At 68.0% G+C, this 109584-nt stretch carries 112 protein-coding genes and 2 tRNA genes (2 of these 114 only partly in view); 58 read left to right on the forward strand and 56 right to left on the reverse strand.

Annotated features, from left to right (window positions below; genetic code table 11):
* The 5 genes in view from hemB to SH591_RS15400 are tightly spaced (at most 24 nt apart) and all read left to right on the forward strand, a layout consistent with a single transcriptional unit that may run on beyond the window.
* Positions 1-281 carry the final stretch of a porphobilinogen synthase gene (hemB, locus tag SH591_RS15380; protein ID WP_324749844.1) on the forward strand. It extends 715 nt beyond the left edge of the window, so 281 of the gene's 996 nt are visible here — the last part of the coding sequence; its start codon lies off the left edge, out of view; its stop codon occupies positions 279-281.
* Positions 278-2521 (forward strand): fused MFS/spermidine synthase, encoded by a 2244-nt coding sequence (locus SH591_RS15385; protein ID WP_324749845.1) that lies wholly within the window; start codon positions 278-280, stop codon positions 2519-2521. The genes hemB and SH591_RS15385 overlap by 4 nt, the downstream gene beginning before the upstream one ends.
* Before the next feature lie 24 nt (positions 2522-2545).
* On the forward strand, positions 2546-3085 hold the full coding sequence (locus tag SH591_RS15390; RefSeq protein ID WP_324749846.1) for a GNAT family N-acetyltransferase: 540 nt from the start codon (positions 2546-2548) through the stop codon (positions 3083-3085).
* A complete protein-coding gene (locus SH591_RS15395) occupies positions 3082-3639 on the forward strand; it encodes a GNAT family N-acetyltransferase (RefSeq protein WP_324749847.1) in 558 nt (185 codons plus the stop codon). Before SH591_RS15390 ends, SH591_RS15395 begins: the two co-directional genes overlap by 4 nt.
* Positions 3636-4175: a gamma carbonic anhydrase family protein gene (locus SH591_RS15400; RefSeq protein ID WP_324749848.1), complete on the forward strand. Its 540-nt coding sequence runs from the start codon at positions 3636-3638 to the stop codon at positions 4173-4175. Before SH591_RS15395 ends, SH591_RS15400 begins: the two co-directional genes overlap by 4 nt.
* Here SH591_RS15400 and SH591_RS15405 read toward each other — a convergent pair.
* Positions 4172-4660: a hypothetical protein gene (locus SH591_RS15405; protein ID WP_324749849.1), complete on the reverse strand. Its 489-nt coding sequence runs from the start codon at positions 4658-4660 to the stop codon at positions 4172-4174. The two genes, SH591_RS15400 and SH591_RS15405, sit on opposite strands and share 4 nt — an antisense overlap.
* 82 nt (positions 4661-4742) lie before the next feature.
* Between SH591_RS15405 and SH591_RS15410 the strand changes: the two genes are divergently transcribed.
* Positions 4743-4819 (forward strand) — tRNA-Arg (locus tag SH591_RS15410).
* 188 nt (positions 4820-5007) lie between these two features.
* Here the strand turns inward: SH591_RS15410 and SH591_RS15415 are convergent.
* From SH591_RS15415 to SH591_RS15465, 11 genes are all read right to left on the reverse strand, one after another.
* Positions 5008-5805 (reverse strand): 2-keto-4-pentenoate hydratase, encoded by a 798-nt coding sequence (locus SH591_RS15415; RefSeq protein ID WP_324749850.1) that lies wholly within the window; start codon positions 5803-5805, stop codon positions 5008-5010.
* A 71-nt stretch (positions 5806-5876) separates the two neighbouring features.
* Positions 5877-7178: a threonine synthase gene (gene thrC, locus SH591_RS15420; RefSeq protein WP_324749851.1), complete on the reverse strand. Its 1302-nt coding sequence runs from the start codon at positions 7176-7178 to the stop codon at positions 5877-5879.
* Positions 7175-8116: a homoserine kinase gene (locus SH591_RS15425; RefSeq protein ID WP_324749853.1), complete on the reverse strand. Its 942-nt coding sequence runs from the start codon at positions 8114-8116 to the stop codon at positions 7175-7177. The genes thrC and SH591_RS15425 overlap by 4 nt, the downstream gene beginning before the upstream one ends.
* Positions 8117-8127: 11 nt before the next feature.
* Positions 8128-9867 carry a homoserine dehydrogenase gene (locus SH591_RS15430; protein ID WP_324749854.1) on the reverse strand — a complete coding sequence of 580 codons (1740 nt, stop codon included), beginning with the start codon at positions 9865-9867 and terminating at the stop codon, positions 8128-8130.
* A gap of 93 nt (positions 9868-9960) precedes the next feature.
* The gene (locus SH591_RS15435; protein WP_324749855.1) at positions 9961-10086 is read right to left on the reverse strand and encodes a hypothetical protein; all 126 of its coding nucleotides are present in this window, start codon (positions 10084-10086) and stop codon (positions 9961-9963) included.
* Positions 10087-10257: 171 nt separating this feature from the next.
* Positions 10258-11967, reverse strand: coding sequence for an assimilatory sulfite reductase (NADPH) hemoprotein subunit (cysI, locus tag SH591_RS15440; protein WP_324749856.1), 1710 nt, complete (start codon positions 11965-11967; stop codon positions 10258-10260).
* A 17-nt stretch (positions 11968-11984) separates the two neighbouring features.
* A complete protein-coding gene (locus SH591_RS15445; protein ID WP_324749857.1) occupies positions 11985-13793 on the reverse strand; it encodes an assimilatory sulfite reductase (NADPH) flavoprotein subunit in 1809 nt (602 codons plus the stop codon).
* Between the two features lie 34 nt (positions 13794-13827).
* Complete coding sequence (gene cysN / locus SH591_RS15450) at positions 13828-15498, reverse strand: sulfate adenylyltransferase subunit CysN (RefSeq protein WP_324749858.1); 1671 nt, start codon at positions 15496-15498, stop codon at positions 13828-13830.
* Positions 15498-16406, reverse strand: coding sequence for a sulfate adenylyltransferase subunit CysD (gene cysD, locus SH591_RS15455; RefSeq protein ID WP_324751407.1), 909 nt, complete (start codon positions 16404-16406; stop codon positions 15498-15500). Before cysD ends, cysN begins: the two co-directional genes overlap by 1 nt.
* Positions 16400-17776: a siroheme synthase CysG gene (gene cysG, locus SH591_RS15460; protein ID WP_324749859.1), complete on the reverse strand. Its 1377-nt coding sequence runs from the start codon at positions 17774-17776 to the stop codon at positions 16400-16402. The genes cysD and cysG overlap by 7 nt, the downstream gene beginning before the upstream one ends.
* On the reverse strand, positions 17773-18513 hold the full coding sequence (locus SH591_RS15465) for a phosphoadenylyl-sulfate reductase (RefSeq protein ID WP_324749860.1): 741 nt from the start codon (positions 18511-18513) through the stop codon (positions 17773-17775). The genes cysG and SH591_RS15465 overlap by 4 nt, the downstream gene beginning before the upstream one ends.
* 283 nt (positions 18514-18796) lie before the next feature.
* Between SH591_RS15465 and SH591_RS15470 the strand changes: the two genes are divergently transcribed.
* Positions 18797-18988: a hypothetical protein gene (locus SH591_RS15470; protein WP_324749861.1), complete on the forward strand. Its 192-nt coding sequence runs from the start codon at positions 18797-18799 to the stop codon at positions 18986-18988.
* A gap of 46 nt (positions 18989-19034) precedes the next feature.
* On the opposite strand, the gene SH591_RS15475 is transcribed toward SH591_RS15470, so the two are convergent.
* Positions 19035-19214 carry a DUF3008 family protein gene (locus SH591_RS15475; RefSeq protein WP_324749862.1) on the reverse strand — a complete coding sequence of 60 codons (180 nt, stop codon included), beginning with the start codon at positions 19212-19214 and terminating at the stop codon, positions 19035-19037.
* Positions 19215-19328: 114 nt separating this feature from the next.
* Here SH591_RS15475 and pgl point away from each other — a divergent pair, with 114 nt between their 5' ends.
* Entirely contained in the window at positions 19329-20042 is a 714-nt protein-coding gene (gene pgl, locus SH591_RS15480; RefSeq protein WP_324749863.1) for a 6-phosphogluconolactonase, read from the forward strand.
* 4 nt (positions 20043-20046) lie between these two features.
* Here pgl and SH591_RS15485 read toward each other — a convergent pair whose 3' ends face one another.
* Genes SH591_RS15485 through SH591_RS15495 form a run of 3 tightly spaced genes read right to left on the reverse strand, consistent with a single transcriptional unit; the run spans position 20047 to position 23524 of the window.
* Positions 20047-21300 (reverse strand): N-succinylarginine dihydrolase, encoded by a 1254-nt coding sequence (locus SH591_RS15485; protein WP_324751408.1) that lies wholly within the window; start codon positions 21298-21300, stop codon positions 20047-20049.
* On the reverse strand, positions 21297-22316 hold the full coding sequence (locus tag SH591_RS15490; RefSeq protein WP_322830094.1) for an arginine N-succinyltransferase: 1020 nt from the start codon (positions 22314-22316) through the stop codon (positions 21297-21299). The genes SH591_RS15485 and SH591_RS15490 overlap by 4 nt, the downstream gene beginning before the upstream one ends.
* Entirely contained in the window at positions 22313-23524 is a 1212-nt protein-coding gene (locus tag SH591_RS15495; RefSeq protein ID WP_324749864.1) for a hydrolase, read from the reverse strand. The genes SH591_RS15490 and SH591_RS15495 overlap by 4 nt, the downstream gene beginning before the upstream one ends.
* A gap of 1591 nt (positions 23525-25115) precedes the next feature.
* Between SH591_RS15495 and SH591_RS15500 the strand changes: the two genes are divergently transcribed.
* On the forward strand, positions 25116-25721 hold the full coding sequence (locus tag SH591_RS15500) for a TonB family protein (protein WP_324749865.1): 606 nt from the start codon (positions 25116-25118) through the stop codon (positions 25719-25721).
* 42 nt (positions 25722-25763) lie between these two features.
* On the opposite strand, the gene SH591_RS15505 is transcribed toward SH591_RS15500, so the two are convergent.
* On the reverse strand, positions 25764-26240 hold the full coding sequence (locus tag SH591_RS15505) for an RNA pyrophosphohydrolase (RefSeq protein ID WP_324749866.1): 477 nt from the start codon (positions 26238-26240) through the stop codon (positions 25764-25766).
* A gap of 96 nt (positions 26241-26336) precedes the next feature.
* Complete coding sequence (locus SH591_RS15510) at positions 26337-27296, reverse strand: alpha/beta hydrolase (protein WP_324749867.1); 960 nt, start codon at positions 27294-27296, stop codon at positions 26337-26339.
* Between the two features lie 120 nt (positions 27297-27416).
* Between SH591_RS15510 and SH591_RS15515 the strand changes: the two genes are divergently transcribed.
* The 3 genes from SH591_RS15515 to SH591_RS15525 all read left to right on the forward strand — a co-directional run bounded on the left by SH591_RS15515 (position 27417) and on the right by SH591_RS15525 (position 31798).
* Positions 27417-29297 carry a 2-oxoacid:acceptor oxidoreductase subunit alpha gene (locus tag SH591_RS15515; protein ID WP_324749868.1) on the forward strand — a complete coding sequence of 627 codons (1881 nt, stop codon included), beginning with the start codon at positions 27417-27419 and terminating at the stop codon, positions 29295-29297.
* Positions 29298-29478: 181 nt separating this feature from the next.
* Entirely contained in the window at positions 29479-30504 is a 1026-nt protein-coding gene (locus SH591_RS15520) for a 2-oxoacid:ferredoxin oxidoreductase subunit beta (RefSeq protein WP_324749869.1), read from the forward strand.
* A gap of 40 nt (positions 30505-30544) precedes the next feature.
* Entirely contained in the window at positions 30545-31798 is a 1254-nt protein-coding gene (locus SH591_RS15525; protein WP_324749870.1) for a cyclopropane-fatty-acyl-phospholipid synthase family protein, read from the forward strand.
* A gap of 116 nt (positions 31799-31914) precedes the next feature.
* On the opposite strand, the gene SH591_RS15530 is transcribed toward SH591_RS15525, so the two are convergent.
* Positions 31915-32619, reverse strand: coding sequence for an SDR family NAD(P)-dependent oxidoreductase (locus SH591_RS15530; RefSeq protein ID WP_324749871.1), 705 nt, complete (start codon positions 32617-32619; stop codon positions 31915-31917).
* The gene (gene purF, locus SH591_RS15535; protein ID WP_322830872.1) at positions 32619-34076 is read right to left on the reverse strand and encodes an amidophosphoribosyltransferase; all 1458 of its coding nucleotides are present in this window, start codon (positions 34074-34076) and stop codon (positions 32619-32621) included. Before purF ends, SH591_RS15530 begins: the two co-directional genes overlap by 1 nt.
* A 154-nt stretch (positions 34077-34230) precedes the next feature.
* Here purF and SH591_RS15540 point away from each other — a divergent pair, with 154 nt between their 5' ends.
* The 4 genes from SH591_RS15540 (at position 34231) to SH591_RS15555 (ending at position 39376) form a co-directional block, all read left to right on the forward strand.
* Positions 34231-34743, forward strand: a complete 513-nt coding sequence (locus tag SH591_RS15540; RefSeq protein WP_324749872.1) for a hypothetical protein — start codon at positions 34231-34233, stop codon at positions 34741-34743.
* A 52-nt stretch (positions 34744-34795) separates the two neighbouring features.
* Positions 34796-35251 carry a MerR family transcriptional regulator gene (locus SH591_RS15545; RefSeq protein WP_322830104.1) on the forward strand — a complete coding sequence of 152 codons (456 nt, stop codon included), beginning with the start codon at positions 34796-34798 and terminating at the stop codon, positions 35249-35251.
* A 43-nt stretch (positions 35252-35294) separates the two neighbouring features.
* Complete coding sequence (locus SH591_RS15550; RefSeq protein WP_324749873.1) at positions 35295-37088, forward strand: acyl-CoA dehydrogenase C-terminal domain-containing protein; 1794 nt, start codon at positions 35295-35297, stop codon at positions 37086-37088.
* Between the two features lie 164 nt (positions 37089-37252).
* Positions 37253-39376 carry an ATP-binding protein gene (locus tag SH591_RS15555; RefSeq protein WP_324749874.1) on the forward strand — a complete coding sequence of 708 codons (2124 nt, stop codon included), beginning with the start codon at positions 37253-37255 and terminating at the stop codon, positions 39374-39376.
* 2 nt (positions 39377-39378) lie between these two features.
* Here the strand turns inward: SH591_RS15555 and SH591_RS15560 are convergent, their stop codons facing one another.
* A complete protein-coding gene (locus SH591_RS15560) occupies positions 39379-40056 on the reverse strand; it encodes a protein-L-isoaspartate(D-aspartate) O-methyltransferase (protein WP_324749875.1) in 678 nt (225 codons plus the stop codon).
* 119 nt (positions 40057-40175) lie between these two features.
* On the opposite strand from SH591_RS15560, the gene SH591_RS15565 reads away from it, so the two are divergent.
* Together SH591_RS15565 and SH591_RS15570 are read left to right on the forward strand one after the other, a co-directional pair.
* Complete coding sequence (locus SH591_RS15565; RefSeq protein ID WP_324749876.1) at positions 40176-40637, forward strand: PH domain-containing protein; 462 nt, start codon at positions 40176-40178, stop codon at positions 40635-40637.
* Positions 40634-42070, forward strand: a complete 1437-nt coding sequence (locus SH591_RS15570; RefSeq protein ID WP_324749877.1) for a PH domain-containing protein — start codon at positions 40634-40636, stop codon at positions 42068-42070. The genes SH591_RS15565 and SH591_RS15570 overlap by 4 nt, the downstream gene beginning before the upstream one ends.
* Here the strand turns inward: SH591_RS15570 and SH591_RS15575 are convergent.
* From SH591_RS15575 to SH591_RS15590, 4 genes are read right to left on the reverse strand one after another with little or no spacing between them, the layout of a single operon-like run.
* Entirely contained in the window at positions 42067-42582 is a 516-nt protein-coding gene (locus SH591_RS15575) for a GNAT family N-acetyltransferase (RefSeq protein ID WP_324749878.1), read from the reverse strand. The two genes, SH591_RS15570 and SH591_RS15575, sit on opposite strands and share 4 nt — an antisense overlap.
* Positions 42579-43439, reverse strand: coding sequence for an ATP-grasp domain-containing protein (locus SH591_RS15580; RefSeq protein WP_324749879.1), 861 nt, complete (start codon positions 43437-43439; stop codon positions 42579-42581). Before SH591_RS15580 ends, SH591_RS15575 begins: the two co-directional genes overlap by 4 nt.
* A gap of 3 nt (positions 43440-43442) precedes the next feature.
* Positions 43443-44363 carry a cysteine synthase A gene (gene cysK, locus SH591_RS15585; RefSeq protein WP_322830112.1) on the reverse strand — a complete coding sequence of 307 codons (921 nt, stop codon included), beginning with the start codon at positions 44361-44363 and terminating at the stop codon, positions 43443-43445.
* Positions 44360-45694 (reverse strand): MFS transporter, encoded by a 1335-nt coding sequence (locus SH591_RS15590; protein WP_324749880.1) that lies wholly within the window; start codon positions 45692-45694, stop codon positions 44360-44362. The genes cysK and SH591_RS15590 overlap by 4 nt, the downstream gene beginning before the upstream one ends.
* Positions 45695-45896: 202 nt before the next feature.
* Between SH591_RS15590 and SH591_RS15595 the strand changes: the two genes are divergently transcribed.
* The gene (locus SH591_RS15595; RefSeq protein WP_324749881.1) at positions 45897-46541 is read left to right on the forward strand and encodes a cell wall hydrolase; all 645 of its coding nucleotides are present in this window, start codon (positions 45897-45899) and stop codon (positions 46539-46541) included.
* A 13-nt stretch (positions 46542-46554) separates the two neighbouring features.
* Here SH591_RS15595 and SH591_RS15600 read toward each other — a convergent pair whose 3' ends face one another.
* The 5 genes from SH591_RS15600 to SH591_RS15620 all read right to left on the reverse strand — a co-directional run bounded on the left by SH591_RS15600 (position 46555) and on the right by SH591_RS15620 (position 51912).
* Complete coding sequence (locus SH591_RS15600) at positions 46555-46941, reverse strand: type II toxin-antitoxin system VapC family toxin (protein ID WP_324749882.1); 387 nt, start codon at positions 46939-46941, stop codon at positions 46555-46557.
* Positions 46938-47210 (reverse strand): type II toxin-antitoxin system Phd/YefM family antitoxin, encoded by a 273-nt coding sequence (locus SH591_RS15605; RefSeq protein ID WP_324749883.1) that lies wholly within the window; start codon positions 47208-47210, stop codon positions 46938-46940. The genes SH591_RS15600 and SH591_RS15605 overlap by 4 nt, the downstream gene beginning before the upstream one ends.
* Before the next feature lie 72 nt (positions 47211-47282).
* Positions 47283-49574 (reverse strand): ATP-dependent helicase, encoded by a 2292-nt coding sequence (locus SH591_RS15610; RefSeq protein ID WP_324749884.1) that lies wholly within the window; start codon positions 49572-49574, stop codon positions 47283-47285.
* 59 nt (positions 49575-49633) lie between these two features.
* Positions 49634-50179 (reverse strand): 16S rRNA (guanine(966)-N(2))-methyltransferase RsmD, encoded by a 546-nt coding sequence (gene rsmD, locus SH591_RS15615; protein WP_324749885.1) that lies wholly within the window; start codon positions 50177-50179, stop codon positions 49634-49636.
* Positions 50176-51912 (reverse strand): pseudouridine synthase, encoded by a 1737-nt coding sequence (locus SH591_RS15620; protein WP_324749886.1) that lies wholly within the window; start codon positions 51910-51912, stop codon positions 50176-50178. The genes rsmD and SH591_RS15620 overlap by 4 nt, the downstream gene beginning before the upstream one ends.
* 133 nt (positions 51913-52045) lie before the next feature.
* Between SH591_RS15620 and SH591_RS15625 the strand changes: the two genes are divergently transcribed.
* Complete coding sequence (locus SH591_RS15625; protein WP_324749887.1) at positions 52046-52474, forward strand: response regulator; 429 nt, start codon at positions 52046-52048, stop codon at positions 52472-52474.
* On the opposite strand, the gene SH591_RS15630 is transcribed toward SH591_RS15625, so the two are convergent.
* Complete coding sequence (locus tag SH591_RS15630; RefSeq protein ID WP_324749888.1) at positions 52459-53607, reverse strand: aromatic ring-hydroxylating oxygenase subunit alpha; 1149 nt, start codon at positions 53605-53607, stop codon at positions 52459-52461. The genes SH591_RS15625 and SH591_RS15630 overlap by 16 nt on opposite strands.
* Before the next feature lie 92 nt (positions 53608-53699).
* Here SH591_RS15630 and SH591_RS15635 point away from each other — a divergent pair, with 92 nt between their 5' ends.
* On the forward strand, positions 53700-55061 hold the full coding sequence (locus SH591_RS15635; RefSeq protein ID WP_322830122.1) for an AmpG family muropeptide MFS transporter: 1362 nt from the start codon (positions 53700-53702) through the stop codon (positions 55059-55061).
* On the opposite strand, the gene SH591_RS15640 is transcribed toward SH591_RS15635, so the two are convergent.
* The 5 genes from SH591_RS15640 to SH591_RS15660 form a co-directional block, all read right to left on the reverse strand.
* Entirely contained in the window at positions 55046-56377 is a 1332-nt protein-coding gene (locus SH591_RS15640; RefSeq protein WP_324749889.1) for a bifunctional folylpolyglutamate synthase/dihydrofolate synthase, read from the reverse strand. The genes SH591_RS15635 and SH591_RS15640 overlap by 16 nt on opposite strands.
* Before the next feature lie 108 nt (positions 56378-56485).
* Positions 56486-57337 (reverse strand): acetyl-CoA carboxylase, carboxyltransferase subunit beta, encoded by an 852-nt coding sequence (gene accD / locus SH591_RS15645; protein ID WP_322830124.1) that lies wholly within the window; start codon positions 57335-57337, stop codon positions 56486-56488.
* A 77-nt stretch (positions 57338-57414) separates the two neighbouring features.
* Entirely contained in the window at positions 57415-58089 is a 675-nt protein-coding gene (gene pyrF, locus SH591_RS15650) for an orotidine-5'-phosphate decarboxylase (RefSeq protein WP_322830125.1), read from the reverse strand.
* The gene (locus tag SH591_RS15655) at positions 58086-58436 is read right to left on the reverse strand and encodes a hypothetical protein (RefSeq protein WP_322830126.1); all 351 of its coding nucleotides are present in this window, start codon (positions 58434-58436) and stop codon (positions 58086-58088) included. The genes pyrF and SH591_RS15655 overlap by 4 nt, the downstream gene beginning before the upstream one ends.
* A 75-nt stretch (positions 58437-58511) precedes the next feature.
* The gene (locus SH591_RS15660; protein WP_324749890.1) at positions 58512-60809 is read right to left on the reverse strand and encodes a patatin-like protein; all 2298 of its coding nucleotides are present in this window, start codon (positions 60807-60809) and stop codon (positions 58512-58514) included.
* A 167-nt stretch (positions 60810-60976) separates the two neighbouring features.
* Between SH591_RS15660 and SH591_RS15665 the strand changes: the two genes are divergently transcribed.
* The 3 genes from SH591_RS15665 to SH591_RS15675 all read left to right on the forward strand — a co-directional run bounded on the left by SH591_RS15665 (position 60977) and on the right by SH591_RS15675 (position 65033).
* The gene (locus tag SH591_RS15665) at positions 60977-61480 is read left to right on the forward strand and encodes a septal ring lytic transglycosylase RlpA family protein (RefSeq protein ID WP_324749891.1); all 504 of its coding nucleotides are present in this window, start codon (positions 60977-60979) and stop codon (positions 61478-61480) included.
* Positions 61481-61591: 111 nt separating this feature from the next.
* Positions 61592-63658: a M13 family metallopeptidase gene (locus SH591_RS15670; RefSeq protein ID WP_324749892.1), complete on the forward strand. Its 2067-nt coding sequence runs from the start codon at positions 61592-61594 to the stop codon at positions 63656-63658.
* A 94-nt stretch (positions 63659-63752) separates the two neighbouring features.
* Positions 63753-65033 (forward strand): serine hydrolase domain-containing protein, encoded by a 1281-nt coding sequence (locus tag SH591_RS15675; protein ID WP_324749893.1) that lies wholly within the window; start codon positions 63753-63755, stop codon positions 65031-65033.
* On the opposite strand, the gene SH591_RS15680 is transcribed toward SH591_RS15675, so the two are convergent.
* Positions 65005-65700, reverse strand: a complete 696-nt coding sequence (locus tag SH591_RS15680) for an endonuclease/exonuclease/phosphatase family protein (protein WP_324749894.1) — start codon at positions 65698-65700, stop codon at positions 65005-65007. The genes SH591_RS15675 and SH591_RS15680 overlap by 29 nt on opposite strands.
* Before the next feature lie 45 nt (positions 65701-65745).
* On the reverse strand, positions 65746-66066 hold the full coding sequence (locus SH591_RS15685) for an HPF/RaiA family ribosome-associated protein (RefSeq protein WP_322830130.1): 321 nt from the start codon (positions 66064-66066) through the stop codon (positions 65746-65748).
* Positions 66067-66192: 126 nt separating this feature from the next.
* Between SH591_RS15685 and radA the strand changes: the two genes are divergently transcribed.
* Genes radA through SH591_RS15710 form a run of 5 tightly spaced genes read left to right on the forward strand, consistent with a single transcriptional unit; the run spans position 66193 to position 71714 of the window.
* Positions 66193-67566 (forward strand): DNA repair protein RadA, encoded by a 1374-nt coding sequence (gene radA, locus SH591_RS15690; protein ID WP_324749895.1) that lies wholly within the window; start codon positions 66193-66195, stop codon positions 67564-67566.
* A gap of 10 nt (positions 67567-67576) precedes the next feature.
* A complete protein-coding gene (locus SH591_RS15695) occupies positions 67577-68125 on the forward strand; it encodes a CvpA family protein (RefSeq protein WP_324749896.1) in 549 nt (182 codons plus the stop codon).
* Positions 68122-69432 (forward strand): cysteine--tRNA ligase, encoded by a 1311-nt coding sequence (cysS, locus tag SH591_RS15700; protein WP_324749897.1) that lies wholly within the window; start codon positions 68122-68124, stop codon positions 69430-69432. The genes SH591_RS15695 and cysS overlap by 4 nt, the downstream gene beginning before the upstream one ends.
* Positions 69433-69474: 42 nt before the next feature.
* Positions 69475-69900 (forward strand): iron-sulfur cluster assembly scaffold protein, encoded by a 426-nt coding sequence (locus SH591_RS15705; protein WP_324749898.1) that lies wholly within the window; start codon positions 69475-69477, stop codon positions 69898-69900.
* Positions 69900-71714, forward strand: a complete 1815-nt coding sequence (locus SH591_RS15710; RefSeq protein WP_324749899.1) for a monovalent cation:proton antiporter-2 (CPA2) family protein — start codon at positions 69900-69902, stop codon at positions 71712-71714. The genes SH591_RS15705 and SH591_RS15710 overlap by 1 nt, the downstream gene beginning before the upstream one ends.
* Here the strand turns inward: SH591_RS15710 and SH591_RS15715 are convergent.
* Positions 71659-72222: a shikimate kinase gene (locus tag SH591_RS15715; RefSeq protein ID WP_324749900.1), complete on the reverse strand. Its 564-nt coding sequence runs from the start codon at positions 72220-72222 to the stop codon at positions 71659-71661. The two genes, SH591_RS15710 and SH591_RS15715, sit on opposite strands and share 56 nt — an antisense overlap.
* 96 nt (positions 72223-72318) lie before the next feature.
* On the opposite strand from SH591_RS15715, the gene SH591_RS15720 reads away from it, so the two are divergent.
* The 5 genes from SH591_RS15720 to SH591_RS15740 all read left to right on the forward strand — a co-directional run bounded on the left by SH591_RS15720 (position 72319) and on the right by SH591_RS15740 (position 77727).
* A complete protein-coding gene (locus SH591_RS15720; protein WP_324749901.1) occupies positions 72319-72447 on the forward strand; it encodes a hypothetical protein in 129 nt (42 codons plus the stop codon).
* Positions 72428-74260 (forward strand): hypothetical protein, encoded by a 1833-nt coding sequence (locus SH591_RS15725; RefSeq protein WP_324749902.1) that lies wholly within the window; start codon positions 72428-72430, stop codon positions 74258-74260. The genes SH591_RS15720 and SH591_RS15725 overlap by 20 nt, the downstream gene beginning before the upstream one ends.
* A gap of 34 nt (positions 74261-74294) precedes the next feature.
* Positions 74295-75245: a tyrosine recombinase gene (locus tag SH591_RS15730; RefSeq protein ID WP_324749903.1), complete on the forward strand. Its 951-nt coding sequence runs from the start codon at positions 74295-74297 to the stop codon at positions 75243-75245.
* A 12-nt stretch (positions 75246-75257) separates the two neighbouring features.
* Entirely contained in the window at positions 75258-76199 is a 942-nt protein-coding gene (locus tag SH591_RS15735) for an acetyl-CoA carboxylase carboxyltransferase subunit alpha (protein WP_322830140.1), read from the forward strand.
* Positions 76200-76278: 79 nt separating this feature from the next.
* Positions 76279-77727 (forward strand): M48 family metalloprotease, encoded by a 1449-nt coding sequence (locus tag SH591_RS15740; protein ID WP_324749904.1) that lies wholly within the window; start codon positions 76279-76281, stop codon positions 77725-77727.
* Positions 77728-77789: 62 nt separating this feature from the next.
* Here SH591_RS15740 and SH591_RS15745 read toward each other — a convergent pair whose 3' ends face one another.
* Positions 77790-77972 (reverse strand): Flp family type IVb pilin, encoded by a 183-nt coding sequence (locus SH591_RS15745; RefSeq protein WP_324749905.1) that lies wholly within the window; start codon positions 77970-77972, stop codon positions 77790-77792.
* A 111-nt stretch (positions 77973-78083) separates the two neighbouring features.
* Positions 78084-78278 (reverse strand): Flp family type IVb pilin, encoded by a 195-nt coding sequence (locus SH591_RS15750; RefSeq protein WP_324749907.1) that lies wholly within the window; start codon positions 78276-78278, stop codon positions 78084-78086.
* A 90-nt stretch (positions 78279-78368) separates the two neighbouring features.
* Between SH591_RS15750 and SH591_RS15755 the strand changes: the two genes are divergently transcribed.
* Positions 78369-78770 carry a (deoxy)nucleoside triphosphate pyrophosphohydrolase gene (locus SH591_RS15755; RefSeq protein WP_324749908.1) on the forward strand — a complete coding sequence of 134 codons (402 nt, stop codon included), beginning with the start codon at positions 78369-78371 and terminating at the stop codon, positions 78768-78770.
* Here the strand turns inward: SH591_RS15755 and SH591_RS15760 are convergent.
* Positions 78767-79627, reverse strand: a complete 861-nt coding sequence (locus tag SH591_RS15760; protein WP_324749909.1) for a methyltransferase domain-containing protein — start codon at positions 79625-79627, stop codon at positions 78767-78769. The genes SH591_RS15755 and SH591_RS15760 overlap by 4 nt on opposite strands.
* A gap of 44 nt (positions 79628-79671) precedes the next feature.
* Here SH591_RS15760 and SH591_RS15765 point away from each other — a divergent pair, with 44 nt between their 5' ends.
* From SH591_RS15765 to folE, 6 genes are all read left to right on the forward strand, one after another.
* A complete protein-coding gene (locus tag SH591_RS15765; RefSeq protein ID WP_324749910.1) occupies positions 79672-80415 on the forward strand; it encodes a ComF family protein in 744 nt (247 codons plus the stop codon).
* Positions 80416-80469: 54 nt separating this feature from the next.
* Positions 80470-80727, forward strand: coding sequence for a glutaredoxin 3 (gene grxC / locus SH591_RS15770; RefSeq protein ID WP_324749911.1), 258 nt, complete (start codon positions 80470-80472; stop codon positions 80725-80727).
* Positions 80727-81557, forward strand: a complete 831-nt coding sequence (locus SH591_RS15775; RefSeq protein ID WP_324749913.1) for a carbon-nitrogen hydrolase family protein — start codon at positions 80727-80729, stop codon at positions 81555-81557. Before grxC ends, SH591_RS15775 begins: the two co-directional genes overlap by 1 nt.
* Complete coding sequence (locus SH591_RS15780) at positions 81554-82012, forward strand: DUF1178 family protein (protein WP_324749914.1); 459 nt, start codon at positions 81554-81556, stop codon at positions 82010-82012. Before SH591_RS15775 ends, SH591_RS15780 begins: the two co-directional genes overlap by 4 nt.
* Positions 82013-82048: 36 nt before the next feature.
* Positions 82049-82125 (forward strand) — tRNA-Arg (locus tag SH591_RS15785).
* 26 nt (positions 82126-82151) lie between these two features.
* Positions 82152-82769 (forward strand): GTP cyclohydrolase I FolE, encoded by a 618-nt coding sequence (folE, locus tag SH591_RS15790; protein ID WP_324749915.1) that lies wholly within the window; start codon positions 82152-82154, stop codon positions 82767-82769.
* Positions 82770-82778: 9 nt separating this feature from the next.
* Here folE and SH591_RS15795 read toward each other — a convergent pair whose 3' ends face one another.
* Both SH591_RS15795 and SH591_RS15800 read right to left on the reverse strand, forming a co-directional pair.
* The gene (locus tag SH591_RS15795) at positions 82779-83972 is read right to left on the reverse strand and encodes a L,D-transpeptidase family protein (RefSeq protein WP_324749916.1); all 1194 of its coding nucleotides are present in this window, start codon (positions 83970-83972) and stop codon (positions 82779-82781) included.
* A gap of 79 nt (positions 83973-84051) precedes the next feature.
* Positions 84052-85284: a L,D-transpeptidase family protein gene (locus tag SH591_RS15800; RefSeq protein ID WP_324749917.1), complete on the reverse strand. Its 1233-nt coding sequence runs from the start codon at positions 85282-85284 to the stop codon at positions 84052-84054.
* Between the two features lie 403 nt (positions 85285-85687).
* On the opposite strand from SH591_RS15800, the gene SH591_RS15805 reads away from it, so the two are divergent.
* The 3 genes from SH591_RS15805 (at position 85688) to SH591_RS15815 (ending at position 90870) form a co-directional block, all read left to right on the forward strand.
* Positions 85688-89125, forward strand: coding sequence for an autotransporter family protein (locus SH591_RS15805; protein WP_324749918.1), 3438 nt, complete (start codon positions 85688-85690; stop codon positions 89123-89125).
* A gap of 54 nt (positions 89126-89179) precedes the next feature.
* Positions 89180-89494, forward strand: a complete 315-nt coding sequence (locus tag SH591_RS15810; protein WP_324749919.1) for an I78 family peptidase inhibitor — start codon at positions 89180-89182, stop codon at positions 89492-89494.
* 71 nt (positions 89495-89565) lie between these two features.
* Positions 89566-90870, forward strand: coding sequence for an MFS transporter (locus tag SH591_RS15815; protein ID WP_324749920.1), 1305 nt, complete (start codon positions 89566-89568; stop codon positions 90868-90870).
* Positions 90871-90876: 6 nt separating this feature from the next.
* Here SH591_RS15815 and SH591_RS15820 read toward each other — a convergent pair whose 3' ends face one another.
* The 4 genes from SH591_RS15820 to rpsF form a co-directional block, all read right to left on the reverse strand.
* Positions 90877-91287 (reverse strand): hypothetical protein, encoded by a 411-nt coding sequence (locus tag SH591_RS15820; protein WP_324749921.1) that lies wholly within the window; start codon positions 91285-91287, stop codon positions 90877-90879.
* A gap of 182 nt (positions 91288-91469) precedes the next feature.
* Positions 91470-92087 carry a 50S ribosomal protein L9 gene (gene rplI / locus SH591_RS15825; RefSeq protein ID WP_324749922.1) on the reverse strand — a complete coding sequence of 206 codons (618 nt, stop codon included), beginning with the start codon at positions 92085-92087 and terminating at the stop codon, positions 91470-91472.
* A 12-nt stretch (positions 92088-92099) separates the two neighbouring features.
* Positions 92100-92324 carry a 30S ribosomal protein S18 gene (rpsR, locus tag SH591_RS15830; protein WP_324749923.1) on the reverse strand — a complete coding sequence of 75 codons (225 nt, stop codon included), beginning with the start codon at positions 92322-92324 and terminating at the stop codon, positions 92100-92102.
* Positions 92325-92342: 18 nt separating this feature from the next.
* Entirely contained in the window at positions 92343-92792 is a 450-nt protein-coding gene (gene rpsF, locus SH591_RS15835; RefSeq protein WP_324749924.1) for a 30S ribosomal protein S6, read from the reverse strand.
* 206 nt (positions 92793-92998) lie between these two features.
* Between rpsF and fabD the strand changes: the two genes are divergently transcribed.
* The 5 genes from fabD to mltG all read left to right on the forward strand — a co-directional run bounded on the left by fabD (position 92999) and on the right by mltG (position 97374).
* Positions 92999-93919 (forward strand): ACP S-malonyltransferase, encoded by a 921-nt coding sequence (fabD, locus tag SH591_RS15840; protein WP_324749925.1) that lies wholly within the window; start codon positions 92999-93001, stop codon positions 93917-93919.
* Positions 93920-93959: 40 nt separating this feature from the next.
* Positions 93960-94700 (forward strand): 3-oxoacyl-[acyl-carrier-protein] reductase, encoded by a 741-nt coding sequence (gene fabG, locus SH591_RS15845; RefSeq protein WP_324749926.1) that lies wholly within the window; start codon positions 93960-93962, stop codon positions 94698-94700.
* Between the two features lie 96 nt (positions 94701-94796).
* Entirely contained in the window at positions 94797-95033 is a 237-nt protein-coding gene (locus tag SH591_RS15850) for an acyl carrier protein (protein ID WP_322830160.1), read from the forward strand.
* A gap of 109 nt (positions 95034-95142) precedes the next feature.
* A complete protein-coding gene (fabF, locus tag SH591_RS15855) occupies positions 95143-96402 on the forward strand; it encodes a beta-ketoacyl-ACP synthase II (RefSeq protein WP_322830161.1) in 1260 nt (419 codons plus the stop codon).
* A 3-nt stretch (positions 96403-96405) separates the two neighbouring features.
* Positions 96406-97374: an endolytic transglycosylase MltG gene (gene mltG, locus SH591_RS15860; RefSeq protein ID WP_324749927.1), complete on the forward strand. Its 969-nt coding sequence runs from the start codon at positions 96406-96408 to the stop codon at positions 97372-97374.
* A gap of 20 nt (positions 97375-97394) precedes the next feature.
* On the opposite strand, the gene SH591_RS15865 is transcribed toward mltG, so the two are convergent.
* From SH591_RS15865 to surE, 6 genes are all read right to left on the reverse strand, one after another.
* Positions 97395-98114 (reverse strand): C40 family peptidase, encoded by a 720-nt coding sequence (locus SH591_RS15865; RefSeq protein WP_324749928.1) that lies wholly within the window; start codon positions 98112-98114, stop codon positions 97395-97397.
* Positions 98115-98232: 118 nt separating this feature from the next.
* Positions 98233-98574, reverse strand: a complete 342-nt coding sequence (locus SH591_RS15870) for a MarR family transcriptional regulator (RefSeq protein ID WP_322830874.1) — start codon at positions 98572-98574, stop codon at positions 98233-98235.
* A gap of 134 nt (positions 98575-98708) precedes the next feature.
* Positions 98709-100100: a leucyl aminopeptidase family protein gene (locus SH591_RS15875; protein ID WP_324749929.1), complete on the reverse strand. Its 1392-nt coding sequence runs from the start codon at positions 100098-100100 to the stop codon at positions 98709-98711.
* Positions 100097-101431 (reverse strand): 30S ribosomal protein S12 methylthiotransferase RimO, encoded by a 1335-nt coding sequence (gene rimO, locus SH591_RS15880; RefSeq protein ID WP_324749930.1) that lies wholly within the window; start codon positions 101429-101431, stop codon positions 100097-100099. The genes SH591_RS15875 and rimO overlap by 4 nt, the downstream gene beginning before the upstream one ends.
* A gap of 75 nt (positions 101432-101506) precedes the next feature.
* Complete coding sequence (locus tag SH591_RS15885) at positions 101507-102550, reverse strand: potassium channel family protein (protein WP_324749932.1); 1044 nt, start codon at positions 102548-102550, stop codon at positions 101507-101509.
* Complete coding sequence (gene surE, locus SH591_RS15890) at positions 102550-103314, reverse strand: 5'/3'-nucleotidase SurE (RefSeq protein ID WP_324749933.1); 765 nt, start codon at positions 103312-103314, stop codon at positions 102550-102552. Before surE ends, SH591_RS15885 begins: the two co-directional genes overlap by 1 nt.
* A gap of 100 nt (positions 103315-103414) precedes the next feature.
* Between surE and SH591_RS15895 the strand changes: the two genes are divergently transcribed.
* The 5 genes from SH591_RS15895 (at position 103415) to SH591_RS15915 (ending at position 106896) form a co-directional block, all read left to right on the forward strand.
* Positions 103415-103855: a host attachment family protein gene (locus tag SH591_RS15895; RefSeq protein WP_322830168.1), complete on the forward strand. Its 441-nt coding sequence runs from the start codon at positions 103415-103417 to the stop codon at positions 103853-103855.
* Positions 103856-103918: 63 nt separating this feature from the next.
* A complete protein-coding gene (locus tag SH591_RS15900; protein WP_324749934.1) occupies positions 103919-104428 on the forward strand; it encodes a hypothetical protein in 510 nt (169 codons plus the stop codon).
* A gap of 156 nt (positions 104429-104584) precedes the next feature.
* Entirely contained in the window at positions 104585-105241 is a 657-nt protein-coding gene (locus tag SH591_RS15905; RefSeq protein WP_324749935.1) for a hypothetical protein, read from the forward strand.
* A gap of 757 nt (positions 105242-105998) precedes the next feature.
* Positions 105999-106457: an RNA polymerase-binding protein DksA gene (gene dksA, locus SH591_RS15910; RefSeq protein ID WP_324749936.1), complete on the forward strand. Its 459-nt coding sequence runs from the start codon at positions 105999-106001 to the stop codon at positions 106455-106457.
* Entirely contained in the window at positions 106423-106896 is a 474-nt protein-coding gene (locus SH591_RS15915; protein WP_324749937.1) for a PilZ domain-containing protein, read from the forward strand. Before dksA ends, SH591_RS15915 begins: the two co-directional genes overlap by 35 nt.
* Positions 106897-106903: 7 nt before the next feature.
* Here SH591_RS15915 and SH591_RS15920 read toward each other — a convergent pair whose 3' ends face one another.
* Positions 106904-107062, reverse strand: a complete 159-nt coding sequence (locus SH591_RS15920; RefSeq protein WP_322830173.1) for a YdcH family protein — start codon at positions 107060-107062, stop codon at positions 106904-106906.
* A gap of 161 nt (positions 107063-107223) precedes the next feature.
* On the opposite strand from SH591_RS15920, the gene SH591_RS15925 reads away from it, so the two are divergent.
* From SH591_RS15925 to SH591_RS15940, 4 genes are all read left to right on the forward strand, one after another.
* On the forward strand, positions 107224-107427 hold the full coding sequence (locus SH591_RS15925) for a YdcH family protein (protein WP_322830875.1): 204 nt from the start codon (positions 107224-107226) through the stop codon (positions 107425-107427).
* A 73-nt stretch (positions 107428-107500) separates the two neighbouring features.
* Positions 107501-107962 carry a DUF1465 family protein gene (locus tag SH591_RS15930; RefSeq protein WP_322830174.1) on the forward strand — a complete coding sequence of 154 codons (462 nt, stop codon included), beginning with the start codon at positions 107501-107503 and terminating at the stop codon, positions 107960-107962.
* Positions 107963-108000: 38 nt separating this feature from the next.
* On the forward strand, positions 108001-109140 hold the full coding sequence (locus SH591_RS15935) for an iron-containing alcohol dehydrogenase (RefSeq protein WP_324749938.1): 1140 nt from the start codon (positions 108001-108003) through the stop codon (positions 109138-109140).
* Complete coding sequence (locus SH591_RS15940; protein ID WP_324749939.1) at positions 109137-109571, forward strand: acyl-CoA thioesterase; 435 nt, start codon at positions 109137-109139, stop codon at positions 109569-109571. The genes SH591_RS15935 and SH591_RS15940 overlap by 4 nt, the downstream gene beginning before the upstream one ends.
* On the opposite strand, the gene SH591_RS15945 is transcribed toward SH591_RS15940, so the two are convergent.
* Positions 109568-109584: the 3' portion of an NAD(P)H-dependent flavin oxidoreductase gene (locus SH591_RS15945; protein ID WP_324749940.1), read on the reverse strand. 952 nt of this gene lie beyond the right edge of the window; only the last 17 of its 969 coding nucleotides appear in the window; its start codon lies beyond the right edge, outside the window; its stop codon occupies positions 109568-109570. The genes SH591_RS15940 and SH591_RS15945 overlap by 4 nt on opposite strands.

A 109584-nucleotide genomic window follows, 5' to 3' on the forward strand; every position in this document is an offset into this window, starting at 1 on the left:
GCGAGGTTGCGCTCGACCTCGCCGAAGGCGCCGACTGGGTGATGGTGAAGCCAGGCCTGCCCTATCTCGACATCGTCCGCCGGGTGAAGGAGGCCTTCGGTGCGCCGACCTTCGCCTACCAGGTATCGGGCGAATATGCGATGATCGAGGCGGCTGCGGCGGCCGGGGCAGGGGAGCGCGACGCGCTCGTCATGGAGACCCTGATGGCGTTCAAACGCGCCGGCTGCTCCGGCATCCTCACCTATCACGCGCCGCTAGCCGCCAAGCTGCTGGGTGCATGAGTTCAGAGCCGCTGAATCCTGATCTCGCGGCGGCGGCGCGCGAGCGCTGGGCGAAGCCGCTCTTCCTGGCGACGATCGTCACCGGCTCTTTCCTGCTCTTCCTGACCCAGCCGATGGTGGCGCGGATGGCGCTGCCGCGGATCGGCGGCGCACCGGCGGTGTGGAACAGCGCGATGCTGGTCTATCAGGCGCTGCTCCTCGGCGGTTATTATTACGCGCACAAGCTGACGGCGCTGGCGCCGCGCCGCCAGGCCGCCCTCCATTTCCTCATGCTGGCCATCGCCGCTTTGTGGCTGCCGATCGGCCTCCGTGCGATGGCTCCCCCTACGGATTTCGCTCCGGCTTTGTGGGTCCCTTGGTTCCTGCTGAGCTCGATCGGCCCGCTTTTCTTCATTGTCTCCGCGCAGGCGCCGCTGATGCAGCGCTGGTACGCCCTCGAAAGCGCGCGCGGCGATCCCTATCCGCTCTACGCGGCCTCGAACCTCGGCAGCTTCGCCGGCCTCCTCGCTTATCCGCTCGCCGTCGAGTCGTTGCTCACACTGGACCAGCAGAGCCGGCTGTGGACGGGCGGCTATGCGCTCCTGGTGCTGCTCGTCATCGGTTGCGCGCTGATGATCCCGGGGCGCGTCGTCGAGGCGAAGCCCGAGCGGGTGTCGCCCGCGCCCGCCCGCCGCCGCATCGCCCACTGGATCGTGCTCGCCGCGATCCCCTCGGGCCTGATGCTGTCGACGACGACGCACCTCACCACCGACATCGTCGCCATGCCTTTGATCTGGGTCGTCCCGCTCGGCCTCTATCTGCTGAGCTTCGCGATCGCCTTCGCGCGGGGCCGGGGCGCGACCATCTTCGTGACCCAGGTGGCGCCGCTCATCATCTTGATCGCCGGCGGCCTTACCTTCGCCGACGGCACCAACAATCCGTTCGTCGCCGCGACTTTGGGCCTGAGCCTGCTGTTCTTCGTCGCAGTGACGCTCCATGGCGAGATGTACCGTCTCCGGCCGGGGCCTGACCGGCTCACCGGCTTCTATTTGGCCATGTCGGTCGGCGGGCTGCTGGGCGGCACCTTCTGCGCGATCCTGGCGCCGACCCTGTTCGACTGGGCCTATGAGCATCCCTTGCTGGTCGTGGCGGCCGCCTGGCTGATCCCGCAGCGCAATTACCTGTCTCGGATCGAGCGCTTCTGGGCGGTGCCGGGGCGCGCGTTCCCGCTCGCGGCGATCGTGGTCGGGACGGCTTTGCTCCTGTCGGTGGTGGGCGACCGATATGTGTCCGGCGTCCCTGCGCTCGTCGCGAGCGTGGCCAGCGGAGCGATCGCCTTGCTCGCCCTGTTCAGCCTCGGCCGAGCCCCGGTCTTCGCGGCCTGCCTTGCCGCCCTGATGCTGAGCTATGGCGGCTGGACCACATTGAAGGGGTCGTTCGAAGGCTTCCGCACCCGTTCCTATTTCGGGATCTATTCGGTCGGGCGCGATGTCAGGCGCAACGCGCTGTCGCTGACGCATGGCAGCACGCTCCACGGCCTCCAGAATCTGGAACCGGGCAAGCGCCTCGATCCGACCACTTATTACGTGCGCGATTCCGGCGTCGGCGTCGCCATGGCTGCGGCGCCGACCCTGTACGGCCCCGGCGCCCGCATTGGCGTGGTCGGCCTCGGTACGGGCACGCTCGCCTGCTACGCGCAGCCGGGCCAGGACTGGCGCTTCTTCGAGATCGATCCCGGCATGGTGCGGCTCGCCCGCGACAGCGGCACCTTCACCTTCCTCAGCCAATGCGCTCCGCAGGCGCGGATGATCCTCGGCGACGCCCGCCTGACGCTGGCGGAGCAACCGGCCGCCGGGCTGGATATTCTCGCGATCGATGCTTTCTCGTCCGATGCGGTGCCGATGCATCTCCTCACCCGCGAGGCCTTCGCGGTCTATGCTCGCGCGCTGCAGCCCAAGGGCCTGCTGCTGGTCCATATCTCCAACCGCTACCTCGATCTCGAGCCGGTCGTGGCGATGGCGGCGCGTGCGGGCGGATGGCATGCGCTGATGCGCGCTTATGCGCCGGACAAGAACCGCGGTCAGAACGCGACCCCTTCCGTCTGGGTCGCCTTGTCGCGCGACGAGGCGATGCTCAACGCGATGATCGATACCGGCCAGGTGATGGCGGTCTGGACCGAACCGCGCGCGCCGGCCGGCTTTGCCGGCTGGACCGACGATCATGCCAGCATCCTGCCCTTGCTCGACATCTGGACGAAATAGTCCCGCGAGCGCTACGCCTCGCTCATGATCGAGACCGAACGGCTTTGCCTGCGGAACTGGCGCCACGGCGACGCCGCCTTGTTCTCGCGCCACACCAATACGCCTGCGGTGATGCGCTGGCTCGGCGGCGTGCAGACGCCTGAGTTCCAGGAGGAGATCGTCCGCGACCGCTTCATGCGCTGGCAGGAGGAGCGCGGCTTCACCTTCTGGGTCGTCGAGCGCAAGGCCGACGGCGCCTTTCTCGGCTTTTGCGGCCTCAAGATCGCCGACGGCGACGGCAGCAGCATCTCCGGCGAGATGGAAATAGGCTGGCGGCTGCGCGAGGATGCGTGGGGGCAGGGCTATGCCAAGGAGGCGGCGATCGCCTCGCTCGACTACGCGTTCGATGTGCTGGGCGCGCCGCGCGTGTTCGCCATCACCTTCCAGCAGAACGAGGGCAGCTGGGGCCTGATGGAGCGGCTCGGCATGCGCCGCCGCGCCGATCTCAATTATGACGATCCTCGCTTCCCCACGCTCAACCCGACCATCATCTACGAGATCGATCGCGCGGACTGGCGCCGGTGAGCGGAGGCGATTTCATCCTGGAGACGCCGCGGCTGATCTTGCGCAGCTGGCGTGAGGGCGACGAGGCTGAACTGGCCCGCCATTGCAATTCGCCTGCAGTGATGCGCTGGACTGGCCCCGTCCAGTCGCCGGAGGAGATCGCCACCGGCATCGCCCGCTCGCGCGCGCTGCAGATCGAGCGCGGATTTTGCCACTGGGTGGTCGAGCGCAAGGCGGACCGCGCCTTCCTCGGCTTCTGCGGCCTGCGCGTCGCAGTTGCCGCGCCTTTCGCCGAGGCCGAGGAGCTCGAGATCGGCTGGCGCCTGCGCGAGGATGTGTGGGGCCAGGGTTTCGCGCGCGAGGCCGCGACCGCCTCGCTCGATTACGCCTTCGGGACGCTGGGCGCGGGGCGGGTCGTCGCGCTTACGGTCGCGCAGAACGAGGCGAGCTGGGGCCTGATGGAGCGGCTCGGCATGCGCCGCCGCGCCGATCTCGATCATCACGACCCGGCTTATTCGGCCGAACTCAACCCGACCATCGTCTATGTGATCGAGCGCGAGGAGTGGCGGCCATGACCTTGCTGACCTTCGGCGGCAAGAGCCCACAGGTGGACCCGGCTGCCTTCGTCGCGCCCGGCGCCCAACTGATCGGCGACGTCGCGATCGGGCCGGAATCCAGCATCTGGTACAATTGCGTGCTGCGCGGCGACGTGAACCGCATCCGGATCGGCGCCCGCACCAACATCCAGGACGGCAGCGTCGTCCATGTCGATTCGCCCAAGCCCGGCGCGGCGCAGGGCCATCCGACTTTGATCGGCGACGACGTCCTGATCGGCCACATGGCGATGGTTCATGGCTGCGTATTGCACGACCGTGCCTTCGTTGGCCTCGGCGCGATCGTGATGGACGGGTGCGAGATCGAAGGCGGAGCGATGCTCGCCGCCGGGGCGATGCTGACGCCGGGCAAGCGCATCCCGGCCGGCCAGCTCTGGGCAGGGCGCCCGGCCAAATATGTCCGCGACTTGAGCGACGAGGAGGTGGCCGGGCACCGGGCCGGAGTCGCCCATTATGTCGCTCTAGCCAGGGCGCACGCCGCGGCCCTGAAAGCCTAGCTCAGGCGCGCCTGCAGCGCCGCGATCAGGCTGCTCTGGCGCTCGGCTATGCCCTGCGCCTCGACGAGCGCCTCCTGCACGGCGGCGAGGTTGGCCGGGTGGTAGGCGTGGGTGATGCCCAGCCGGTCGAGCTCGGCGATCGCATCGACCACCGGCCCGCGCGCCGCCACGGCGCGGGACAGGGCCTGCTGCGCTGCGATCCATCCTTCCGATCCGACGCCGCCGGCGCGGCCCGTCGCCTGGTCCGCGGCGCGATAGGCCTCTTCGAACACGGCATTGGCCTGGCGCGCGCCGGCAAGCAATTGCGCGATCCGCGCGGTGACGGCGGCATCCGCCACGGTCGGCGGCGCGGGCTCCGGCGTCGCCTCGGCTTCCTTCTCGACTGCACGCGGGGCGAGCGAGGGAAACGGGCCGGACGCGGCGCAGGCCATCGTCAGGGAACAGGCGAGGGCGGCGATCAGCGGCCGCGAGGCGGGAAATTTCATGCTCCCTCCCTATTCTCCACAGCTTTTCGCGGCAACCGGGGTTGCGCCCCTCGATTTTCCCGTTAATAGCCAGCCCCACAACGCGCCCGTAGCTCAGCTGGATAGAGCACCAGACTACGAATCTGGGGGCCGGAGGTTCGAATCCTTCCGGGCGCGCCATTCTCCACATCGTCGGTACCATCCGCCATCGCCGCGGCGAGCGGCGTCTGCCACGGGCGGTCGCTGGGGTGATCGTCACCAGTTCGCGCCACTCGCGCGCGATGATGCTTTTGATCGCCGCCCAGCGCAGGGGCTTCATCGGCCTTCCGTCACGGTCCTTTTCGGACCGCCGCCTGGCCGCCGCCCGGTCACTCCGGCCGCGCCGCCGTGACCAAACAGCCCACTTCGTGGCGGTCGCCGAAGCGCACGTCGACCGTCTGGCCGGGCGTCACATCGTGCACGCCGCTGACCGCGCCGGAGGAAATCCACTGGCCGGGGCGCAGCGCGATGCCGCGGCGCGCCATCAGCTCGAACAGGAACCGCGCCGCTCCGATCGCGCCGTCGGGAAAGGCGGTGGCCTGGCCGCTGCCCACTTCGACGCCGTCGACGCGGGTCGCGACGGTCCACGCCTCGAAGCCGCTCGTCCGCCAATCCTCGATCGCGGGGCCAATCACGAGCCCGTTATTGTTGCCGAAGTCGGAGATGACCGCGACTGGACCGAGGGCGTTCAGCACCCGGAGCGGCGAACTGGCGATCTCGATGCCGACATGGACGCGATCGATCAGGTCCGCGCTTTCCTCGAGCGTGAAGCGGGTCTGGCCGGCCGGCGGCTCGGTGCCGATGCGGAGCAGGAACTCCGCCTCGACCGCGGCGGCGCCCTCGGCGAAGATCGGCATGGCCGACCGGTCGCCGGGCGCCGAAGCCGTCGCGCTCGCGAAAATCGGGCCGACGAAGCGGTCCGCCCCGAAACGGTCGGAGAGCGGCGGCAGGATGCGGCCGACCTTCCAGCCGATGACCGGCTTGTCCCAGGCCGCAATCGCCGCGTCCTGGATGGTATAGCTGGCGTCGGGCGTCTCCGGGAGCGTGCCGGGATAGTCGGCGAGTCCGCTGGCGCTGCGCCGCGCCGCAAGAAAGCGCTCGGCGATCGCAGCCGCTTCGTCCGTCACTCGATTCACTCCCGTTTGGTTCGCCCAATGCGCGACCGCTATTGGTAACCGGCGCCGCAAAGTAAAGGATTTCACTCGGCCAATACGGGTGTCCGCAGCGCTTCGGCGAGGGCGTCGAGCCGGGCCGGGATCGTCGTCTTGCGCGCCGTGCGGCCGACGATGCGTTGCAGGGCAGGCGGGGCGGGGATCGGCGCCCCGATCAGCGGTTCGACGACATCGGCGAACTTGAACGGATGGGCGGTGGCCGCGGTGATCCAGGGGCGCTCCGCCGCGCGGGCCGGGTCAAGCCGAGCAAAAGCCTCGGCAGCGGTGGCCGAATGCGGGTCCCAGACATAGCGGGTGGCGGCATATTCGGCGCGGATGCGGGCGCGGATGGCCTCGTCGTCGACCAGTTCGACCTCCAACTGGCGCGATGCCGCGTCGAGGTGGACCAGCCGCTCGAAATTGCTCGGCGCGCCGACATCCATCGCATTGGCGATGGTCGCGACCGACGGCCCGGGTTCGTAGGCGCCGCTCTCGTGCCAGCGCTGCAGCGTGCGATTGGCGTTGGTCACGGCGACGATCGGGCCGATCGGCAGGCCCAGCGCGCGCGCGTAGACGGCGGCGAAGCCGTGGCCGAGATTGCCGGTCGGGATGAGGAAACCGGGCTTCACCCCGCTTTCCTCGAACAGTTTCAGCGCAGCATGGCCGAGATAGGCCATTTGCGGGAGCAGTCGGCCGATATTGATCGAATTGGCCGAGCTCAGCCGGTGTTTCTGCGCGAGCGCGCCGTCGGCGAACGCCGCCTTGGCGAGGCGCTGGCAATCGTCGAAATCGCCTTCGACCTCCAGCGCGCGCACCGGATCGTCCCAGCAGGTGAGCTGCAACTCCTGGAAGGCGGAGACCCGGCCCTTGGGATAGAGGATGACGGCGCTCACGGCGGCGCGTCCCTCCGCTGCGCAGCCGACGGCCCCGCCGGTGTCGCCGGAGGTCGCGGCCAGCACCGTCAGCGGCCGCGCGGCGTCGCCGATCCGGTCGAAGCAGCCCATTAGGAAGCGCGCGCCGAAATCCTTGAACGCTCCGGTTGGGCCATGAAACAGCTCGAGCGCGCGCAGGCCGGGACGGCTCGGATCCGGCGTCACCAGCGGCACGGGAAAGTCGAACGCTTTCGCCGCGATCGCCGGCAGGTCCGCGGCCAGCGCATCGCCCGCGAAGAAGGGCGCCAGCATCGCCGCGGCGAACTCCGCCAGCGGCATGGAACCGGAGAGGCCAGGGAGATCGACCTCGGGGATGGCTTGCGGAACATAGAGGCCGCCATCGGCGGCGGCGCCGCGCAGGATCGCCTCGCTCAGGCCGAGCGGGGCCGCTTCGCCCCGCGTGCTCACATATTTCATGCCGCTTCCGATACGCGCTCGAGGCAGGCGCCGGCGGAATCGACCGGCGCACGATAGGCGCGCGCCGCCAGCCCGCATTGGGCGAACGCCCACGCCATCGCATCCTCCACCTTCCCAGCATCCTCCTCCGCGGCCCAGGCGAAGACCGACGGCCCCGAACCCGAGAAGGAGCAGCCCAGGGCGCCGGCCGCGAGCGCGGCTTTCTTCACCTCCGGCAAGGCCGGCAGCAATCGTTCGCGCTGCGGCTCGACCAGGACGTCGTCGAGCCCGGCCCGGATCAATGCGCGGTCGCCGAGCGCGCAGCCGGCGGCGAAGGCCGCGATCCGGCGGCTGTGCTCGACCGCCAGTGCCATCGGCACTTCGGGGCTGAGGATCTGGCGCGCTGCGCGGGTCTCGGTCTTGGCGGAGGGATGGAACAGGATCGAGACGATGCCGCGCGGCGGCGGCAGCCGGCGGATCAGCGGCGGATCGAGCCGCGCGGCGAGCACGAGGCCGCCCATCAGGCTCGCCATCACATTGTCCCAGGGCGGCGGGTCGGAGGAGACCCGTTCGCCCTCGATCGCGAACGGAAGCAGTTCCTCGAGCGTGTAGGGGACAGGCAGCAAGGCGTTGACCGCAGCGGCGGCGGCGACCGCGGAAGCCGCCGAACCGCCCATGCCGGCCGAGATCGGAATGCCCTTGTCGATGTCGAGCCGCACGCCGAACGTGGCGCCGGAGGCCGCGAGCAGGGCCGCCGCCGCCGCCAGCGCGGTGTTGCTGGCGGGACTGTCGGGAAGACTGGCGACGAGGCCCGAGACCGCGCCGAGGCGCGCGCCGGGCGCGTCCTCGCGGATCGCCGTCACATGGTCGCGGACGGCGTCGAAGGCCTGGCCGAGCACGTCGAAGCCGACACCGACATTGCCGATGCTCGCCGGCGCGCTGGCCGAGGCCCTGTCCATCAACACTCTCCTCATGCGCTCAGCCGGAGCGAAGCCGCTCCCGCGTCGGCGAGCCGGCCGAGCATGGCGCGCTGGACGTCCATCACGTCGGCGAACACCGACGCCGCGGTCGGCCAGCGGCCTGCGCCCTTACCATAAAGCGCATGGACGCGTCCGTCAGCCTCGGCGACGAGAAAGCGGTTGCCCTCGTTGACCGCGCCCGCCAGCGGATGCGCCCGCGGCAGCGCTTCGATCCGCACCTCGGCGGCGATGCTGCCGTCGGCCAACCGTCGGCAGCGGCCGACCTGCTTCAGTACCTCGCCGCGGGCGAGCGCGGCCTGGGCCAGTTCGGGAGAGACGTCGCGCAAGGACTGCTTGGCGATCCGCGCCGGCGCCAGCGAGACGCCGAAGGCTTCGCGCACCAGCAGCGACAATTTGTCGGCGGCGTCGTGCCCGTCGACATCGGCGGCCGGGTCGGCTTCGGCAAAGCCGAGTTCCTGCGCCTTGCGCACCGCGTCGTCGAAAGCCCAGCCTTCGCTGAGCCGGCCGAGCAGGAAATTGGCAGTGCCGTTCATCACGCCCTCGATCGATTCGACTTTGGAGCCGAGCCGCGCCAGCAATTCGAGGATGGGCACGCCGCCGCCCACCGCTGCCGAATAAGCGAGCAGCCCGCCGCCCGCCGCGGCGCAGGCGTGGAGCGTATCATAATGTTTGGCGACGGCGGCCTTGTTGGCCGTCACCACGTTGGCGCCGCTGCGCAGCGCCTCGCACATGATCTCGCCGGCCCCGTCGGCGCCGCCGATCAGTTCGACCACCAGATCCGGATCCTCGCCCAGCGCCTCATGAAGCGCGGTCGTGAAACGGGCATCTTCGCTATGGCGGGACGGATCCCGCACGAGCACGGGATTGACCTCGAACAGATCGGGCCGCTCCTGCAGGCAGGCGAGCACGCCCGCACCGACCGCGCCGCAGCCGAGCAAAGCGACGCGCAGCTTGGGGCCTTTCAGCGGGAGCGCCTTGCGCGGCGGCAGGTCGGCGATGGTGGTCGCCTCCAGCGCGCCCACGGCGGCGATCTCGATCAGCACGTCCTCGCTTTGCGCGGCCTCGATCGCTTTGGGCTGGATCAGGCCGGCGCTCGCTTCGGCCGCCGCTTCATAGCCCAATGCGGCATAGCGCTCGGCATAGGGGTTGCGCGCCGGGTCCTCCGCATAGACGCCGTCGACATCCTTGATCAGGCGGACGCGGTGAGCGTCGAGCCGGGCGGCGAAGAAGACCGCGCTGAGATCGGTGCCGCCGCGGCCCAAGGTGACTACGCCATGCTCGGCATGACCGGCGGTGAAGCCGGGGACGACGACCACGTCATGCTCGGCGAGCTTGGCCAGCACCGCCTCGGCGTCGAGGTCGACGAGGTTCGAATCGAGCGGAGGACCGTCGGCGACCAGGCCCATTTCATGCGGGTCTGGGGCGCAGGCGCGAACGCCGATCCGGCCCAGCGCCAGCGCCATCAACGCGGCCGAATGAAGCTCGCCGACCCGCGCCACACGCGCCACCAGCGCGTCCTGCGCCTCGCCGCCGACCCGGGCGGCCTGGTCGAGCAGGCGGTCGGTCTCGCCGGCCAAGGCGGAGACGACCGCCACCACCTTCTCGCCGTCGCGGACGTGACGGTAGATTTCGAGCGCGGCTGCCGGATAGTCGCTCTCGGCGCCGAGCACCGAGCTTCCGAATTTGAGGACGCAGAGCCGTTCGGCCGGCGCGGAGACTTGCTGTTTCATTTCCTGTTCGATCCGATTTTCGAGGGCATAAAAAAACCCGCTCGCCGGGGCCGGGGAGCGGGTCTGGAAACTGAGGTTGTTCGACGACCTAGTTCAGACGCAGCCTCCCCGCGTGCGGGTGGTGGTAATGGTCGTCATGATGATGGTGGCCGGGCGCGCGGCAGCGGCCGCACCGGCAACGGTACGGGCTTCAGGCTGCAGATATGCGATCATCGACACGCGGCACATTCTCCATGTCCTCGCCTTGCGGCTTGGACCTGATTGGGATCCCAAAACTGACCGCAGATGAGTGCGGCGTCAACCCAGAAACGTGCGTAGGGCCGATTCATTTAGAAATCGATAGCACGTGCCGTCGGTCAGTCCTTGGTTTGGGATACAATATCGATCGGCTCAGTCCTCGGCGAAATAGCCTGCGCGCATCACGAAATCGCCGAAATGCTCGCCCGGCGTCCGCTCGCCGGCATAGCGCGCCAGCATCTCGCCGAGGATTTCGAGGATCGCCGGTTCGCCGATATTCTCGCGATAGAGCCGATTCAGCCGCTCGCCGTGGAAGCCGCCGCCGAGCCAGAGATTGTACTTGCCCGGCGCGCGGCCGGTGAAGCCGATCTCGGCGACATAGGGCCGGGCGCAGCCGTTCGGGCATCCGGTCATGCGGATCGTGATCGGCTCGTCGGTGAGCCCGTTCGCGGCCAGGATCGGCTCGATCTTCGAAATGAGCTCGGGCTGGTAGCGCTCGGCCTCGGCCATGGCGAGCGGGCAGGTGGGCATCGCCACGCAGGCCATCGAATTGACCCGCAACGCGCTGGTGCGGCCATTCCCGGCGAGGCCATGATGGGCGAGCAGGGCGTCGATCGCCGCGCGGTCGTCGGGCTCGACATCGGCGACGATCACATTCTGGTTCGGGGTCAGCCGGAACGCGCCCTTGTGGATCTCGGCAATCGCGCGCAGCGCTCCGAGGATCGGCTGTCCGGGCCGGTCGATGATGCGGCCATTCTCGACGAACAAAGTATAATTGAACCGCCCATTGTCGGTCGCCTGCCAGCCGTACACGTCGCCGTTCGATGAAAGCTCGTAGGAACGTGCAGGCTCGAAAGCGGCCCCCATGCGCCGCTCGATCTCGCCCTTGATCCAGTCCAGCCCCTTGTCGTCGACCGTATATTTGAAGCGGGCGCGGATGCGCTCCTTGCGGTTGCCGTAATCGCGCTGGACGCCGATGATCGCGTCGGTCGCGGCGAGCAGCCGCTCCTTGGGGATGAAGCCGATCACGTCGCCGAGGCGGGCATAGGTGCGCGGCTCGTTGTCGGTGCGGCCCATGCCGCCCCCGATCGTGACGTTGAAGCCTTCGAGCCCGTCCGGGCCGACGATCGCGATATAGCCCAGATCCTGGGTGTAGACGTCGATGTCGTTCGACGGCGGGATCACGAAGCCGATCTTGAACTTACGCGGCAGGTACGTCTTGCCGTAGAGCGGCTCCTCGTTCTCCGAGGTCGCGACCCTTTGCTCGCCATACCAGATTTCGTGATAGGCGCGGGTCTTGGGGATGACATGGTCGCTGAGTTGCTTGGACAAAGCGGCCACCTCGGCATGGATCGCACTGTCCTGCGGATTGGCGGTGGCCATCACGGTGCGGGCATCGTCGCCGCAGGCCGCGATCGTGTCGAGCAGCGCCTCGTGCAGGCCCTGGATCGTCGCTTTCAGGTCCTCCTTCACCACCCAGTGGAACTGGAAGGTCTGGCGCGTGGTGAGGCGCAACTGGTCGCCGCCATGGGCGCGGGCGAGTTCGTCCATCTTCAGCCACTGCTCGGGCGTGCAGACGCCGCCGGGCAAGCGCACGCGCACCATGAAGGTGAAAGCCGGCTCCAGCTTCTGGCGCCGCCGCTCGTCGCGGATGTCGCGGTCGTCCTGCTGATAGATTCCGTGGAACTTCATCAGCTTGTTGTCTTCGAACTTCACGCCGCCGGTGATCTTGTCGAGCAGTCCCTGGTCGATCGAGCCGCGCAGATAGTCGCTGTTATATTTCAGCGTCTCGTCCGGCCCGAGGTTTTCGAGCGGTTGCGAAATGTCGGCGCTGCGGTCGACGATGCTGGTGTCGTTGGTCATTTCTCTGTCCCGAAAAATCAGTAGACGTCGCGCTGGTAGCGCTGGTCGGCGGCCAGCCGGCGGACGTAATCCTCGGCGCCGTCGCGATCGGTGCCGGCCTGCGCGGCGACGATCTGGATCAAGGTCTCGTGGACGTCGCGCGCCATGCTCTTCTCGTCGCCGCAGACGTAGATATGGGCGCCGTCCTCCAGCCAGGCGTAGAGGTCCTTCGCCTGCTCGATCATGCGGTGCTGGACATAGGTCTTGGGCTGGCCGCGGTCGCGCGAGAAGGCGGCGTCCATGCGCGTCAGCACGCCTTCCTTCAGCCATTGCTGCCACTCGGTCTGGTAGAGGAAGTCCGAGCGGAAATTGCGCTCGCCGAAGAACAGCCAGGACTTGCCGCCTTCGCCCGTGACCTCGCGTTCCTGCAGGAAGCCGCGATAGGGCGCGACGCCGGTGCCGGCGCCGATCATCACGATCGGTGCGCCGTTGCTCGGCAAGGCGAAATGCGGGTTGTGCTGGATGTAGACGGGAAGCGTGTCGCCGGCCGCGATCCGGTCGGCGAGCTGGCTCGACGCGACACCGGCGCGGGTCTCGTCGTGGAGGCTGTAGCGGACCGGCGCGACGGTGAGGTGCGCCTCGTCGGGCACGGCCTTGAAGCTGGACGCGATCGAGTAGAGCCGCGGCTGCAGCGGTCGCAGCCCGGCCACGAAGCTGTCGGCATCGACGCCGCCGAGCGGAAACTTGCGGACGATGTCGACGACATGGTGATTGCGCAGGAAGAGCAGCCGCTCGGCCGTCGCCTCCTCGCCGCGAAGCTGCTCAAGCTCGGCCGCGCCGGTCAGCTTGGCCCATTGGTCGAGGAAGCGCGGGCTGGCGATGCTGACCTCGAACTTCTCCTCCAGCGCCTCGGCCAGCCTCAGGCTCTCGCCCTTCATGCTCACCTGCGCGTCCCCGGAGAGGCCGGCCACGTCGAGCAGCTGCGCCACCACCGTAGGGTCGTTGCGCGCGGCGATGCCGAGCGCGTCGCCGGGCTCGTAGCTGAGGCCCGATCCGGCAAGGTCGATCTCGATGTGCCGGGTTTCCTTGCTGGAGTGGCGGCCGACGATCGTGACGTTCTCGACCACGGTCGCCGAAAACGGCTTCTTCTTGTCATAGGCCGGCGCGGAGACAGGCGAGGCCGCCGCGGCCGGGAGCGACGGAGCGGCCGAAGCGGCAAGGTCGGCAGCGAGCTGCTCGACGACGATGCCGGTCCAGGCGAGCGCCGGTTCCTCATAATCGATGTCGCAATCGACGCGCGCGCTGATGCGGGTCGCGCCCAGTTCCTCGAGCCGGCGGTCGACGCGCTTCCCGGCCTCGCAATATTTCTCGTAGGTGGAATCGCCGAGCGCGAGCACCGAGAAGCGCACGCCTTCCAGCTTGGGCGCACGCTGGCCCTCGAGGAACTCGAAGAAGCCGACCGAAGGCTGCGGCGGGTCGCCCTCGCCATAGGTGCTGACGATAACGAGCAGGTCCTGCTCGTCCTTCAATGCGCGCGGCTTGTAGTCGGCCATGTCGACGAGCTGCGGCGAAAGGCCGCGCTTGGTCGCCGCCGCCGCGAGCGCCTTGCCGAGGTCGCGGCTGTTGCCGGTCTCGGTGCCGTAGAGGATGGTGAGGGTCCGCCCCTGCGGCGCCGGTGCCGCGGGCGCCTCGATCGCGTCGCCGCGGCTCAGCCCGGCGTCGAGACCCGAAAAATAGCCGCTGATCCAGCGCGCTTGCGCCGGCGTCAGGCTCCGGGCCAGCGCGTCGAGATGCTGCCACTGCTCGATCGAGAGCGCGCCTTCGGCGGAGAATGTCTGTGCGGTCATCGGTCGTTCCAGCAAGAAAATAAGGGGGCAGGGATCAGATCACCCATTGGTCGTCTCCCTCGTCGCCGTCGCTGCCGGCCGCCACGCGGCGGCCCGGACGGCTCTGCTCGGGGGTGGCGTCGAGCGTCAGCAACGCATGCACGCCGGCCCGGCTCATCAGCCTGGCGACTTCGCGGCCGTGGCGGAGCATCTCGTCAGCGCTCGCGGCGCCAAGGCCGCTCAGCGCCTCCTCGTCGAGGATGATGGCGGGCCGCCCGAGCGCCTTCAGGCGGTCGGCGAAACGCCGCGCGGCGGCCGCGCGCGCTGCGGGAGAGGAATCGGTGATCCAGACGATCGCACCGTCGGGCTCCTCCAATGCGCCGGCCGGCCTGGATGCGCCCTGGGGGAAGCCCTGGACCAGTCCGGCGGCGACGGTCGAGCGCGACACCTTGTCGATCAGGATGAAGCCGCCGAGCACCCGGTCGTCCGCGTAGCGCAGCGCCGGAATGCTGCGGTCGAGGTCGATCGTGACCTCGCCGATGTCGTTGAGGCCGAGCGAGAGGCCGCGCCTTTGCTCCATCGTGTTGACGTCGACGATCGGGCCGATGCCGCCGATGCTGGCCGACAAGGTCTGGGCGCCGATCTTCAGCCAGTAAGAGCGGTGCGGCACCATCGCTTCGTCCGCCATCCAGACCAGAGTCGCCTCGATGCGGCTGGCCGTCTCAGGCGCGCCGCCGGCGGCCGCGATCACGTCGCCGCGCGAGCAATCGACCTCGTCGGTGAAGGTGAGGGTCACCGACTGGCCGGCGCGCGCCTCGGGCAGGTCGCCGTCGAACGTGACGATCCGCTCGACGCGCGAGCGGCGGCCGGCCGGAAGCACGGCAATCTCGTCGCCCGGACGGATGCGGCCGCTCGCGATCTGCCCGGCATAGCCGCGGAAATTCTGGTTGGGGCGGTTGACCCATTGGACCGCCATCCGGAACGGCGCGGCGGCAGCAGCGCGCGCCGCGACCGGCACCGTCTCGAGATGCGCGATCAGCGTCGGGCCGTCGTACCAGGCCATCGCTTCCGAACCGCTCGTGACGTTGTCGCCGGTGAGGCCGGACAGCGGGATCGCCTGGAAGTCCTCGATTCCCACCTCGCGGGCGAAGGTGCGATACTCCTCGACGATGGCGTCGAAAACGGCCTCGTCGTAGCCGACCAGGTCCATCTTGTTCACCGCCAGGACGAGGCTGCGGATGCCGAGCAGGTGGGCGAGGTAGGAGTGGCGCCGGGTCTGGGTCAGTATGCCCTTGCGCGCATCGACCAGGATGATGGCGAGGTCCGCGGTCGAGGCGCCCGTTACCATGTTGCGCGTATATTGCTCGTGGCCCGGCGTGTCGGCGACGATGAACTTGCGCTTGTCGGTCGCGAAGAAGCGATAGGCGACGTCGATCGTGATGCCCTGCTCGCGTTCGGCGGCGAGGCCGTCGACGAGCAGCGCCAGATCGAGCGCCTCGCCCTGCGTGCCGGACTTCCTGCTGTCGCTGGCGAGCGCGGCCAGTTGGTCCTCGAACAGCAATTTGCAATCGTAGAGCAGCCGCCCGATCAGGGTCGACTTGCCGTCGTCGACCGATCCGCAGGTGATGAAGCGGAGCAGCGACTTCCGGCTGGTCGTGTCGAGATAGGCGTCGAGCTCGGCCCGCGCGACCTCGGCCGCGCTCGGGTTCCGGAAAGCGGTGGCCATCAGAAATAGCCTTCCTGTTTCTTGCGTTCCATGGAGGCGCTGCCGTCCTTGTCGATGGCGCGGCCCTGGCGTTCGGAGGTGGTGGCGACCAGCATTTCCTGGATGACTTCGGGCAGGGTCGCGGCTTCGCTCTCGACCGCGCCGGTGAGCGGATAGCAGCCCAGGGTGCGGAAGCGGATCGAGCGCTCGACGACCTCTTCGCCGGGCTGGAGCGGGAAGCGCTCGTCGTCGACCATCAGGATGAGGCCGTCGCGCACGACCGTCGGCCGCGGCGCGGCGAGGTAGAGCGGCACGATCGGGATCGCCTCGGCGTGGATGTAGTGCCAGATGTCGAGCTCGGTCCAGTTGGAGAGCGGGAACACGCGGATGCTCTCGCCCTTGGCCTTGCGGGCATTGTAGAGATTCCACAGCTCGGGCCGCTGGTTCTTCGGGTCCCAGCGGTGGCTCGCCGAGCGGAAGCTGAACACGCGCTCCTTGGCGCGGCTCTTCTCCTCGTCGCGCCGCGCGCCGCCGAACGCGGCGTCGAAGCCGTAGAGATCGAGCGCCTGCTTCAGCCCCTCGGTCTTCCACAGATCGGTGTGGAGGCTGCCATGGTCGAACGGATTGATGCCGCGCGCCTCGGCCTCGGGGTTGCGATGGACGATCAGCTCCATCCCGCTGTCGACGGCGACGCGGTCGCGCAGCGCGTACATGTCGCGAAACTTCCAGGTCGTGTCGACGTGGAGCAGGGGAAAAGGCGGCGGCGCGGGATAGAATGCCTTGCGCGCGAGGTGCAGCATCACCGCGCTGTCCTTGCCGATCGAATAGAGCATCACCGGCCGCTCGGCCTCGGCCACCACCTCGCGCAGGATGTGGATGCTCTCGGCCTCGAGCTGCTCGATATGGGTGAGGGAACGCGCGGTCACGATGCGAGGGCTTTCCTGAAGGGCAGCAGGGCGGCGGGGACATGCCCGCGCGTCACCCGGCCGATGATGATGATGACGGGCGCGCCGGGCGGCAGCGTCTCGGCGGCGGCGGCGATCTCGGCGAAGGCGGCGCCGATATGCACCTCTTCGGGCCGCGTCGCCGAGGCGATGGCGACGGCGGGGGTCGCCGGATCGAGCCCCTTGGCGAGGCCCTTGCGGACGAACTCGGCGAGCGTGCGCCGCGGCATGTAGAGCACCGTGGTCGCGCGGCGGTCGGCGATGGCGCCCCAATCGATGTCGGACGGAAGCTTACCGTCGGCGCCGTGCCCGGTCACGAACTGGACCCGGCGCGCATCCTTGCGTTCTGTGAGCGAGATGCCGAGCGATGCCGCAGCTCCTTGCGCGGCCGAAATGCCGGGGACGATCGAGACCGGCACGCCGGCGGCGCGGCAGGCGTCGACCTCCTCGGTCGCGCGGCCGAAGACGAGCGGGTCGCCGCCCTTGAGGCGCACCACGCTTTCGCCGGCGAGCGCAAGGGCGATCATGCGCTGGTTGATGTCCGACTGCTTGCACGACGGGCCGTGGCCGGTCTTGCCGACCGCGACCCTTTTCGCCTCGCGCCGGGCCAGCTCGAGTATGTCGGGCCCGACCAGATCGTCGTAGAGGATGACGGTCGCGTTCTGCAGCGCGCGCACGGCTTTCAGCGTCAGCAATTCCGGATCGCCCGGACCGGCGCCGACGAGGGTGACGCTGCCCGCCGCACGCTCGGGCGTCGCGGCGACTAGGGCCGCAAAGTCCGCCTCGGCAGGCGCGCGGTCGACATGCGCCCAGGCGGTCTCGACGAAGCGTGTCCAGAAGCCGCGCCGCGCGGAGAAGTCGCCGAGCCTTTCCTTGAGGCGCGGACGCCAGGCCTTGGCCGCCGCCGCCCAGGCGGACAGGCCGAGCGGAAGCACGCTCTCGATGCGAGCACGGATCGACTGGCCGAGCATCGGCGCCGCCCCGTCGGTGGAGATGGCGAGCACGACCGGCGCGCGGTTGACGATCGTCCCGAACTGGACGTCGCACAGGTCGGTCTGGTCGATGATGTTGACCGGCACGCCCGCCGCCCGCGCCGCGGCGACGAAGCGCAAGGCTTCGTCGCGGTCGGGCAGATCGGCGATGGCGAGCGCCGCGCCGCGAAGGTCGTCCGGTGTCCAGCGCTCGGGCCGAACGACGTCAGCCCCGGCGGCTGCAGCCAGTTCGGCCTTCCAGCGCGCGCCGTCGGACGCGCCGACGACCACGATCTTGCGGCCCGTCACCTTGTGGAACAGCGGCAGGTTCGGCAGCGGCGCGATCCGCGCCGGCGCTTCGGCGGGGGAGCGTTCGATACTCATGCAGCTTCCTTTCGGCGGACGAGGCGGCCATCGGCGCCGACGTGCAGCCCGCATTCCCTGGCGTCGTCGGACTCCCACCACCAGCGGCCGGCGCGCTCGGGCTCGCCCGGGCGCAGGGCGCGGGTGCAGGGCTCGCAGCCGATCGACAGGAAACCCTGGGCGTGGAGCGCGTTGACCGGCACGCCGAGCGCGGCGCATTCGACCGCGACCTGGTGGCGCGTCCAGTCGAACAGGGGCGCAATCTTCACGAGGCCGCGTTCCGCGTCCCATGCGGCGAGCGGCACGGCGGCGCGCTGCCCCGACTGGTCGGCGCGAAGCCCGGTCACCCAGCCCGCCGCGCCGGCCAGCGCGCGCGTGAGCGGCTCGACTTTGCGAACGGCGCAGCAGGCGATCCGCGCTTCCTTCGAATGGTAGAACCCGTTGATGCCGGCGTCGGCGACCAGCGCCGCCACGGCCGGCGCCTCCGGGAAGAAGGCACCGATGCGGACGCCGTAGCGCTCCTCGGTTTTCTGCCAGAGGCGGTAGGTCGACGGGAAGAGGCGGCCGGTGTCGAGCGTGGCGACCGCGATCGGCAGCTTCTCGGTGAAGATGTGATGGGCGATCAACTGGTCTTCGATGCCGAAGCTGGTCGTGAAGACGAGTTCGCCGTCCACGGCCTCGACAGCCGAACGCAGCCGCGCCGCGATCGTGTCGCCGGCGATGCGCGCGGGGAGGGGGGATTGATCTGGTTCGGTCATGGCGCGCAGTTCGGTCGGCTCGATTGGAATAATATTCTAAGTGCGGTCCCAGGGTGCGACCTTGTCGTTCACCTGTCTCGACCGCGCTTTTCTCGGAACGCCGGAGATACGCCTCGAAAAAGGGGGGATCAACCGAGCCGGGACATTAACAGCGTCCTTGCGTGCGACGATGGAAGTGTTGGAATAATATTCTCAATATCGGCGAGGCTGCGCATGGGTCGCCTTCCCCCTCGGCCGGAACGGCTCAGCCGGCGCCTCGTTCTACGCGAAAGGAGAGCCGATCATGGGCGACGAGAAGCAGCCGCTCGAATCCGAGCAAATCCATCGCGACAAATGGCGCGGCGGCGAGACTCTGATCCCGTCATCGGACGCGCCGGGTCACACGCTCCCGGAGAGCGAGCGGGACCGCGCTACCGAGCCCGACGAAGAGCGGAGTGACCGAGCCTCACCCGACGTCATTCCTCCGCCGGATTGATCGAACGGGGGCGGGCGCTAGCCGCCCGTCGTAAGGCGCTCAGCTCTTACTTGTGCTCGGGCTTGCCCTTGCGCTTGGTCGAGGCGAATTCCTCGAGCTGCTTTTCGCTCATCGACTCCGCCATCGATTTGGACGCGCCCTTGAGCTTGCTCTTGGGCGTGTCGCCGCGCTTGGCCGAAAGCGCCGCGCCGGCGGCTTTCTGCTGGGCCTGGGACTTGGCTGGCATTTTCTCCTCCTTTCTCGACGTGCCGGTAACACGTCGCCATGGCGCCGGTTCCTGCCGCGCACCCTTGCCCTCGGGGCGAGAAAAGCTAAGGCGGGCGCCACGACAGGAGAATTTATGGACGAGATCGAATGGTGGGAGTTCGACACCCCCGCTGACATGGCCGAGCAGGTCGCTGGCGACATCGGCTTCGTGATCGAGAGCGCCATCGAGGCGCATGGCAGCGCCCGCATCGCCGTGCCCGGCGGCAAGACGCCCGACGTCGTCTACAAGGCGCTGGCCGCCAGGAAGGACCTCGACTGGTCCAAGATCACCCTGGTGCCGACCGACGATCGCCTGGTCGCGCTCGACGACGCGCTCAGCAATTACGCCAAGCTCGAATCCTTCTTCGGCGCCAAGGGCGCGAACGTCGTGCCGTTGGTCGATGAAGCGGCGCTCGGCGACTATCGCGAGGCAGGCCGGCTCGCCGACGAACGGCTGAAGCTGATCGATTGGCCGCTCGACCTGGTCATGCTCGGCATGGGCGCCGACGGCCATACCGCCTCGATCTTCCCGGGGCCCGACCTCGACCGCGCCGTCGCCGGCCCGCGCGAGCGCCGCGCCGTCGGCGTCCGCCCCGATCCGCTGCCGCCCGAAGCGCCGGTTGAGCGGGTGACGCTCACCGCCGCGGCCTTATCCTCGGCGCGAGCGGTGATGATCGTCGTGACCGGGGCCGAGAAGCGCGCGGTGCTCGAACAGGCGATCGAGGAAGGCCCGCTTTCGTCCAAGCCGATCGGCCGCGTGCTTGCCGAGATCGACGCCGCGGTCGATATCTTCTGGAGCGCCGAATAGGCGCCTAGAGCAGCGCGCCGAGCTCCAGCGCATCGAGGAGCGCGGCGCGCGCGCCCTCGATCTGCGTCCACAATTCCGGTTTCTCGAGGTCGTCCGGCGCGATCTGCTCGGGCCAATGAGATTCGATCACCGCGGCGATGCGGTCGAGCTTGGCTTCGTCGACCATGAAGCGCGGATCGACCGTCAGCGGATCGGCGACCACGCGCAGGCGCAGGCAGGCGGGGCCGCCGCCATTGGCCATGGACTGGCGCACGTCGACCACGAACAACCTGCGGATCGGGCCGTTGCCGGCGACCATGCCCTGCAGCCAGGCCCAGACCGACGGAGTCTCGCGCGCCTCCTCGGGCAGGATCAGCGCCATGCCGCCTTCCGGCAGGGTCACCAACTGGGCGTTGAACAGATAGGAGCGGATCGCGTCTTCCAGGTTGACCGCGCTGGCCGGGACCTCGACGATCTCCACCTGCGGAAGCAGCCGCTTCAGCTCGTCGTAGAACCCCGTCCGGTCCTCGAAGGCAAGCTCGTGGCAGAGTAGGACGGACTCGTTCGCGACCGCGACCACGTCATTGTGGAAGGCGCCGGCCGCGATCGCTTCCTCGGACTGGGCGACGAACAAGGTGCGCGCCTCATCGAGCCGATGGTAACGGGCGATCGCGCGCGACGCCTCGACATGCTGACGGGCCGGGAAGGCGCCGCCGCGCTTGCCGTAGACGAAAACCTCCACGCCCGCCTCGCCGTGCGCCGTGCCGAGCCGCATGTGATTGGCAGCGCCCTCGTCGCCGAACGTGCCGGGCACCGGGCCGTGCACTGCAAAATGCTCCGTGTCGGCGAAGGCGAGCTCGAGCTGCGCCAGCGTCGCCGCCCATTCGTGGCTGCGGTGCGCCATGGTGCGCAGATTGGCGACGGTCAGGTGGCAGCGGCCGTCGGCCGTGTCGGGCGCCGGCGAGACGGTCGCGGCATTGGCGGCCCACATCGCCGAGGCCGAGAAAGCGGCGGCGCGCAGCGAAGCCGGCACCGTCTCGACATGGGTGCCGAGCTCCTCGAGCCAGGCACGGTCCGGGCGGGGATGGGGCAGCAGCACGCCCTGCGGCAGGCCGAGCCGCAGATTGTGGCGCATCTTGGCGACGCCCTGCAGCGCCGCGGCGCGCGGGTGCGAGACATGCCCCTTGTTGGTGGAGGAGGCGAGGTTGCCGAGGCTCAGTCCGGCATAATTGTGGCTGGGCCCGATCATCCCGTCGAAATTGATCTCGTGCAGCATCAGCGGCCCATCGCCAGGAAGCGGTCGCCTTTCGCGATGCCGAGCAGCTCGATGCTCTTGGGATCGAGCTTCGCGCTGCCGTCCGGGTCCACGCTGATATGGCCATAGCAGGCGCGGAAATCATGGCGCAGGCCGGCCGCCAGCATCAGCGGCTCGCCGTCCCAATCGTCGCTGACGCCGCTCAGCACCAGCTCGCGCGATTCGCGGATCGTGCGGATCTGGTCGGTCTCCGCGGCCATGGTCGGGCCGCCGTCGAAGATGTCGATATAGCAATCGAACCGGAAGCCCTCTCGCTCCAGCATCTTCATCGCCGCGCGGCCGGAGGGATGCGGCATGCCCATCACGGCGCGCGCGCTCTCGGGCAGCATGGCGGTGTAGATCGGCGTCTTGGGCATCAGGTCGGCGATGAACTGGTTGCCGTGGGTCGCGTTGAATTCGTCGGCTTCCTGGAAGCCCATGCCGAAGAAGCGGCCGGCGACGCCGTCCCAGAAAGGCGAGCCGCCGGCTTCGTCGATCACGCCGCGCAGCTCGGCCAGCACGCGGTTGCCGAAGCGTGCCCGGTGCTGCTTGATGAAGAGATAGCGGCTCCGGGCGAGGAGCAGGCCGAGCCCGCCCGCGCGTTCGCCGGGGTGGAGGAACAGGCCGCCCACTTCCGACGACCCGTCGAAATCGGTGACGAGGGTCAGCATCTCGGCGCGGAAGGTCTTGTTGAGCGCCTTCGAGGTCTGGGTCAGCGTGCTGATCCGGTAGCTGTAGAACGGCCATTCGGTGCCGACCTGGCCGAAAATCTGGCAGGTGCCGCGGATCGCGCCGCTGTCGCTGTCCTCCAGCACCATCACGAACAGGTCGCCCGATTGCTCGTCGGCTTCCTTGTCGAAGGCTTCCTGCGACCGCACCAGCTTGGCGACCAGCGAGCCCTTGTCGGGCGGCAAGTTGGTGAAGCCGCCGCCGGTCAGCTTCGCCATTTCGTAGATGGACTGGAAATCGTCATTGGTCGCGGGGCGGATTCGGAAGGTCACAAAGGGGCTCCGGAAGCGAGGCGAAGGATGGTGAGGGCGGAGAGCTGGGCGCGCTCGGCAAGGCTTTCGACGATCAGATATTCGTCCGACGAATGGATGGCGCCGCCGCGCACGCCCATCGTATCGACCACGGGCACCCCGCAGGCGGCGATATTGTTGCCGTCGCAGACGCCGCCAGAGGGCTGCCAGCCGAAGATCTGGCCGAGATCGGCGCCGGCCTGCTGGACCAATGCGAACAGCCGTTCGGCTTTGGCGTCGAGCGGCTTGGGCGGGCGGCCGAACCCGCCATGGACGTGGATCTTCACGTCATGCTCGGCCGCGACCATCGCCACGGCGGCGTCGAGCGCGGCGCGGGCGCGCTCCTGGTCCTCGGGGGTGAACGGGCGCATGTTGACGCGCAGCACGGCGTGGTCGGGCACGACATTGTTGGGGCCGCCGCCCTCGATCCGGGCAGGATTGACCGACAGGCGCGGGCCTTTGGCCTTGGCGAGGCGCAGCGTCAGGTCCGCCGCCGCGACGATCGCGTTGCGGCCGTCCTCGGGGTTGCGGCCGGCATGGGCGCTCCGGCCCTGAATGAAGATCGAGAAATTGCCGCTGCCCGGCCGCGCGCCGGCGAGCGTGCCGTCGGGCAGAGCGGCCGGCTCGTAGGTGAGCGCCGCCTTCTTGCCGCGCGCCGCCGCAGCGAGCAGGGCGGCCGAGCCCGGGGAGCCGACTTCCTCGTCGCTGTTGATGACGATTTCGTAGCCGACGTTGGCCGCGGCGGGCGACCCCTCGACCGCCTGCAGCGCCGCGAGCATCACCGCGATGCCACCCTTCATGTCGGCAACGCCGGGGCCGTTCAGCACGCCCTCTTCGCGCCACGAAAGCTGCTGGAAGGGATGGTCGATGCCGAACACGGTGTCCATGTGGCCGGTGAAGAGCAATTGGACCGGCGCATCGGGGCGTACGACGAGGTGCAGGTTCTTGCCGTGCGCCAGCGCGCTGAGCGATCCGTCCGCCGCCATCGCGTCGACCGGCGCGGGGTCGTGCAGCGAAAGCGCGCCGGGAAGCGCCGAGAAAGCGTCGGCCAGCAAAGCCGCCATCGTGGCTAGCCCGTCGAGATTGCGCGAGCCGCTATTGACCGCCGCCCACGCCTCGACCTGCGCCAGCATCGGCGCCCCCGCCGCGCGGTCCAGTGCCGCCCGCTCTTCGATCGTTACGCCCCGCATGGGCATCGCCTTAACCGACGATCGGCGCGAGCGCCACACCGGCCGGAAGGGGTGAGGGCCCGCCCCGTGCCGGATGTTCCAACGGAGCGAGCGGCACCGTGGAAGGTCACACTAAGGTCACAGCCGGAGCGCGCATTCGCACGCCGGGACCGGGGTCGTGGCCGGAACCGGGCGGCGCGGGAATCGGCGTGTATCCAGGGAAGCTCCATGGAGCATTATGAACCACAAAGGCCCGGCTGTAGGAAAGTTTAAAATGTCGGCAGGGGTGGAAAGCGGACGTGGGCCGTTGAGCAATAGCGACCCGCTCAACTCATGATGAGGCTTGATGTTTTAGCAACGGATGGCCGCCCTGAATGGTTATTCGGACATCTGCCCCAACAGTGTAGTGGACCATGCCGCTACTCCCGGGTGGGACGCATCTCGCGATGTGTTCCAGCGCGACTGCGGCCCTACAATTGGGCTCTGGACACAAATGTCTTATGAAGCGTCACCGGGAGGCTGGGAGTAGCTTCGCTTCCGTACTCCTCAGGTCGCTGTAAGCGCCACCATCGCCATCGGCGCTGAAACGGACACCGACTTCGACGGTCCGTCCGCACAAGGTAATCGGCCATACCTCGTGCCATGAACCAGTGTAGCGAACCCCGTAGACATCCGGTCCCAATGCGGGCTCCTCTTTCGCTACGCGCGTCACCCCTAGATCGGCCGAGCGACCATCGCAAACAACATTAGCGCGTTCGAGAGTGGATGTGGCCTGTAGAAGAGCCAGTATCCACGTATCGCCGATGATAGACTCGTTAGCGTAAGATTGCCCGCGATTTGTCCGAATTGTGGAAAAGTCGCCGGCGCTATCCTGTATCATCGTGTAGCGCACGATATGGTTTCCGCAGTTGGGATGACGGGTGACGATGGTCCACCCATTCCTAATCCTGCCAGCAAGAATGCCTTGGAAGATGAACCGCACGCCAGTGGCAGGCGACACGGTCTCGATAACAGCCGATGTCGGTAGGCAACCGCCTCCCCGCTTATGGGCTGCCGTCGCTGCCTTCATCACTTGGTCCCTAGTGACCTCTAACGAGGGTGATGGAGCTGCCGCGTTCCAGGCACTCAGTTTCTGCGCGACGATTGGATGTTGTGCTTCAGCGACCGTCGCAGCGACGAAAAGAGCTGTATAGATAAGGGAATAACAGATGCGCATACCGAGCTTCCTAGTTGAAGGGGTCAGTCACAACAAAGGAGACCACAATCGCACCATAGGAATAAGTCTGGGCCAACCTGATCCACTCTCTCCCCCGTAAACGGTTAAGTTAGCCTTACCCAACACCTGATGTTTGTAGCTCCCGAGTCAACGCCGCGGGGCCAAGCACGACACTATGCGTGTCCGCAAAGATCGCCGGAATGTCCGCAATGGGTCGAAAGCCGAAGTTCGCCTAAAGCCATTCCGCGCGCAGGCTTGAGCACGTCCTTGTAGAACTTCTTTTTGAACGGGGCGATCGCCACCGGGAGGCCGGCGGGCGGGCCGGCCCATTTGGGTGGACGGCCGACGTTGCCAATCGATGCGTTTGCGACAACAAGATTGGGACAGGGGGGATTCATGCTGCTGATGATGACGATGTTCGCCGGTGTTGCGGCGCCTGTGCTGACCGGAGACTGGATCCGACATAACGACTACCCCACGAGCGCGCTGCAACGGGGCGAAGAGGGTGCGGTCGAGTATCGCGTGGTCGTTTCTCCCGAGGGCAAGCCTGAAAATTGTGAAGTCCTGGCGATCACGGGGGAAGAGAAGTTCGGTCGCCTTACCTGTTCCTTGCTGATGCGCCGCGCCCGCTTCAGCCCGGCGACGGACGAGGCGGGTCAGCCGGCCTACGGCGTCTTCCACAGCATCAACAATTTCTGGCTGCCGAAGGGCACAAAGTCCAAATATCCGATGCGCTTGACGCCGGATCTGAGCCTGGCCGTCGAGTCCCTCCCTGCCGACGTGCCATCGCCCGCCAAGGCGGCGGTGCACATTGTGGTGGACGAGGGCGGGGCCGTCCAGACGTGCTCCGTGCCTTCGTCCGAACTGCATCAGACGCTCGCATCGGTCGCCTGCGCCCAAATCCCGAAGCTGTGGGAGGAGGCACCGGTCAAGAACGCCGCGGGACTTGCGATACCTTATGTGCGAACGGTGACTGTGAGCTTCGAGGCCGAGCGCCGCTGAGTTCCTCAGACGTTAGGGAGGGGAGGAAGAGGCCGACGTCCCCTAAAGCCACTCCGCGAACGCTTCGAGAACGTCCTCGTAGAGCTTCTTCTTGAACGGGACGATCATCGCCGGGAGGTCGGCGGGGTCGGCCCATTTCCAGGCGCGGAATTCGGGGTGCGCGGTGGCGATGTCGATGTCCTCGTCGCGGCCGACGAAGCGGTAGAGGAACCAGGCCTGGCGCTGGCCGCGGTAGCGGCCCTTCCACATCTTGCCGACGAGGTCGTCGGGGAGGTCGTAGGTGAGTTCGACCGGGCAGCGCGCGATGAGCTCGACCTGCTCGGCGCGGATCCCGGTCTCCTCTTCGAGCTCGCGCAGCGCGCCGGCCTCCGCATCCTCGCCCTCATCGAGCCCGCCCTGCGGCATCTGCCAGGCCTCGAGCGTGCTATCGAGCCGCTGGGCGACGAACACCTTGCCGTCGCGGTTGAGCAGCATCACGCCGGCGGCGGGGCGGTAGGGGAGGGTATTGGGGTCGGTCACTTCGTTCCTCTCATGATTTCAAGCACGCCGTTCGCCCTGAGCTTGTCGAAGGGCTTCCTTCCCCCTTGGGTCACGAAGGAAGGGGCTTCGACAGGCTCAGCCCGAACCGATCGCATCCGCCTCGGTGAGCAGCAGGTGCAGGGCGACGGCGCAGCCGCGAATATCCTCCTCGGTGGAGGGGATCGCTTTGCGCAGGTTGATGAAGCCGTGGATATTGCCCTCGGCCTCGCGGAAGATGGTGGGGACGCCGGCCTGGATGCAGGCGGCGGCATAAGCGCGGCCCTGGTCGCGGATCGGGTCGAGGCTGGCGGTGACGACCAGAGTCGGCGGCATGCCGACCTGGCTCTTTACGAGCGGGGCGTAGCGCCAGTCGGTGGCGTCGGGCCTGTAGCATTGATCGAACCAGTGCATGCCCTCGCGCGTCAGCAGATAGCCCTCGGCGAAATCGGTGAAGCTCGGATAGCCCTTGGCGGGGTCGGCGGCCGGGTAGATCGGCCATTGCACGAGCACCGGCACCGCGGCGGGCTCGTCGCGCAAGGCGAGGCTGGCGACGATCGCGAGATTGCCGCCGGCGCTGTCGCCCGCCACGAGCAGCCCGGTCACGGCGCGGCCGAGCGCCTCGGGACTGCCCGCGATCCAGCGCGCGGCGGCGATCGCGTCCTCGGGCCCGGCCGGCCAGGGATGCTCGGGCGCCAGCCGGTAGTCGACGGCCACCACCGGCAGGTCGAGCAGTCGCGCCATCTCCGCGCAGAAGGGCTCGTGCGTGTCGAGGTCGCCCAAAACGAAGCCGCCGCCATGATAGAAGACCATCACCGGACCGGGATCGCGCGCCTCGCGTACGTCGTAGAGGCGAAGCGGAATCTCCCCGGCCGGGCCGGGCGCGGCGAGGTTGCGGATCACGGCGAGCTCGCCGACCGGCGCGTCGGCCACATGGCGCGACGCGTGCATCATCGCCCGTGCCTCGACCGCGCCGACCTGATGGCTCCTCGGCCCCGGCAGAGCGTTGAGGAAATCGAGGAACTTGCGGACATCGGGACGGACGAAGGGCTCTGGCATGCAATCTCCGTTGAGAAGCGACTCGCGCGCACTATCTAGGGGCCAGGTCCTCGAACGCGCTACTGTTGTGGCCGGGCCCATCGCTCGTTAGGCTCGGCGCATATAGCGAACGGAGGAGTGATGGCGACTGCCACGCATCTGGTGACTCCCGACGAAGCCCGCGCGGATCAACCGCTCGAGGCGGTGGTGGTGCGCTTTGCCGGCGACAGCGGCGACGGCATGCAGCTGACCGGCGGCCAGTTCACGCTCTCCACCGCTTTGGCCGGCAACGACCTCGCCACCTTCCCCGATTTCCCCGCCGAGATTCGCGCGCCGCAGGGCACGACCTTCGGAGTCTCCGCCTTCCAGATCAATTTCGGCTCTTCCGCGATCGAGACGGCCGGCGACGCGCCCGACGTGCTGATCGCGATGAACCCGGCCGCGCTCAAGACCAATGTCGACGCGCTGAAGGCGGGCGGCCTCGTGATCGCCGACGAAGGCGAGTTCGGCGCGCGCAACCTCGCCAAGGCGGGCTATGATTCCAATCCGCTCGACGACGGCTCGCTCGCCCGCTGGCAGCTCATCCGCTTCAACATCTCGCAGCTCACCCTCGACGCCGTGAAGCCGTTCGGGCTCGGCAACAAGGAGGCGTTGCGCTGCAAGAATATGTGGACGCTGGGGCTCGCGCTCTGGATGTTCGACCGCGACCGCAAGCCGATCGAGCAGTGGCTCAAGACCAAGTTCGCCAAGAACCCGATCCTCGCCGAGGCCAATATCGCCGCGCTCAATGCCGGCCATGCTTATGGGGAAACCGCCGAGATCGGCGGCCCGATGAAGCAGCACCATATCGATCCGGCGCCGGCCGAGCCGGGCCTCTACCGCACCGTCACCGGCGCCGAGGCCATTTCGCTCGGTCTCGTCGCCGGCGCGCAGCTGGCGGGCCTGAAGATGTTCTTCGGCGGCTATCCGATCACGCCGGCTTCGGCGATCCTCCACCATCTCTCGCGGCTCAAGGAATATGCGGTCACGACCTTCCAGGCCGAGGACGAGATCGCCGCGATCTCGAGCGCGATCGGCGCCAGCTTCGCCGGGTCGCTCGGCGTCACCTCCTCGTCGGGGCCGGGCATCGCGCTGAAGGGCGAGGCGATGGGCCTTGCGATCATGACCGAGCTGCCGCTGGTCATCATCAACTCGCAGCGCGGCGGGCCTTCGACCGGCCTTCCCACCAAGACCGAGCAGTCGGACCTCTACCAGGCGGTCTACGGGCGCAACGGCGACGCGCCGATGCCGGTGCTGGCGGCACGCTCGCCCGCCGACGCGTTCGACTGCGCGATCGAAGCGTGCCGGATCGCGGTCCAGTATATGACGCCAGTGATGCTGCTCACCGACGGCTATATCGCCAATGCCGCCGAGCCGTGGCGGGTGCCCGACATGGGCGGCTACGCCCCGTTCCCGGCCGCCTTCCACAGCGATCCGCCGGCCGAGGGGGAAGGGGTCAACCCGTACGCCCGCGACGGCAAGCTCGCCCGCGTCTGGATCAAGCCGGGCACGCGGGGGCTCACCCACCGCATCGGCGGCATCGAGAAGAATGTCGGCACCGGCCATATCGATTACGCGCCGGCAAACCATCAGGCGATGACCGAGATGCGGCGCGACAAGGTGCTCGGCGTGGCCGATTCCGTGCCCGAGCAGGAGGTCTGCCTCGGCGAGCCGGGCAGCCGCCTGGTCGTGGTCGGCTGGGGCTCGACCTTCGGGCCGATCCACCAGGCGGTGCGCCGCGCCCGCGCCCGCGGCGTCGACGTGGCCCACGTCCATATTCGCCACATCTGGCCGCTGCCGAAGAATCTGGGCGATCTGCTAAGGACTTACGGGCGGATCATCGTTCCCGAGATGAACACCGGCCAATTGAAGACCCTGCTGCGCGATCAATATCTCGTCGACGCCCGGCCGGTGAACAAAGTCTCCGGCCAGCCCTTCAAGATCGCCGAGATCGAAGCCGCGATCGCGGAGGCGCTGGAATGACCGTCGTTCTCTCCTCGTCGCCCCGGCGCAGGCCAGGGCCTCAGGACGGGATCGCACCCTCTCGTCACGGGATCCCGGCCTCCGCCGGGATGACGCGATGACGCCCCGTCCGCTTCCGCTGATCGCGATGCTGATCGCGGTGCTGCTGCTGATCGCATTCCTCTGGGGCTGGATCTGAACCATGAACGAGCTTGCCAAGCTGACGCCCAAGGATTTCGCGACCGACCAGGAGGTGCGCTGGTGCCCCGGCTGCGGCGACTATGCGGTGCTCAAAGCCGTGCAGCGCACCATGCCGGAGCTCGGCGTGCGGCCGGAGAATATCGTGTTCGTCTCCGGCATCGGCTGCTCGTCGCGCTTCCCTTATTATATGGAAACCTACGGCTTCCACACGATCCACGGCCGCGCCCCGGCGTTCGCGACCGGGATCAAGCTCGCCAATCCCGAGCTCGACGTCTGGATCATCACCGGCGACGGCGACGCTTTGTCGATCGGCGGCAACCACACGATGCACGTGCTGCGGCGCAATCTCGACTGCCAGATCCTCCTGTTCAACAACGAGATTTACGGCCTCACCAAGGGGCAATATTCGCCGACCTCGCGGGTCGGCACGCGCTCGCCTTCGACGCCGTTCGGGTCGGTCGACCGTCCCGCCAACCCTTGTGCCTTCGCGCTTGGTTCGGGCGCCCGCTTCGTCGCGCGCGGCATCGACGTGAACAAATATCTGCCCGACGTGCTGAAGGCGGCGCATGCCCACAAGGGCGCTTCCTTCGTCGAAATCTTCCAGAATTGCATCGTCTATAATGACGATGTCTTCGCGTCCTTCACGGCCAAGGAATTCGCCGCCGACCGGCAGCTCTGGCTAGAGGCCGGCAAGCCGATGCTGTTCGCCGGCGGCACGCGCGGCCTCAGCCTCGATCGCGAGGCGCTGACGCTGAAGGTCGTCGAGGTCGCCGACGGCGACTGGGAAGCGGCCGGGGTCATCGTCCACGAGCCCGCCAACAAAGCGGTCGCCCACATGCTGGTCGACATGCCGTTCGGCGCCTTCCCGATGGCGCTCGGCGTGATCTACGAAAATCCGGCGCCGACCTTCGAGAGCGCGGTCGTCGAGCAGAATCGAGATGCCGCCGCCGGCAAGACGCCCGACCTCCAGACGCTGGTCGGCAAGGGCCAGAGCTGGATGGTGGAGAAGGAGCCGCACGCGATCTGAGGCCGTTGCGCTTCGGGCCGCGGCTTGCCATGGCGCCGCAATGAACCAGGAACAACGCGGCCGTCACCTCGTCTCCGCCGACCGCGCTTTCGCGACCGGCGGCGGGCCGCTGCTCCATCCGTTCGGCTGGAGCTTCCACAAGATACTCGACCGGATCGACGCCGGCCTGCTCGAAGGCGGCATCGACGCGACCCTGCCGGACGGCGCGCATCGTATTCTCGGCGGCCGCGCCCCGGGGCCCCTTCCGGTGGTCCATGTCCATCACTGGCGCGCGCTGGTCCGCCTCGTCACCTCGGGGTCGGTCGGCTGGTACAAGGCCTGGGCGCTGGGCGAATGGACGAGCCCGGACCCGGTCCCGTTGTTCGACCTGTTCATGCGCAACGGCGAGAGCCTCGGCGCCGTCGCCCGCGCCAAGGGCGTGTGGCGGTTCGTCAATCGCTTCGCCCACCTCTTCCGCCGCAACAGCAAGGCGAATGCGAAGAAGAACATCGCCTTCCACTACGATCTCGGCAACGATTTCTATCGCGACTGGCTCGATCCGAGCATGACCTATTCGAGCGCGATGTTCGCCGGCGGCGACACGCTCGAGGCGGCGCAGCAGCGCAAGATCCATGCGCTTCTCGACCGCCTCGACCTGAAGCCGGGCCAGCGCCTGCTCGAGATCGGTTGTGGCTGGGGCGCGCTCGCGATCGCCGCCGCGCGCGATTACGGCGTCGAGGTGGTCGGCCTCACCTTGTCGACCGAGCAAAAGGCCTGGGCCGAGGCCGCGGTCGCGCGCGCGGGCCTGTCCGACCGGGTCGAGATCCGCCTCCAGGATTATCGCGACGTCACCGGGACGTTCGATGCGGTCGCCAGCGTCGAGATGGTCGAGGCGGTCGGCCAGGATTATTGGCCGTCCTACCTGCAATCGATCGCCCGCGTGCTGAAACCCGGCGGCCGCGCCGCGCTGCAACTCATCTCGATCCGCGAACCTTTGTTCGACGCCTATGCCGCCAGCGCCGACTTCATCCAGACCTACGTCTTCCCCGGGGGCATGCTGATCAGCGAGCCCCGCTTCCGCGCCATCGCCGAGCGCGCCGGCCTGGAATGGCGCGACCGCACCGGCTTCGGCCTGGATTATGCCGAGACCCTGCGCCTGTGGCGGGAGCGTTACGACGCGGCCGTGGCGGAAGGCCGTCTGCCCGGCTTCGACGACGCCTTCCACGGGCTTTGGCGCTATTACCTCATGTATTGCGAAGGCGGCTTCCGCGGCCGCGGCATCGACGTCGCCCAGGTGACTTTGGTCAAGGGCTGAGTCCTACGCGTCATTGCGAGGAGCGCAGCGACGCGGCAATCCAGTGCGGCGGTTGGGCCGGCGCTACTGGATTGCTTCGCTACGCTCGCAATGACGGGGAGTTAGGCCCCAAAGCCTCAGCGGACCTCGAGGCGGTGGCCGGTTTCGAAGTCGCTGTTGACGAGCGCGACGATCGCGTCGGCGACGGTGGCGGGCTGCTTGATCGTCGCGGGGTCCTCGCCGGGGAAGGCGCGGGTGCGCATCACGGTCGCGGTCGCGCCGGGATCGACGATGGCGGTGCGGATCGGGCTGACGTTGCGGACTTCCTCGCCATAAGCGAGCACGAGCGCCTCGAGCGCCGCCTTGGACGCGCCGTAGGCGCCCCAGAAGGCGCGCGGGCTGCGGCCGACGCTGGAGGTGACGGCCAGAAGGCGGCCATTGTCGCTCTGGCGCAGCATCGGGTCGAACGCGGCGATCAGCGCCTGCTGCGCGGTGACGTTCAACGTCAGCAGCTTGGCGAATTCCTTGCCGTCGATGCTGGGGACGGGCGTCAGCGTGCCGAGCATCGCGGCGTTGAGCACGAGCAGATCGAGCGCCTGCCAGCGTCCGCCCACCGCCGCGGCGAGGCGGCCGATGCTGTCATTCTCGGTAAGGTCCATCGGCGCGATCGTCGCGCTGCCGCCGGCAGCGTGGATGCGCTCCTCGACCTCTTCCAGTCCGGCCGCGGTGCGCGCGGTCAGGACGACATGCGCGCCCTCTCTGGCCAGTGCCTCGGCCGTGGCCGCGCCGATACCCCGGCTGGCGCCCGTAACCAGCGCCAGCTTCCCCGTCAGTGTCGTCATTATGCGTAGCGTTCCGATAGCAGAGCCAGCTGGTCGGCCGGCTGCGTTTCCTCATGGTCGGTCAGGCGGGTGGGATAGTCGCCCGTGAAGCAGGCGTCGCAATGCTGCGGCTGCGCTTCGTCGCGCATGTCCTCGCCCAAGGCGCGGTACAGGCCCTCGATCGACAGGAAGGAGAGGCTGTCGGCGTTGATGTAATCGGCCATCTCGGCGACGTTCATCTGCGCGGCGAGCAATTTGGCGCGCTCGGGCGTGTCGACGCCGTAGAAGCAGCTGTGCCGCGTCGGCGGCGAGGCGATTCGCATATGGATCTCGCGCGCGCCGGCATCGCGCAGCATCTGCACGATCTTGAGGCTGGTCGTGCCGCGGACGATCGAATCGTCGATCAGGACCAATTTCTTGCCCTGGATGAGGGCGCTGTTGGCATTGTGCTTCAGCTTCACGCCGAGGTGGCGGACCTGGTCGCCCGGCTGGATGAAGGTGCGGCCGACATAATGCGAGCGGATGATGCCGAGCTCGAACGGAATGCCCGATTGCTGGGCATAGCCGATCGCCGCCGGCACGCCCGAATCGGGCACCGGCACGACATAATCCGCATCGACCGGATTCTCGCGGGCCAGCTCGGCGCCGATCTGCTTGCGGACCGTGTAGACCGAGGCGCCGTCCACGATCGAATCGGGCCGGGCAAAGTAAACATGCTCGAAGATGCACGGCCGCGGGCGAACCGACGCGAACGGGCGATGCGACTGGATGCCGCGGTCGGAAATGACGACCAGTTCGCCCGGCTCGATCGAGCGGATATAGGTCGCGCCGACCACGTCGAGCGCTACCGTCTCGGACGCGAAGATATAGGCGTCGCCGAGCCGGCCCATGACGAGCGGGCGGATGCCGAGCGGATCGCGGCAGGCGATCATGCCTTCGGCGGTGAGGCAGACGAGCGAATAGGCTCCCTCGACCTGCTTCAACGCATCGATGAAGCGGTCCATCAGCGAACGGTAGCTGGAGGTCGCGACGAGGTGGATGATGACCTCGGTGTCGGAGGTCGACTGGAAGATCGAGCCACGCTGGTTGAGCTCGCGGCGCAGCCTCATCGCGTTCGAGATGTTGCCGTTATGGGCGATCGCGAAGCCGCCCGAGGCGAGCTCGGCGAAGAGCGGCTGGACGTTGCGCAGCGCGGTGTCGCCGGTCGTGGCGTAGCGGACGTGGCCGATCGCCTGGCGCCCGGCGAGGCTGCGGATGATCTCGTCCTTGTCGAAATTGCCGGCGACATGGCCCTGGGCGCGGTGGCTGCGGAAGTTCTTCCCGTCAAAGCTGGTGATGCCGGCGGCCTCCTGGCCGCGATGCTGGAGCGCGTGCAGGCCCAGCGCCACGACGGCCGAGGCCGTCTCGGCGCCCCAGATGCCGAACACGCCGCATTCCTCGCGGAGCTTGTCGTCGTCGAAAGGATGGGTGGTCAGCATCGCATAGCTCATGTCGCCCCGGATGGCCGCGCATATAGGCACGAAGAACGGCTTTGTCGCCCCATTGTCACAACTCTGGTCCCGTTACGGTAATTGCCCTAATCCTCGCACGGTCGATCTGAACCTTGGCTGAGGCCCGCGCATTGGAGCGGATATGAGATATTGCCTGCCTGTCCTTCTGCTTCTCGCCGCCGGCTGCTCCGGGGGCGCGGAGGCCGATAATGCGGCCGCGCCCGCTGCTTCCAAGGAGGCTGCCGCGCCGTCGCGACCCGCGCCTGCAAGCGGCGAGCTTTCGACCCTGACCGGCCTGTACGAAGGCGGCAAGGCCGGCCAGCCGGACCAGATGTGCATCGTCCCGCGCGACGGGGCGCAGCATTTCGGCCTCGTCGTGTGGGGCGGCAATATGCACAGCTGCTCGGGCAGCGGCACCGCGACGCGCGAAGGCGGGACATTGCGCCTGGCCATGGCGGGCGACCGCACCTGTACGATCGATGCGCGGATCGACGGCACCACCGTCACCTTCCCGGCTACTCTGCCGGAAGGCTGCGCTTATTATTGCGGCGCGCGCGCCAGCCTCGCCAACGCCACCCTCACGCAGAAGGGCACTACGCCGGCCGACGCCGGCAAGGCGAAGGACCTGGTCGGAGAGCCGCTCTGCGGGAGCTAGTCCGCGCCCCGCCGGCTTGACGTTGACGTGAACGTCAAGTACCTCTCCGGCCATGCCACAGTCCGCCTTGCACTCCGATTTCCGGCACGCCGAGACGAGCACGCAGACCTATACGATCACCGATCTCTGCGAGGAGTTCGGCGTGACCGCGCGGGCGCTGCGCTTCTACGAGGATGAGGGGCTGATCGCGCCCGAGCGGCAGGGTCTCACCCGTGTCTATTCGTGGCGCGACCGCGCCCGGCTCGCCTGGATCCTGCGCGGCAAGCGCGTCGGCTTCAGCCTCGCCGACATCCGCGAGATGATCGACCTCTACGACCTCGGCGACGGCCGCGAATCCCAGCGCCGCGTCACGATCGAGAAATGCGCGGCGCGGGTCGAACTGCTCAAGAAGCAGCGGGTCGATATCGACGCTGCGATCACGGAGCTCGAAGGCTTTATCGAAATGGTCGCCGGCGCGGAGCAGAAGGCCGGCAAGACCCAATGGAAGGGCGCCGGCGCTACCGCCTGACCCGGCCCGCCGTCCGCCCCCGGATTTCCTCAGGAGCTTTTCAATGCCGAGTTATACCGCCCCCGTCCGCGAGACCCGCTATATTTTCGACCATCTGCTCGGGCTCGACAAATATTCGAACCTGCCCGGCTTCGAGAATGCGACGCCCGACATGATCGAGGCGATCCTGACCGAGGGCGCGCGCTTCGCCGAAGAGGTGCTGGCGCCCCTGAACAAGGTCGGCGACGAGCATGGCTGCGTGCGGCACGAGGATGGATCGGTGACCACGCCGCCGGGCTTCAAGGAAGCCTACGACCAGTTCCGCGAAGCCGGCTGGACCACCCTGTCCAACCCGGTCGAATATGGCGGGCAGGGGCTGCCGCACGTAGTCGCCACCGCGCTCAACGAATATCTCGTCTCGGCCAATCAGGCGTTCGAAATGTATCACGGCCTCACCCAGGGCGCGATCGCATCGATCCTGACCAAGGGCAGCGACGAGCAGAAGGCCAAATATATCCCCAAGATGGTGTCGGGCGAGTGGGGCGGCACGATGAACCTCACCGAGCCGCATTGCGGCACCGATCTCGGCCTGCTCCGCACCAAGGCCGAGGAGCAGCCCGACGGCAACTACAAGATCAGCGGCACCAAGATCTTCATCTCGTCGGGCGAGCACGACCTGACCGAGAACATCATCCACCTCGTCCTCGCCAAGCGCACGGGCGCGCCGGACAATGTGAAGGGCATCTCGCTCTTCATTGTGCCCAAGTTCCTGGTGAACGAGGACGGCTCGCTGGGCGAGCGCAACGGCGTCGTCTGCGGCTCGATCGAGGAGAAGATGGGCATCCACGGCAACTCGACCTGCCTGCTCAATTATGACGGCGCGACCGGCTATCTGGTCGGCGAGCCCGAAAAGGGCCTGCAGGCGATGTTTATCATGATGAACGCGGCGCGGCTCGGCGTCGGGCTGCAGGGCCTCGCCCAGGGCGAGGTCGCGCGCCAGAATGCGGTGCAATATGCCAAGGACCGCCGCCAGGGCCGCTCGCTGACCGGCGCCAAGGAGCCGGAAGAGAAGGCGGATCCGTTGTTCGTCCATCCCGACATCCGGCGCATGCTGATGGAGGGGAAGGCCTATAACGAGGCGGCGCGCGCATTGCTGCTGTGGGGCGCGCTCCAGGTCGACCTCACCCGCAAGGCGCAGACCGAGGAGGAGCGCGAGGCGGCCAACGACATCATCTCGCTGGTCACCCCGGTCATCAAGGGCTTCCTCACCGACAAGGGCTTCGAGGTCGCAGTCAATGCGCAGCAGGTTTATGGCGGCCACGGCTACATCCGCGAATGGGGGATGGAGCAGTTCGTCCGCGATGCCCGCATCAACATGATCTACGAGGGCGCCAACGGCATCCAGGCGCTCGATCTGGTCGGCCGCAAGCTCGGCCAGAATGGCGGCCGCGCCATCCAGGGTTACTTCAAGCTGCTCGGCGAGGAGATCGGCGCCGCCAAGGGCGACGAGGCGACTGTGCAGGTGGCGAATGCGCTGGAGAAGGCGGTCGGCGACCTCCAGGCGGCGACGATGTGGCTGATGCAGAACGGCATGGCCAATCCCGACAATGCCGGCGCCGCTTCCTACAGCTACATGAACCTGATGGGGCTCGTGACGCTCGGCCTGATGTGGCTGCGCATGGCCAAGGCGAGCGCTGCCGCCGTGGCGGACGGCGTCGAGGACCGGGCGTTCCACGAGGCCAAGCTGATGACGGCGCGCTTCTACGCCGAGCGCATCCTGCCGCAGACCGGCGCCGAGCGCCGCAAGCTCGAGGCCGGCGCCGAAAGTCTGATGGCGCTTCCGGTCGAGGCGTTCTGACGCGTCAGGCTTGATGCTTCCTTGCCCCTTTTTCTGTCCGTAGGGGTTGCCCGATCCGGATTGTGCGGGGTTGCGATTTCCGGGAGGGACGGCAAGAATGCGTAAGCTTTTGCTAACCATCTTGGGTTAGCAGGGCTTTCCGTCACATAAGGTTCGATCGCTTAATGCCGGCCGACAGCGCACGCCATCCCGTAGCGGGAGTCCGTTCGGGCTCGCTGCGCCCGGCTGTGTCGCTGATCGCCGCCTTCAGCCTCGTGCTGATCGCCGTGACGTGGTGGGCGGTGTTCGCCCAGGCGCGCTTCGAGCGGAGTGAGGCGATCACTGCGGCGGTGCGCCAGAACGCCAATCGCGCGATCGCGCTCGAGGAGTTCGTCGCGCGGACGCTGCAGACGGCCGACTCGGCGATGCTGCACATTGCGGGGCAGTTTCACCACGTGGACGGTACGGCGGGGCGCCCGCAACTTCTCACGGACGACATCGTCCGCAACCGGCTCTTCACGGCGGTCAGCGTCGCCGATGCCAAGGGCGACGTTATCGCAACTTCGTTCGATCCGCCGCCAAGCCATTTCAACGTGGCGGCCCTGGAGACATTCGCGGTCCATGTGGAGCGTGACACGGGCAAGCTCTATTTCGGAAGACCGCGTTACTCGGCGCGCCTCGGCGAAGCCGTGGTGGCGGTGTCGCGCCGGATCAACAATCCGGACGGCAGCTTTGCGGGCGTCGTCAACATCCAGATGCCGCACGAGCGTTTCACGGACTTCCATACCCACGCCGACGTCAAGCCGACCGACCTGATCGCCGTGGTGGGCCTGGACGGTATCGTTCGCGCCCGGCGCACCGGATCGGATTCCAGCTATGGCCAGGACCTCAGCCGCGCCGTCGCCACGCGCATGCAACGCGAGGGCAAGGACGGCACCTATGAGGGCGGCGCGACGCTCGACGGTGTCAGTCGCTTCATCGCCCACCGCCGGGTCGACGGCCAACCGATTTTCGTCACCTCGGGCGTCGGCCGCAACGAGGTGCTGGCGCCGCTGGGCAATCGCCACAGGGCCTATTTTGCGGGGGCTGCCTTGCTCACGGTGGGCATCCTCGCCTTCGCGACTTTGCTGATTGCCGCCCTCCACCGCCGCCAGAAGACAGCGACCGAAATTGCCGAGGCCAACGAGCGGCTGCACGAGGCGCAGCGGATCGGCCAGATCGGCGACTGGGTTTACGACGTCGAGAGCGGCTTCACCCACTGGTCGGATCAACTCTACGCGATGAACCGCCGCGATCCGACGCAGGGGCCGCCCACTTATGCGGAGATGGTGTCCTATCTCGACGAGCCGAGCCGCCGCGTCCTGGAGCGCGCGATCGGCCTCGCCATCCGTTCGGGCGAGAAGCAGGAATATCAGATGACGGTCCGCTTCCCCAACGGCGACGTCTCGCATCGACAGACGGTCGCGGTGCCGACGCTCGACAGCAGCGGCCAGGTCGTGCGGCTGCACGGCACGGACCAGGATATAAGCGCGCGCAAGCTGCTCGAAACGCTGCAGGCCGAGATCGCGCATCTGTCGCGCACGGAAGCAATGAACACGATGGCGGCGACGCTGGCCCACGAGATCAACCAGCCGCTCGCCGCCGCCAGCAACTATCTGGTCGGCGTGCGCCGCCTGCTGGGCCGGCCGGGCCGCGAGGAGCATGTCGAGGAGGGCGTCGACGCGGCGGCGCAGCAGATCCGGCTCGCCGGGGACATCATCCGCCGCATCCGCGACATGGTCTCCAACAAGGAGACCTGGCACGAAAGCGCCGCGGTGAGCGACATTGTCGAGGATTCCGTCTCGCTGATCGCAATGGCGAACCGCTATCCCGATATCGATCTCCAGGTCGATATTCACCCCTCGGCCGCGATGATTACCGGCGACCGTGTCCAGATCCAGCAGGTGCTGATCAATCTCGTCCGCAATGCTTGCGACGCTGTGAGCGAGGTCGATCAGCCGCAAATCAGCATTTGCGGCGATCGGGTCGGCCATGACATCCGCATTTGCGTTCGCGACAATGGCCCGGGCATTTCCGATTCCTGCGATCTGTTCGCGCCTTTTTCGACGTCCAAGGAGAGCGGTCTCGGCCTCGGCCTGCTGATCTCGCGCACGATCGTCGAAGCCCATGGCGGCCGGATCTGGGCGGAGCCGCGGGAGGAGGGAGGCACCAGCCTCTGCTTTACCATTCCCGTCGTGCCCGCGACGCTGGCCCTGGATGGGACCGCACTAGACGATGCCGAGCAGGAATTGCAGGCGCAGAGCGGCTGAGGTCAGAGCCCGGCCTCGAGCTGGGTGAAGCGGACCGCCATAACCTCGCGCCGCTCGATCTCGCCCTCCGATCCCTTCTCGACCACGGTAAGCTTTTGGATCTCCTTGCCCCCGAGCGGCATGACGAGCACGCCGCCGCGCGCGAGCTGGTCGAGCAGCGGCTCGGGGACTTCGGGGGCGGCGGCGGTGACGAGGATCCGATCGAACGGCGCATGCTCGGCCCAGCCGCGCGATCCGTCCCCGACCCGGACCGCGACGCCGGTGTGGCCGAGCGCCAGCAGCCGCAGCCCGGCTTCGCCGGCAAACTCCTCGACCACCTCGACGCTCCACACGCGCGCGCCCATTTCGGCCATCAAGGCCGCCTGGTAGCCGAGACCTGTGCCCACTTCGAGCACGCGTGAGCCCGGTTTCAGATCCAGCAAATCGAGCATCAGCGCGCAGATGAAGGGTTGGGAGACGGTTTTGTCGAACCCCAGCGGCAGCGGCGTATCGTGATAGGCGAGCGCCGCGAGCTGGGCGGGGACGAACAGGTGGCGCGGCACGTCCATCATCGCCCGCGACACGCCGGGCTCAAGCCTGTCCTTGCCGATCTCCTCGCTGGCCAGATCGAAATGCAGGTCGATCACTTCCACCATGTGCCGGCGAAGGATCGCCAGATGGTGCTCGTTCATCGGCTTCATCGCCCTGCTCCGCCCAGATACCCGTGATCGCCCAACGCACGCCTCCGGAACATTCTCCCCGCGCCGCTTGTATCGGCGGCGGCCGGCCCTATCCTCACCACGAAGAAGAGGGGGCTGGAATGGACGCACTCGAACGCGGCCAATTGACGGTGATGCGCATTCACTATGGCGCGGCGTCGGCGCTCGCCGTGGTGGCGGCGATATTCGTAGATTGGCTGTTGTCGGATCAGCTCGGCACGCCGCTCGGGATCGTCGGCGTGCCGGTCCTCCTGTTCGCTTTCTATGCCGCGTTCGTGGCGCCGAGGCGTCGTTACCGCGCCTGGGGCTATGCGATCGACGAGGACAATCTCCGCATCGCCCGCGGAGTCTGGCACCGGGTGGAAACGATCGTGCCGCTTTCCCGCGTGCAGCATATCGACATTTCACAGGGGCCGGTCGAGCGCGCCTGCGGCGTCTGCCGGCTTGTCCTCCACACCGCCGGCACGATGCACAGCCGGGTGGTCCTGCCCGGGCTCGAGCGGGCTCGCGCGGAAAAGATGCGGGGCGCGATCCGCGCCAGGATCGGCACGGGGCCGCTGTGAGCGAGACCGTCGCCGACCAGCGCGTCCATCCTGCCACGATCCCGCTGCGCTTCCTGAAGGAAGTGCCGTCGAACCTGATCGGCCTGCCGGCGATCTTCGCGGTCGTCTCGGATGTCGGGCTCGGCACGGTCCTGCTTGTCGCGGCCGCGGCCGGCGTCGCGACCTTCGTCGTCAACTGGCTGAAATGGCGAACCTTCCGCTACGGCGTCGGCAGCGGCGACATCGTCATCGAGAGCGGCTTCCTCCATCGCACGCGGCGCTCGATCCCGTTTCACCGCATCCAGGATATCGATATCGAGCAAAGGCTCGGCCAGCGCCTGTTCGGGCTCGCCAAGGTCCGCATCGAAACGGGCGGATCGGGCAAGGACGAAGGCGTGCTCGACAGCGTCAGCCTCGCCGAGGCCGATCATCTGCGCAGCGTGTTGAAGCAGGCGCGGGGAGGGGCGGCTCCGGTAACGGAAGCGCAGGTTCACGACGCGCTTCCCATCATCACAATGCCGCTTGGCCGCGTGCTGCTGTCCGGCCTGTTCAACTTTTCCCTGCTCTACATCGCGGGCCTGTTCGCGGTCCTGCAGAGCTTCGAGCCGTGGCTGCCCTTCGACATCTACGATCCCGGCCGCTGGATGGGGCTGATCGGCGCGGACGTGGCCGGGCGGTTCTCGCTCGTGGCGATCGCATCCGTGCTCGTGCTGGCAGCCGGGCTCGGCGTCCTCACGGGCGTGCTCCGGATCCTCGCCCGGGATTACGGCTTCCGCCTGAGCCTGGAGGAGGAGAGCCGCTTTCGCCGGGTACGGGGCCTGTTCACGCGCAGCCAGAGCGTAATCGCACGCGACCGCATCCAGCTCGCCCTGGTCACCGACGGGCCGGTGCGGCGGCTGTTCGATGGCGCCGACCTCTCATTCCAGACGCTCAGCGCCGGCGCCGAGGATTCGGGGCGGCAGAGCGTCGCGCCTTTCTCGACCACGACCGAGGTGGAGCGGATACTGTCCCTGGCGGGCGCCTATCGCCTGCCGCACGCGGGCGAATTGCAGATGGTGTCGCGCCGCCACGTGTTGCGGGTGGTCCTCGCCGAACTGCTGGTGCCGCTACCGCTGCTGCTGGTCGCCGCCTTGTTCTGGCCGGCCGCTTTGCTGCTGCTGCCCTTGCTGGCGCTTGGCGCGGTCGGGGCGGTCGTCAGCCGCCGCTTTCACCTGCATGGCCTTCGCGACGGATTGCTGTTCGTGCGGAAAGGCTTCTGGCGACGGCGACTCTGGATCGTGCCTGCTGCGAACGTTCAGGCCGTGGCGGTGACCCGGACGTTGCTGCAGCGCTGGCTGGGCCTCGCCACGCTGCACGCGGATACCGCCGGCGCCGCGACGTTCGATTATCCGCGCATCGTCGACATCCGCCATGCCGAGGCGGTCGCGCTCGCCGCGACCTTGATCGAGCGCTAGAGCGGCCGCGCCATCAGCAGGTCGCGCTGGAGGTCGCTGCCGAGCTGGAACCCGCGTTCGCCGACCGTCTCGAAGCCGTAGCGGCGGTAGAAGGACAAAGCGCGGCCATTATGCTCCCACACGCTCAGCCAGATCGCGTCGCCCAAGGGGGCAGCGGCGGCAAGGGTGCGTTCCATCAGCGCCGCCGCGATGCCGCGGCCGTGCTGGTCGCGGTCGACGTAGAAGCGGCAGATCTCGAACGGCCGCTCCGCCTTTACGCAGTCGGGTGACGGGCCGGCGCGGAAATAGGAATAGCCGACGATCGCTCCGTCCATCTCTGCGAGCACCACTTCGGATCCGGCCTCAGCGATCTCCTCGCGCTGCAGGTCGGGCGCGTAGGTGGTGCGGAGATAGTCCGCCATGTCCTCGGGCGTGTTTTCGGGGCCAAACGTCTGCTCGAAGACATGGGCGGCGAACGCGGCGAGCGCCGCAGCGTCCGCGCTGGTCGCGTGGCGCAGCGTGACGGCGCTCATGCGATCGCGGCGCGGACCGCCGCTGCGAAGGCTGCGCCCTGCTCGGGGTCGTAGCCGAGATAGAGGTCGGGTTCGACGAGCTCGAGCTCCATCAGCGCCGGCCTGCCGTCGAGGCCGCGGACCAGGTCGACCCGGGCGTAGAGCAGATCCTCGTCGACCGCTGCGAGCGCCGCCTCGGCCGCCGCGCGCTCGTCGGGCGCCGGATCGTAGCGGGCGATGATGCCGTCATATTCCGGCTGGACGCGGAAATCGCTAGGCTGCGGCCGTTTCGAGATTGCGTGGCTGAAGCGGCCGGCGAAGTAGAGAAGGGAGACTTCGCCGTCGGTCTCTATCGAGCGGAGATAGGGCTGGATCATCGCCGGGCCCGACGGGCCGTCGTCGAAAGCGGCGCCGGGCGACCAGCGGATCGTCTGCCAGGCGCCGGCCGAGACCTGCGGCTTGGCGACGAGCCGGTCGGTGCCGAAGCGGGCCGAGGCGTCGCGCAACGCCTCTTCGGTCAGGCGATCGGCATAGAGCGTCGGTACGATCGGGGCGCCCTTGGCTTCTAGGCGGGCGAGATAGGTCTTGTCGGCGTTCCAGCGCAGGACCGAAGGCGGATTGCGCAGCGCGAGCCCGGCCGCTTGCCAGTCTGCGACCCGCTCCGCCCAGCGGCCGTTGCCATGATGATAGCCCCAGGCGAGGAGGGGCAGGACGAGGTCGAAGCCGGAGAGGTCCGGCTCGGTCCAGCTCCGCCCTTCCACCTCCACGCCGGCGGCGCGCAATGGCGCCGCGAGCCGCGCGAGCACGTCCGGCCAGCGCGTGGAATAACCGTCACTCTCCGCGTCGGGAGTGAGGATTGCGATCCTCCCCTGGGCCAAGGTTCAGCTCTCCGGAAGGAAGTCCGGCACCGAGAGGTAGCGCTCGCCGGTGTCGTAGTTGAAGCCGAGGATGCGGCTGCCTTCGGGCAGTTCCTTGAGCTTCTGCGCAATGGCCGAGAGGGCCGCGCCGGAGCTGACGCCGACCAGCATGCCTTCCTCGCGCGCGGCGCGGCGAGCCCATTCCTTCGCGTCCTCGGCCTCGACCTGGATCGTGCCGTCGAGCAACTGGGTGTGGAGGTTCTTCGGCACGAAGCCGGCGCCGATGCCCTGGATCGGGTGTGGGCCCGGCTGGCCGCCGGAAATGACCGGCGACAAAGTCGGCTCGACCGCGAACACCTTGAGGTTCGGCCAGGCCTTCTTCAGCACCTGGGCGCAGCCGGTGATGTGGCCGCCGGTGCCGACGCCGGTGATCAGCACGTCGATCGGGCTGTCGCGGAAGTCGTCCAATATCTCCTGCGCGGTGGTGCGGACGTGGACCTCGATATTGGCGTCGTTCTCGAACTGCTGCGGCATCCAGCTGTCGGGCGTCTGGCCGATCAGCTCGTGGGCGCGCTCGATCGCGCCCTTCATGCCCTTTTCCTTGGGCGTGAGATCGAAGGTCGCGCCATAGGCCAGCATTAGCCGGCGGCGCTCCAGGCTCATGCTTTCGGGCATGACGAGGATCAATTTGTAGCCCTTGACCGCCGCCACCATGGCGAGGCCGATGCCGGTATTGCCCGAGGTCGGCTCGATGATCGTGCCGCCGGGCTTCAGCGCCCCGCTCCGCTCCGCATCCTCGATCATCGAGAGGGCGATGCGGTCCTTGACCGACCCGCCCGGATTGGAGCGTTCGGACTTGATCCAGACTTCGGCGGACCCGAACAGGCGGCTTACCCGGATGTGCGGCGTGTTGCCGATCGTCTCGAGGATGTTTGCGGCTTTCATGGCTGTCCTTTCTCGGCTCTGGGATCGAGGCCCGCGACCATTGCGGGGACTTCTACGTCCGGAACGTCCTTTCCGGAAGCTTCGGCAAGAATCTTTGGATCGGGCGCGACGAACCGGTCGGCGCGGCGCAGCCCCGGGAAGAGCAGGGCGCAGAGGCCGGTCGCCGCCACCGCCAGCGCGCCGCCGCCCACGACCGCCATCACCGGCCCGACCGCCGAGCCGGCGAGGCCGGCGCGGAACTCGCCAAGCTCGTTGGAGGCGGAGATGAACAGGCCCGAGACGGCCGAGACGCGGCCGCGCATCGCGTCCGGCGTGTGGAGCTGGATCAGCGAGGAGCGGACATAGACGCTGATCATGTCGGCGGCGCCGAGCACGAACAGGCTGGCCAGCGAGAGCCACATCACGCGCGATTCGCCGAACACCATCGTCGCCACGCCGAACAGGGCGACGCAGGCGAACATCTTGGCGCCGACGTGGCGCTTGAGCGGCCTCCGCGCGAGCACCAGCGCGGTGAGGGCGGCGCCGACCGCAGGCGCGGCGCGGAGGGCGCCGAGGCCTTCCGAACCGACATGGAGGATGTCGCGGGCATAGACCGGCAGCATCGCCGTGGCGCCGCCGAGCAGCACGGCGAACAGATCGAGCGTGATCGCACCGAGCACGATCTTGTTGTCGCGGACGTAGCGCAGCCCTTCGATGACGGCGCGAAGCGGATGGGAGTCGCCGGCATTGCCGAGCGGGATCGGCCGGATGATCAGCATGGCGCCGAGCGCCACGCCGAACAGAATTGCCGAGGCTTCGTAGGGAAGGGCGGTGCCGAGCGCATAGGCGCCGCCGCCGATCAGCGGGCCGGCGACGCTGCCGGCCTGCCAGGCGATCGAATTGAGCGCGATCGCATTAGGAAGCAGCGGCGGCGGCACGAGATTAGGAGCGAAGGAGGCAAGGGCGGGACCGGCGAAGGCGCGGCCGATGCCGAGCACCACAGCGACCGCGAACAAAGGACCCAGCGACATCGCGTCGAACCAGACCAGGGCCGCCAGGGCCGCGGCGCAGAGCAGTTCGAGCGCGAGGCTGGCGCGGACGATCCAGCGCCGGTCGATCCGGTCGGCCACATAGCCCGCGACCAAAGTCAGCGCGAACAGAGGCAGGAACTGCGCCAGGCCGACCATGCCGAGCCAGAAGCTCGCTCGCTCGATGCTCATCGTCTCGCGCGCCAGGTCGTAGACGTGGATGCCGATGACGACGACCAGCATCGTGCTCGCCATCGTGCTCGCCAATCGGGCCGCCCAGAAGGCGCGATAGTCGCGATAATGGAAGGGGGAGGTCGCCGGCATGTCTGGCTGGCCAGTAGGGCGCTCGCCGGACGGCATCAACACCCGTGACGCCGAAAGCGGCTATTTCGCGCGGACGCCGGGCGGCGGGCAAGATTTGGCTCGCTCGGGCGCTGCCAAGAGCGCATTGTTGCCCGGGGCGAGGCGGGGATTGACGGCAAAGTGTAACATCCCCGTCCTACGGCCTCCGGCGAGGCATGAGGCGATGAAGAAACTCCTGGCAGTCGCCGCGGTGGCAAGCGGCCTTCTGGTCGTCGCGGCCCGGGCGCAGGACGGCGGCGAGAGCGCGGCCGCGCCGCCCGCTTCGGAGCCCGACTGGAGCGCCTGGACGCGGCCGCTCGTCCCCGGCGTCCCGCCGCGCGTGCCGCGCGACGCCGAAGCCTCCCCGGAGCCGGTCTCGCCGCCGGATATTGCCGACGTCGACGCCGACGCGATCGACGTGGTCGACGCCCACTGGATGGCGCTCACCATGTGGGGCGAGGCGCGCGGCGAGGGCGAGGAGGGGATGCGCGCAGTCGGCCACGTGATCCGCAACCGCTGGCTGGCGGAGCGCTACGGCGCCTATGTCACCGACACGGTCAGCCAGGCCTATCAGTTCAGCTGCTGGAACGAGGGCGACCCCAACCGCGCGGCGATGCTCCGCGTCGACGAGCTGCCGGCCGACAGCGACGGCCACCGCCAATGGCAGGCGGCCAAGCGCCTCGCCAACGAGATCCTCGCCGGCCACTCCAGCGACCCGACCGGGGGTGCGCTCTTCTACCACACGAACGCCGTCCAGCCCGCCTGGTCGCGCGGCGTGACCCCGGTCGCCCGGATCGGCGAGCATCTCTTCTTTCGTACGGCAGTCTGACGCCCGGCGAGCCTTAGCCGGTCGCGGCCGTTACGTCGGTTTTCGCGAAGTCGTCGCCCACGAAGAGGAGCGGACAGTCATGCTCCTTCGCCAGAGCATAAGCGAAACAGTCGCCGAAATTGAGGCCGGCCGGGTGGAACCCCTTGCCCCAATGCCGGTATGCGCGAACCGCGGCATGGGCCAGCGGCTCGGTAAGAGGTACGACGATCAGCTCGAAGGCGTCAATCAGCCGGGCCATGTCGTCGTGCAGCTGCCGATGGGCTGCAACGATAAGAGCCTCCGTCAAATTCGGAGCCGCAATCAGCATCTGTTCCTGCTTGGCGATTGCGGATCGGCAGTCATTCGCCGCCGGCTCGTCCTGAATGATGGCCATCAGCGCCGACGTATCGACGACGATCACGCCGGTATGCCGTCATCGCCGTAAAGGAAGTCCTGGCTCCGGGCTGCGCTCGGTCCGCCATCTGGGCCGCGCGCCCGCGCCGCGGCTATGGCACGGTCGATCGCCGCCAGCCGGCGCGCGCGCAGATCGTCGGGACACCGCTTGGGGTTCACCGGCGTCAACCGTACGGCGGGCTGGCCGTGGCGGGTGAGTATCACTTCGTCCCCAGCCTCGGCGCGGCGGACGAGATCGGTGAGTTTGCCTTTGGCATCGGTGACGGAAATGTGCATCGCACGCTCCTTCTGGACCATTAGATGGTCCAAGTTGGAGCCGCCGTCAATAATGGGCCGTTGCCTAGCCGTTCAAGCCAAGCTCACGAAGCTGTCCAGGACGCGCTTCCTACCGGCATGTTCGAAGTCGATCTCCAGCTTGTTGCCTTCGATCTCGGCGACCGTTCCGTAGCCGAATTTGGAGTGGAAGACGCGCTGGCCGAGGCTGATGTCGCTGCGGCCGGGATTGCCGAGGCTGACCGCGCTGGCGCGCGCTTCGACGATGCGTTGCGGCTCGGAATTGAAGCGGCCCGATGAAGCGGCCCGCTGCCAGCCGGGACCGCGGGTGCTGGCGCGGTTGGACTGGGCGGCGGCGAGATGGGCGAACGGGTCGGCGCGCTCGGACCAGTTGGCACGCCACAGGCTCTCGCCGCCGCTCATCGTCGTCTCATGCTCGACATAGGCGTCGGGTAGCTCGGCGACGAAGCGCGACGGGATCGACGAGGTCCACTGGCCGTAGATCCGGCGGTTGGCGGCGTGGATGATGAAGCATTTGTCCCGCGCCCGCGTGATCGCGACATAGGCCAGGCGGCGCTCCTCCTCGAGGGCCGCATTGCCACCCTCGTCGAGCGCGCGCTGCGAGGGGAACACGCCTTCTTCCCAGCCGGCGAGGAAGACGGTGCCGAACTCGAGGCCCTTGGCGGCGTGGATGGTCATGATCGTGACCTTCTCCTCGTCGCGGGAGGCCTCGTTCTCCATCACCAGGCTGACATGCTCGAGGAAGGCGCCGAGCGTCTCATATTCCTCCATCGCGCGGGTGAGCTCGTTGAGATTTTCGAGCCGGCCGGCGCTTTCGGCCGAACGGTCGGCCTGGAGCATCGCGGTGTAGCCGCTCTCGTCGAGGACGAGGCGGGCGAGCTCGGGATGGGGCAATTCGTCGAGCCGGGCACGCCAGCGGGCGAAATCGCCGACCAGGTTGCCGAGCGCGCGCCGCGCCTGCGGAGTGAGCTCGTCGGTGTCGAGCATCTGCGCCGCGGCCGACAGCAGAGGCGCGCCGGCAGCGCGGGCGAAGGCGTGGACCTTGGCCACCGCCTTGTCGCCGAGGCCGCGCTTGGGCGTGTTGACGATCCGCTCGAAGGCAAGGTCGTCGGCCGGCTGGGCGATGACGCGGAGATAGGCGAGGGCGTCGCGGATCTCTGCGCGCTCGTAGAAACGGAAACCGCCGACGATGCGGTAGGGGAGGCCGATCGCGATGAATCGGTCCTCGAGCTCGCGGGTCTGGAACTGGGCGCGGACGAGGATGGCGGTGTCGTCGAGATGGCCGCCCTTGCGCTGGATCGATTCGATCTCCTCGCCGACGCGGCGCGCCTCCTCGGGGCCGTCCCAAACGCCGATCACGCTGACCTTCTCGCCGCCGTCCTTGTCGGTCCAGAGCGTCTTGCCGAGCCGGCCGCCATTATGCGCGATGACGCCCGAGGCGGCGGCGAGGATGTGCGAGGTCGAGCGGTAATTCTGCTCAAGCCGGACGATCTTGGCGCCGGGGAAATCCTGTTCGAAGCGCAGGATGTTGGCGACCTCGGCGCCGCGCCAGCTGTAGATCGACTGGTCGTCGTCGCCGACGCAGCAGATGTTCCTGCGTTCCTGCGCGAGCAGGCGGAGCCAGAGATACTGGCTCTGGTTGGTGTCCTGATATTCGTCGACGAGGATATATTTGAAGCGCTGCTGATAATGTTCGAGCACGTCGCGGCGGGTGCGCAGGATCACGAGCATGTGCAGCAAAAGGTCGCCGAAATCGCAGGCGTTGAGCGCCTTCAGCCGCTCCTGATAGGCAGCGTAGAGTTCGGCGCCCTTGCCGTTGGCATAGGCCTCGCTCTCGCCGGCGTCGATCTGGGCCGGGGTCCAGCCTCTGTTCTTCCAACGGTCGATCAGGCCGGCAAGCTGGCGCGCGGGCCAGCGTTTCTCGTCGATGTCCGCGGCCGCGATCAGCTGCTTCAGCAGGCGGAGCTGGTCGTCGGTGTCGAGGATGGTGAAATTGGACTGGAGACCGACCAATTCGGCGTGGCGGCGCAGCATCTTGGCGCCGACGGCGTGGAAGGTACCGAGCCAGGGCATGCCCTCGACCGCGTCGCCGACGATGCGGCCGACCCGCTCCTTCATCTCGCGCGCCGCCTTGTTGGTGAAGGTGACGGCGAGGATCTCGGACGGCCAGGCGCGGCGCGTGGCGATCAGATGGGCGAGGCGCGCGGTCAGCGCCGCGGTCTTGCCCGTGCCCGCGCCGGCCAGCACCAGCACCGGCCCCTCGGTCGTCAGCACGGCCTCGCGCTGGGGCGGGTTGAGTCCGCTGATATAAGGCGGCTCTGCGGAGGTGGAAACGGCTTGGGTCACGGCGAACAGTTAGGGAACGCTGCGGCGCAGGGCAAGTTCAGTGATGCCCGCACCGGCGCCTACCGCTCGCGCCGCAGCAAAGTCAGGTGGGCCTTGCCGAAACGGCGCTCGGCAGCGACGGCAAAGCCGTCCGCGAGCGGCAGGCGCTCGCCGGCCGTCTCGACGCTGACCCAGCCGCCGGGCGCCACCCAGCCGGAATTGCAGACGCGCGCGGTCGCCATTTCGGCGAGGCCGGTGGCGTAGGGCGGATCGAGGAAAAGGATGTCGCAGGGCGCGGCCGGCGGAATCGCATATTCCACCGCCTGGCTGCGTATGTCGCCGCGCGCGCCTGCGCCGAACGTGTCGAGGTTGCGCTTGATCGACGCAACGGCGTTGCGGTCGCTGTCGACGAAGGTGCAATGGACCGCGCCGCGGGACAGGGCCTCCAGGCCGAGCGCGCCGGTTCCGGCGAACAGATCGGCGACGCGCAGCCCCTCGAAGCTCCCGACGCGGCTGGCAAGCATCGAGAACAGCCCTTCGCGGGCGCGGTCGCTGGTCGGGCGCGTGCCTTGTCCTTCGGGCGCGATCAGCGGGCGGCCGCGCCATTCGCCGGCGATGATTCTCACAGGCTCTTCCTGAATTCCACCAGCTCGTGCTGCCGCACCTCGCCGACTTCGCCCATCGGCAGATCGGCGAGGATGAACGGTCCGTAGGCGACGCGGATCAGGCGCGACACCTGCAGGCCGAGATGCTCGAGCACGCGCCGGACCTCGCGATTCTTGCCTTCCTTGAGCCGCATCTCGACCCAGCCGTTGCGGCCGGTGCGCCGCTCGAGATTGGCGTCGATCGCGCCGTAGCGGATGCCCTCGATCTCGATGCCCTGGATCAGCTCTTCGAGCTGCTCCTGGCTAACGTCGCCGAACACGCGGGCGCGGTAGGTGCGCTCGACGCCGGTCGAAGGGAGCTCGAGCTTGCGCTTGAACTCGCCGTCATTGGTGAGGAGAAGGAGCCCCTCCGTGTTGAGATCGAGACGGCCGACCGGCATCAGCCGCGGCAGGCCTTCGGGCAATTTGTCGTAGATGGTCGGGCGCCCGGCCGGATCGCGCTCAGCGGTGATCAGGCCGGTCGGCTTGTGGTAGAGGAACAGGCGCGTCGCGGCGGGCGGGCGTACCGGCTTGCCGTCGACGGTGACGCCTTGCAGCGAGGTGACGATCGTCGCCGGCGTCTCCAGCGGCACATTGTCGATCGCAATGCGACGCTCTTCGATCATCCGCTCGATCTCGCGGCGCGAGGCGATGCCGGCGCGGGCCAGCAATTTGGCGATGCGCTGCGGCTCGCGCGGGCCGAACTGGCGCTCGACCCGGTCGGGGGCGAACGCCGGCTTGGGCGCAGGGGCCGGACGCTCTGCTGCGGCGGGCGTCCGAACGTGGCGGGGCGGCGGTCCGGCGCGGGGACGGACGGGCTTGTCGCCGCGCGGCGCAGCGGCGTGCGGCTTGCCGCGGGTCGGGCGCTCCGGGCGCTCGGCGCGATCAAGCGAGGGCCCGCGCGGCGGTCCGGCCCGATCGCGAATGGGACGCGCTGGACGGTCGCCACGATCCGGGCGGTCGCCACGCTCCGGCGACGGGCCGCGACTACCCGGCCGGGCCGGGCGCTGAGGACGTTCCTGCCGTTCGGCGCGGTCGCTCGAGGCGCCCCAGGCCGGGGATCCTGCCTTGTCGCGGTTGGGGCGGGTAGGACGTTGGCTTCGGTCCAGGCGGGCGCCGCGCTCGGGTGTCGCGTCGCGAGCGCCGGGCCGGGCGGAGCGCTGGGGGCGTTCCTGGCGTTCGTCGCGGTCGTGCGATAGCCCGCGCGCCGGCGGTCCGGCCTTGTCGCGGTTGGGGCGGGCGGGACGTTCGCTCCGGTCCGGACGGGCGCCGCGCTCGGGTGCCGCGCCGCGAGCACCGGGCCGGGCGGAGCGCTGGGGGCGTTCCTGGCGCTCGTCACGGTCGCGCGACGGCCCGCGCGCTGGCGGTCCGGCCTTGTCGCGAGCGGGGCGTGCAGGACGTTCGCCGCGGTCGGGGCGCTCGCCGCGCGGTGTCGCTGTGCCGCGCGCGCCAGGGCGAGCGGCGTGCTGGAGGCGCTCATTCCGTTCGCTCCGGTCGCGCTGGCCGGGGGCAGAGCTGCGTTCGGAGTAGGCGTTGCTGCCGCCGGCGCGGGCCGGGCGTGGCGGGCGTTCCTGCTCCCCGCGTTCGCTTCCAGTGCGGCGCTGCGTGCCGCGCGCCTCGCCGCGTTCGCCCTGCGGCGGCGTATTGCGGCCGCCTGGGCGGGGAGGGTGCCCGCCGGGACGGCGCGGTCCGCGGGACGAAGGGGGCTTGGGCACGAGGACCTCCAGAGCGGCTGCCTCGGGCAACCGGATGATGAAACACGCCAGAGCGCGGTGCGCTCCGGGATACCGGGGACGGCTCCGCACGTTGCTCGAACAGATCGATCATCCCGGGAGGCCCTCGCCCTATATGTTGTTTGCCAAGCGTGAAAGGACAATCCGGCGCATCCTCGTCGTCGAGGACGAGCCGCTGGTCGCGTTCGACAACGAGCACCTGCTCGGCGAAGCCGGCTACGAGGTAGTCGCGACAGTCGACACGCTCGCCGAGGCGGCGCGCGTGCTGAAGAGTGAAGAGGTCGACCTCGTCCTGTGTGACATCGGCCTCAACGGCGAGGGCGACGGACTCGACGTCGCCCGCGTGGCCGCCGCCCAGGGCGTCACCGTCCTGTTCGTCAGCGGCGACGCGCCGCCCGACGCGCACGGGCTTGCGATGGGGTGCCTCGCCAAACCCTATAGCGGCAAAGGGCTGAAATCGGCACTGGAGACGCTGGACCTGACGCTGCAGGGACGGGCGGTGAAGAAGTTGCCGCGCGGGCTCAGCCTCTACACGGCGCCCTGAAGCGCGGCTTCAACCTGCTGGTGGAAGGCGAAGACTCCGGTTTCGAGCGTGCCGAGCGTGACGGCCTCGATCGCGCCGGAGGCGAGCCCTTCCTGGCCGAGCGCGGCGGCGCGGAAATCCTCGCCGCCGAACGTGCCTTCGTCGAGCAGAGTCCAGCTCTTCGCCCAATGTGCTTCCTCGTCGGGAGAGACGGGCGGCTCGGGGATCAGCATGAAATCCTCGACCAGAGTGCGCCCGACCGACTGGGGCATCAAGGTCATGACGTTCACATAGTCCGGACTGACCACGATCACCGTGGCGGGGAAGAGCTGGTAGGCGAAGGTGATCGCGCCGCGCAGCTTGGGCCAGTCGTCGGGATTGATGCCGGCGAGATAGTCGGCGCGCCCGACCGCCGAGCGCTGGTGCGGGCCGATCATGTCCGCTGCGGTGATGCCGTCGGCGAAGAACTTGCCGATGCTGGCGCTGTGCAGCCGTTGGACGTGGTAGCTCTCGAGGAAGGCGTCCATGATCAGCTTCCAGTTGGACGCGACGTCGTGGACATGGCGGCGGTAGAGGTGGTGCCCGCTGAGGCCGAAGGCATCGAATTCGGGCGCAAGCGCCTGCGCGCCGGCGAAGTCGGCGCCCGGATCGCGGGCGAACCAGATCAGGCCGCCCGCCTCATGGCAGGGCAGCTCGACGAGATGATGGTCCGCCTTGTCGAGGCCCGGGAAACTGTCCGCGCGCGGAACACCCGCCAACGCGCCGTCCAGCGCATAGGCCCAGGCATGATAGGGGCAGATGAGGCGCGGCGCGCATTGCACCTCCGCGCCCTCGACCAGCCGGGTGCCGCGGTGGCGGCAGACGTTGTAGAAAAGGTGCGCATTGCCGGCCTTGTCTCGGCTCAGCAGCAAAGGCATTCCGAAGCCGTCGTGCGGCACCGCCATGTTGGGCCGCGGCAGCAAAGCCGAAGGCGCGATCACCTGCGGCAGGCGCGCGAAGATCCCCTCCTGCTCCTCGGCGAAGCGCTCCGGATCGGTATAGACGCGCGCCGGGACCGTCGTGATGGCATGGCCATGGCTGTTCTCGCCCGCCGCGACGGCGTGAGCGAGCGCGAGCTGGCCGGCGGTCGGCCGCTGCCGGATCGGTGCGTCCATGACGGCAGGGTGCGACGACGGACCGCAGAAGGCAAGCGCCGGGCTGCGCGAAAAGGGCTGGTCGGCTCCCGATGAGCGGCTACAAGATGCGCATGGATCCTGTCGCATCGACCGCGCCGCGTGACTGGCGCAGCCGCCTCCCTGAGGGAATTCGCCCCTATACCGAAGGCGCGCCGATCGCCGCCTTCTTCCTCGGGGTCTCTTCGGGCTTCCCGTTCGCGATGATCGGCGCGACGCTGACCACGCGTCTCGCCCAGGAAGGCATCACCAAGTCGACGGTCACCACCTTCGCGCTCGCCTTCCTGGTCTACAATCTGAAGTTTCTGTGGGCGTGGATGATCGACGGCATCAAACTGCCGATCCTCGGGCGGCTCGGTCAGCGCGTTTCCTGGCTGATCTTCGCGGGCGTGCTCGTCATGGCCGCGGTCGCGAACCTCGCCCTCCAAGATCCAAGCGCGAATATCTACCAGACTGCCATCGCGGCGATCCTGGTGGGTGTCGCGGGGGCGACCTACGACATCGTGATCGACGGCTACCGGATCGAGCTTCTCGAACCGCGTCAGCTCGGCGTCGGTTCGGGTATGTCCCAATATGGCTGGCGCATCGGCTCCACGGCTGCCGGCGCGATCGCTTTGTTGCTCGCCGCCCGGGTCGGCTGGGAGGCGGCCTATCTCGTCTGTACCGTGTTCGCGCTGCCTGCGATCATCACTGGCTTCGTGATGGGCGAACCGGAGCGTCACCGGGAGCCGACGGAGCGCAAGGGCATCGGCGAGGCATTCGCCGCCGTGATCGGGCCGTTCGCGGAGTTCTTCCAGAGGAGCGGCGCGTTGCTGGTCCTCTTGTTCATCCTGCTGCACAAGATCGGCGACACGCTCGCCAATCTGGTGCTGCGGCTGCTGCTCGACGACATGGGCTACAGCAATGACGAGATCGCCCTCTACGACGTCGGCGTCGGCTTCTGGGCCTATCTAATCGGCATCTTCATCGGCGGCGTGCTCTATGCCCAGATCGGCATGAAGCGTTCCGTGATGCTGAGCCTCATCCTGATGGGCGTGTCCAATGCCAGCTTCGCGCTGTTGGCGGCCACGGGTAAATCGAACCTCGGCCTCGCCGGGGTGATGCTGTTCGAGAATATCGCCAGCGGCATCGGCGGCGTCGTCGTCGTGGCCTATTTCTCGGCGCTCACGGACCTTCGCTTCACCGCGTCGCAATATGCGCTCATCTCGGCTGCGGCGAGCGTGGTGGGGCGCTTCCTCACCGGCACCACCGCAGGCGCCCTGGTCGACGAGATCGGCTACGTGAACTTCTATTGGCTGACGACGGCCGCGGCCCTGCCCGGCATCATCCTGTTCTGGCTGATGATGCGCGCCGGCCTGATCGATGCTTCGATGGGAACGGCCGGAGTCGTCGGCGAGGGCGATGCGCGGCGCGACGGCGCTCAGGAAGGCGGCTGATCGTTCTTCCGCAGCACCTCGCCCGCGAGATAGAGCGAGCCGAGGATCAGCACGATCGGCGGATGGGCGCGGTCGGCGTGGCGCGCGATCCAGGTGAGCGCGCTCTCGACATCGGTTGAGGGGACCGCACTGAGCCCTGCCTCGCGCGCCGCGGCGGCGAGGGCGGCCGGGCTGTGGTGGGCGTGGCGCTCGATCGGCACCGTGTGAACGGTGATCGCGCGGTTGCGGAACGGCTTCAATACCCCAGCCGCGTCCTTATTCTCCAATAGTCCGAAGACGATGTGGAACGGCCGTTCGGCCGGAACGTGGGCGCGGAAGAAGTCGGCGATCGCCCGCGCCGCGGCCGGATTGTGGCCGCCGTCCAGCCACAGCTCGGCGCCGCGCGGTAGCTTGTCGTGCAGCGGCCCGGCGGCGAGCTTTTGCAGCCGCGCCGGCCATTCGGCCCAGCCCATCGCCGCGCGCAGCGCCGAATCGCGGACCGGCACCGCTTTCTGGTGGCGCAGCATGGCGATGGCGAGGCCGGCATTCATCGCCTGGTGCGCGCCGTGCAGGCGATGGGGCAAAGGCAGGTCCAGCTTGCCCTGCTCGTCGCGATAATGGAGCTGGTGCTGGTAGGAAGCGGCGTCCCAATTGGCGCCGCGCGGCATCCAGGCGGCGCCGGCCTCGTGCGCGGCGCGGCCGACGCTCTCGGCGACGCGCTCGGGATAATGCTGGGTGACGAGCGGCACGCCCCTTTTGGCGATGCCGGCCTTCTCGACGGCGATGCCCTCGATCGTCGGGCCGAGGAAGCCCTGATGATCGAGGCCGAGCTGGGTGATGCCGCAGACGACCGGATCGGGGATGACATTGGTCGCGTCGAGCCGCCCGCCGAGCCCGACCTCGACGATGCAGGCGTCGGCCGGCGCCCGCGAGAAAGCGAGGAAAGCGGCCGCCGTCGTCACCTCGAAGAAGGTGGGCGCGATGTCGCCGGCGGCATCCAGCGTCTCTGCGAGCAAATCGGCGAGCGGCTCGTCCTCGATCAGGTGGCCGTCGACGCGGATGCGCTCGTTGAAGCGGACGAGATGGGGGCTGGTGTAAACGTGCGCCTGCAGCCCCGCCGCCTCGATCGCGGCGCGCAGGAACGCGCAGGTCGATCCCTTGCCGTTGGTGCCGGCGACATGGAAGACCGGGGGCAGATCGCGCTCCGGATTGCCGAGCCGGTCGAGCAGGGCGCCGATCCGCTCGAGCCCGAGCACGTCGGCGGCCGGCGACAGATCGGCCAGCCGGTCCAGCTGGCGCTGGACGAGCGGGCTGTCCGAGACCGCGTGATCGACCATCTTAAAGCCCCTCCCCTCGAGGGGAGGGGTTGGGGTGGGGCCGCCCCGAGCGGCACGACCACAGCCCCGCCCCCCGGCCCCCTCCCCTGAAGGGGCGGGGGAGCGGGCTCACGCGGCGGCCTTCTGCGGGGTGAGGTAGGCGATCAGCTGGGCGAGCCGCTGGCGCAGGTCCTTGCGGTGAACGACCATGTCGATCATGCCGTGATCGAGCAGATATTCGGCGCGCTGGAAGCCCTCGGGGAGCTTCTCGCGGATCGTCGATTCGATCACGCGCTGGCCGGCGAAGCCGATCAAAGCGTTGGGCTCCGAGATCTGGACGTCGCCGAGCATCGCATAGGAGGCGGTGACGCCGCCCGTGGTCGGATCGGTCAGCACGACGATATAGGGCAGGCCGGCTTCCTTGAGTTCGGCGATCGCGACCGTCGTCTTGGGCATCTGCATCAGCGAGAGAATGCCCTCCTGCATGCGCGCGCCGCCGGCCGCGGTGAAGATGATATAGGGGCAGCGATCGGCGATCGCCGCACGCGCGCCGGCGACGAAAGCGGCGCCGACGCCCATGCCCATCGATCCGCCCATGAACGCGAAATCCTGGACGCCGATCACGGCGCGCTGGCCTTCGACCGTGCCGCGCGCGTTCACCAGGGCGTCGACCTCGCCGGTATTCTGACGCGCCGCCTTGATGCGGTCGGCGTAGCGCTTGCTGTCGCGGAACTTGAGCGGGTCTTCCTGGACCGGCGGGGGCGCCAGCAGCTGGAAGCCGGGATCGAAAATGCGCTCGAAACGCTGCTTGGGCCCGATCCGGTTGTGATGGTCGCAGCGCGGGCAGACGAAGTCATTCTCCTCCCACTCGCGGGTGAAGATCATGGCCTCGCAGCTGCGGCACTTGTGCCAGAGATTGTCGGGCGTCTCGCGCTTGGGCAGGAACGGGATGCTCTGGCGAACTCGATTGAGCCAGCTCATGAATAGTCTCCTTTGCCCGCGCCGATGAAGCGCGCGGCTTATTCAGTCAAGTTGCCGCGGCGCGCGGCCGGGCGGCGCTAGAGCGTGGCCTCGATGCTGCGCGCAGCCTTGTCCGGATCCTTGGCCTGGGTGATCGGTCGGCCGATGACGAGGATCGAGGCGCCGGCGTCAAGCGCGGCGCGCGGCGTCATCACCCGCTTCTGGTCGCCGGTCGCGCCGTCGGCGGGGCGCACGCCGGGAACGACGAAGAAGCCCTCCGGCCAGATCGCCTTGGCTGCGGCCACTTCGTTGCCGGAGCAGACCACGCCGTCGAGGCCGGCGTCGCGGGCGAGCGCGGTCAGGCGCGTGACCTGCGCGTGCGGATCGGAATCGAGCCCGATCGAGCCGAGATCGCTGCCGTCGAGGCTGGTCAGAACCGTGACTGCGACCACCTTGGTGCCCTTAGGGGCCGCCGCTTTGGCATCCTCCATCATCGCGCGCCCGCCCGCGGCGTGGACGGTGAGGATCGAGGGCTCGAGCGGCCGCAGCGCCTGAATCGCCTTGCCGACCGTATTGGGAATGTCGTGGAACTTGAGGTCCAGGAAGACAGGCAGGCCGAGCTCGGCCATCTCGCGTATGCCGGCGCGGCCGTTGGCGGAGAAGAATTCGAGGCCGAGCTTGATCCCGCCGACATGGTGGCGGACGCGGCCGGCAATGGCCTTGGCCCGGTCGAGGTCGGGCGTGTCGATGGCGACGTAGATGCAGCTGCTCATGACGCCGGCCATACTTTGCTGTCGGTAGCGATGCGATCCTCGGGCGATTGCGGTGAAACGGGGGGAGCGGGCGCCTCGGGCGCAGCGGCGATCACCGGCGCGTGCATCGCCGCAGCCTGGCGCTCGTGCGCCTCGATCCGGCGGTTGAGCGTCCACAGCCGGGCGCGGTGGACGACCAGCATCGGCAAGAAGCCGAGCAAGAAGGCCGCGAGCAGCAGGACCGGCAGCTTCACGTCGGCCTGGAGGCCGCCCCACAGGGTCAAGGTCACGGCATGCCAGTTGACGCTCGCGAAGAGCACGAGAATCACCGCCAGCGCGACCCAGAACAGGGTTTTCAGAAACTGCATCCAAATCTCCCGAGGGCCTCCGCCTACGCTCTAACAAAATTAGTTGCCAGTCCAGAGCGAACGGTGCGCGCTCCGCTAGCGGATTTCCTGGTCGAGCTCGTCGAACAACGGCGCGATCGAGGTGAGGCGGTCACGCTCCTCGTCGAGGATGGCGCGAAAGGCGTCGCGCTTCAGTGTGGCCACCGTGCCGGGCGCAAGGTGCAGGCCCTCGGGCAAGGCCGAGACGGTGATGTCGATCAGCCGCTCGGCGCCGTGGAGGCGGCCCCACAGATAGTCGTTCTCGCGATAGGCGCGGCTGAAGAAGGCGCCGAAATTGTTGAACTGGATGCCCTTGAGCGTCGCCGCCGCTCCGCCCTCGCGGATCCCGGTCGCGTCCTCGGGCGAGATGCGGTCGACCTTGATCGGGTCGAATTCGTCCAGCCCCTCGCCCTGGAGCAGGGGGAGGGTGGCGATGTCGTAGAAGGGGAAGCCCAGATAAGCGAGGATCAGCGAGCGCCGCTGCGGCTTGGGAAAGGCGTCGAGCATCGCCGCGAAACGTGCGTCCGATTCGTCGTCCCGGGCCTTGAGGTTCAGCCGCGCCGCGAACGCCTCCAATGCAGCGGCCGGCTCGTGCTCGGCGCGCTGGAGGACGGTCTCGGCTTCGTCGCGGTCGACTTCGACCGGCGCCCGATAGCGGTGGATGAGGTCGTGGATCGTGCGACGCGCCGCCTCGAGGGCCGCGCGTGGTGCGTTCGCTTCCTCCTCGAGCCGGCCGAGGTGACGGGCGACGAAGCGCAGCCGGCGGGTGCGGAAGGAGAGGTCGAACGAGCGGAAGAAATCAATCACGTCGGCCCGCGCTCCGGCGGCGCTGATCGCGCCGCCGTCGGCGAGGCCAGCGGCGCGGACATGGTCCCACACCGCCTCGCGGATGACCGGCCGGCGATGCGCGCCGCCGCTCAGGCGGTAGATCAGCACCGCGATATCCTCGACCACGGCGGAGAGCTTAAGCTGGCCATAGGCGGCGTAGGCGTAGCCGGCGCCGCGCGCGGCGACATTCTGGGCCTTGGAGCGCCACGCGGCGAGGCGGGCAGGGGTGGGGCGGCTGAGCAGCAGGGTGGTGCCGAAGGTGCGTTCGATCGCCGCTTCGACTTCGGGCCGCATCGCCTCGACGATCCGGCGCAGGCTGCGGATCCGCTCGGACCGGCGCTCGATCAGTTCGAGATTGTCGCGGATCGGCTGCTCGCGCGGGATGTCCGAAAGCGCACCGAAGATGGTGGCGAGGAAGCCGGGCGCCTCGACCTCGCCCGAGCCGGTAAGCCGCACGCCGCGATGGCCGGGGGCGGGGTCGATATAGACGAAACGGCGGTCGATCTCGCGGCGCGCGGGGCGGCGATGGAGCGCGTCGACGGCCGGGCCGAACGGCGCGTTGGCGAGGACCGATCCGTCGATCAGGACGGCATTGTCGCAGTCGCCGATCGCCCATTGGCGTGGCAAAGCGTGGCGCAGGAAGCGGTCGCGGCCGGGCCAGTCCTGGCCGCGCTTGTCCAGCGCGCGGTCGAGCTCCTTCACCTGGAACGGCGGAAAGGCGCCGGGGAAGCTGGCGGTGGCGCGAGCGGCGAAGGCGAGCTCCGGGGTTTCGGCCAAGCCGCGCGCCTCGCCGCCGCGGTCGCGGAAGGCGAGGGTCAGCCGGTGCTCGGTCTCGGTCACTTCCTCGGGCGAGTGGAGGCGGAGCCGTTCGGGATGGCCGTGGAAGTCGGTGACGGTGACGAACAGGTCGAGCGGCTGGTAATGCGGCAACAACGGCGGGCCCACCGGCCCGCTCGCCATCGCGTCGAGGGCATCGAGCAGCAAATGGGTGAAACCCTCCCCGCCGAAGGGCGGGGCGAACCAGCGCGCCTTGACGAAATTCGCCAGCTTGGTGCGGACCTCCTCGCGATGATCGGCCTGCACGGTCTGCTCGACGGTGCCGCCGCGCCGCGCCGACAGCGCCCACGCCACCGGCACCGCGATCTTCTTGGCGAATCGCGACATCGGGTGGACGCCCGGGTCGACGAGCCGGTCGACATCGGCGGTTTCCAGCCACAATTCGGTGAGCGGATCGAGCGAGCGACCGGTCGAGATGGCGTCGGCGAGGAAGATCGCATTGATCCCGCCGGCGCTGGCCCCCGCCAGGATGTCGACGAGGACGCGAAGCTCGATGCCGCATTGTTCGGCCATCGCCTCCAGCAGACGGCGATAGACGTCGGCGGTCCCGGCCGTGGGCGCGTCGCCATTGTGGAAGCTCTGGCTCGCCTTGGCGAGGCGCCAGATTTCCTTGGTGATTCCATGCATGTAGACGGCGAGGCTAACGCCGCCATAGCAGACCAGGGCTAGCCTCAATTCCTTCTCACGCATCGGCGGCAACCTGCCAGCACGCATGGTTCGTGTCGAGCGAAGTTGGTTCCCGCGGCGTTAACCAATTCAGACTCTTTATCCCGCTTCCGGCTCGACTCACCGACTCGTTCGGGACTCGTTTAATAACCGGAACTATGCCCCGTCTCACGAGATCAAGGGGCTATTCCATGATTGCATCGAAAAACCGCCGTCGCGGCGGACAGGCGATTTTTGCGCTTGCCGCCGCCGGGCTGATCACGATGCCGGTGCGCGCCGACACGCCGAAGCCGTTCACGCCGAAGCTCGACGTGGTCAGCGTGATCGACGCCGACCGCGACGTGGTGGCGACGCCGGAGCCGGAAGCCGTCGAGACGGCGCCTACGCCCGAGCCCGCCTATGAGACCGTCGGCGAAGGCGAAGCGAGCTATTACGGCCACGAACTGGCCGGCAACCGCACCGCCAGCGGCGAGCGCTTCGACCCGCAGGCGCTGACCGCCGCCCACCGCACCCTGCCGCTCGGCAGCAAGCTGCGCGTTACCAACAAGGCCAACGGCAAGTCGGTCATCGTCCGCGTCAACGATCGCGGTCCGTTCGCCAAGCGCCGCGTCATCGATATGTCGCTCGCCGCCGCCCACAAACTCTCGATGGTCCGCGCCGGCAAGGCAACCGTGCGGATGGAGCTTCTGCGCTGACGCGCCTGTTCTGAATTGCGAATTTTCGCGCGCCCGTGCTTCCCCCTTTCCAAGCTCTTCGCGCCTGCCTAAGTGTATCGCCAGTCTGATACACAGCGGGAAGAGGCGAATATGATCAAGCACATAGTATTGGCAGGAGTCGCGACCCTGAGCGTGGCCATTGCCACCGCTCCGGCCTTTGCCGCCGAGTCTGTCGTCGTTCCCGTCGCCGCCAGGGGCAAGCCGCAGCTCGGCGCCTGGGGCGTCGACCTCCAGGGCATGGACAAGAATGTGAAGCCCGGCGACAGCTTCTTCGGCTTCGCCAACGGCAATTGGGCCAAGACCACCGAAATCCCGGCGGATCGCTCGAGCTGGGGCGGCTTCGGCGTCCTGCGCGACCTTTCCGACCAGCGCACCCGCGCGATCATCGAGGAAGCCGCCGCGACCAAGGCGCCGGCCGGAACCAACGCGCAGAAGGTCGGCGACTTTTTCGCGAGCTTCATGGACGAGGCCGCCATCGAGGCGAGGGGCACCGCGCCGCTGAAGCCGTTCCTCGGCCAGGTCGCGGCGATCCGCACGACCGGCGATCTCGCCCGCTTCTTCGGCCAGGCGAACCGCACCGGCATCGCCACGCCGATCGGGGCGGCCGTGATCCAGGACCTCAAGGACAATAGCCGCTACGGCGTCTATGTCGGCCAAGGCGGCCTAGGCCTGCCGGACCGCGATTATTATCTCGACGATAAGAATGCGAAATTCGTCGAGGCGCGGACCAAATATAAGCAGCATATCGGCACGATGCTGCGCCTCGCCGGCATCGCCGATCCGCAGGCCAAGGCCGAGCGCATCTACGACCTCGAAAAGAAGATCGCGACCGCGCACTGGTCGCGCGTCGAGCAGCGCCAGATCGAGAAGCTCTACAATCCGATGGGCGAGGGCGACCTCGCCAAGAACCTGCCGGGCTTCGACTGGGCGACCTATCTGCAGGCGGCGGGCGTAGCCGGCCAGCCGCAGGTCATCGTCGCGCATCCGAGCGCGCTCGCTGGCGCGGCCAGGCTCGTCCAGTCCGAGCCGCTCGACACCTGGAAGGACTATCTGACCTTCCACACGATCGCCGCGGCGGCGCCGCTGTTGCCCAAGGCGTTCGTCGACGAGAATTTCGCGTTCAACGGCAAGATCCTGCAGGGCACGCCGCAGATCAAGGATCGCTGGAAGCGCGGCGTCGACCTGGTCGGCGGCGGCATGGGCGAGGCGGTCGGCCAGCTCTACGTCGCCAAATATTTCCCGCCCGAGGCCAAGGCCGAGGCCGACGAACTGGTCAAGAACCTGATCGCGGCGATGGACAAGCGCCTCGCGGCGCTCGAGTGGATGACGCCCGAGACCAAGGTCAAGGCGCGCGCCAAGCTCGCCGCCTTCACGCCCAAGATCGGCTATCCCGACAAGTGGCGCGACTATTCGAAGCTGGAGATCGTCCCGGGCGACGCCGTCGGCAACGCATTGCGCGCCACGGCCTTCGAATATCAGCGCAACCTCGACAAGCTCGGCCAGCCGGTCGATCGCAGCGAATGGGGCATGTATCCGCAGACGGTGAACGCCTACGCCAACCCGCTGCTCAACGAGATCGTGTTCCCGGCCGCGATCCTGCAGCCGCCCTTCTTCGATCCGAACGCGGACGACGCGGTCAATTACGGCGGCATCGGCGCCGTGATCGGCCACGAGATCAGCCACCATTTCGACGATCAGGGCAGCAAGTTCGATCCCAAGGGCAATATGGCGGTGTGGTGGACCCCGCAGGACATCGCCCGCTTCAAGGCGCTGACCGACCAGGTGGTGAAGCAATATGGCGAATATGAGCCGCTGCCGGGCACCAAGGTGAATGGAGAGCTGACACTGGGCGAGAATATCGCGGACTTGGCCGGCCTCACCATCGCCTACGACGCCTACAAGATGTCGCTCAACGGCAAGCCGGCGCCGGTGATCGACGGCTATACCGGCGACCAGCGCTTCTTCCTCGGTTTCGGCCAGGTGTGGCGCAACAAATATCGCGAAGCGTTCCTCCAGCAGATCCTGACCACGGACCCGCACACGCCGGGCCATTTCCGCCCGAACGTCGTGCGCAATTTCGATCCCTGGTACGCCGCGTTCGGCGTCAAGGACGGCGCGCTCTACCTGCCGCCGGAAAAGCGCATCAAGATCTGGTAAAAATCCGGATGACGTATGGACCGGCTGTAGTGTAGCCGGTCCATATCGTTCGATTATTCCGGGGAGAGGAAGGCTGAACAGGAAAGCCTTCTATGTGTCGGCCGCCGCGGCCGGATTGCTGCTGACGGCGTGGGCGTCGACCAGCGTTTCGTTCAACTGGCAGCCCGTTCCCGAGCAGATCAAGGGCAATGACGCCGGCGCGCTGGCGATCGGCGAGGCCAAGCGCAAGGGCCCGAGCCTGGTCGACTATGGCCGGCTCGATGCGCGGCTGCAGCGCCTGGTGGAGGAGGATGCGATGGTCGGCCTCGCGGTCGGCGTGGTCGAGGACGGCGAGATCCGCTTCCTGAAGGGCTATGGCGTCACCGACGCCGGGACCGGCGAACCGGTCACCACCGACACGATCTTCCGCTGGGCCAGCGTCTCCAAGGGGGTGGCCGCCGACATGGTCGCCAAGCTCGCCGACGAGGGCAAGCTTTCGCTCTACGAGCCCATCTCCAAATATTCGGCCTCGCTGCGCCTGCCGGGCGGCAACGAGCATAAGGCGACGGTTTCCGACCTGTTGTCGCATCGGCTTGGCCTGTTTGGCCATGCGAATGACGCGCGCCTGGAGGATGGCGGCGACGCGCGGATGCTGCGCGCCAATCTGGCGACGCTCAACGCGATCTGCCCGGTCGGCAACTGCCATTCGTATCAGAATGTCGCTTATGACGCGGCCAGCGAGATCGTCGAGAGCGTCACCGGCCAGAGCTACCAGGAGGCGGTGCGCGACCGCCTGTTCCTTCCGCTCGGCATGCGCAGCGCCACGCTCACGCGGGACGGCCTGCTCGGCGCCAAGAGCTGGGCCAAGCCCCATCGCGGCGGCAAGAATTCGCGGCCGGTGGAGGTCACCGACAGCTATTATCGCGTGCCTGCCGCGGGCGGCGTCAACAGCTCGATCAAGGACCTCGCGATCTGGATGAAGGCGCAGATGGGCGAGGAGCCCGATGTGCTTCCGGCCAAGGTGCTGGAAAGCGTCCAGGCGCCGCGCGCAGCGACGCCTGGCGAACGCGCGCGCATGCGCAAGTTTCGCGAGCGGCTGAACGCCGCGAGCTACGGCCTCGGCTGGCGGGTCTATGATTATGCCGGGCACAATGTGATCGGCCATCGCGGCGGCGTCACCGGCTACCGCTCGCTGATCATGTTCGATCCCGAGCGGAAGAGCGGCGTGGTCGCGCTGTGGAACTCGTCGACGGCGAAGCCGGGCGGGCTCGAGTTCGAGGTCATGGACATGATCTACAAGTTGCCGCGCAAGGACTGGCTGGATCTCGACGGCAAGACCGGGCCGTCGCCGCAGCCGCAGGAAATGCTCACGCCAGACGGAGGTTCGCCCAGATAGGCAGGTGATCGGAGGCCTTGCGAGATGCGGCGCTGAAATGGGCGCCGCTCTCCAATATCTCCAGCCCGTCGCTGGCCATGATCCGGTCGAGCTGCGCGATCGGCCGCCGCGCGTGGAAGCTGCGCCCGCAATCGGCGAAGCGGAAATGGTGGCCGAAGTCGCGCAGGCAGCCGCCGTTCACGCTCCACTCGTTGAGGTCGCCCATCAAAATCGTCGGCGGCTGGTCGTGGCGGTTGGCGAGGTGGGCGAGGATTGCATGCGCCTGCCGCCGGCGCCACAGGCCGGAAAGATCGAGGTGCATGCCGACGACGCGAATGTGGGTGCCATTGACGCTGAGGTCGGCGAGTACGGCGCCGCGCGGCTCGAGCGACGGGATGTGCAATATCTCGCGATCGATGATCTCGACGTCGCGCTTCACGAGCATGGCGTTGCCGTGCCAGCCGATGCTGCCCTGCCGCGCCTCGAACGGCACCGGCTTATAGTCGCTATGCTCCTCGATCATGTGGAACGGCAAAGCGCTGAGGCGGGCGCCGAAGCGGCGATCGGCCTCCTGCAGCGCGACCACGTCCGCGTCGACCTCGCGCAGCACCTCCAGGGTGCGCTCGGGCCGACGCCGGCGGTCGGTCCCGATCGCTTTGCGCATATTGTAGCTGGCGACGCGGATCATGTCGGCCTGCATAAAGGGGGCGCCGGCCCCGGCGTCAATGCAGGATCAGGCCCGGGCGCGGCCCGATTCCTTGCCCAGGCTGTGGTCCAGAGCGCGCGCCGCCTTGTTGGCCGCACCCAGGATCGCCTTGTCCACCGTCGCTCCATTCTCCGTCACCGCCACCGGCTGCAGGCCGCTCGCCCGGGCCTCGAGCGTGCAACGCAGGTCCGTCCCGCCGCGTGGGCCGTTCACGTCCGAGACGTGAATGGCGACATGGGTCAGCCGTTCCTCGAAGCGCCCGAGCCGCTCGCGCACGCGCTCCTCGATGCGGGCGGCGCGATCGTCGCTGCTGTCGATCTGGTTGTCGGTGTGGATCTGGATGAACAAGTTCGGTCTCCTTCTTATGTTCTCATGCCGACAATGAAGGAGAGGGCGAAGCCGTTCCCACGGTCTTTACCGCAACCGGCCGCGATTGCGCTGGATGGAGCGGCGGCGGGCGGCTAGTCGAAGGCGATGGCGAAAGTGCGCAAGAGATATGTGTGCCAGGCGTGCGGCTCGGTCAGCAGCCGCTGGCAAGGGCAGTGCAGCGACTGCTCCGAATGGAACAGCCTGGTCGAGGACACGGCCGCGGTTGTGACGCCTTTTTCGGCGCGGCACGATCTGCGCACGGGCGGGAGAGCGGTCGAGCTGGTCGGGCTCGACGCCGACGTGCGCCTGCCCGACCGGCTGTCGACCGGGATCAAGGAATTCGACCGCGCGCTCGGCGGCGGCCTCGTCGCCGGCTCGGCGACCCTGATCGGCGGCGACCCCGGGATCGGCAAGTCGACCTTGCTATTGCAGGCGGCGGCCAATCTCGCCAGCCGCGGCGCCCCGGTCGCCTATATTTCCGGCGAGGAAGCGGCCGACCAGGTGCGGCTGCGCGCGCGCCGGCTCGGACTCGGCAAGGCGCCGGTGCAGCTGGCCGCCGCAACGTCGGTGCGCGATATCCTGACGACGATGGGGGAAAGCGCGCCGCCCGCTCTGCTGATCATCGATTCGATCCAGACGATGCATTCCGACCTGATCGAGGGTGCGCCGGGAACGGTCAGCCAGGTCCGCGCCTCGGCCCAGGAACTGATCCGATTCGCCAAGGAATCGGGCACGGCGGTGGTGCTGGTCGGGCACGTCACCAAGGACGGCAGCATCGCCGGGCCGCGCGTGCTCGAACATATGGTCGACACGGTGCTGAGCTTCGAGGGCGAGCGCAGCCACCAGTACCGCATCCTGCGCGCCGCCAAGAACCGCTTCGGTGGCACCGACGAGATCGGCGTGTTCGCAATGCAGGAAGAAGGGCTGACCGAGGTCGCCAACCCTTCGGCCCTGTTCCTCACCCATCGCGGCGAGGCCGTGTCGGGCGCGACCGTCTTTCCGGCGCTCGAGGGCACACGGCCGGTATTGGTCGAGATCCAGGCGCTGACGGTGCGGCTGGCGAGCGGCGCGACGCCGCGGCGGGCGGTGGTCGGCTGGGATTCGGGGCGACTGGCGATGATCCTCGCCGTGCTGGAAGCGCGCTGCGGCCTCAGTTTCTCGACCGCCGAAGTCTATCTCAACATCGCCGGCGGCTACCGCGTCAGCGATCCCGCGGCCGACCTCGCGGTCGCCGCCGCCTTGGTCTCGGCTCTGGCCGAGCGGCCCGTGCCGGCGGAGACGGTGGCATTCGGCGAGGTCGCCCTGTCGGGCGAGCTCCGCCCGGTCTCGCACGGCGCGCTGCGCCTCAAGGAGTCAGCCAAGCTCGGCTTCGAGAAGGCCTATGTGCCTTCGTCGCTGGCCGGCGAGAAGAGCCCGCTCGGCCTCACCCGCTTCCGCACGCTCGGCGAACTCGTTGACCATCTGCTGGGCCGCCAGTAGCGCCCGTCTCATGGCTGGTCTTACTGCTTTCGACATCATCGTGCTGCTGCTTGTCGGCGGCGGCCTGTTCTTCGGCTTCCTGCGCGGCTTCGTCGGCGAGGTGCTCTCGCTCGGCGCCTGGGTGGCGGCGATCGTCGCCCTCAAATTCTTCCACGGTCCCGTCAGCGCAGGGCTGGAGGGGCCGGTCGGCACGCCGTCCGGCGCGTCGGTACTGGCCTTCGCCCTGATCTTCGGCATCGTCTTCGTCGCCGGCAAGCTGATCGCCGGCCGGATCGGCGGCGCCACGCGCAGCTCGGTGATCGGCCCGGTCGACCGCGTGCTCGGCGCGGGCTTCGGCGCGCTGAAGGGCCTGATCGGCGCGACCTTGCTCTATCTCGCCGCGAACCTCGTCTACGACACGATCTGGGGCAAGGCGTCGGAGCGGCCGCAATGGATGGCGACTTCGCGCACCTATCCGTTGCTCAACGCCAGCGGCCGCGCGATCGTCGACTTCGTCGAGGCGCGCCGCGAGCGCGAGCCCGACGAGGTGATCGGCGAGAATAAGGCGAGCAGCCGATGATCCGCCTGCACGACACGATGGCGCGGGCGAAGCGCGACTTCGAGCCAGCGGATGAGTCTCGCGTGACGATGTATGTGTGCGGCCCGACGGTCTACAACCGCGCCCATATCGGCAATGCCCGGCCCTATGTCGTGTTCGACGTGCTCGCCCGGCTGATCCGCCACCGTTACGGGCCGGACAGCCTCGCCTATGCGCGCAACTTCACCGACGTCGACGACAAGATCATCGACGCCGCCCGCGCCGAGGGCGTCGACCCGTCGGTCGTCACCGAGCGCTACGAGCAGCTCTTCCTCGACGACATGGGCGCGCTCGGCGTGCTGCCGACGACCTACATGCCGCGCGCGACCGAGCATATCGGCGAGATGATCGCCATGATCGGGCGGCTGATCGAGACCGGCCACGCCTATGAGGCGGACGGCCATGTCCTGTTCCACGTCCCCTCCGATCCCGAGTACGGCGCGCTCGGCCGCCGCGACCGCGACGCCATGGTCGCCGGCGCCCGCGTCGAGGTCGCTTCCTACAAGAAGGACCCGGCCGATTTCGTGCTGTGGAAGCCCTCGCCCGAAGGCGTGATCGGCTGGGATAGCCCGTGGGGCCGGGGCCGGCCGGGCTGGCATATCGAATGCTCGGCGATGATCGAGAAGCATCTCGGCGAGACGATCGACATCCATGCCGGCGGCCACGATCTCATCTTCCCGCATCACGAGAACGAGATCGCGCAGAGCCGCTGCGCGCATGGCGGCGCGCCGCTCGCGCGCTACTGGCTGCACAACGGCTTCCTCTCGATGGCGGGCGGCGAGAAGATGTCGAAGAGCCTCGGCAACGTCGTTACGGTCGGTGAGCTGCTGAGCGAGGGCCACAAGGGCGAGACTTTGCGCCTGGCCCTGCTCTCGGCCCATTATCGCCAGCCGCTCGAATGGTCGTCCCAGCTCATCGCCCAGAGCAAGGCGACGCTCGACCGTCTCTATCGCGCGGCGGGCGACGCCATCGGGGGCGAGGCCGAGCCGACCGTGATCGAAGCGCTGGCCGACGACCTCAATACGCCGCTGGCGCTGTCGCGGCTCGTCGCGATCCACGATCCGGCGACGCTACGGGCCAGCGCGGTCCTGCTCGGGCTGCTCGGCACCGGCGCGACCCAATGGTTCCAGGGCGAGGGCGACAGCGGCGTCGAGGAGCGCATCGAGGCGCGGGCGGCAGCCAAGAAGAATCGTGACTTCGCCGAGGCGGACCGGATTCGCGCCGAACTCACCGCCGACGGCATCCTGCTCGAGGACGGGCCGGCCGGGACGACTTGGCGCCGGGCCTAGCCGGCGCTCGCCAACGGCCGCTGCCGCGCCTATATCGGCGCGGTGACTACCGCCCTCTATAATCGCGACATTCTCCGGCTGGCGGCTTCGATCCCGCACCAGCGTCGGCTCGACCACCCGCAGGCGACCGCCGAGAAGCGCTCGCCGGTCTGCGGGAGCCGGGTCGCGGTCGACGTCGTGCTCGACGGGGAAGGGCGGGTAGCGGCGCTCGGACAGGAGGTGAAGGCCTGCGCGCTCGGCCAGGCTTCGGCCGCCTTGATGGGCGCCCATGCGATCGGCCGCGACGAAGGCGAGCTGGCCGCGGCGCGCGATGCGCTCGCCGCCTTTCTGGCCGGGGACCGAGACGATCCGGGCCCATGGCCGGGGCTGGACGTGCTCGCCCGGGCGCGGCCCTACAAGGCGCGGCACCCCTCGATCCTGCTCCCCTTCGAGGCCGTCGCCGAAGCGGCTGCGCGGGCCGTCGGCTGATGGAAGCCGAGGCCGCCGCGCACACCGCTTCTTTGGTGCTGCGCGACGGCGTGATCATGCTCGGCGCGGCGCTGCTGTTCGTCACGCTGTTCCGCCGCCTCGGGCTCGGCGCTGTACTCGGTTATCTGATCGCGGGCGCCCTGGTCGGGCCGCACGGGTTCGGATGGGTCTCGGCCGGCGAGAGCCTGCTCCACATCGCCGACTTCGGCATCGTTCTGCTGCTCTTCCTGGTCGGGCTCGAGCTCCATCCCAGCCGGCTGTGGCGGCTGAAGCACGACATTTTCGGCCTCGGCCTGCTCCAAGTCGTCGCGAGCGGGCTCGTGCTCGCCGCTTTGGTCTACGCCTTTACCGGCTTCACCTGGCAGGCGTCGCTGGCGATCGGGCTGCCGCTGGCTTTGTCCTCGACCGCGCAGGTGCTGCCGAGCCTGCGTTCGGACGGCTCGATCAACACGCGCAGCGGCGAGCGCACCTTCTCGATCCTGCTCTTCCAGGACCTCTCGATCGTGCCCCTGATCACGATCATCGCGGCGCTCTCGCGGGTGCCGGCCGAACCGGGAAGTCCGCCGGGCTGGCAGCTCGGCCTGTACACGGTCGGCGCGATCGTCGGGCTGGTGCTGGCCGGGCGCTATCTGATCAGCCCGCTCTTTCGGATCGTCGGCCGGGTCAGCGAACGCGAATTGTTTGTCGTCGCCGGCCTGTTCACGGTGCTCGCGGCGGCGGCTGTGATGCAGTCGCTGAGCCTCTCCACGGCGCTCGGCGCATTCGTCGCCGGGGTGATGCTGGCCGATTCGCCGTACCGGCACGAGCTCGAGGTCGATATCGAGCCGTTCCGGTCGATCCTGCTCGGCATGTTCTTCGTCGCGGTCGGCATGATGCTCGATCTGGGCGCGATCGCCGAGCGGCCGTTCTTCGTGCTGGGAATGGCGGCGACGCTGATCGCCGCCAAGGCGGCGGTCCTGTTCGCCCTCGCACGAGCGTTCGGCATCGAGTCGCGACCCGCCTTGAAGCTCGGATTGCTGCTCAGCCAGGGCGGCGAGTTCGCGTTCGTGCTGTTCGGCGCGGCGCAGGCGGCGCGGCTGATCGCGCCCGAGGCGGCGAGCCTGTTCAGCGCGATCGTCACGGTGTCGATGGCGTCGACGCCGTTCCTGATGATGTTCAACGACTGGTTCGACCGGCGGTCAGGACGGGCCGCGGGCAGGGAGCTCGAAGGTCCCGAGAGCTCGCCGGAGACGCGCGCCATCGTCGTCGGCTACGGTCGCTTCGGGCAGACCGTGGCGCAGATGCTGATGGCCAAGGGGATCACCGTCACTTTGGTTGATTCCAAGCCGAGCCAGATTGAGCTCGCCGGCGCCTTCGGAGCCAAGGTCTATTATGGCGACGGCACGCGGCTCGACCTGCTGCGCGCGGCCGGGGCGGGGGAGGCGCAGAGCCTGTTATTCTGCATCGACGGCAACGGCCTTACCGCGGCGAAGCTCGAACCGATCCTGGAGGCCTTCCCGCAGACGTCGGTCTTCGTGCGCGCCTATGACCGCATCCATTTGATGGATATCGGCCGCCTCGATCTAGCCGGCGCCTACCGCGAACTCTTCGAATCGGCGGTGCATATGGGGCGCGATGCGCTGGCGCGCTTCGTCGGCGACGAGGAGGCGGCGCGGGTCGAGCACGAATATCGGCGGCGGGACATCGAGCGACTCGCGAGCCAGAGCGAAACGGGCGACATCCATGCCAGCCAGGACATCATGTTCCGGCCCGACAATCCTATCGCAGCGGAAGAGTCGGACCCGGCCCCTGCACCCGCTGCGCCAGCGCCGTAAGGATCTGATCGACGGCGCGGTCGTGCGGGGAGGCCTGGCTGCGTACGTGGAGATGCGCCTCGGCGTAGATCGGGTTGCGCGCCTCGGCGAGCGCGCGCAGCACCGCCCTCGGGTCCTTGTCGCGCAGCAGCGGGCGGTGGTCGCGGCGCGAAACCCGGTCCGCCAGAGTGTCGATGTCGGCGTCGAGCCAGATGGCGATGCAGCGCTCCAGGATCATGGCGCGGGTCTCGGGATCGATGAAGGCGCCGCCGCCCGTGGCGATTACCTTGGGCGCGCCGTCCACCAGCCGGGCGATGACGCGGCGTTCCCCGTCGCGGAAGCTGGGCTCGCCGAAGCGGTCGAAGATCTCGGTGATCGAATGGTCGGCGACGCGCTCGATCTCGTCGTCGGAATCGATGAAGCCGAGGCCCAGCCGGCGGGCGAGCCTTTTGCCGATCGTGGATTTGCCGACCCCCATGAGGCCGACGAGGACGATCGACCGATCGGGGCGAGGAAGAGAGGAAGCCATCAAGGCAGGGCTATACATAAGCGGGTGAGGTGGGGCAAAAGGCCCGGCATGGCTAAGTACTCGTCCCTTTCCGCTCCCCGGCGGCGTCGCTCGCCGATGCCGATGATCCTCCTGGTCCTGCTCGTCGCGCTTGTCGCCGGCCTGATCTACCTCGCCATGCGCGACACCGAGGTCGCGCCGCAGCGCATCGAGCAAGATGTGACGAATGAAGCACTGGCGCAGTAAGATCCTGGCGCTGGGCGGCGTCGCCGCCCTGGCCGCCGCGATCCCAGCCATCGGCCAGAACGCCCAGGCCCCGGAATCGCTGTTGCCGCCCGGCTTCGGCGATCCCAAGGCGCTGCCCCCGCCGGTCCCCCCGACGACCCCGGCTCCCGCCGCGCCGTCCACGGCTCAGCCTTCTGCGCCCCGCGCCGCGCCGGCCGCCCCGCGCAGCCTCGGGGGGCTGGAGACGGTCATCGAGAATGCGTCGGACGAAGATCTCGAAGCGCTCGCCAACCTTCCGCCGCCGATCGAGATCCCCGACGCCTCGCGCCGCCCGGTCGACGTGGTCGGCGTGCTCGAACGCGGCAATTGGGGCCTCGGCGCCGATGCGTTCGCGGGCGCCGACGGCCGCTTTCTCTCGACGTTGATGCGCCGCCTCGATGCGCCGCTGCCGTCGCGCTGGAATTCGATGCTGTTGCGCCGGGCCCTGCTGTCGCGCGTCCCCGCGCCGGCGTCCGTGCAGCCGGTCGATTGGGCCGCCGAGCGCGCCTGGCTGTTGCTGCGCATGGGCGAAGCCGATGCCGCACGGATGCTGGTCCAGTCGATCGACGTCGACCAATTCACGCCCAAGATGTTCTCGGTCGCGGTCCAGACGGCGCTGGCGACCGCCGATCCGGCTGCATTGTGCCCGCTGATCGAGCCGGGCCGCAAGACCTCGGACGAGCCGGTCTGGGTCCTTGGCGACGCGATCTGCGCCTCGCTCTCGGGCGAAGCGGGCCGCGCCAGCTCGGTGATCGAGCAGACCCGCCGCCGCGGCCGCATCGGCGGCATCGACCTCGTGCTCGCCGAGAAAGTGGTCGGATCGGGCGAGAATACCCGCCGCGCGGTGACCGTCGAATGGGAGCCGGTCGACAGCCTCAACAGCTGGCGTTTCGGCCTGGCTGCCGCAACCGGAGTCGAGATTCCGGAAAGGCTGATGGGCGCGGCCAGCCCCCACATGCGCGCCTGGCAGGCGCGGGCGCCGATGCTCCCGCTCGAGCAGAGAGTCGGCGCGGCCTATACCGCCGCCTCGCTCGGCGTGTTCTCCAATGCCTCGCTGGTCGAGATGTTCAGCCTGATCGGCGACGCCACCGACCCCTCGGAAATGAGCGAATCGGTGGCTGGGCGGCTCCGCCAGACCTATATCGCGCGCACCGGGCAGGCCCGCGTCGCGGCGATGCGCGCGCTCTGGGAGGAAGCGAAGAACCCGACCGAGCGTCACGCCCGCTCGATCCTGACCGCGAGCGCGGCGGCGCGGCTGGCGCCCAATCCCGCATTCGGCAACGACATTCCCGATCTCCTCGCCTCGATGCTGACCGCCGGTTACGACCAGCAGGCGGCGCGCTGGTCCGGCGTGGTCGAAGCGCTCGACGGCGAGGCGGGGCATCTCGCCTGGGCCTTGCTCGCGACGGCCTCTGCCGATCCCGCGGTCGAGATCAGCCCGGCGCGCGTGGAAGCGTTCCGCGACGGCGACGAAAGCAAGGACAGCCATCGCACGCGCCTGCTGTTTGCGGCGCTGGCCGGGCTCGACCGGCTCGATGCCGGCGCGCGCGACCAGCTCGCGGGCGATCTCGGCGTGCGCATCGGCCAGCGCAACGGCTGGACCGATATGCTCGAGCGCGCGGTGCAGGGTCGCCAGCCTGGGACCGTCGCCCTGCTCGCCGCGGTCGGCATGCAGACCGGCGGCTGGGCGGGCGTACCGCCCGAGCATCTCTACCAGATCGTCAGTGCGCTGCGTCGGGTGGGACTCGGCTACGAGGCCCGCATGATCGCTGCCGAGGCCGTGGCCCGCGGATAGATGGCCCTGAATCGGCTCCTCTCGTGATGCGGGCATGACCAGCCCGGATCATGCGTCGGGCCGGACCGGCGAGGACAGGCAGCTGATCGCCGCCTTCCTGGAAATGATGGCGGCGGAGGCGGGCGCCGCCCGCAACACCCTGGCCGCCTACGAAACCGACCTGCGCGGCGCGTCGCAATTGCTGCCGGGCGGGATCGCCGCTGCGGGCGCGGAAGAGCTGAAGGCCCTTGGCGAGGCGTGGCTGCCATTGAAGCGCACCACCGTGGCGCGCAAGGCGGCGGCGCTGCGCCGCTTCTTCGCCTTTCTCCAGGACGAGGGGCTGCGCGCCGACGATCCTTCCGCCGCTTTGCCGCGCCCCGCCGGTGCGCGCGCCTTGCCCAAGATCCTCGACCATGCCGCCATCGATTCGCTGTTCGCCGAGATCGAGCGCCGGAGACGCGAGGTCGGAGATCCGGCCTCGCTCCGGCTGGCCGCCCTGGTCGAATTGCTCTACGGGTCCGGGCTCCGCGCCACCGAGCTGGTTTCGCTGCCGCGCAACGCCGTGTCGCCGGACAAGCCGTTCTTGATTCTGCGCGGCAAGGGGGAGCGGGAGCGGCTCGTGCCGATCTCCGACCGCGCGCGGGCGGCCGTGGCCGAATGGAGCGCGCTGGTGCCGCGCGACTCGCCCTGGCTGTTCCCGTCGGGCAAGAAGCATCTCAGCCGGGTGCGTCTTTACCAGCTCATCAAGGCCCTGGCGGCGGCAGCGGGGATTCCACCGGATCGGATCAGTCCGCACGTGCTGCGCCATGCTTTTGCCACCCATTTGCTGGAAGGGGGCGCGGACCTGCGCGCGCTGCAGCTCCTTTTGGGCCATGCCGACATCGCCACGACGCAAATCTACACCCATGTCGACTCGCGCCGGCTAATCGACCTGGTCAATAGCCGCCATCCGCTCGCCGACGCCCGGCCACGTCCCGCCGTTGACGAGCCGGCCAAGGCACCCTAACCACCCGCGTCCATGGCCACCTTCCTCGATTTCGAAAAACCCATTGCGGAGCTGGACGCCCGCGTCACCGAACTGCGCGACACGGCGCAGGCGGGATCGCTCAACATCGACGCCGAGATCGAGAAGCTCGAGGCCAAGTCCGAGAAGCTGCTGCGTGACACCTATGGCAGGCTGACGCCGTGGCAGAAGACGCAGGTCGCCCGCCACCCGGAGCGGCCGCATTTCAAGGATTATGTCTCGGCTCTGGTCGACGAGTTCGTGCCGCTCGCCGGCGACCGCGGCTTCGCCGACGATCAGGCGATCATCGGCGGGCTCGGCAAGATGAACGGCCGCAAGGTGATGCTGATCGGCCACGAGAAAGGCGACGACACCGCGTCGCGCCTCAAGCACAATTTCGGGATGGCCAAGCCCGAGGGCTATCGCAAGGCGATCCGGCTGATGCACCTCGCCGACCGCTTCGGCCTGCCGGTGGTCACCTTGGTCGACACCGCCGGCGCCTTTCCGGGCGTCCAGGCCGAGGAGCGCGGCCAGGCCGAAGCCATTGCCCGCTCGACCGAAGCCTGCCTGTCGCTCTCGGTGCCGCTGGTCGCTGCGATCGTCGGCGAGGGCGGTTCGGGCGGCGCCATCGCCATCGCCGCGGCCAATCGCGTGCTGATGCTCGAACATTCGGTCTATGCCGTGATCTCGCCCGAAGGCTGCGCCTCGATCCTGTGGCGGACCGCCGACAAGGCCGCCGACGCGGCCGAAGCGATGCGGGTCACCGCCCAGGATCTGAAGCAATTGGGCGTGATCGAACGCATCGTGCCCGAACCGCTCGGCGGCGCCCATCGCCAGCCGGGCGAGGCGATCGCGTCGCTCGGGGCCGCGATCGAGGAGGAATTGGCCCGCTATCAAGGCATGGCGCCGGCCGAAATCCGCGCCGAACGCCGCGCCAAGTTCCTCGCCATCGGCTGAGCGCCCGGGGCGCCACGGAACATCGCATCGCTTGCCCGGTTATTCGGACCGATACCGTTCCGAGTAAGGAGTATTTCCCATGCCATCGAAGACGCTGATCGCGCTCTCTGCAACGGCCGCGATCTGCACGGCCATGGCCGTGCCGGTGGCCGCCCAGAAGGTGCGCGCCATCTCGCCAAGCGCGATGCAGCAGGCCGCCCAGCAGCATCCCCAGATTATCGAGGAGTTCGGTGGCACGATCGACGCCACGCGCGCCGCCTATGTCACCAATGTCGGCCGCAAGGTCGCCAATTATTCCAACGTGCAGGGCGGCGGAAACAGCTACACGATCACCACGCTGAACTCGCCGGTGCTGAACGCCTTCGCCGTCCCCGGCGGATACGTCTATATCACGCGCCAATTGCTAGGCCTGATGGATGACGAGGCTGAGCTCGCCTCGGTGCTCGGTCACGAGGTCGGCCACATCGCCGGCAATCACAGCAAGCAGCGCCAGAATCGCGGGCTCCTCAGCCAGATCGGTGCGGTCCTGGTCGGCGCGGTCACCGGGTCCAGCCAGCTTGGCCAGTTGGCGGGGCAGGTGGGGCAGGGTTTCCTGCTCAGCTACTCGCGCAGCCAGGAATATGAAGCCGACGCCCTGGGCGTCCGCTACATGGCCGCGGCGGGCTACGACCCGACCGCTTCGGCGAGCCTGCTCGCCTCGCTCGGCGAAGCGAGTGCGCTCGACGATCGGCTCAACGGTCGCGACGCGCGCACGACGCCGAGCTGGGCGCGGACCCATCCGCTCAGCGCCGACCGCGTCAAGCGCGCCAACCAGGTCGTTGCCAAGACACCGCGCGGCGCCGCCGTCCGCAACCGCGACCAGTTCCTCAACATGGTCGACGGCATGCTCTACGACGACGATCCCAAGCAGGGCATCGTCGACGGCCAGCAATTCCTTCATCCCGACCTGCGCCTGAAGTTCAGCGTTCCGCAGGGCTTCGGCATCCAGAACGGCACCCGCGCGGTCACCATCTCCGGGTCGAGCGGCCAGGCGCTGTTCGGTGGCGGAGCCTATAGCGGCGGCATCTCCAACTATATCGCGCAGGTCTATCAGTCGCTGGCCGGCCAGGCCCAGGTCAATGTGCCGCAGCCGCGCAGCACCACGATCAACGGCATCCCCGCTGCCTACAGCACGGCGCGGGTCAACACCCAGCAGGGCCAGGTGGACCTCACCGTGTTCGCCTATCAGTTCGATTCAGGTCGAATGTATCATTTCGCGATGATGACGCGCGCCGGTACCGGCATCGGGCCGTTTAGCGGAATGATCAATTCGCTGACGCGGATGTCGGCGAACGAGGCGGCGGCGATCCGTCCGCGCGTGATCGATGTGGTGACGGTGCGGTCGGGCGACACCGTGCAGTCGCTGGCCGGCCGCATGGCCTATGGCAATTACCAGATGGAGCGCTTCCTGGCGCTGAACTCGCTGGCGGCGAACAGCAGGCTCACGCCCGGACAGAAGGTGAAACTGGTCGTCTACGGCACGCGCTAGGAATCGAAAACGGGCGGCGAAACCTGGTTTCGCCGCCCGCTCGAGTTCAAGTAAGCCGTCGCTTACGGGGTCGTCGTCGAACCCGCAGCCATGCTGGTGTTGACGGTGTCGAAGGTGGTCTCAAGGGTGTTGCCGAGGCCCGACATCGCGGTGATGGCGGCGACGGCGATCAGAGCAGCGATCAGGCCGTATTCAATGGCGGTCGCGCCCTTTTCGTTCTTGAAGAGCTTGTTGATGAATTTCATGTCCGGTCTCCTGTTCCAACAGAGTGGAAGTCCACACTTCCAGATCACTCCCCCGTTCTGGATCAGCGGAGCGAACCTTTCGAAGATTAAGCGGCGGAAGTTTCCAAACCTTTAATCCGTGCCTCGGGCCGTACCGCTGGACTCGGTGACGTTGGCCGAGACGTCGCTCCAGATGCCGACGGTCGTGCCGGCGACCTGGACGAGGGCGCCGATGATGGCGATCACGATCAGGGAAACGATGAGGCCATATTCGATGGCCGTTGCGCCGCGGATGTCACTGAGAAGCTTGCAGATCCGGCGCACCATTTCGTCCCCACGATAAAAGGGTGGAATTCCTCAGGCATCTGGATATCCGAACGCCGTTAACAAATTCCTAGTGGAGCAGCCGGGTTGGCAATGAGAGAGACGATCGTCGTAGTCGCGGCGGCCTTGGTGGACGCAGATGGACGCGTCCTGCTCCAGCAGCGCGCGCCCGGACGCCATATGGAAGGCCTCTGGGAATTCCCGGGCGGCAAGGTCGAGCCCGGCGAGAGGCCGGAGGCGGCTTTGATCCGCGAGCTGGCCGAGGAGCTCGGCATCGAGACCGACGAGGCCTGCATCGCCCCCGCGACCTTCGCCAGCGCCGATCTCTCGGGCCGGCATCTGCTGCTCCTGCTCTACGTCTGCCGCAAGTGGCGCGGCCAGCCGCAGCCGCTCGATGCGACCGCGCTCAAATGGGTGCGCCCCAACCAGATGTTCGCGCTCGAAATGCCGCCGGCCGACAAGCCGCTGATCGCCTTGCTCGACGCGTTGATCTAGCGCGGCGCCTTCAGGGTCGCGGCGAGCGAGGCGGTGGCGCTGCCGCGCTGTGCCGGCCGCGGCTGGTCGGGCGAGGGCGCCCAGCCGATCAGATAGAGTATGTCGAACCGCTCCGGTGTCTTGCCGTCGGCGTCGGCCTGGGCGGCGAAATCGGCATAAGCCGCCGCCAGCCCGAGCCGGCCGAGCGGGCGGCGGTCGCGCGTCTGCAGGATGTTGGTCGCGCCCATCGCGCGCAGATCCGCCAGGAGCTTGCCGAGGTCGGCGAAGCGCACCGTGACCGGCTCGCTGTCGACCACCGGCAGAGCGAAGTCGGCACGCATCAGCAGGTCGCCCGCCGCGCGCACGTCGATCTGCGGATGGATCCGGGCCGAGGCGCCGCCGGTCTCGGCCGCGTCCGCCGCCGCCATGGCGCTGCGCAGCCGCGGCAGGCTGCCCGCGCCGGCGAAGGCGGCGAGGAACAGCCCGTCGGGCCTCAGCGCGCGCCGGATCAGGGTGAGCGCGCCGGGCAGATCGTTGACCGAGTCGAGGCTTCCGACCGAAAGGATCAGGTCGAAGGCGCCGTCCGCGAAGGGAAGGCGGTCTTCGTCGCACTGGACGCCGCCCGCCGTGCGCGCGAACGCCGCGCCCGAGTCCGCCGTCGTCACGTTGAGGCCGCGCTCGCGCAGCCGTTCCGATACGAATTGGCCCGCGCAGCCGAGCGCGAGCGCCTCGTGGAAATCGCGTTTCACCCAGTCGAGCCGGGCGAGCAGTTCCTCGGCGGCGAGGCGGTGGAGATAGTCCGCCGCGGCGAACCGGCCGGCGGCACGGTCGCGGCGGCGCCGGCGCAGCTGGCGGTCGAAAGGCTTGTCCTCGGTCATTGCGGGCCTTGTGGCGCCGCGCCTTCAGGCAGACAAGGGCTGGCATGCTGTTGCCGGCCGGGGCGGCGCGCGCCGCCATCCGACAGATTGTCGATTTCGCGCTGCCGCCGCGCTGCCCGGGCTGCGGCGAAGTGACCGAGGACGAGCACCGCTTCTGCCTCGCCTGCTGGCAGAAACTCCACTTTCTGGGCGAGCCCTGTTGCGCGCGCTGCGGCCTGCCGTTCGACTATGATCGCGGCGCCGGCGTCGAATGCGGTGCCTGCCTGGCGAGCCCGCCGGCGTTCGACAGCCTTCGCGCTGCGGTGGCTTATGGCGAGATTGCCCGCAACGTCGCGCTGAAGCTCAAATATGCCGGCCGGCCAGGCGTCGCCCTGACGCTCGCGCACTTCATGCGCCGCCATCTCGATCCGTCGGCCGACGCGATCCTCGCGCCGGTGCCGCTGCACCGCTGGCGAATCTGGAAGCGCGGCTACAATCAATCGGCCCTGATCGTTTCAGCGCTGGGCCGGGGGACCGGACTGGAGACGCGCCTCGACCTCCTGACCCGCGCGAAAGCGACGCCGTCGCTGCGCGGCCTCAATCGCTCGCAGCGCGCGCTCGCCGTGCGCGGCGCATTTCGGGTCGACAACAGGATGAAGCCCGTCCTGCGCGGCCGTAGAATCGTGCTGGTCGACGACGTCTATACGACCGGCGCCACCGCCAATGGCTGCGCCCGGGCGCTGAAGCGCGCCGGGGCGAGCGCGGTGAACATTCTGTGCTGGGCGCGAGTTGTCGGCGGCAGTGATTGACAAAGACGGCGCTGACCCGCCAGTCGGGCCGCACGCCTCGCAACAGGAGCCACCATGCCGCGCGTCGAAATCTACACCAAGCCCTTCTGCCCTTATTGCGCCCGCGCCAAGGCGCTGCTCGAGAGCAAGGGCGTCGATTATGAAGAGATCGACATCGCCAGCGACCAGGAGAAGCGCGCGGCGATGATCCAGCGCGCCCAGGGCAAGACCACGGTGCCGCAGATCTTCATCGACGACCACCATGTCGGCGGCTCGGACGATCTGGCCTCGCTCGATCGGATGGGAAAGCTCGACGCACTGCTGACCGCCTGATGCGGATCGCCGTCCATCAGGCCCGGACCGGGATCGATCCGGTCGCCAATGCGGTCACGCTCGTGGCTGCCGTGGAGGAAGCTGCGGCGGGCGGCGCGACGATCCTGTTCACGCCCGAGATGAGCGGGCTGCTCGACCGCGACCGCGATCGAGCCGCGGCGCATCTCTCCGACGAGGCGCAGGATCCCGTGCTCGCGGCGGTGCGCGAAGCCGCCGCCCGAACCGGTCTCTGGGTCCATATCGGCTCGCTGGCGCTGAAGGGCGAGCGCGGCGATGGGCGGCTCGTCAACCGCGGCTTCCTGATCGATTCCAACGGCGCAATCCGCGCCCGCTACGACAAGATCCATCTGTTCGACGTCGATCTCCCGACCGGCGAGAGCTGGCGCGAATCCGCTTCCTATGCCGGCGGCGAGCGCGCGGTGGTGGCGGAGACGCCGCTCGGAAGGCTCGGCCTCTCGATCTGCTACGATCTTCGCTTTCCCGATCTGTATCGCGCGCTGACCGGGGCCGGCGCGACCATCCTGGCCATTCCGGCGGCCTTTACCGTGCCGACCGGGCAGGCCCATTGGCATGTCCTGCTCCGCGCCCGCGCGATCGAGGCGGGCGCGTTCGTGGTCGCCGCCGCCCAGGCCGGACGCCACGAGGACGGCCGCGACACGTTCGGCCACTCGCTCGTCGTCGATCCATGGGGTAAGGTGCTGCTCGACATGGGAAGCGAGCCCGGAGTGGGCTTCGCCGACGTGGACGTCGCCCAGGTGGACGAGGTGCGCCGTCGCCTCCCTGCCATCGCTCACCGCCGGCCGATCGGCGAACCCGAATTGATGCCATGATCGTCTTTGACTTGAAATGCCTGAGCAAGGGTCACGTCTTCGAGGCGTGGTTCGGCTCGACCGAGGATTATGAGGACCAGCGCCGGCGCTGGCTCGTGGAATGTCCGATGTGCGGCGATCCCGAGGTCGAGAAGGCCGTGATGGCGCCCAATGTCGCGGCCAAGGGCAATCGCGGGGGCGATGCGTCGTCCGCCGCTTCGGTGATGAGCGCCGATCCGGCCAAGATGAAGACGATGCTGGCCGCGCTGGCCGTCGCCCAGCGCAAGATGCTCGAAACCTCGGACTTTGTCGGCGACCGCTTCGCCGACGAAGCCCGCGCGATCCATCTCGGCGAGGCCGACGCCCGCTCCATCCACGGCCGCGCCACGCCCCAGCAGACGCAGAGTCTGATCGAGGAAGGAATCACCGTCGCGCCGCTGCCATTCCCGGTGGTCGAGCCGGGGCAGGAGAATTGACCGAGCGCCGCGCCCGGCCTAACCACGCCCTCGGTCGGCCCCGTAGCTCAGCAGGATAGAGCAACTGATTCCTAATCAGTAGGCCACAGGTTCGAATCCTGTCGGGGTCACCATTTGTCTTGAGCAACGGGGAAGAATGATGAACGGAGCCGATGAGCCCAGCGACGGCGATCTGGTCCGCCCCTCCCCGAAGGTTTCGGTGCCCGACGACGTGCAGGAGGCTGTGCGGACCCTGATCCGCTGGGCCGGCGACGATCCGTCGCGCGAAGGCCTGCTCGAAACGCCGGCTCGGGTAGCCCGCGCGTGGCGCGAATATGCCCGTGGCTATCGGGAGGATCCGGCGCACCATCTCGACCGCACCTTCGAGGAGGTCGGCGGTTATGACGAGATCGTTTTGCTCCGGGACATACCGTTCCAGTCGCATTGCGAGCATCACATGGCGCCGATTATCGGCAAGGCGGCGATCGCCTATCTGCCGAGCGACCGCGTCGTCGGCATCTCCAAGCTGGCGCGGGTGCTGCACGGCTTCGCGCGGCGCCTGCAGGTTCAGGAGCGGCTGACCGCGCAGGTGGCGGACGCGATCTGGGAGCATTTGAAGCCGCACGGCGTGGCCGTCGTGATCGAGGCGAGCCACGCCTGCATGACCGCGCGTGGCGTCCATACGCCCGGCGTGATGATGACCACCAGCCGGATGATGGGCGTGTTCCGCAACGACGAGCGTAGTCGCCGCGAGGTGCTGGCCCTGATGGGCTATTGATCGGTCGCTTCAGGCCGTTCGCAGCTTATTGAGGCTGGCGATCAGGCGCGCGTCGCGGCCGTAGGGATCGGCGTGCAGGGTGAGCCGGCCGTCGGCGTCTGCTTCGGCCGTGAAATAGACGAGATAGACCGGCCGGAAACGCTCGAGGGCGACGGTGCGGGTCGCCCACCCGGCCATCGCGCGACGCAGCCGCGACGGGCTCGATCCGTCCAACTCGAGCAGGTCGGCTGCGAGTTCGTCCATGTCCTTGACCCTGATGCAGCCGTTGCTGAACGTGCGGGTGGAGGCCGCGAACAGGCCCTTGGCAGGCGTGTCGTGCAGATAGATGAGCTGCGGGTTGGGCATGTCGAGCTTGATCTTGCCGAGCGCGTTGCGCGGCCCGGGCGGCTGGCGAAACACCCCGCCCGAATAATCAAAACCGCTCGCGCTGCGGCCCATGCGGCGGGCGATGCTCGGCGGCACGCTCCACCATGGATTGACCACCAGCGAGAGGGCAGGGACCGCGATCTGCGGCGTCGGCGTGGAGGGCTTGCCGACGATCACGTCGTGGGCGGCGACCGGCGTTCCGTCCTCGAACAATTGCAGCCGATAGGCCGGGACGTTGACTAACACATAATCGGAGCCGATCTCGCGCGGCATCCAGCGCCAGCGCTCCAGATTGGCGCGCAGGCGGTCGCGCGTCGCAGGGGCCTCCGCATCGGCATAGGCCGCGCGCAGGGCGGCATATCGTTCGTCGGACGGCAGCAGGCCCCGCAGCCAGTCCCGCACCCGATTGGCACGGACGGCGGCCTCGAGCCCATAGGCGAGCGTCTCGGCGTCGGGGCCGTAGCGCTCGATATGCCAGTCGAAGCGGGCCGGATCGACGCGACCGAACGCATAATCGCGCGCGAGCCGCAGCGCGGCCGCCGTCGCGGCATCGTCGGTGCGGGCGCGGTCGCCGCTGAGCGCCAGCGCGGCCAGGGTCTCGGGCCCGTAGTCCGCCGGATCGAGGCCTTCCCCGGCCGCAGCATTCAGTTCTGCGTGGAGATCGCGCAACGCGTCGGCGGACCAGAAAGGCGGTGGCGCCTCGGCGGCGGCGCGAGCGGCGCCGTCCGGCAGGATCGGGCCGGGCGGCATCGTCGCCGTGGTGAGGAAGATGGCGACCCCCGTCGACAGGCCGAAAAGCGCAAGCTTCTCCGCAGCTCTGCCGACGCTGAACGGCATTCTCACCTCCGATGGCGGCACCGGGCGACCCGGCAGCCTCAGCCTAACGCAAGATTTTCCGCTGTCCCAACGTTTTCGCTCACGATCCGGTTGCCGTTGCAGCCGCGGCCGCGCGCGCGGCGTAGCGCACCGGGCGGTCGAGGCTGGCGATCAGCTTGGCGTCGCGCCCATAGGGGTCCTCGTAGCGGACGATCGCCCCGTCCGGCGCGGCGTCGAGCGTGAAATAGACCAGATAGACCGGGCGCGCCTTGGGCAAGGCGAGCGTGCGGGTGGCGGAGCCTGCCAGCGCCTGGCGGACGGCATCGGCATCGCCGGCGTCGCGCTCGGCCAGCTCGGCGGCGAGCCGTTCGACGTCCTTCACCCGGATGCAGCCGTGGCTGAACGCGCGCGAGCTTTCGCCGAACAGGTGCTTGGACGGCGTATCGTGGAGGTAGATGGCGTGCGGGTTGGGCATGTCGATCTTGACCTTGCCGAGCGCATTGCCGGGGCCGGGACGCTGGCGCACCGCGCCGCCCGAAAAGACATAGCCCTTGCCGGCACCGGGGCGAATGCTGCCGGCGATGCTGCGCGGCACGTTCCACCACGGATTGACGACCAGTGCCCGGGCGTGGCTCGCAATCTGCGGCGTCGGCGTCTTGGGCGCGCCGACCACGACCGTATAGGAAGTGACCGGCTTGCCGTCCTCGACCAGGTCCAGCGTGTAGCTCGGCACGTTGACATAGATATGGTCGTCGCCCAGCCGCCGCGGCATCCAGCGCCAGCGTTCGAGATTGGCGCGCAGCCGATCGCGCATCGTCGGGTCGCTCTCGCCGGCATAAGCGGCGCGCAGCGCGGCGTAGCGCGGGTCGGACGGCAGCAGGCTGCGCAGCCAAGGCTGGACGCGGCCGTCGCGGACGGCGCCCTGCAGGCCGGCGGCGAGGCTGCCGCCATCCTCGCCGCGCTCGATATGCCAGCCGAACCGGCTGCGGTCGGCGACCCGTCCCTGCAAATAATCGCGCGCCAGCGCCAGTGCGGCGGCGGTGGCGATTCGGTCGGTGTCGGCGCTTTCCCCGCGGACGATGGCGGCGTCGAGGGCGGGCAGGTCATAGGCCGCGCTGTCGAGCCCTTCGCGCTCGGCCGCGCGCACTTCGTCGGCGAGTTCCCGGAGGGCGTCGGCCGACCAAAGGTGCATGGCCCGGACGGGCGCAGGCGCCGCTTCGGGGGCGACCGTGGGAACGGGGCCGGCGGAGGCGCCCGTCCCGAGCACGCCCACCGAGAGCAGGACCAGGGAAGCCATTGCGCCGGGCATGTGCCGGCCTGCGCTGAATCGCATCTTCGTCTCCATCGGACTGGATCGGGCCGCGGCTCTCCGCGCGGCGATGCAAGCTGTCTGGCCGGAGGCGGGGGTGCCCGCAGCCGCTAAGCGATGGAGACGGGATAGCGGGCGACCGGCAGCCCTGTCGCGCAACAAGCGGCGTTCGTCTCGGCCGCGCATTTTCGTCGAGCGAAGTAAACCGTTCGATATAACCTACGAAGTGTCAGGTGAGCCCCAGGCATAGTTAGTCGAGGACTAGGTAAAGATAGTAAAAGCGATCTTTACATGCGGCTCCAAACGTATAGCTTTCAAGTCGGAGCGGGTGGGGTGACTCGGTCATTTCCTCCGTTAGCGTCAAAGATCGCGCCTCGTGCTCGGACACGACTCGACATTCGTCGGTCGGTGCAGGGGAGCATTTGCGATGAAATCAGCGGGATTGGTGATTCTGCGGCGGTCGCTGCTGGCGGCGGCCTCGACGGCTTCGATGATGGCGGGCGGCGCGGCCTTTGCGCAGAACGGGCCCAGCGCCTCCATACCGACGGCGACGCTCGACATCGTCGCCAATCACGAAGTGCCGCTCGGTCCGCCGAGCGCGCTGCCCGGGATCAACGCGCCGGGCAATGGCTCGGTCTATTCCAATTCCCCGCAGGTGCTCGATCCGGCCGGCTCGATCAACGGCGTCGGCCAGCAGATCGCGTTCATCCAGACCGGGCCGACCACGGCGGGCCTGAGCCTGTGCAGCGGCTCGTTGATCAATGCCCGCACTGTCATCACGGCGGCGCACTGCCTCTACAACAATCCGACCCACCGTTACGGTAGCAACACCGGCTCGGGCGGCGGCGTCAGCGGCAATTTCGGCACGGGCGGCGCCCCGCTCAACTCGCAGGGCATTCCGCTGAGCTTCGGCTTCGAGTCGCTGAACCGCAACTGCTTCAACGCCAGCGGGCTGCCCTTCACCTGCCCGGCCGGGCAGAAGGGACCGTACGAGACGTGGCGCGACTCTAATTTCCAGACGGTCACGTCGCGCCACATCTATAACGCCAACCAGGTCTGGTACGGCACCGGCGCGCAGCCGGTCGCGCTCGGCGGCGGCGGCGAGTTCGCCAACCAGGATATCGCGCTGGTGACGCTCGACACCCACGTCAAGGACATCCCGACCTGGACCCTGCTGTTCTCGCCGCTCGACGGCCCGACCCACGCCATCGTCACCGGCTATGGCGGCGCCGGCGTCGGCCTGTCCGGCCTCGGCAACCTCGCCGGCATCGACTATCGCCGGCGCTCCGCCGAGAACATGATCGACGCGCTGATGACCAACAATGACTGGGTCGACAGCCCGGCGATCGATCCCGGCAACACCGCTTATGCGGCGCACCAGCATGCGATCTACTGGCTGGATTTCGACGATCCCGACCACGATCCGGACAATCTGCCGGCCAATTTCTTCACCAACACCGCCCCCCCGGGCGGCCGCAACAACGGCTATTATGATTTCAACGGTCTCGGCGGCATCACCCTCGCCAATGAGGGCGCGACCGCGGGCGGCGATTCCGGCGGCCCGCTGATCGTCGACCAGAGGTTCGACAAGCCGGTGGTGGTCGGGGTCCTGACGGGCAGCTGGTCGTTCAACGGCGGCATCTCCACCTACGGCCAGTTCAACGTCTATCCGCCCCTGTTCCAGTTCTGGGAGGATATCGTCCAGAACAATCCCTACGTTTATGCGTCGGCCAAGGCGGGCATCGGCGACTGGTTCGATCCCAATCACTGGGTCCAGGACATGGATCCCAATTACGGGATCATCGGGCCGGACGGCGAACTGCTGAACGGCGTGCCGGATTCGCATCAGGGCGGCGCCGACGGCGCGGTCGACAAGTTCGGCACGCTCTGCTTCCTGGAGGCGGACTGCACCACGTTCGACGGCCCCGGCGCCCCCGCGGGCACCGGCACGCCGATCGTCACCGCCGGCGGCCCGGGCTCGACCAATTTCGTGCCCAACAATGTCGAGCCGGTGAACAGCGCCAATTCCGCCCTCTACAAGAAAGCCCGTTATTATGACGTGACGCTGAGCCGCCCCGGCATCACGACGCTCAACCAGGCCGCGACGATCGACATGATGACGGTCGACAACCCGCTCGCGGTGCTGGCGATCGGCGCGACCGGCACGCTCAATACGTGGGCCGAATTCACCCAGGGCTCCGGCTGGACCCGCATCGACGGCGCGCTCAACACGAACGAGATGCTGGTCGTCAGCGGCCTGCTTTCGGGCAAGGGCACGATCAACGCCGATTTCCTGACGGTGGTCGGCGGCGTTGTCGCGCCGGCGGGCGCGGCGATCGGCACCTTGAACGTCAATGCCGACACGATCCTGGCCTCGGCCTCGGGCCTGCTGATTGATGTCACGCGCGGCTCGGCCGACCAGCTCGCCGTGGGCGGCGCGCTCGTCCTGTCCGACGGCAATCTGGTGATGAACAAGATCGGCGCGGCCCCCAAACATGGCGACAGCGCCGTCATCGCTACCGCCTCCGGCGGCGTCGGCGGCACGTTCGGCGCCATATACGGCTTCCAGGGCGTGCTGCGCCCCGAGCTGACCTATGGGCCGAACAGCGTCACCGCCACCTTCCGTTCGGGCAGCCTGGCGAACCACATCACCGGCGGCAATCCGATCGCCATGGCCTTCGCCACGGCGCTCGATCAGCTGCGCCTCACATCCTACGACACGCTCTACGGCCTGTACGGCTCGGTCGACTGGATGGACGGCACCAATCTCGCCAACACGCTGAGCGGGTTCGCGCCGCGCGTGGCGGGCGAGGCAAGGGCGCTCCAGGACGAGCAGAGCCGGGTGATGCTGACCACGATCGGCGACCGCCTGTCGATGCTCGGCACCGACAGGGCGCGCGGCAAGATGAGCGTCGTCGGCAACCCGGAGATGCTGATGGCGCTCAGCGCGGGCACGGTCGATCAGGCAGCGCAGCAGGGCCTCGGCATCATCCCGACCACGCGCACGATGGGCGCGCTGCCGCCGGGCATGTCGGGCTTCATCGCCGGCGGCATCCGCACCAACGCCGCGACTCTGGACGGCAGCCGCGCCGCATTCCGCGCCGGCCAGCGCAGCTGGCATATCGGCATGGGTCTCGAAATGGCGGTCGGCGACGCCGCCACTTTGGGCACCGCCTTCGGCTATGCCAGCGGTTACTCCGCACAAGGCAGCGTCTATGACCGGGCAGAGGCCAAATCGAGCCAGGTCGCGGTCTACGGCTCCTACCGGCTCGGCGACGGCTTCTATGTCGCCGGCCTTGCCGCTGCGGAGAACAGCCGCGCCAGCCTCGACCGCCATGCCAGCACGGGCGACGCCGTGTTCGACCTGACCGGTGCGACCAAGGCGTCGCGTTACAGCGCGATGGCGGAGACCGGGGTCAATCTCGGCCTCGGCAACGGGCTGATGGTGACGCCGCGCGTGGCGGTCGGCTATTCGTCCTACGCGCTCAGCGGCTATCGCGAGACCGGCGGGGCCGCGGCGCTCCAGCTCGACGATTTGAAGGTGCAGCAGCTCGACGCCCGGATCGGCGCCAAGCTGTCCGGCTCGACCAGGCTCGGCGGCTGGACCTTCGCTCCGCAGCTGCAGGCCGATCTGGTCCAGAACCTGTCCGGCGGCCATGACGGCATGACCGTGCGCTTCGCCGATGCGCCGGATCATGCCTTCGCTCTGCCGATCGCCGGCGGCGACAGCAATTGGGCCGAGCTCAAGGGTGGCCTCAAGCTGACCAGGGGCAAGCTCGAGTTCGGCGCCGGGCTCGAGACCAGCCTCGGCCGCACCGACTATCGCGATGACCGCGCGATGGCGGATTTCACGATCCGCTTCTGATCCGGAGGGGATTGGGGCCTGCGGAAGCGCGATGCTTTCGCAGGCCCATTTTTTATGGAGACTATCATGGTGGCACGGGCGGCGAGCTGGCTGTTACTGAGTGTCGCCGGCTGCGCCGCGCCGGCCGCGCCGCCGGAGCGCGCGCCGGCCGCGGCGATCGATGCCGACCGGTGCGACGTGGAGCGGGTGCGGGCACTGGTCGGCGAGCCGGCCACGGCTGAGGTCGGCAAGCGTGCCCAGGCGCTGAGCGGGGCAGCGATGCTGCGCTGGATCCGTCCGGGCGAGCCGGTCACGTCCGAATATATGACGAGCCGCCTCACGATCGACGTGGACAGCCGCGGTCGCATCCGCGGCTTTCGGTGCGGCTGAGCCCCTTCGCCTCTTGTCGTCGCGCCCGGCGCCGTCTTTAAGGATGCCGGAAAAACATGAAGGGGCAGGGCATGAGCGACCGCGCGGCAACGGAGAGCAAGACACCGCTGCGGCGCGTCGTGATGGCCAGCCTGATCGGGACCACGATCGAATGGTATGATTTCTTTCTCTACGGCTCGGCCGCGGCGCTGGTTTTCAACAAGCTCTTCTTTCCCGAATATGACCCGCTGACCGGGACCTTGCTCGCCTTTGCTACTTATGCCCTCGGCTTCCTGGCGCGGCCGGTCGGTGGCATCGTCTTCGGCCATTATGGCGATCGGATCGGCCGCAAACGGCTGCTGATGCTGAGCCTGATCCTGATGGGCGTGGCGACGGTGCTGATCGGGCTGCTGCCGACCTACAACCAGATCGGCATTTGGGCGCCGATCGCGCTCATCGCGCTGCGGCTGGTGCAGGGGTTCGCGGTCGGCGGCGAATGGGGCGGCGCGGTGCTGATGGCGGCCGAACATGGCGACGCGGCGCGGCGCGGCTTCTGGGCGAGCTGGCCGCAGGCGGGCGTCCCCGCCGGCAATCTGCTGGCCGCGGCGGTGCTGGCGCTGATGGCGGGCCTGCAGAGCGAGGCGGATTTCCTGGCATGGGGCTGGCGCATTCCGTTCCTGCTCTCGGCGCTGCTGGTGGTGGTCGGGTGGTATATCCGCAACAAGGTGGCCGAGCCGCGCATGTTCGAGGAAGCGATCGAACAGGCCAAAACCCCGCCGAAACTGCCGGCGATCGAGGTGTTCCGCGAGCGGCCCAAGGCGGTTTTGCTCGGCGCCGGCATCCGCGTCGGCGAGAACATCTCCTATTATATCCTCACCGTATTCTCGCTGACCTTCCTAGTCGACGTGGCGGAGGAGACGCGCAGCGTGGCGCTCAACGCCCTGCTGGTAGGCGCGGCGGTGCAGTTCTTCGCCATTCCCCTGTTCGCCTGGCTGTCGGACCGGATCGGCCGGCGCCCGGTCTATGCCTTTGGCGGCATCGGCCTCGCACTCTGGATGTTCGTCTTCTTCCGCCTGCTGGAGAGCGGCGACAATGGCTCGATCATTCTCGCCATCGTCGTCGGCCTTGTCCTCCACGGCGCGATGTACGGGCCGCAAGCGGCGTTCATCACTGAGCTGTTCCCGACCCGGATCCGGTATTCGGGCGTGTCGATCGCCTACCAGCTCACCTCGATCGTCGCCGGATCGCTGGCGCCGATCATCGCCCTGGCGCTCTATCGGGAATATGATTCGGCGCTGCCGGTCGCCATCTATGTGGCCATCGCCTGCGCGATCAGCGGCCTCAGCGCCTTGCTGGCGAAAGAGACCAAGGGCGTCGAGCTGTCGGAGATACGCTGACCCGCGTCAGCCGCCGTAGCAGACCCGCACCGGCACCGTGCCGCCTTCCGTCCATTGCACCCGGCAGCGGGACGGGGCGGGAGCGTCGTCGGCCACATCATAGTCGCCATAGCCCTCGTAGCCGTCCTCGCCGTAGCGATCATATTCGTAGGGATAGGAGCGATCGTAGACATAATGCGCCGTTCCGTTGCCCGCCTCGACGCGGCCGGTTCCCGGATAGAAACGCGGGCCGCGATAGTTGGCGAAGCGTTCGAGGCGGCTGCGATTGTGGCTGAAGAAGCCGTCGTCCCACGATCGCGGCGGCAGCGTGGGCGCACGGCCGGAATAGGTCGGGTAATAGCCCCAGCCCGGTTCTCCGGCCAGGGCCGGCTCCGCGCCGGCAAGAAGCAGGGGCAAGGCGATCCAGAGACGTCCCATATCCACCTCCAGGCGAAGCGGCGCGCGATCGCATGCTTATAGCAGAGGCGCGGAGAGCTGTCTTTCGGCCGTCCGCCGCTGCCCCAAAGCGGAGCAATCTGGAACATGCGATCCGGACAAAGAAAAAGGCCGCCGTCCCGGATGGAACGGCGGCCTTTCCTGTTTGAGCGGAAAGCGCGGGCTTAGCCCTGGGCTTCCTCGGTCTCGCCTTCGGCCTCGGCGGCGGGCGCTTCTTCGTCCGAAGCGATCGTGCCGGGCTCGGCGTTGGCGTCATAGTCTTCGGTGAAGCCGGCCTCGTCCTTCTCGAACATCTCGGCCATGACATCGACGCCCTGCGCCTGCAGCTCGGCCTCTTCGGGCGAGCGTGCGACGTTGACGCGGATGGTCACTGAGACCTCCGGGTGCAGCGCGACGCGGACGTCGTGCATGCCGATCGCCTTGATCGGACGGTCGAGCACGATCTGGTTCTTGCCGACCTTGTGCTTGTCGGCTTCCAGCACCTCGACGAGGTCGCGGGCCGAAACCGAGCCGTAGAGCTGGCCGGTGTTCGAAGCCTGGCGGATCAGCTGAACCGTCACGCCTTCGATGTCCTTCGACTCCTTCTCGGCGACCGACTTGCGCGCGGCATTGTCGGACTCGATCTTGGCGCGATTGGCTTCGAAGACCTTGCGGTTGGCTTCGTTGGCGCGGAGCGCCTTGCCGTTCGGAAGCAGGAAGTTACGGGCGTAGCCGTTCTTCACCTTCACCACATCGCCGATGTGGCCGAGCTTCTCGATACGTTCGAGCAGAATAACGTCCATGGGTCCTGCTCCTTATTTCACGACGTAGGGGAGAAGGCCGAGATGCCGGGCGCGCTTGATCGCCTTGGCGAGCTCGCGCTGCCTCTTGGCCGAAACGGCGGTGATGCGGCTGGGAACGATCTTGCCGCGCTCGGAGACGAAGCCCTGGAGGAGGCGGACGTCCTTATAGTCGATCTTGGGCGCATCGTTGCCGGAGAAGGGGCAGCTTTTGCGGCGGCGGAAAAACGGGCGTGCCATTTTGCTGGAATCCCTCTCTTAAGCTTCGGTCTGCGCGCGGTCGGCGCGCGGGGCGCGATCGCCGCGGTCACCACGATCGCCGCGGTCACCACGCGGGCCACGGTCGCCGCGATCACCACGATCGCCGCGGCCGTCACGGTCGCGCTCGTTGCGGCGCATCATCGCCGACGGGCCGGCTTCGTGCTCTTCGACCTTGATCGTCATGTAGCGGACGACGTCTTCGTTGATCTGGGTCTGGCGCTCCAGTTCCGCGACGAGCGGCGCCGGGGCGTCGATCTCGAGCATGACGTAATGCGCCTTGCGGTTCTTCTGGATGCGGTAGGCGAGGCTGCGGAGACCCCAGGTCTCGGTCTTGACGACCTTGCCGCCATTGTCCTCGATGATCTTGGTGGCGGTTTCCGCCAGCGCGTCGACCTGGGCTTGGGCCAGGTCCTGACGCGCGAGAAAAACATGCTCGTAAAGCGGCATGTAGCGTCCTTCATGTTGGCCGATCGCTGACGCCGCACCATGCGGACGCCCCTCCGGCTGTCGTCTCAATCAATGCAAACCGGGGCCGAAGAGTCGTGCTCTCCGCCCCGGATGCGCGGCTATTGGCCGAACGGGCTGGAAAAAGCAAGGGCGGCTTGCGCTTCGCCGGAGCCTTGGCCTACCAGCCGCCCCAACAGGAGGACAATATGCGCGCATTCATATTCCCCGGACAGGGGAGCCAGGCGGTCGGCATGGGTCGTGCGCTGGCCGAGGCGAGCGCGGTGGCGCGGGCCGTGTTCGAGGAAGTGGACGACGCGCTCGGGCAGAAGCTGTCGCGGCTGATGGCCGACGGCCCGATCGAGGAGCTGACGCTGACCGAGAACGCCCAGCCGGCGATCATGGCCAATGCGCTCGCCACTCTGCGCGTGTCCGGAATCGCGCTCGACAATGCCGACTTCGTCGCCGGCCACAGCCTCGGCGAATATTCGGCCCTGTGCGCGGCGGAAGCGTTCGACCTCGCCACCACGGCGCGGCTGTTGAAGCTGCGCGGCCGCGCGATGCAGGCGGCGGTGCCGGTCGGGCAGGGGGCGATGGCGGCCCTGCTCGGGCTCGGCCTCGAAGCCGCCCAGGAAGTCGCTGCGGAAGCGGCGCAGGGCGAGGTCTGCACGGTCGCCAACGACAACGACCCCAGCCAGGTCGTCGTCTCCGGCCACAAGGCCGCGGTCGAGCGCTCGCTCGAGATCGCCAAGGCCAAGGGCGCCAGGCGCGCCTTGCTGCTGCCGGTCTCGGCGCCGTTCCACTGCCCTTTGATGCAGCCCGCCGCCGACGCGATGGCCGAGGCGCTTGCCGGCGCCGACCTCCGTCCGCCGCTGGTGCCAATCTACGCCAACGTCACCGCCGCGCCGGCCGCCGACCCGGCTGAGATCCGGGCTTTGCTGGTCGAGCAGGTGACCGGCATGGTGCGCTGGCGCGAGAGCGTCGCGGCGATGGCGGAGGCCGGCGTCACCCATTTCGTCGAATTCGGCGGCAAGGTGCTCTCCCCGATGGTGAAGCGCATCGCCCCCGACGCGAAAACGACCAGCATCGTCTCGATGGACGACATCGAAGCGCTGGTGAAGGAAATCTAACTCTCCGCCCGCGAGCGGGAGCGGAAGAAGGAGAAAAGTTATGTTCGATCTTTCGGGAATGACCGCGCTGGTGACCGGCGCTTCGGGGGGAATCGGTTCCGCGGTGGCGAAGGCGCTCGCCGACCATGGTGCGCGCGTCGCTTTGTCCGGCACGCGCGAGGACGCGCTGAAGAAGGTGCAGGCGGAGCTTGGCGGGGACCATGTCATCCTGCCGTGCAACCTGTCGGACGCGGCTGCGGTCGATGCGCTCGTTCCGCAGGCGGTCGAGGCGCTGGGCGGCAAGCTCGACATCCTCGTCAACAATGCCGGCGTCACCCGCGACAATCTGGCGATGCGGATGAAGGACGAGGAATGGTCCGATGTGATCCGTATCAACCTCGAGGCAGCCTTCCGGCTCGCCCGCGCGGCGATGAAGCCGATGATGCGTGCCAAGCATGGCCGCATCATCTCGGTGACCTCGGTGGTCGGTGCGACCGGCAATCCGGGCCAGGCCAATTATGCCGCGTCCAAGGCCGGCCTCGTCGGCATGTCCAAGGCGATCGCGCAGGAAGTCGCCAGCCGCGGCATCACCGTCAATTGCATCGCCCCCGGCTTCATCGCCTCGCCGATGACCGACGCGCTGCCGGAGGCGCAAAAGGAGGCTTTGCTTGGCCGCATTCCCGCGGGTAAGCTGGGCGAGGGCCAGGACGTCGCCGCCGCGGTCGTTTATCTGGCGAGCCGCGAAGCCGCCTACGTGACGGGCCAGACCCTGCACGTGAATGGCGGCATGGCGATGTTGTAAGGCGTCTCACGCGCGAACAGATACGAACGGCCACTTGCCAGCGGACGCTGGGAGCGGCTAGGGCGAACACAAACAAACCCTAGGGAAGGTTAGAATATGAGCGAGACCGCCGAGCGCGTTAAGAAGATTGTCGTCGAGCATCTGGGCGTCGAAGCCGAGAAGGTCACCGAAGAAGCGAGCTTCATCGACGACCTCGGTGCCGACAGCCTCGACATCGTCGAGCTGGTCATGGCCTTCGAGGAAGAGTTCGGCGTCGAGATCCCCGACGACGCGGCCGAGAAGATCGCGACGGTCAAGGACGCGATCGACTACATCGAGGCGAACAAGGGCTAAGGCCCATGGCTACGGCCCCGGCCCGGTGGTGATCGAGCCGTAGTTTCAAAGCGGCTCCCCGTCCAAGGCCGGGGGGCCGTTTTTGTCTGAATATCACAGGAGTTTCCGAATGCGCCGCGTAGTTGTCACCGGTCTCGGGCTTGTCACCCCCCTCGGCTCCAGCGTCGAGACGAGCTGGAAGAACATCATCGCGTCCAAGAGCGGCGCGACCCGGATCACCCGCTTCGATCCCACCGATTATGCCTGCCAGGTCGCCTGCGAGGTTAAGCCGCCAGAGCATGAATATGGCTTCGATCCGAACAAGCGCGTCGACCACAAGGTCCAGCGCCAGGTCGATCCGTTCATCATCTACGGCATCGACGCCGCCGGCCAGGCGCTCGAGGATGCCGGCCTCACCGACATGACCGAGGAGCAGCGCTACCGCGCCGGCGTCTCGATCGGTTCGGGCATCGGCGGCCTTCCCGGCATCGAGAAGGAATCGATCGTCCTCCACGAAAAGGGCCCGCGCCGCGTCAGCCCGCATTTCGTCCACGGCCGCCTGATCAACCTGATCTCGGGCCAGGTCTCGATCAAATACGGCCTGATGGGCCCGAACCACGCCGTCGTCACCGCCTGCTCGACCGGCGCGCACTCGATCGGCGACGCCGCGCGTATGATCGCGCTCGACGATGCCGACGTGATGCTCGCGGGCGGCGCAGAGAGCGCCTTGTGCCCGCTCGGTATTGCCGGCTTCGCCCAGGCGCGCGCGCTTTCCACCAATTTCAACGACGAGCCCGAGCGTGCCTCGCGTCCCTATGACAAGGACCGCGACGGCTTCGTCATGGGCGAGGGCGCGGGCGTCGTCGTGCTCGAGGAATATGAGCGCGCCAAGGCGCGCGGCGCGAAAATCTACGCCGAACTGGTCGGCTACGGCATGTCGGGCGACGCCTATCACGTCACCGCCCCGCATCCCGAAGGCGCCGGCGGCTATCGGGCGATGGCGAACGCGATCAAGCGCTCGGGCCTCGACCTGGCCGACATCGACTATATCAACGCCCACGGCACCTCGACGCCGCTCGGCGACGAGCTCGAGCTCGGCGCGGTCCGCCGCCTGTTCGGCAGCCATGTCGGCGACCTGTCGATGAGCTCGACCAAGTCGGCCATCGGCCACCTGCTCGGCGGCGCCGGCGCGGTGGAGGCGATCTTCTGCATCCTCGCGCTGCGCGACCAGATCGTGCCGCCGACCCTCAACCTCGACAATCCGAGTGAGGGCACGGTCGGAGTCGACCTCGTCCCGCACGTCGCCAAGGAGCGCCGCGTCCGCGCGGTGGTCAACAACAGCTTCGGCTTCGGCGGCACCAACGCCAGCCTGGTGATGCAGGCGGTCTGACGCATGAAGAAGTTGGTCGCCCTCGGCCTGCTGCTGGCAGTCCTGCTGCTGGTCGTGGGCGGCTTCTTCCTCAGCGGCTGGACCAGTCCCGGTCCGGCCGCCAAGCCGGTTCCGGTGCTGATCGCGCCAGGCTCCAGCCTTGCCAAAGCGGCAGCGACGCTCGAGCAGGCCGGCGTGCTCGGCTCGGCCGATCGCTTCCTGCTGCAGGCGAAACTGCTGGGCGGCGACGAGCCGATCCAGGCCGGCGAATATGAGTTTCCGGCCAAAGCGAGTCCGTCGGAAGTGTTGCGACTGCTGCAGAGCGGCAAGACGCTGCAGCGCTTCGTCGCGGTGCCCGAGGGCCTGCCCTCGATCCTCGTCCACGAGCGGCTGATGGCCGCGCCGACGCTGACCGGTGACGTCGCGGTTCCGGACGAAGGAACCGTCCTGCCCGACAGCTACAGCTACCAGCGCGGCGAGACCCGCGCGGCGGTTCTGCAGCGCATGCAGGCGGCGATGACCAAGGAGCTGGACGCGCTCTGGGCCAAGCGCAAGCCCCATGCGGTCGTCACCAGCAAGCACGATGCCGTGACCCTGGCTTCGATCGTCGAGAAGGAGACGGCCAAGCCGTCCGAGCGCCGTATGATCGCCGGCGTCTATTCGAACCGGATCAGGACCGGCATGCCGCTCCAGGCCGATCCGACCGTCATCTATCCGATCACCCGGGGCAAGCCGCTCGGCCGCCGCATCCTGCGCTCGGAGCTGCGCGCGAAGAACGGCTACAACACCTACTCCATGGCCGGCATGCCGATCGGGCCGATCGCCAATCCGGGCCGCGAGTCGATTGCCGCCGTGCTGGATCCCGAACCGACGCAGGCGCTCTATTTCGTCGCCGACGGGACGGGCGGGCACGTCTTCGCCAACACGCTCGCCGAGCATAATGCCAACGTGCGTAAATGGTTCGCCATCCGCCGCGCGCGCGGCGAGATGTAGGCGCTAGCCCGGAGCCCTGCTCAGGAGAGGCGGCGGCGGTCGACGATCGCGGTGCGGGCGGCCACGGCGGCGAGCGGCTCGCTCACCGTCTTGCCATGGTGGCCGGTAGCGTGGATCAGCTGGGCCGCGTCCTGCATCATCCCGACATGGCCTTCGAAGAAGATAAGGTCGCCGCGGCGGAGCACCGCGTCGTCCGCCAGCGCCTGGCCGAGCGCGCGCTGCTGGTCGCTGTCGCGCGGCGTTCGGATTCCGCACAGGCCGTGCGAGACTTGGACGAGGCCCGAGCAATCGATGCCGGTCGAGGTGCGTCCCCCGAGCAGATAGGGCGAGCCGAGGAGGCGCTCCGCCACGGCGACGGGGTCATGCTCGAAAGCGTCGATTGCCCGGATGTTGGTAAACGGGATGAAGCCGCTGTCGGTGGCCAGGAAGCCGTGGCTTTCGTGGCCGGCCACGCGCGAGCCCAGTGGCAGGGTGGCGAGCGGCGTCGCGTGCAGGTCGGCGTCGGCGAGGATCGGGGCGGAGGCCGCGGCGACGACATGGGTCGCCGGCACGGACTCGGTCAGCTCGATCGCTTCGACATAGCCGACATATTGGTCGTGGCGGCTGTAGCCCCAAGCCCAATGACCGGAAATTTCGAGAACGGCGAATTCCTCGCCGGGCAGAAGTTCCGACGTGGGCGGGCTGTCGGGGTCGGGCCGGGCGCGGATCATCGCCGGACGGATGCCACAGGCCCGTTTCATCGGCTGGACGTAATGGGGGGCGAACAGCCGACCCGCCAGCGCGACATCCGCGAGATCGCGGCGAAACGCATTGATGCGGGGATCCAGCGTCGCCGAGGGACCCAGCAGCCGGAACGTCTCAGCCCGGTTGGAGGATGAAGCCGCGTTCCTTGCCGGATTTCCTGCCTGCGCCGTCATGCTCGATATTGCGTTCGAAGCCGTCAAGGAATTCCTGCCCTGTGGTTGTCTTGGCCACGAAGACGTTCCTGCGGTCCGCCTCGTCTCTCACGCGGCGGAGATAGCCGAGCGAGCCGAGCGTATTCAAGGCGCGCGTGATAACGGGCTTCGAAACGCCGAGTATGTTGGCGAGGCCGCGTACCGTGTGCGGGCCGGGGGTTAGGTAGACGAGAAGCATCAACGCCATCTGGCGGTTGGTAAGGTCTGGTTGGCCGGAGCGGACATAAGCGATGAGCGTCTGCATCCAGCTTTTGAGCGCGCGGTCTGCCACGTCGTTTCTCCGAATTCGCGCGAGTCACGTTTCGGAGCTACAACCAAGCAGAACGGCTTTCGTTTCGTTGCCTTACGGGTTTTTCGGCCGATGAAACGGCCGGTTCGTCACGCCGCGTACCGGCCCTTGAGCATGTGCCAGGCCGCGCGCATGCCCAAAGCGTCGCCCCCCTTGGGCCGGCCCGGCTTGCCGATCGGGCGCCACGCAAAGGTGTCGAAATGGGCCCAGGCGGTGTTTTCGGGAACGAAGCGCTGGAGGAACAAGGCGGCGGTCACGGCGCCGGCCAGCGGCGCGTCGGTGGCGTTGCCGAGGTCGGCGACGTCCGAGGCGAGCATCTCGTTATAATGCTTCCAGAGCGGCATCCGCCAGATCGGGTCGAACGCAGCCTCGCCGGCCGCCATGAGCTCGTTCGCGAGCGCCTCGTCATTGGCGAACATGGCGGGCAGATCGGGTCCGAGCGCGACGCGGGCGGCGCCGGTCAGCGTTGCGAAGTCGAGGATGAGTTCGGGATTGCCCTCCGCGGCCTTGGCGAGCGCATCGCCGAGGATCAGGCGGCCTTCGGCATCGGTATTGCCGATCTCGACCGTCAGGCCCTTGCGGCTCTTCAATATGTCCCCGGGGCGGAAGGCGGCGCCGGAGATCGCATTCTCGACCGCGGGGATCAGGAGGTGCAGCCGGACCGGGAGGCGCGCCTTCATGATCAGGCGGGCGAGGCCGAGCGCGTGGGCCGCGCCGCCCATGTCCTTCTTCATCAACCGCATGCCGGCCGCCATCTTGATGTCGAGGCCGCCCGAATCGAACACCACGCCCTTGCCGACGATCGCCAGGCGCGGATTCTTCGGATCGCCCCACTCGAGTTCGATCAGACGGGGCGCGCGCTGCGCGGTGGCGGCGGCGCCGACCGCATGGATCATCGGATAGCTGGCTGCGAGCTCCGCACCAATCACGGTGGCGACGCTGGCGCCGTGGTCTGCCGCGAGGTCCTCGGCCGCCTTCTGCAGCTCGGCGGGCCCAAGATCCCCGGCGGGAATGTTGACGAGATCGCGGACGAGGAAGGTCGCTTCGGCGATCGAGACGGTCTCGTCGATGCGGGCGGGCTCGTCGGTCAGGAGAATCCGCGGTCCCTTTTTCGACGGCTCCTGCTTGTAGCGCTCGAACCGATACTGGCCGAGCAGCCAGCCGAGCACCGCGGGCCCGGGGCTGCGGTCGGCGACGCGATAGGCGCCCTCGGGGAGCAGGTCCGCCGCCTTGGCGAGGCACCAGGCGCTCGGATCGTCGACATTGGCGACGCCCAGCACCACGGACCATTCGTCACCCTTTTCGCCGGGCAGCGTGGCGAACTGATAGCCCTCGGCCTTGAACGCCTGCGCCTTTACCGCCTGCCGCACCCGCTCGGGCTGGCCGCCGAGCCAGCCCTCGAAGCTCTTCTTGTCGACGAGATGGAGCGGGGTAGCGGCCTGGCCCTTGTCGGCCTGCAGAAGCGCGTTGAGGTCGGTCATAAGGTGACGGGAACTCCGTAAAGGTCGTGCTCGTCGGCATCCTCGACCAGGACCTGGACGATGTCACCCTGCTTGAGGTGGGGCGCGTCGCGCAGGTGGACCTCGCCGTCGATCTCGGGGGCGTCGGCCTTCGAGCGGCCCGTCGCGCCGCCTTCGCCATCGGCAAGGTCGATGAGGACGTCGATCGTGCGGCCGATCTTGGCCTGGAGCTTGGCCGCGGAGATGGCGGCGGTCTTCTCCATCAGGCGGGCGTAACGCTCCTCCTTGACCTCTTCGGGCACGGCGCCGGGAAGATCGTTGGCGGTGGCGCCCTGGACCGGCTCGAAGCGGAACGCGCCGACGCGGTCGAGCTGGGCTTCGTCCAGCCAGTCGAGCAGATACTCGAAATCGGCCTCGGTCTCGCCGGGGAAGCCGACGACGAACGAGGAGCGGATGGTGATGTCGGGGGCGATCGCCCGCCAGCCGTGGATGCGCTCCAGCACCTTGGCTTCGTTGGCCGGGCGCTTCATCGCCTTCAGCACCGACGGCGCGGCATGCTGGAACGGGATGTCGAGATAGGGGAGCACCAGCCCCTCGGCCATCAGCGGGATGACCTTGTCGACGTGCGGATAGGGATAGACGTAATGGAGGCGCACCCAGGCGCCCAATTTGCCGAGCTCGCGGGCGAGGTCGGTCATGTGCGCGCGGACCGGCGCGCCTTTCCAGGGCCATTCGGCGTGGCGCAGGTCGACACCGTAGGCCGACGTGTCCTGGCTGATGACCAGCAATTCCCTGGTGCCGGCGGCGACAAGCTTCTCGGCCTCGCGCAGGATCGCGTCGGGCCGGCGCGAGACGAGGTCGCCGCGCAGCGACGGGATGATGCAGAAGCTGCAGCGGTGGTTGCAGCCCTCGGAAATCTTCAGATAGGAATAGTGGCGCGGCGTCAGCTTGAGCCCGCCCTCGGGCACCAGGTTCAGGAAGGCGCTTGGCGGCATCGGCGCGGCTTCGTGGACCGCGCCGACCACGCTCTCATATTGGTGCGGGCCGGTGACGGCGAGGACCTGGGGGAAGCGCGCCCGGATGACGTCGGCTTCCTTGCCCATGCAACCGGTGACGATGACGCGGCCATTCTCGGCGATGGCCTCGCCGATCGCGGCCAGGCTTTCTTCCTTGGCGCTGTCGAGAAATCCGCAGGTGTTGACCAGCACGACATCGGCCTGGTCGTAGTCCGGACTGAGCTGATAACCGTCGGAGCGCAGCTTGGTGAGGATGCGCTCGGAATCGACGAGCGCCTTGGGGCAGCCGAGCGAGACCATGCCGACCTTGGGCGGGGAGGGGAGTTCAAGTGCCATGAGTGCGCTGCAAATAGGCGTGCCGGCGCGATTTTCCTAGTGGAAGCGTGCGCGGCCCTGCGCTTGCCCCCCCCGTCAGTCGATGGGACCCTCGGTTTCGGCCGTCGGAAGGATCTCGACGATGACGTCGCCGGGCTGCAGCGCCTTCGCTTCCGGTTCCCAGAAGCCGTAGGGCTTGCCGTCGCGATAGACGCGCACGCCGAGGCCGCGGGTGAGGGCGGAGAGCGGCTGGCCATGCTCCTCGGGCTGCACCTCGCGCTCGCCGAGCTGGACGTTGCCGTTGGTGGAAGCGAGGTCGGCGATATAGTCGGCGATGTGCGCGCCATCGGTCGATCCGGCGAGCAGCAGTCCGGCGAAGCTCACCGGGTTGATGACCGTGGTCGCCCCGGCCTGCCGCGCCAGCAGCTCATTATCCTCGTTGCGGACGGCGACGCTGATCGTGATGTGGGGCGCCAAGTGCCGGGCGGTAAGGGTGATCAGGATCGACGTGTCGTCGCTGCCGGCCGAGACGATCAGCGCCCGCGCCTCGTCGAGGCGGACCGCCTGCAGCGTCTTGTCGCGTGTCGCGTCGCCCTCGATCACCGCGGCGCCGAGCGACTTGGCGCGTTCGAGCGCTTCGGTCTCGCAGTCGACCACGACGATTTCGCGCGGATCGACGCCGCGGGCGATCAGTTCGTCCACCGCCTCCGATCCGCTGGTGCCGTAGCCGGCGACGATGATGTGGTTCGAAAGGTGCCGCTGAATATAGGCCATACGCCATCTGTCCCATGTGCGCCTGAAGACGAAGCTGTAGGCGGTGCCGAGGAAGATCAGCACCGCGAACACCCGGATCGGGGTAACGATCAGCGCGTCGAACAGGCGCGCCTGGTTGCTGACGGGTACGATGTCGCCATAGCCGGTTGTGGTGATGCTGATCATCGTGAAATAGACGACGTCGAGGAAGCTGATCTCGCCGTCGGCATTGTCGTGGAGGCCGTCGCGCTCGAACCAGTGGACGGCGATCGCGACGCCGATCAGCCCGACCACCAGCAGCACGCGCCAGCTGATCGAGAGCCAGACGGGCCAGCGTCCCTGGCGGTGCAGGGTTGCATGATCGATGCCCCGCCACCTCCGCGTCATCAGGGGAAGAGCTGCGCCAGCCTGCCCAGCGACGGGCCGTGGGTGAGGTCGAGATGGAGCGGCGTCACCGCGACATAGCCGTCCGCCACCGTCTCGAGGTCGGTCGAATGGCCCGGAGTCTGGATCATCGGCCCGAGCCCGAACCAGAAATAATCATAGCCGCGCGTGTCGGTGCGCTGGACGAGCTGGAGCCGGCCGTAATCGCGCAGGCCCTGCTGGCAGACGCGGATGCCGCGAACGTCGTCGGGCGGCAGCGCCGGGAAGTTGACGTTGACCAGGGTCCGCGGCGCCATTGGCGTCTCGATCAGCGGACGCAGCACGCGCTCGGCCCAGGCCTCGGCCGCGGCGAAGGGAACGGTGTCGCCCATGCCCTCGCGGGCGTAGCTCTGGCTGAGCGCGATCGAGGGGATGCCGGCGAGCGCGCCTTCCATCGCCGCCGAGACCGTGCCCGAATAGGTGACGTCCTCGCCGAGGTTCGCGCCGCGGTTGACTCCGGAGAGGACGAGGTCCGGCTTGTTATCCTTCATCACGTGGGCGATCGCCATCATGACGCTGTCGGTCGGCGTGCCGGTGACGCAGAAGCGCCGCTCGCCGAGCTTGCGCAGCCGCACCGGCAAAGTGAGCGTCAGCGAATGGCCGGCGCCGGATTGCTCCTCGGACGGAGCGACGATCCAGATGTCGTCGGAGAACAAGCGGGCGATCTTTTCGAGGATCTTTAGGCCGGTCGCATTCACGCCGTCGTCGTTGGTGAGCAGGATCCGCATTCGCCCGGCTATGGCCTTCGCCCTGCCGCGAGGCAAGGCCCGCGCCCGCAACTATCCCCGCCGCCGCCGCGTTGGTCGGCAAAGCATGAAGGAGATGAAAATGCGGGTTCCCCACAATTCGATGGTCATGGTCGCAGACGGCGCGAAGGCCCTGTTCTTCCGCAACGAGGGTGATGGCGAATATCCGAACCTGGTCGTCGAAAAGAAGGAAGTGCAAGAGACTCCGGCCGATCGCGAGTTGAAGACCGACGGGCCGGGCCGGGCCTTTGCGAGCGTGGGCGCGTCGCGCTCCTCTTATTCCGAAACCGATTACCACACGCTCGAGGAAGACCGCTTCGCCGCCGAGACCGCGGACACGCTGCGGATACGCGCCTTGCGCAACGACTATGACTCGCTGATCGTGGTGGCGCCGCCCAAGACGCTCGGCGAGCTGCGCAAACATTATCACAAGGAAGTCGAGAAGCGCCTGTCGGCCGAGGTCGCCAAGGACCTTACCGGCCATCCGGTCGAGGAGATTGAAAAAATCCTCATCGCGCAATAGGCTTGCCGAAACCGGCCACCAGAGCCGGGTCCCTTGGTAAACAGGGCGGCAATCTTAGGAGTGATGATGATCGTTCGTAACAGGCTTTTCCTTTCCCTCTCGCTCGCGGTCGCGGCTGCGGCGCTTCCCGGTTCGGCCCTGGCCCAGACCATGACGGTCGGCGCCAAGGTCGCGGACACGGCCGGCGGCGCGGTCGGCACGATCGCGAAGGTCGACGGCGCCAACGTGATCCTGAAGACCGACAAGCATGAAGTGCAGCTCCCCGCATCGTCGTTCACGGCGGTCGAGGACGGCTACATCATGGCCATGACCCAGGCCGAGGTGAACGCGGCGGTGGAGCAGACGCTGGCGCAGGCGGCGCAGGCGATGACGGTCGGCGCGGTCGTCAAGGACACCGCGGGCGGCACCGTCGGCACGATCGAAGCGATCGACGGCGAATATGTCACGGTGAAGCTCAGCAAGAGCGCCGTGAAGCTTCCCCGCACCGCCTTCGCGCCGACCCCAGGCGGGCCGGTGATTGGCATGACAGCCGCCGAGCTCGAAGCCCAGGTGGCCGACGCGACCGCGCAGTAGACGCGGCGCATCCCGCCCCGGCGGGATTGGAAACAAGGAAAAGGCCGCGTCCGAAGGGAAAAGGACGCGGCCTTTTTTGTGCGACTTTGGCGTCAGTCGTCCGAGCGACCGAGCCTGCGTCGCGCAACCAGGGCGGCCGCCGCCGCGCCGAACAGGATGATCATCGGCGGCGCCGGGACGTCGGTTCCGCCCGAGGAGCTGCTGGTCGAGCCGCCGCTCGAGGTCGACGAGCTGGAGCTGGTGCTGCTCGACGTGGAGCTGCTGCCGCTCGATGTGCCGCCGAAGCTGCTTGAGGTGCTGGAGCTGCCGCCCGAGCTGCCCGAGGAACTGCTCGACGATCCGCTGCTGCCGCTGCTGCCGCTCGATCCCGACGAGCTGTGCGGCGGCTTGTGCGGCGGTTTGTGGGGCGGCTTGCCGCCGGTCGATCCGCCCGACGACGAACTCGAGCTCGACGACGAACTGGACGAGGAACTCGAGGACGAGCTTGAGCTAGAGGTCGAAACGTTTCCGCTCGAGCTTGACGTGGAGGTCGACGAGATGCCGCCGGTCGACGTCGAGGTCGATCCGCCGCTGGTCGAGGTCGATCCGCCGCTGGTCGAGGTGGAGCTGCCGCCGCTCGACGTGCTGGTCGAGGCGCTGAAGATAACGTTGCCGCTGCTGCTGCCGCCGAAGAAACCGCCGGAGAAGAACCCGCTGCCGAAGCCGCTGCCGAAGCCGCTGCCTCCGCCGACCACGACCACGCCGCCGCTGCCGCCGACCGGAGGCGAGACGGGCGGGGGCAGGGGAACCGGCATCGGTGGCGGCGGCGCGTAGGTGATCGTGCGAGTCGTCACCGTTTCGCCCGGCGTCACCCGGCACTCGGTCTTGGCGACCTTGATCGGTTTGGCGCGCTTGACGCGATGGGTCCGGTAGGTCCGGACCGTCTCCGCCTTGGCCTTCTTGACGAGGACAGGTCGGGACGGCGGATTGGCGCTGACATGGACGGCGCCGCCACCGATGATGGCGCCGCCGGCGGCGCAGGCGCAAAGTTTCGCTAGAGCCATTTTGACTGACATGACACGCACCCTGTTCTGCGCCCCGCTAATCCCGACGCTTGAAACCCAAGTCACGGTCGAGACTACGTGAGCCGATGGGTGGAAAAGGAAGCAAGGGGAGGATGAGCGCAAGCTCGTTAACCATCTTAAGGCCCCAAAACGGCCCTTGAGAGGGTCTTGCGAAGACTTCCGTCCCACTTGAGGACAATGTGACAAGAGCGATGAACGATTCCGATTGCGTAGGGGCGCGTCGGAAACAGGCTCATTCCTGTTTTGGCGAATCGATGCTGCCCGAGTCGGAACGCCTGCCGGGGGATCCACGACCGCCCGGCTTTGCAATCGGACAAAAATGTCACGGGCCCCGCTGAAATGATGGGGCATTTTCGACCGCGTTCTGAACGACTTGTGCAGGGCGTAGACCACAGGTATAGGCGCGCTGGGGCTGACACCTAGTATAAACCGCAGGAATAGCGGCGTGGTGTCGCAGGTTAGGGTGCCGGAGGGGTTCCGCCGGTCGAGAGAGAGTGGAGGGGTTTATGGCTACGGCTCTAAACGACGTTTACGACCCGCAATATCAGAAGAATTCGATCTCGGGGGCGGCTTATCAGCCCAGCGCCAACGAAGAATTCATGAGCCCGGAGCAGCTCGCTTATTTCCGCCAGAAGCTGCTCGACTGGAAAGAGTCGATCGTTCGCGAATCCCGCGACACGATGGCCTCGCTGAAGAGCGGGCCGATCCAGGAGGCCGATGCCACCGACCGCGCCTCGAGCGAGACCGACTGGTCGATCGAGTTGCGCACCCGCGACCGCCAGCGCAAGCTTATCTCGAAGATCGACGCCGCGCTACGCCGTATCGAGCAGGGCGAATATGGTTTCTGTGAGGTGACCGGCGAGCCGATTTCGCTGGCCCGCCTGGAAGCCCGTCCGATCGCGACCATGACCGTCGAGGCGCAGGAGCGCCATGAGCGGCAGGAGCGCGTTTCGCGCGACGATTGACGCTGCCGCGTTAATCCAATCGCGAGATTTCGGTGCTAGGGACGATCCGGACCGCTCTCATTGCGGTCCGGAGGTTCACAAGGTGCCCGACAAGACGACCGCCGCCTCTGGCGCGGCAACTCGACAGACCCGGCGCACGGCCGCCCGCGACAGCCTGTTCCTGTCCGCCACGATTCAGCGCGCGGGCGAGGCCAAGGGCGACCTGCAGCCGCTGCGCGTCCGCAATCTTTCGGCGATCGGCCTGATGGCCGATTATCTGGATATCGCGAATCCCGGTGAACCGGTCGTTGTGACGGTGCGCGGGATCGGCTCCGTCTCCGGCAAGGTGGCGTGGGTAAAAAGAGGGCGGATCGGCGTCAACTTCGACAACGAGGTTGATCCGCTGAAGGCGCGTAGGCCCGTTGTGAAGCAGGCGCCGCCGCAGCAGCGCCCGCTCTGACGTCCGCTCAGGAAAGCCCGGTCAGGGCTTCCTTCACTCTCAGTTTCTCTTTCTTGAGGCGGGCTAACAGGGTGTCGTCCGGATGGGGGCGCTGACTTTCTTCGTTGATGCGTGCGTCAAGACCGGCATGCTTCGTTTCCAATGCGGACATATGCGCCTGTTGCATTCCCATCTCCTTGGTTGGTGGTGCTGGTCCCTAGTTTAGAACATCGCTTTCGGTCTTTGTCTCCGCGGATCGGACAGTCTCCCTTCTATGTACGACGATCGGTTGATGATCTATCAATAGCGCAGTTGGGGCGGTGCGGGTAGCGTGGCGGGGCAATGATCATGGACGCCAACAATATCGCTGCAGCCTCGCGGCTGGTTCGGCTCCGGCTCGAGCACCGCGATCTCGACTCGGCGATCGCCGCCTTGCTCGAAACGCCCCATCCCGATCAGCTCCAGCTGGCCCGGCTGAAGAAGCGCAAGCTCCGGCTGCGGGACGAAATCAGCGCGATCGAGGACATGCTCGTTCCTGATATCATCGCCTGATCCGGCGGGCACTCACCTGGTTTACCTTCTTTATTCGTAGGCGGTGGCGAGCGCCTGTGGCATTCTTCACGGCATGGCCACCGACGATGCCCGCGCCCGCATGACTCCGAAGCTGATCGACTCGCTCTATGTCGAGGCGATGCTGCTGGCCGACGAGGCGCGCGCTTATTTCGACCGCGACGGCCGCGGCGACCGCATGGCGCTCGATCCGATCGTGCGGGTCGGCTTTTCCTGCGAGTCGCTGAAGGTCACGACGCGGCTGATGCACGTCATCGCCTGGTTGCTCACCCAGCGCGCGGTCGAGTCGGGGGAGTTGAGCGCGGCGCAGGCGCGGCGCCCGGCGCGCCGGCTGGGGGAGGCGGTCGAAAGCGACGACGGCGTGGTCGCGCAACTGCCCGAGCCGGCAGCCCGGCTCGTCCAGGGCAGCCTCGATCTCTATGCACGGGTCAAGCGGCTCGACGACGGCAGCTTCGGCCTGGAGCCGCAGCCGAGCCCGGCGCGCAGCCTGCTGAGCCGGCTCGAGCGCTCGCTCTGATCCTTGGCCTCGCCGCCCTGCGCGGTTAGCGTGGCGTCATGAAAGCCTTTGAATTCCAATATGGGCCGAAGCTGATCTCGGCGCCCGGCTCCGCGATCCGGCTGGGGGAGCTGCTGCCGCCAAGGCGCTGCCTGTTCGTCACCGATGCCCAGGTCCGTGCGCTGGGCCTCCCTGACGCGGCGCTCGACTCGCTTCGGGAGGCCGGCATCGAGCCGGTCGTCTTCGACGCGGTGGAGCCTGATCCGTCGCGCGCCACGGTCGAGGCGGCAGTGGCGGCGGGCGAGGGGTGCAGCTCGGTAGTTGGCTTTGGCGGCGGCAGCCCGATGGACGTCGCCAAGCTCGCCGCCTACCTGCTGGGCAGCGGCGACGATCTCGACGATTTGTGGGGCGTCGGCAAGGCCACCGGCGTCCGGCTCCCGCTGGCACTGGTGCCGACCACCGCCGGCACCGGATCCGAAGCCACGCCGGTCACCGTCATCACAATAGGGGGCAGCGAGAAGAGGGGGGTCAGCAGCGCGGCCCTGCTCGCCGACTGGGCGATCCTGGACCCCGCGTTGACCATCGGCCTGCCGCGCCCCGTCACCGCCGCGACCGGCATCGACGCCATGGTGCATGCGATCGAGGCCTATACCTCGGCGCGGCTCAAGAACCCGGTCTCGGACATGCTCGCCCGCGAGGCGCTGAAGTTGCTCGCCGACAATCTGCTGCGCGCCTGCGACCAGCCCGACGATATCGAGGCGCGCTCGGCCATGCTGCTCGGCGCGCATCTCGCCGGCGTCGCCTTCGCCAACGCGCCGGTGGCGGGGGTGCATGCGCTCGCTTACCCGCTCGGCGGCCATTTCCATGTCCCGCACGGCCTCTCCAACGCGCTGATGCTGGTCCATGTGCTCGGCCACAACATGCCTGCCGCCATGACGTCTTATGCGGAGCTCGGCACCTTGCTCGAACCGCGGCTCTCCGGGGTCGGCACGCAGGCCCAGGCGCAGGGCCTGGTCGAGCGGCTGGCGGAGCTAGGCCGCGCGGCCGGCGTTCCGCAGCGCCTGGCGGAGGTGGGTGTCACGCATTCGGATCTCGACATGCTGGCCAGCGAGGCGATGAAGCAGGAGCGGCTGCTGGTGAACAATCCCTGCCCGATCACGCAGGCCGACGCGCGCCGGCTCTACGAGGCGGCGCTGTGAGCCGCGAGGCGCTGAAGGGCCGCGAGCATTACAGGGTCTGGCGCGAGATCGGGACGCGCTGGTCGGACAACGACGCCTACGGCCACGTCAACAATGTCGTCTATTACAGCTGGTTCGATACCGTGGTGAACGCCTGGCTGATCGAGCAGGGGCTGCTCGATGTCGCCGCCGGAGATCCGATCGGCCTCGTCGTGGAAACCGGCTGCCGCTACGCCCGTTCGCTCGCTTATCCAGAGTCGGTGGATGTGGGCCTCGCGGTCGAGCGCATCGGCAGTTCCAGCGTTTCCTATGCGTTGGGCGTCTTTGCTAAGAATGAAAATGAAGCGGCTGCCGAGGGACGCTTCGTCCACGTCTATGTCGATCGCACCATCCGCCGGCCGGTGGCGCTACCGGACGACTGGAAAAACATATTTAAAACAATATCCTGCTAGGAAATCTTGTCGC

Source organism: Sphingomonas sp. LY54 (genome assembly GCF_035594035.1).
GTDB lineage: Bacteria > Pseudomonadota > Alphaproteobacteria > Sphingomonadales > Sphingomonadaceae > Allosphingosinicella.

Bases quoted from the DNA above. Each gene is read 5' to 3' on its own strand.
- SH591_RS15385 (WP_324749845.1), top strand. From the start codon at position 278: ATGAGTTCAGAGCCGCTGAATCCTGATCTCGCGGCGGCGGCGCGCGAG.
- SH591_RS15390 (WP_324749846.1), top strand. From the start codon at position 2,546: ATGATCGAGACCGAACGGCTTTGCCTGCGGAACTGGCGCCACGGCGAC.
- SH591_RS15400 (WP_324749848.1), top strand. From the start codon at position 3,636: ATGACCTTGCTGACCTTCGGCGGCAAGAGCCCACAGGTGGACCCGGCT.
- SH591_RS15405 (WP_324749849.1), bottom strand. From the start codon at position 4,660: ATGAAATTTCCCGCCTCGCGGCCGCTGATCGCCGCCCTCGCCTGTTCC.
- thrC (WP_324749851.1), bottom strand. From the start codon at position 7,178: ATGAAATATGTGAGCACGCGGGGCGAAGCGGCCCCGCTCGGCCTGAGC.
- SH591_RS15425 (WP_324749853.1), bottom strand. From the start codon at position 8,116: ATGGACAGGGCCTCGGCCAGCGCGCCGGCGAGCATCGGCAATGTCGGT.
- SH591_RS15430 (WP_324749854.1), bottom strand. From the start codon at position 9,867: ATGAAACAGCAAGTCTCCGCGCCGGCCGAACGGCTCTGCGTCCTCAAA.
- cysI (WP_324749856.1), bottom strand. From the start codon at position 11,967: ATGACCAACGACACCAGCATCGTCGACCGCAGCGCCGACATTTCGCAA.
- SH591_RS15445 (WP_324749857.1), bottom strand. From the start codon at position 13,793: ATGACCGCACAGACATTCTCCGCCGAAGGCGCGCTCTCGATCGAGCAG.
- cysN (WP_324749858.1), bottom strand. From the start codon at position 15,498: ATGGCCACCGCTTTCCGGAACCCGAGCGCGGCCGAGGTCGCGCGGGCC.
- cysG (WP_324749859.1), bottom strand. From the start codon at position 17,776: ATGAGTATCGAACGCTCCCCCGCCGAAGCGCCGGCGCGGATCGCGCCG.
- SH591_RS15465 (WP_324749860.1), bottom strand. From the start codon at position 18,513: ATGACCGAACCAGATCAATCCCCCCTCCCCGCGCGCATCGCCGGCGAC.
- SH591_RS15470 (WP_324749861.1), top strand. From the start codon at position 18,797: ATGGGCGACGAGAAGCAGCCGCTCGAATCCGAGCAAATCCATCGCGAC.
- SH591_RS15475 (WP_324749862.1), bottom strand. From the start codon at position 19,214: ATGCCAGCCAAGTCCCAGGCCCAGCAGAAAGCCGCCGGCGCGGCGCTT.
- pgl (WP_324749863.1), top strand. From the start codon at position 19,329: ATGGACGAGATCGAATGGTGGGAGTTCGACACCCCCGCTGACATGGCC.
- SH591_RS15495 (WP_324749864.1), bottom strand. From the start codon at position 23,524: ATGCGGGGCGTAACGATCGAAGAGCGGGCGGCACTGGACCGCGCGGCG.
- SH591_RS15500 (WP_324749865.1), top strand. From the start codon at position 25,116: ATGCTGCTGATGATGACGATGTTCGCCGGTGTTGCGGCGCCTGTGCTG.
- SH591_RS15510 (WP_324749867.1), bottom strand. From the start codon at position 27,296: ATGCCAGAGCCCTTCGTCCGTCCCGATGTCCGCAAGTTCCTCGATTTC.
- SH591_RS15515 (WP_324749868.1), top strand. From the start codon at position 27,417: ATGGCGACTGCCACGCATCTGGTGACTCCCGACGAAGCCCGCGCGGAT.
- SH591_RS15520 (WP_324749869.1), top strand. From the start codon at position 29,479: ATGAACGAGCTTGCCAAGCTGACGCCCAAGGATTTCGCGACCGACCAG.
- SH591_RS15525 (WP_324749870.1), top strand. From the start codon at position 30,545: ATGAACCAGGAACAACGCGGCCGTCACCTCGTCTCCGCCGACCGCGCT.
- SH591_RS15530 (WP_324749871.1), bottom strand. From the start codon at position 32,619: ATGACGACACTGACGGGGAAGCTGGCGCTGGTTACGGGCGCCAGCCGG.
- purF (WP_322830872.1), bottom strand. From the start codon at position 34,076: ATGCTGACCACCCATCCTTTCGACGACGACAAGCTCCGCGAGGAATGC.
- SH591_RS15540 (WP_324749872.1), top strand. From the start codon at position 34,231: ATGAGATATTGCCTGCCTGTCCTTCTGCTTCTCGCCGCCGGCTGCTCC.
- SH591_RS15545 (WP_322830104.1), top strand. From the start codon at position 34,796: ATGCCACAGTCCGCCTTGCACTCCGATTTCCGGCACGCCGAGACGAGC.
- SH591_RS15550 (WP_324749873.1), top strand. From the start codon at position 35,295: ATGCCGAGTTATACCGCCCCCGTCCGCGAGACCCGCTATATTTTCGAC.
- SH591_RS15555 (WP_324749874.1), top strand. From the start codon at position 37,253: ATGCCGGCCGACAGCGCACGCCATCCCGTAGCGGGAGTCCGTTCGGGC.
- SH591_RS15560 (WP_324749875.1), bottom strand. From the start codon at position 40,056: ATGAAGCCGATGAACGAGCACCATCTGGCGATCCTTCGCCGGCACATG.
- SH591_RS15565 (WP_324749876.1), top strand. From the start codon at position 40,176: ATGGACGCACTCGAACGCGGCCAATTGACGGTGATGCGCATTCACTAT.
- SH591_RS15575 (WP_324749878.1), bottom strand. From the start codon at position 42,582: ATGAGCGCCGTCACGCTGCGCCACGCGACCAGCGCGGACGCTGCGGCG.
- cysK (WP_322830112.1), bottom strand. From the start codon at position 44,363: ATGAAAGCCGCAAACATCCTCGAGACGATCGGCAACACGCCGCACATC.
- SH591_RS15590 (WP_324749880.1), bottom strand. From the start codon at position 45,694: ATGCCGGCGACCTCCCCCTTCCATTATCGCGACTATCGCGCCTTCTGG.
- SH591_RS15595 (WP_324749881.1), top strand. From the start codon at position 45,897: ATGAAGAAACTCCTGGCAGTCGCCGCGGTGGCAAGCGGCCTTCTGGTC.
- SH591_RS15605 (WP_324749883.1), bottom strand. From the start codon at position 47,210: ATGCACATTTCCGTCACCGATGCCAAAGGCAAACTCACCGATCTCGTC.
- SH591_RS15625 (WP_324749887.1), top strand. From the start codon at position 52,046: ATGTTGTTTGCCAAGCGTGAAAGGACAATCCGGCGCATCCTCGTCGTC.
- SH591_RS15630 (WP_324749888.1), bottom strand. From the start codon at position 53,607: ATGGACGCACCGATCCGGCAGCGGCCGACCGCCGGCCAGCTCGCGCTC.
- SH591_RS15635 (WP_322830122.1), top strand. From the start codon at position 53,700: ATGGATCCTGTCGCATCGACCGCGCCGCGTGACTGGCGCAGCCGCCTC.
- SH591_RS15640 (WP_324749889.1), bottom strand. From the start codon at position 56,377: ATGGTCGATCACGCGGTCTCGGACAGCCCGCTCGTCCAGCGCCAGCTG.
- accD (WP_322830124.1), bottom strand. From the start codon at position 57,337: ATGAGCTGGCTCAATCGAGTTCGCCAGAGCATCCCGTTCCTGCCCAAG.
- pyrF (WP_322830125.1), bottom strand. From the start codon at position 58,089: ATGAGCAGCTGCATCTACGTCGCCATCGACACGCCCGACCTCGACCGG.
- SH591_RS15655 (WP_322830126.1), bottom strand. From the start codon at position 58,436: ATGCAGTTTCTGAAAACCCTGTTCTGGGTCGCGCTGGCGGTGATTCTC.
- SH591_RS15660 (WP_324749890.1), bottom strand. From the start codon at position 60,809: ATGCGTGAGAAGGAATTGAGGCTAGCCCTGGTCTGCTATGGCGGCGTT.
- SH591_RS15665 (WP_324749891.1), top strand. From the start codon at position 60,977: ATGATTGCATCGAAAAACCGCCGTCGCGGCGGACAGGCGATTTTTGCG.
- SH591_RS15670 (WP_324749892.1), top strand. From the start codon at position 61,592: ATGATCAAGCACATAGTATTGGCAGGAGTCGCGACCCTGAGCGTGGCC.
- SH591_RS15680 (WP_324749894.1), bottom strand. From the start codon at position 65,700: ATGATCCGCGTCGCCAGCTACAATATGCGCAAAGCGATCGGGACCGAC.
- radA (WP_324749895.1), top strand. From the start codon at position 66,193: ATGGCGAAAGTGCGCAAGAGATATGTGTGCCAGGCGTGCGGCTCGGTC.
- SH591_RS15695 (WP_324749896.1), top strand. From the start codon at position 67,577: ATGGCTGGTCTTACTGCTTTCGACATCATCGTGCTGCTGCTTGTCGGC.
- cysS (WP_324749897.1), top strand. From the start codon at position 68,122: ATGATCCGCCTGCACGACACGATGGCGCGGGCGAAGCGCGACTTCGAG.
- SH591_RS15710 (WP_324749899.1), top strand. From the start codon at position 69,900: ATGGAAGCCGAGGCCGCCGCGCACACCGCTTCTTTGGTGCTGCGCGAC.
- SH591_RS15715 (WP_324749900.1), bottom strand. From the start codon at position 72,222: ATGGCTTCCTCTCTTCCTCGCCCCGATCGGTCGATCGTCCTCGTCGGC.
- SH591_RS15720 (WP_324749901.1), top strand. From the start codon at position 72,319: ATGCCGATGATCCTCCTGGTCCTGCTCGTCGCGCTTGTCGCCGGCCTG.
- SH591_RS15725 (WP_324749902.1), top strand. From the start codon at position 72,428: ATGAAGCACTGGCGCAGTAAGATCCTGGCGCTGGGCGGCGTCGCCGCC.
- SH591_RS15730 (WP_324749903.1), top strand. From the start codon at position 74,295: ATGACCAGCCCGGATCATGCGTCGGGCCGGACCGGCGAGGACAGGCAG.
- SH591_RS15735 (WP_322830140.1), top strand. From the start codon at position 75,258: ATGGCCACCTTCCTCGATTTCGAAAAACCCATTGCGGAGCTGGACGCC.
- SH591_RS15740 (WP_324749904.1), top strand. From the start codon at position 76,279: ATGCCATCGAAGACGCTGATCGCGCTCTCTGCAACGGCCGCGATCTGC.
- SH591_RS15745 (WP_324749905.1), bottom strand. From the start codon at position 77,972: ATGAAATTCATCAACAAGCTCTTCAAGAACGAAAAGGGCGCGACCGCC.
- SH591_RS15750 (WP_324749907.1), bottom strand. From the start codon at position 78,278: ATGGTGCGCCGGATCTGCAAGCTTCTCAGTGACATCCGCGGCGCAACG.
- SH591_RS15755 (WP_324749908.1), top strand. From the start codon at position 78,369: ATGAGAGAGACGATCGTCGTAGTCGCGGCGGCCTTGGTGGACGCAGAT.
- SH591_RS15760 (WP_324749909.1), bottom strand. From the start codon at position 79,627: ATGACCGAGGACAAGCCTTTCGACCGCCAGCTGCGCCGGCGCCGCCGC.
- SH591_RS15765 (WP_324749910.1), top strand. From the start codon at position 79,672: ATGCTGTTGCCGGCCGGGGCGGCGCGCGCCGCCATCCGACAGATTGTC.
- grxC (WP_324749911.1), top strand. From the start codon at position 80,470: ATGCCGCGCGTCGAAATCTACACCAAGCCCTTCTGCCCTTATTGCGCC.
- SH591_RS15775 (WP_324749913.1), top strand. From the start codon at position 80,727: ATGCGGATCGCCGTCCATCAGGCCCGGACCGGGATCGATCCGGTCGCC.
- SH591_RS15780 (WP_324749914.1), top strand. From the start codon at position 81,554: ATGATCGTCTTTGACTTGAAATGCCTGAGCAAGGGTCACGTCTTCGAG.
- folE (WP_324749915.1), top strand. From the start codon at position 82,152: ATGAACGGAGCCGATGAGCCCAGCGACGGCGATCTGGTCCGCCCCTCC.
- SH591_RS15795 (WP_324749916.1), bottom strand. From the start codon at position 83,972: ATGCCGTTCAGCGTCGGCAGAGCTGCGGAGAAGCTTGCGCTTTTCGGC.
- SH591_RS15800 (WP_324749917.1), bottom strand. From the start codon at position 85,284: ATGCGATTCAGCGCAGGCCGGCACATGCCCGGCGCAATGGCTTCCCTG.
- SH591_RS15805 (WP_324749918.1), top strand. From the start codon at position 85,688: ATGAAATCAGCGGGATTGGTGATTCTGCGGCGGTCGCTGCTGGCGGCG.
- SH591_RS15810 (WP_324749919.1), top strand. From the start codon at position 89,180: ATGGAGACTATCATGGTGGCACGGGCGGCGAGCTGGCTGTTACTGAGT.
- SH591_RS15815 (WP_324749920.1), top strand. From the start codon at position 89,566: ATGAGCGACCGCGCGGCAACGGAGAGCAAGACACCGCTGCGGCGCGTC.
- SH591_RS15820 (WP_324749921.1), bottom strand. From the start codon at position 91,287: ATGGGACGTCTCTGGATCGCCTTGCCCCTGCTTCTTGCCGGCGCGGAG.
- rplI (WP_324749922.1), bottom strand. From the start codon at position 92,087: ATGGACGTTATTCTGCTCGAACGTATCGAGAAGCTCGGCCACATCGGC.
- rpsR (WP_324749923.1), bottom strand. From the start codon at position 92,324: ATGGCACGCCCGTTTTTCCGCCGCCGCAAAAGCTGCCCCTTCTCCGGC.
- rpsF (WP_324749924.1), bottom strand. From the start codon at position 92,792: ATGCCGCTTTACGAGCATGTTTTTCTCGCGCGTCAGGACCTGGCCCAA.
- fabD (WP_324749925.1), top strand. From the start codon at position 92,999: ATGCGCGCATTCATATTCCCCGGACAGGGGAGCCAGGCGGTCGGCATG.
- fabG (WP_324749926.1), top strand. From the start codon at position 93,960: ATGTTCGATCTTTCGGGAATGACCGCGCTGGTGACCGGCGCTTCGGGG.
- SH591_RS15850 (WP_322830160.1), top strand. From the start codon at position 94,797: ATGAGCGAGACCGCCGAGCGCGTTAAGAAGATTGTCGTCGAGCATCTG.
- fabF (WP_322830161.1), top strand. From the start codon at position 95,143: ATGCGCCGCGTAGTTGTCACCGGTCTCGGGCTTGTCACCCCCCTCGGC.
- mltG (WP_324749927.1), top strand. From the start codon at position 96,406: ATGAAGAAGTTGGTCGCCCTCGGCCTGCTGCTGGCAGTCCTGCTGCTG.
- SH591_RS15865 (WP_324749928.1), bottom strand. From the start codon at position 98,114: ATGAAACGGGCCTGTGGCATCCGTCCGGCGATGATCCGCGCCCGGCCC.
- SH591_RS15870 (WP_322830874.1), bottom strand. From the start codon at position 98,574: ATGCAGACGCTCATCGCTTATGTCCGCTCCGGCCAACCAGACCTTACC.
- SH591_RS15875 (WP_324749929.1), bottom strand. From the start codon at position 100,100: ATGACCGACCTCAACGCGCTTCTGCAGGCCGACAAGGGCCAGGCCGCT.
- rimO (WP_324749930.1), bottom strand. From the start codon at position 101,431: ATGGCACTTGAACTCCCCTCCCCGCCCAAGGTCGGCATGGTCTCGCTC.
- SH591_RS15885 (WP_324749932.1), bottom strand. From the start codon at position 102,550: ATGACGCGGAGGTGGCGGGGCATCGATCATGCAACCCTGCACCGCCAG.
- surE (WP_324749933.1), bottom strand. From the start codon at position 103,314: ATGCGGATCCTGCTCACCAACGACGACGGCGTGAATGCGACCGGCCTA.
- SH591_RS15895 (WP_322830168.1), top strand. From the start codon at position 103,415: ATGCGGGTTCCCCACAATTCGATGGTCATGGTCGCAGACGGCGCGAAG.
- SH591_RS15900 (WP_324749934.1), top strand. From the start codon at position 103,919: ATGATGATCGTTCGTAACAGGCTTTTCCTTTCCCTCTCGCTCGCGGTC.
- SH591_RS15905 (WP_324749935.1), top strand. From the start codon at position 104,585: ATGATCATCGGCGGCGCCGGGACGTCGGTTCCGCCCGAGGAGCTGCTG.
- dksA (WP_324749936.1), top strand. From the start codon at position 105,999: ATGGCTACGGCTCTAAACGACGTTTACGACCCGCAATATCAGAAGAAT.
- SH591_RS15915 (WP_324749937.1), top strand. From the start codon at position 106,423: ATGAGCGGCAGGAGCGCGTTTCGCGCGACGATTGACGCTGCCGCGTTA.
- SH591_RS15920 (WP_322830173.1), bottom strand. From the start codon at position 107,062: ATGCAACAGGCGCATATGTCCGCATTGGAAACGAAGCATGCCGGTCTT.
- SH591_RS15925 (WP_322830875.1), top strand. From the start codon at position 107,224: ATGGACGCCAACAATATCGCTGCAGCCTCGCGGCTGGTTCGGCTCCGG.
- SH591_RS15930 (WP_322830174.1), top strand. From the start codon at position 107,501: ATGGCCACCGACGATGCCCGCGCCCGCATGACTCCGAAGCTGATCGAC.
- SH591_RS15935 (WP_324749938.1), top strand. From the start codon at position 108,001: ATGAAAGCCTTTGAATTCCAATATGGGCCGAAGCTGATCTCGGCGCCC.